102 protein-coding genes, 3 pseudogenes and 2 riboswitches (1 of these 107 running past the window's edge) are annotated in these 115343 nt (G+C 60.0%); of the genes and pseudogenes, 51 read left to right on the top strand and 54 right to left on the bottom strand.

Translation table 11 applies throughout. The features are described 5' to 3' along the window. A partial coding sequence (locus AACY08_RS18475; protein WP_339470773.1) for a DUF6531 domain-containing protein occupies positions 1-2489 on the bottom strand: 2489 nt, incomplete at its 3' end. A 253-nt stretch (positions 2490-2742) separates the two neighbouring features. Here AACY08_RS18475 and AACY08_RS18480 point away from each other — a divergent pair. Next, complete coding sequence (locus AACY08_RS18480) at positions 2743-5244, top strand: TonB-dependent siderophore receptor (protein WP_339470774.1); 2502 nt, start codon at positions 2743-2745, stop codon at positions 5242-5244. 89 nt (positions 5245-5333) lie between these two features. Then, positions 5334-5663, top strand: a complete 330-nt coding sequence (locus AACY08_RS18485; RefSeq protein WP_339470776.1) for a hypothetical protein — start codon at positions 5334-5336, stop codon at positions 5661-5663. Positions 5664-5667: 4 nt separating this feature from the next. Here AACY08_RS18485 and AACY08_RS18490 read toward each other — a convergent pair whose 3' ends face one another. Next, complete coding sequence (locus tag AACY08_RS18490) at positions 5668-5805, bottom strand: hypothetical protein (protein WP_445261447.1); 138 nt, start codon at positions 5803-5805, stop codon at positions 5668-5670. A 144-nt stretch (positions 5806-5949) separates the two neighbouring features. On the opposite strand from AACY08_RS18490, the gene AACY08_RS18495 reads away from it, so the two are divergent. Both AACY08_RS18495 and AACY08_RS18500 read left to right on the top strand, forming a co-directional pair. Then, a complete protein-coding gene (locus AACY08_RS18495; RefSeq protein WP_339470778.1) occupies positions 5950-6396 on the top strand; it encodes a GNAT family N-acetyltransferase in 447 nt (148 codons plus the stop codon). Positions 6397-6400: 4 nt separating this feature from the next. Next, entirely contained in the window at positions 6401-6661 is a 261-nt protein-coding gene (locus tag AACY08_RS18500) for a hypothetical protein (RefSeq protein ID WP_339470780.1), read from the top strand. 266 nt (positions 6662-6927) lie between these two features. Here AACY08_RS18500 and AACY08_RS18505 read toward each other — a convergent pair whose 3' ends face one another. Then, positions 6928-7872: a sensor domain-containing diguanylate cyclase gene (locus AACY08_RS18505; protein ID WP_339470781.1), complete on the bottom strand. Its 945-nt coding sequence runs from the start codon at positions 7870-7872 to the stop codon at positions 6928-6930. 140 nt (positions 7873-8012) lie between these two features. Between AACY08_RS18505 and AACY08_RS18510 the strand changes: the two are divergent. Then, a pseudogene (locus AACY08_RS18510) lies at positions 8013-8147 on the top strand (DUF1652 domain-containing protein); the annotation flags it as partial. Here the strand turns inward: AACY08_RS18510 and AACY08_RS18515 are convergent. Then, a complete protein-coding gene (locus AACY08_RS18515) occupies positions 8144-8284 on the bottom strand; it encodes a hypothetical protein (RefSeq protein WP_167345841.1) in 141 nt (46 codons plus the stop codon). The pseudogene AACY08_RS18510 and the gene AACY08_RS18515 overlap by 4 nt on opposite strands. Before the next feature lie 213 nt (positions 8285-8497). Here AACY08_RS18515 and AACY08_RS18520 point away from each other — a divergent pair, with 213 nt between their 5' ends. From AACY08_RS18520 to AACY08_RS18535, 4 genes are read left to right on the top strand one after another with little or no spacing between them, the layout of a single operon-like run. Next, a complete protein-coding gene (locus AACY08_RS18520) occupies positions 8498-8809 on the top strand; it encodes a YXWGXW repeat-containing protein (RefSeq protein WP_339470783.1) in 312 nt (103 codons plus the stop codon). A gap of 29 nt (positions 8810-8838) precedes the next feature. Then, on the top strand, positions 8839-9417 hold the full coding sequence (locus tag AACY08_RS18525; RefSeq protein ID WP_339470785.1) for an RNA polymerase sigma factor: 579 nt from the start codon (positions 8839-8841) through the stop codon (positions 9415-9417). Continuing rightward, complete coding sequence (locus tag AACY08_RS18530; RefSeq protein WP_339470786.1) at positions 9414-9845, top strand: hypothetical protein; 432 nt, start codon at positions 9414-9416, stop codon at positions 9843-9845. The genes AACY08_RS18525 and AACY08_RS18530 overlap by 4 nt, the downstream gene beginning before the upstream one ends. Then, the gene (locus AACY08_RS18535) at positions 9842-10309 is read left to right on the top strand and encodes a periplasmic heavy metal sensor (protein WP_339470787.1); all 468 of its coding nucleotides are present in this window, start codon (positions 9842-9844) and stop codon (positions 10307-10309) included. Before AACY08_RS18530 ends, AACY08_RS18535 begins: the two co-directional genes overlap by 4 nt. Before the next feature lie 25 nt (positions 10310-10334). Here the strand turns inward: AACY08_RS18535 and AACY08_RS18540 are convergent, their stop codons facing one another. Further along, complete coding sequence (locus tag AACY08_RS18540; protein ID WP_065876121.1) at positions 10335-10697, bottom strand: NUDIX hydrolase; 363 nt, start codon at positions 10695-10697, stop codon at positions 10335-10337. Between the two features lie 125 nt (positions 10698-10822). Between AACY08_RS18540 and AACY08_RS18545 the strand changes: the two genes are divergently transcribed. After that, positions 10823-11803, top strand: a complete 981-nt coding sequence (locus AACY08_RS18545; protein ID WP_339470788.1) for a Gfo/Idh/MocA family protein — start codon at positions 10823-10825, stop codon at positions 11801-11803. Between the two features lie 36 nt (positions 11804-11839). Next, positions 11840-12469: a ribonuclease T2 gene (locus AACY08_RS18550; protein ID WP_339470789.1), complete on the top strand. Its 630-nt coding sequence runs from the start codon at positions 11840-11842 to the stop codon at positions 12467-12469. On the opposite strand, the gene AACY08_RS18555 is transcribed toward AACY08_RS18550, so the two are convergent. Beyond that, the gene (locus tag AACY08_RS18555) at positions 12466-12903 is read right to left on the bottom strand and encodes an Rrf2 family transcriptional regulator (RefSeq protein WP_339470790.1); all 438 of its coding nucleotides are present in this window, start codon (positions 12901-12903) and stop codon (positions 12466-12468) included. The genes AACY08_RS18550 and AACY08_RS18555 overlap by 4 nt on opposite strands. A 142-nt stretch (positions 12904-13045) precedes the next feature. Between AACY08_RS18555 and AACY08_RS18560 the strand changes: the two genes are divergently transcribed. Beyond that, complete coding sequence (locus AACY08_RS18560; RefSeq protein ID WP_339470791.1) at positions 13046-13930, top strand: NAD(P)/FAD-dependent oxidoreductase; 885 nt, start codon at positions 13046-13048, stop codon at positions 13928-13930. A gap of 352 nt (positions 13931-14282) precedes the next feature. Further along, positions 14283-14870 (top strand): LysE family translocator, encoded by a 588-nt coding sequence (locus tag AACY08_RS18565; protein ID WP_339470793.1) that lies wholly within the window; start codon positions 14283-14285, stop codon positions 14868-14870. On the opposite strand, the gene AACY08_RS18570 is transcribed toward AACY08_RS18565, so the two are convergent. The 8 genes from AACY08_RS18570 to gloB form a co-directional block, all read right to left on the bottom strand. Then, positions 14812-15705, bottom strand: a complete 894-nt coding sequence (locus tag AACY08_RS18570) for an AraC family transcriptional regulator (RefSeq protein WP_339470795.1) — start codon at positions 15703-15705, stop codon at positions 14812-14814. The genes AACY08_RS18565 and AACY08_RS18570 overlap by 59 nt on opposite strands. 74 nt (positions 15706-15779) lie before the next feature. Continuing rightward, positions 15780-17381 carry an ABC transporter ATP-binding protein gene (locus AACY08_RS18575; protein WP_339418321.1) on the bottom strand — a complete coding sequence of 534 codons (1602 nt, stop codon included), beginning with the start codon at positions 17379-17381 and terminating at the stop codon, positions 15780-15782. A gap of 1 nt (position 17382) precedes the next feature. Further along, positions 17383-18402, bottom strand: coding sequence for an ABC transporter permease (locus tag AACY08_RS18580; protein ID WP_339470796.1), 1020 nt, complete (start codon positions 18400-18402; stop codon positions 17383-17385). Position 18403: 1 nt separating this feature from the next. After that, positions 18404-19480, bottom strand: coding sequence for a microcin C ABC transporter permease YejB (locus tag AACY08_RS18585; protein ID WP_339470797.1), 1077 nt, complete (start codon positions 19478-19480; stop codon positions 18404-18406). Next, positions 19481-21325, bottom strand: a complete 1845-nt coding sequence (locus AACY08_RS18590) for an extracellular solute-binding protein (protein WP_339470799.1) — start codon at positions 21323-21325, stop codon at positions 19481-19483. Beyond that, on the bottom strand, positions 21322-23151 hold the full coding sequence (locus AACY08_RS18595; protein ID WP_339470800.1) for an extracellular solute-binding protein: 1830 nt from the start codon (positions 23149-23151) through the stop codon (positions 21322-21324). The genes AACY08_RS18590 and AACY08_RS18595 overlap by 4 nt, the downstream gene beginning before the upstream one ends. 234 nt (positions 23152-23385) lie before the next feature. Continuing rightward, on the bottom strand, positions 23386-24795 hold the full coding sequence (locus AACY08_RS18600) for a transglycosylase SLT domain-containing protein (protein WP_339470802.1): 1410 nt from the start codon (positions 24793-24795) through the stop codon (positions 23386-23388). Between the two features lie 98 nt (positions 24796-24893). Beyond that, positions 24894-25661 carry a hydroxyacylglutathione hydrolase gene (gene gloB / locus AACY08_RS18605; protein WP_339470803.1) on the bottom strand — a complete coding sequence of 256 codons (768 nt, stop codon included), beginning with the start codon at positions 25659-25661 and terminating at the stop codon, positions 24894-24896. Positions 25662-25726: 65 nt separating this feature from the next. On the opposite strand from gloB, the gene AACY08_RS18610 reads away from it, so the two are divergent. The 5 genes from AACY08_RS18610 (at position 25727) to AACY08_RS18630 (ending at position 30734) form a co-directional block, all read left to right on the top strand. After that, positions 25727-26485 carry a class I SAM-dependent methyltransferase gene (locus tag AACY08_RS18610; RefSeq protein WP_339470804.1) on the top strand — a complete coding sequence of 253 codons (759 nt, stop codon included), beginning with the start codon at positions 25727-25729 and terminating at the stop codon, positions 26483-26485. A gap of 30 nt (positions 26486-26515) precedes the next feature. Beyond that, a complete protein-coding gene (rnhA, locus tag AACY08_RS18615) occupies positions 26516-26968 on the top strand; it encodes a ribonuclease HI (protein ID WP_010210917.1) in 453 nt (150 codons plus the stop codon). Positions 26969-27038: 70 nt separating this feature from the next. Beyond that, the gene (gene dnaQ / locus AACY08_RS18620) at positions 27039-27779 is read left to right on the top strand and encodes a DNA polymerase III subunit epsilon (protein WP_175403081.1); all 741 of its coding nucleotides are present in this window, start codon (positions 27039-27041) and stop codon (positions 27777-27779) included. Positions 27780-27894: 115 nt separating this feature from the next. Continuing rightward, on the top strand, positions 27895-30150 hold the full coding sequence (locus AACY08_RS18625) for an Orn/Lys/Arg decarboxylase N-terminal domain-containing protein (protein WP_339470805.1): 2256 nt from the start codon (positions 27895-27897) through the stop codon (positions 30148-30150). 8 nt (positions 30151-30158) lie between these two features. Next, positions 30159-30734 carry a GNAT family N-acetyltransferase gene (locus AACY08_RS18630; RefSeq protein ID WP_339436738.1) on the top strand — a complete coding sequence of 192 codons (576 nt, stop codon included), beginning with the start codon at positions 30159-30161 and terminating at the stop codon, positions 30732-30734. Positions 30735-30736: 2 nt separating this feature from the next. Here the strand turns inward: AACY08_RS18630 and AACY08_RS18635 are convergent, their stop codons facing one another. After that, a complete protein-coding gene (locus tag AACY08_RS18635; protein ID WP_339418331.1) occupies positions 30737-31630 on the bottom strand; it encodes a LysR substrate-binding domain-containing protein in 894 nt (297 codons plus the stop codon). A 109-nt stretch (positions 31631-31739) separates the two neighbouring features. On the opposite strand from AACY08_RS18635, the gene AACY08_RS18640 reads away from it, so the two are divergent. After that, positions 31740-32084, top strand: coding sequence for a hypothetical protein (locus AACY08_RS18640; RefSeq protein WP_339438885.1), 345 nt, complete (start codon positions 31740-31742; stop codon positions 32082-32084). A gap of 61 nt (positions 32085-32145) precedes the next feature. Here the strand turns inward: AACY08_RS18640 and AACY08_RS18645 are convergent, their stop codons facing one another. Next, positions 32146-32382, bottom strand: a complete 237-nt coding sequence (locus AACY08_RS18645) for a hypothetical protein (RefSeq protein ID WP_016979714.1) — start codon at positions 32380-32382, stop codon at positions 32146-32148. 227 nt (positions 32383-32609) lie between these two features. Between AACY08_RS18645 and AACY08_RS18650 the strand changes: the two genes are divergently transcribed. Continuing rightward, positions 32610-33167 carry an NADPH-dependent FMN reductase gene (locus AACY08_RS18650; protein ID WP_339470807.1) on the top strand — a complete coding sequence of 186 codons (558 nt, stop codon included), beginning with the start codon at positions 32610-32612 and terminating at the stop codon, positions 33165-33167. Between the two features lie 53 nt (positions 33168-33220). On the opposite strand, the gene poxB is transcribed toward AACY08_RS18650, so the two are convergent. Together poxB and AACY08_RS18660 are read right to left on the bottom strand one after the other, a co-directional pair. Continuing rightward, on the bottom strand, positions 33221-34945 hold the full coding sequence (gene poxB / locus AACY08_RS18655; protein WP_339470808.1) for a ubiquinone-dependent pyruvate dehydrogenase: 1725 nt from the start codon (positions 34943-34945) through the stop codon (positions 33221-33223). 77 nt (positions 34946-35022) lie between these two features. Next, positions 35023-36255 (bottom strand): NADH:flavin oxidoreductase/NADH oxidase family protein, encoded by a 1233-nt coding sequence (locus tag AACY08_RS18660; RefSeq protein ID WP_339470810.1) that lies wholly within the window; start codon positions 36253-36255, stop codon positions 35023-35025. A 72-nt stretch (positions 36256-36327) separates the two neighbouring features. On the opposite strand from AACY08_RS18660, the gene AACY08_RS18665 reads away from it, so the two are divergent. Next, positions 36328-36732, top strand: coding sequence for a MerR family transcriptional regulator (locus AACY08_RS18665; protein ID WP_339470811.1), 405 nt, complete (start codon positions 36328-36330; stop codon positions 36730-36732). A gap of 40 nt (positions 36733-36772) precedes the next feature. Here the strand turns inward: AACY08_RS18665 and AACY08_RS18670 are convergent, their stop codons facing one another. Both AACY08_RS18670 and AACY08_RS18675 read right to left on the bottom strand, forming a co-directional pair. After that, entirely contained in the window at positions 36773-37267 is a 495-nt protein-coding gene (locus AACY08_RS18670) for a DUF934 domain-containing protein (RefSeq protein ID WP_048727764.1), read from the bottom strand. Then, the gene (locus AACY08_RS18675; protein ID WP_339418337.1) at positions 37251-38909 is read right to left on the bottom strand and encodes a nitrite/sulfite reductase; all 1659 of its coding nucleotides are present in this window, start codon (positions 38907-38909) and stop codon (positions 37251-37253) included. The genes AACY08_RS18670 and AACY08_RS18675 overlap by 17 nt, the downstream gene beginning before the upstream one ends. Positions 38910-39463: 554 nt before the next feature. Between AACY08_RS18675 and AACY08_RS18680 the strand changes: the two genes are divergently transcribed. Further along, the gene (locus tag AACY08_RS18680; protein ID WP_339470812.1) at positions 39464-40525 is read left to right on the top strand and encodes an ABC transporter substrate-binding protein; all 1062 of its coding nucleotides are present in this window, start codon (positions 39464-39466) and stop codon (positions 40523-40525) included. Here AACY08_RS18680 and AACY08_RS18685 read toward each other — a convergent pair. After that, entirely contained in the window at positions 40522-40740 is a 219-nt protein-coding gene (locus AACY08_RS18685) for a DUF2970 domain-containing protein (RefSeq protein ID WP_339418339.1), read from the bottom strand. The genes AACY08_RS18680 and AACY08_RS18685 overlap by 4 nt on opposite strands. Before the next feature lie 118 nt (positions 40741-40858). Beyond that, entirely contained in the window at positions 40859-44569 is a 3711-nt protein-coding gene (gene metH / locus AACY08_RS18690; RefSeq protein WP_339470813.1) for a methionine synthase, read from the bottom strand. Positions 44570-44734: 165 nt separating this feature from the next. Here metH and AACY08_RS18695 point away from each other — a divergent pair, with 165 nt between their 5' ends. From AACY08_RS18695 to nfuA, 3 genes are all read left to right on the top strand, one after another. Further along, positions 44735-47026, top strand: coding sequence for a fatty acid cis/trans isomerase (locus AACY08_RS18695; protein WP_339470814.1), 2292 nt, complete (start codon positions 44735-44737; stop codon positions 47024-47026). 87 nt (positions 47027-47113) lie between these two features. Further along, on the top strand, positions 47114-48139 hold the full coding sequence (locus AACY08_RS18700) for an acyltransferase family protein (protein WP_339470815.1): 1026 nt from the start codon (positions 47114-47116) through the stop codon (positions 48137-48139). Between the two features lie 59 nt (positions 48140-48198). After that, a complete protein-coding gene (nfuA, locus tag AACY08_RS18705; RefSeq protein WP_003190728.1) occupies positions 48199-48783 on the top strand; it encodes a Fe-S biogenesis protein NfuA in 585 nt (194 codons plus the stop codon). A gap of 185 nt (positions 48784-48968) precedes the next feature. Here the strand turns inward: nfuA and cobM are convergent, their stop codons facing one another. The 4 genes from cobM to AACY08_RS18725 all read right to left on the bottom strand — a co-directional run bounded on the left by cobM (position 48969) and on the right by AACY08_RS18725 (position 51079). After that, positions 48969-49715, bottom strand: coding sequence for a precorrin-4 C(11)-methyltransferase (gene cobM / locus AACY08_RS18710; protein WP_339418346.1), 747 nt, complete (start codon positions 49713-49715; stop codon positions 48969-48971). Positions 49716-49785: 70 nt separating this feature from the next. Continuing rightward, the gene (locus AACY08_RS18715) at positions 49786-50178 is read right to left on the bottom strand and encodes a cobalamin biosynthesis protein (protein ID WP_339418348.1); all 393 of its coding nucleotides are present in this window, start codon (positions 50176-50178) and stop codon (positions 49786-49788) included. After that, the gene (locus AACY08_RS18720; RefSeq protein WP_339470816.1) at positions 50175-50879 is read right to left on the bottom strand and encodes a CbtA family protein; all 705 of its coding nucleotides are present in this window, start codon (positions 50877-50879) and stop codon (positions 50175-50177) included. The genes AACY08_RS18715 and AACY08_RS18720 overlap by 4 nt, the downstream gene beginning before the upstream one ends. 11 nt (positions 50880-50890) lie before the next feature. After that, positions 50891-51079, bottom strand: coding sequence for a CbtB domain-containing protein (locus AACY08_RS18725; RefSeq protein WP_012723860.1), 189 nt, complete (start codon positions 51077-51079; stop codon positions 50891-50893). A 96-nt stretch (positions 51080-51175) separates the two neighbouring features. Continuing rightward, positions 51176-51380, bottom strand: a riboswitch (cobalamin riboswitch). Between the two features lie 165 nt (positions 51381-51545). After that, positions 51546-51745, top strand: a riboswitch (cobalamin riboswitch). Between the two features lie 92 nt (positions 51746-51837). Between AACY08_RS18725 and cobW the strand changes: the two genes are divergently transcribed. From cobW to AACY08_RS18745, 4 genes are read left to right on the top strand one after another with little or no spacing between them, the layout of a single operon-like run. Then, positions 51838-52899 carry a cobalamin biosynthesis protein CobW gene (gene cobW / locus AACY08_RS18730; protein ID WP_339470817.1) on the top strand — a complete coding sequence of 354 codons (1062 nt, stop codon included), beginning with the start codon at positions 51838-51840 and terminating at the stop codon, positions 52897-52899. Between the two features lie 3 nt (positions 52900-52902). Next, the gene (cobN, locus tag AACY08_RS18735) at positions 52903-56664 is read left to right on the top strand and encodes a cobaltochelatase subunit CobN (protein ID WP_339470818.1); all 3762 of its coding nucleotides are present in this window, start codon (positions 52903-52905) and stop codon (positions 56662-56664) included. After that, the gene (locus AACY08_RS18740) at positions 56664-57662 is read left to right on the top strand and encodes an ATP-binding protein (RefSeq protein WP_339470819.1); all 999 of its coding nucleotides are present in this window, start codon (positions 56664-56666) and stop codon (positions 57660-57662) included. The genes cobN and AACY08_RS18740 overlap by 1 nt, the downstream gene beginning before the upstream one ends. 53 nt (positions 57663-57715) lie before the next feature. Continuing rightward, positions 57716-58318 (top strand): vWA domain-containing protein, encoded by a 603-nt coding sequence (locus AACY08_RS18745; protein WP_339470951.1) that lies wholly within the window; start codon positions 57716-57718, stop codon positions 58316-58318. Between the two features lie 51 nt (positions 58319-58369). Here the strand turns inward: AACY08_RS18745 and AACY08_RS18750 are convergent, their stop codons facing one another. Beyond that, on the bottom strand, positions 58370-59317 hold the full coding sequence (locus AACY08_RS18750) for a DUF1853 family protein (protein ID WP_339470820.1): 948 nt from the start codon (positions 59315-59317) through the stop codon (positions 58370-58372). 145 nt (positions 59318-59462) lie between these two features. Between AACY08_RS18750 and AACY08_RS18755 the strand changes: the two genes are divergently transcribed. From AACY08_RS18755 to AACY08_RS18790, 8 genes are all read left to right on the top strand, one after another. Next, positions 59463-60353, top strand: a complete 891-nt coding sequence (locus tag AACY08_RS18755; protein ID WP_003217892.1) for an NAD(+) kinase — start codon at positions 59463-59465, stop codon at positions 60351-60353. After that, positions 60350-61324, top strand: a complete 975-nt coding sequence (locus AACY08_RS18760; protein WP_445261449.1) for a metallophosphoesterase — start codon at positions 60350-60352, stop codon at positions 61322-61324. The genes AACY08_RS18755 and AACY08_RS18760 overlap by 4 nt, the downstream gene beginning before the upstream one ends. Continuing rightward, positions 61321-62190 carry a rhomboid family intramembrane serine protease gene (locus tag AACY08_RS18765; RefSeq protein WP_339418358.1) on the top strand — a complete coding sequence of 290 codons (870 nt, stop codon included), beginning with the start codon at positions 61321-61323 and terminating at the stop codon, positions 62188-62190. The genes AACY08_RS18760 and AACY08_RS18765 overlap by 4 nt, the downstream gene beginning before the upstream one ends. 14 nt (positions 62191-62204) lie before the next feature. Beyond that, entirely contained in the window at positions 62205-62465 is a 261-nt protein-coding gene (locus AACY08_RS18770) for a YeaC family protein (RefSeq protein WP_339418360.1), read from the top strand. Next, entirely contained in the window at positions 62462-63292 is an 831-nt protein-coding gene (locus AACY08_RS18775) for a DUF2797 domain-containing protein (protein WP_339418509.1), read from the top strand. Before AACY08_RS18770 ends, AACY08_RS18775 begins: the two co-directional genes overlap by 4 nt. Positions 63293-63306: 14 nt before the next feature. Then, positions 63307-65964, top strand: a complete 2658-nt coding sequence (pepN, locus tag AACY08_RS18780; protein ID WP_339470823.1) for an aminopeptidase N — start codon at positions 63307-63309, stop codon at positions 65962-65964. 81 nt (positions 65965-66045) lie between these two features. Further along, the gene (gene zapE, locus AACY08_RS18785) at positions 66046-67176 is read left to right on the top strand and encodes a cell division protein ZapE (RefSeq protein ID WP_339470824.1); all 1131 of its coding nucleotides are present in this window, start codon (positions 66046-66048) and stop codon (positions 67174-67176) included. Positions 67177-67321: 145 nt separating this feature from the next. Beyond that, positions 67322-67813 (top strand): GNAT family N-acetyltransferase, encoded by a 492-nt coding sequence (locus AACY08_RS18790; protein WP_339470826.1) that lies wholly within the window; start codon positions 67322-67324, stop codon positions 67811-67813. A 97-nt stretch (positions 67814-67910) separates the two neighbouring features. On the opposite strand, the gene AACY08_RS18795 is transcribed toward AACY08_RS18790, so the two are convergent. From AACY08_RS18795 to AACY08_RS18810, 4 genes are all read right to left on the bottom strand, one after another. Further along, complete coding sequence (locus AACY08_RS18795; protein ID WP_339436729.1) at positions 67911-68114, bottom strand: hypothetical protein; 204 nt, start codon at positions 68112-68114, stop codon at positions 67911-67913. A 151-nt stretch (positions 68115-68265) separates the two neighbouring features. Then, complete coding sequence (locus tag AACY08_RS18800; RefSeq protein WP_339470827.1) at positions 68266-70491, bottom strand: TonB-dependent siderophore receptor; 2226 nt, start codon at positions 70489-70491, stop codon at positions 68266-68268. Between the two features lie 114 nt (positions 70492-70605). Next, positions 70606-72363: a phosphoethanolamine transferase CptA gene (locus tag AACY08_RS18805; RefSeq protein ID WP_339470828.1), complete on the bottom strand. Its 1758-nt coding sequence runs from the start codon at positions 72361-72363 to the stop codon at positions 70606-70608. Positions 72364-72522: 159 nt separating this feature from the next. After that, positions 72523-72702: a DUF6026 family protein gene (locus tag AACY08_RS18810; protein ID WP_139113268.1), complete on the bottom strand. Its 180-nt coding sequence runs from the start codon at positions 72700-72702 to the stop codon at positions 72523-72525. A gap of 269 nt (positions 72703-72971) precedes the next feature. Between AACY08_RS18810 and gnd the strand changes: the two genes are divergently transcribed. The 3 genes from gnd to AACY08_RS18825 are packed head-to-tail and all read left to right on the top strand — an operon-like array spanning position 72972 to position 76296. After that, entirely contained in the window at positions 72972-73955 is a 984-nt protein-coding gene (gnd, locus tag AACY08_RS18815; RefSeq protein ID WP_339470829.1) for a phosphogluconate dehydrogenase (NAD(+)-dependent, decarboxylating), read from the top strand. After that, positions 73952-75475, top strand: a complete 1524-nt coding sequence (gene zwf / locus AACY08_RS18820) for a glucose-6-phosphate dehydrogenase (RefSeq protein ID WP_339470830.1) — start codon at positions 73952-73954, stop codon at positions 75473-75475. The genes gnd and zwf overlap by 4 nt, the downstream gene beginning before the upstream one ends. Next, complete coding sequence (locus tag AACY08_RS18825) at positions 75472-76296, top strand: HAD family hydrolase (RefSeq protein ID WP_339470832.1); 825 nt, start codon at positions 75472-75474, stop codon at positions 76294-76296. Before zwf ends, AACY08_RS18825 begins: the two co-directional genes overlap by 4 nt. Positions 76297-76362: 66 nt before the next feature. Here AACY08_RS18825 and AACY08_RS18830 read toward each other — a convergent pair whose 3' ends face one another. Further along, positions 76363-76623 carry a hypothetical protein gene (locus tag AACY08_RS18830; protein WP_065881580.1) on the bottom strand — a complete coding sequence of 87 codons (261 nt, stop codon included), beginning with the start codon at positions 76621-76623 and terminating at the stop codon, positions 76363-76365. 342 nt (positions 76624-76965) lie between these two features. Between AACY08_RS18830 and AACY08_RS18835 the strand changes: the two genes are divergently transcribed. Next, entirely contained in the window at positions 76966-78291 is a 1326-nt protein-coding gene (locus AACY08_RS18835) for a sigma-54 dependent transcriptional regulator (protein ID WP_339470834.1), read from the top strand. Between the two features lie 94 nt (positions 78292-78385). On the opposite strand, the gene AACY08_RS18840 is transcribed toward AACY08_RS18835, so the two are convergent. The 7 genes from AACY08_RS18840 to AACY08_RS18870 form a co-directional block, all read right to left on the bottom strand. After that, positions 78386-79690 (bottom strand): hypothetical protein, encoded by a 1305-nt coding sequence (locus AACY08_RS18840; protein WP_339470835.1) that lies wholly within the window; start codon positions 79688-79690, stop codon positions 78386-78388. A 49-nt stretch (positions 79691-79739) separates the two neighbouring features. Beyond that, on the bottom strand, positions 79740-80483 hold the full coding sequence (locus AACY08_RS18845; RefSeq protein ID WP_339470837.1) for a hypothetical protein: 744 nt from the start codon (positions 80481-80483) through the stop codon (positions 79740-79742). A gap of 38 nt (positions 80484-80521) precedes the next feature. Beyond that, a complete protein-coding gene (locus AACY08_RS18850) occupies positions 80522-81202 on the bottom strand; it encodes a C39 family peptidase (protein ID WP_339470839.1) in 681 nt (226 codons plus the stop codon). Positions 81203-81262: 60 nt separating this feature from the next. After that, the gene (locus tag AACY08_RS18855; protein WP_339470841.1) at positions 81263-82003 is read right to left on the bottom strand and encodes a hypothetical protein; all 741 of its coding nucleotides are present in this window, start codon (positions 82001-82003) and stop codon (positions 81263-81265) included. 67 nt (positions 82004-82070) lie between these two features. Further along, positions 82071-82622 carry an adhesin gene (locus tag AACY08_RS18860; RefSeq protein ID WP_339470843.1) on the bottom strand — a complete coding sequence of 184 codons (552 nt, stop codon included), beginning with the start codon at positions 82620-82622 and terminating at the stop codon, positions 82071-82073. Then, entirely contained in the window at positions 82622-83071 is a 450-nt protein-coding gene (locus tag AACY08_RS18865) for a hypothetical protein (protein WP_339470845.1), read from the bottom strand. Before AACY08_RS18865 ends, AACY08_RS18860 begins: the two co-directional genes overlap by 1 nt. 328 nt (positions 83072-83399) lie before the next feature. Next, positions 83400-84395 (bottom strand): FecR family protein, encoded by a 996-nt coding sequence (locus AACY08_RS18870; protein WP_339470847.1) that lies wholly within the window; start codon positions 84393-84395, stop codon positions 83400-83402. A gap of 143 nt (positions 84396-84538) precedes the next feature. Here AACY08_RS18870 and AACY08_RS18875 point away from each other — a divergent pair, with 143 nt between their 5' ends. Then, the gene (locus tag AACY08_RS18875; RefSeq protein WP_339418391.1) at positions 84539-84808 is read left to right on the top strand and encodes a PepSY domain-containing protein; all 270 of its coding nucleotides are present in this window, start codon (positions 84539-84541) and stop codon (positions 84806-84808) included. A 20-nt stretch (positions 84809-84828) separates the two neighbouring features. Here AACY08_RS18875 and AACY08_RS18880 read toward each other — a convergent pair whose 3' ends face one another. Further along, the gene (locus tag AACY08_RS18880; RefSeq protein ID WP_339470849.1) at positions 84829-89592 is read right to left on the bottom strand and encodes a dermonecrotic toxin domain-containing protein; all 4764 of its coding nucleotides are present in this window, start codon (positions 89590-89592) and stop codon (positions 84829-84831) included. Between the two features lie 579 nt (positions 89593-90171). On the opposite strand from AACY08_RS18880, the gene AACY08_RS18885 reads away from it, so the two are divergent. Next, the gene (locus AACY08_RS18885) at positions 90172-91209 is read left to right on the top strand and encodes an Ldh family oxidoreductase (RefSeq protein ID WP_339470851.1); all 1038 of its coding nucleotides are present in this window, start codon (positions 90172-90174) and stop codon (positions 91207-91209) included. A gap of 33 nt (positions 91210-91242) precedes the next feature. On the opposite strand, the gene AACY08_RS18890 is transcribed toward AACY08_RS18885, so the two are convergent. After that, positions 91243-91563 carry a DUF883 family protein gene (locus AACY08_RS18890; RefSeq protein WP_339418395.1) on the bottom strand — a complete coding sequence of 107 codons (321 nt, stop codon included), beginning with the start codon at positions 91561-91563 and terminating at the stop codon, positions 91243-91245. 162 nt (positions 91564-91725) lie between these two features. Between AACY08_RS18890 and AACY08_RS18895 the strand changes: the two genes are divergently transcribed. Further along, positions 91726-91980 carry a hypothetical protein gene (locus AACY08_RS18895; RefSeq protein ID WP_049708634.1) on the top strand — a complete coding sequence of 85 codons (255 nt, stop codon included), beginning with the start codon at positions 91726-91728 and terminating at the stop codon, positions 91978-91980. On the opposite strand, the gene AACY08_RS18900 is transcribed toward AACY08_RS18895, so the two are convergent. Further along, positions 91952-92866, bottom strand: coding sequence for a LysR family transcriptional regulator (locus AACY08_RS18900; protein ID WP_339428019.1), 915 nt, complete (start codon positions 92864-92866; stop codon positions 91952-91954). The two genes, AACY08_RS18895 and AACY08_RS18900, sit on opposite strands and share 29 nt — an antisense overlap. A gap of 81 nt (positions 92867-92947) precedes the next feature. Here AACY08_RS18900 and AACY08_RS18905 point away from each other — a divergent pair, with 81 nt between their 5' ends. Beyond that, complete coding sequence (locus AACY08_RS18905) at positions 92948-93874, top strand: carbon-nitrogen hydrolase family protein (protein ID WP_339418399.1); 927 nt, start codon at positions 92948-92950, stop codon at positions 93872-93874. Here AACY08_RS18905 and AACY08_RS18910 read toward each other — a convergent pair. The 3 genes from AACY08_RS18910 to AACY08_RS18920 are packed head-to-tail and all read right to left on the bottom strand — an operon-like array spanning position 93871 to position 96353. After that, complete coding sequence (locus AACY08_RS18910; RefSeq protein WP_339470853.1) at positions 93871-94446, bottom strand: GNAT family N-acetyltransferase; 576 nt, start codon at positions 94444-94446, stop codon at positions 93871-93873. The genes AACY08_RS18905 and AACY08_RS18910 overlap by 4 nt on opposite strands. A 5-nt stretch (positions 94447-94451) precedes the next feature. Next, positions 94452-94913: an LEA type 2 family protein gene (locus AACY08_RS18915; protein ID WP_025857294.1), complete on the bottom strand. Its 462-nt coding sequence runs from the start codon at positions 94911-94913 to the stop codon at positions 94452-94454. A gap of 12 nt (positions 94914-94925) precedes the next feature. Then, on the bottom strand, positions 94926-96353 hold the full coding sequence (locus AACY08_RS18920) for a nucleobase:cation symporter-2 family protein (RefSeq protein ID WP_339470855.1): 1428 nt from the start codon (positions 96351-96353) through the stop codon (positions 94926-94928). Between the two features lie 83 nt (positions 96354-96436). Between AACY08_RS18920 and AACY08_RS18925 the strand changes: the two are divergent. Next, positions 96437-96758, top strand: a pseudogene (locus tag AACY08_RS18925) (HAMP domain-containing protein); the annotation flags it as partial. A gap of 91 nt (positions 96759-96849) precedes the next feature. Here AACY08_RS18925 and AACY08_RS18930 read toward each other — a convergent pair. From AACY08_RS18930 to AACY08_RS18950, 5 genes are all read right to left on the bottom strand, one after another. After that, the gene (locus tag AACY08_RS18930) at positions 96850-97827 is read right to left on the bottom strand and encodes a 2-hydroxyacid dehydrogenase (RefSeq protein WP_339470856.1); all 978 of its coding nucleotides are present in this window, start codon (positions 97825-97827) and stop codon (positions 96850-96852) included. Then, positions 97824-99116 (bottom strand): MFS transporter, encoded by a 1293-nt coding sequence (locus AACY08_RS18935; protein WP_339470857.1) that lies wholly within the window; start codon positions 99114-99116, stop codon positions 97824-97826. Before AACY08_RS18935 ends, AACY08_RS18930 begins: the two co-directional genes overlap by 4 nt. Before the next feature lie 45 nt (positions 99117-99161). Continuing rightward, positions 99162-100103 carry a sugar kinase gene (locus AACY08_RS18940; RefSeq protein WP_339470858.1) on the bottom strand — a complete coding sequence of 314 codons (942 nt, stop codon included), beginning with the start codon at positions 100101-100103 and terminating at the stop codon, positions 99162-99164. Next, positions 100096-100878, bottom strand: a complete 783-nt coding sequence (locus AACY08_RS18945) for a sugar phosphate isomerase/epimerase family protein (protein ID WP_339470859.1) — start codon at positions 100876-100878, stop codon at positions 100096-100098. Before AACY08_RS18945 ends, AACY08_RS18940 begins: the two co-directional genes overlap by 8 nt. A gap of 91 nt (positions 100879-100969) precedes the next feature. Continuing rightward, positions 100970-101998 (bottom strand): LacI family DNA-binding transcriptional regulator, encoded by a 1029-nt coding sequence (locus AACY08_RS18950; RefSeq protein ID WP_339470861.1) that lies wholly within the window; start codon positions 101996-101998, stop codon positions 100970-100972. A 261-nt stretch (positions 101999-102259) separates the two neighbouring features. Here AACY08_RS18950 and AACY08_RS18955 point away from each other — a divergent pair, with 261 nt between their 5' ends. From AACY08_RS18955 to AACY08_RS18965, 3 genes are all read left to right on the top strand, one after another. Continuing rightward, positions 102260-104248, top strand: coding sequence for a hypothetical protein (locus AACY08_RS18955; RefSeq protein WP_339470862.1), 1989 nt, complete (start codon positions 102260-102262; stop codon positions 104246-104248). Between the two features lie 145 nt (positions 104249-104393). Further along, positions 104394-106445 (top strand): hypothetical protein, encoded by a 2052-nt coding sequence (locus AACY08_RS18960; protein WP_339470863.1) that lies wholly within the window; start codon positions 104394-104396, stop codon positions 106443-106445. 256 nt (positions 106446-106701) lie between these two features. After that, positions 106702-108957 (top strand): autotransporter outer membrane beta-barrel domain-containing protein, encoded by a 2256-nt coding sequence (locus AACY08_RS18965; RefSeq protein WP_339470864.1) that lies wholly within the window; start codon positions 106702-106704, stop codon positions 108955-108957. A gap of 58 nt (positions 108958-109015) precedes the next feature. Here the strand turns inward: AACY08_RS18965 and AACY08_RS18970 are convergent. The 4 genes and pseudogenes from AACY08_RS18970 to AACY08_RS18985 all read right to left on the bottom strand — a co-directional run. Then, positions 109016-109294: pseudogene (locus AACY08_RS18970) on the bottom strand (LysE family transporter); the annotation flags it as partial. 93 nt (positions 109295-109387) lie between these two features. Continuing rightward, positions 109388-110029 (bottom strand): DUF1345 domain-containing protein, encoded by a 642-nt coding sequence (locus AACY08_RS18975; RefSeq protein ID WP_339470865.1) that lies wholly within the window; start codon positions 110027-110029, stop codon positions 109388-109390. A gap of 115 nt (positions 110030-110144) precedes the next feature. Next, a complete protein-coding gene (locus AACY08_RS18980) occupies positions 110145-113237 on the bottom strand; it encodes an efflux RND transporter permease subunit (protein ID WP_339470867.1) in 3093 nt (1030 codons plus the stop codon). Between the two features lie 12 nt (positions 113238-113249). Then, a complete protein-coding gene (locus AACY08_RS18985) occupies positions 113250-114407 on the bottom strand; it encodes an efflux RND transporter periplasmic adaptor subunit (protein ID WP_339470869.1) in 1158 nt (385 codons plus the stop codon). A gap of 228 nt (positions 114408-114635) precedes the next feature. On the opposite strand from AACY08_RS18985, the gene AACY08_RS18990 reads away from it, so the two are divergent. Beyond that, positions 114636-115337 (top strand): response regulator transcription factor, encoded by a 702-nt coding sequence (locus AACY08_RS18990; RefSeq protein ID WP_049708618.1) that lies wholly within the window; start codon positions 114636-114638, stop codon positions 115335-115337. 3 nt (positions 115338-115340) lie between these two features. Continuing rightward, positions 115341-115343 carry the beginning of an ATP-binding protein gene (locus AACY08_RS18995; RefSeq protein WP_339438855.1) on the top strand. 1299 nt of this gene lie beyond the right edge of the window, so the window shows 3 of its 1302 coding nt (coding positions 1-3); it begins with the start codon at positions 115341-115343; its stop codon lies beyond the right edge, outside the window.

The following is a 115343-nucleotide window of genomic DNA, read 5'->3' on the forward strand; positions in this document are numbered from 1 at the left end:
TGCTCATCTTCACGCGCAATTTGTCGGCCACGATCGTCATAGCGATAGCGCTTGATACCGCCATTCGGCCATTGTTCTTCAAGCAGTTGTCCGCGTTCATTCCAGACCAGCCGCTGACAACTGTGATCCGGGTACCAAACCCCAATCAACTGCCCGTGTTTGTTATAGCTGTAGTCCGTGGAGTGTCCGTCTGGATCGGTCCTACGCGTAACGTCGCCCTGGTCATTACGCTCATATTTCCAAACCGCCAGACTCCGCCTTACAACCCGTACGAACCCATTGTCATGCTCGTAGGAAGTCGGCTCGTCATCCCCCGGAAACAACGCCACCAAGCGTCCGGCTTCGTCGTACTGGTAGGCCGTGATCGCACCGAGAGGATCCTGCTCAACCGTCAGCCGGCTTTTGTCATCGTAGGACTTGAAATGCTCAGCACCATCGGGATCTACCCGCCTCACCAGCCGCGCCCGCTGGTCATGCACGTAGACTTCCTGGCTGCCATCGGCGTTATGAACCGTGACCTGCCCGTCGTCACCCCACACATACCGCGTGTCCATCTGCGAAAAGCTCGCCCAATGCCGGACACACCGCGCCGCCTTACCAGACCGTTCCCATTCCCAAAAGAAGCTCGCCCCACCGGCCAGTCCGCGCTCAAGAATGACGTGCTGATCGTCGTACCGATAAACCTCACTTTCGCCTACAGCGTTAGTCGCTGAAACCAACCGACCGGCATCGTCATAGGCATAGGAAACAACCTTCTGCTCCGTCACCCAGACAAACGGACCTTCATCCACCGCCCGCTCAACCTGGTAATCCACCGCGACAATGCGGCCCGATGCATAGCGCAAAAACAACGAGCGCCCGACGCCGTTGTCCAGCCGCTCGATCTGCCCCAGGTAGTTACGGAAAATACGCAGCCGGTTGTCATACGCATCGCTGATCGCTGTCAGCACACCGTCGCAGAAATGGTAGAAACGTGACCCTTGAGACAGGACTAATTCATCAGGCAAAGACCCCAAGTAGATCGCCGCTTCAGCCAAGCTATTGGTGATTGCTGGCCGAGAAACAGATGGCAAGGGCAGGGTGGTCGAGCGATTCTCATGGTCTGTCCAAACGACCGAGTCACCGGAAACAGCAAGCCGATGCGCCAGCGAATGACTCCAGCCAAACCCCAGCCCGCAATCCACTTCCACCGCACTGGTGCGGTACAACCGAGTCCACTCGAACGGCAAAATCCCATCGAGCGCACCATCGGTCAGCGTCAGCAATTCCTCCCCGGTGACCATCGACACCGGGCAGCCATTGGTCGCGGTCTTATCCGAAGAAGCCGTCGCATCTCCCGCCGGATTTTTCGAACCAGCAGGCACGTCATCTACATGCTCTGTCTGCTTCAATACCGCGTTTTGCCGGGCCTTCCAGCGCATCTGCATCGTGCCTTGCTTCAGCCCGCCAACCACCCCGCGAACGGCCACCGCCTTGTAGCGATCCATGGCCTGCATAAACTTCTTCAGAATCGCCAGAAGCCCCCGAACAAAGCTCACCGCCGCCTCGAGGATCTGCGCGCCATACTTGACCAACCGCAAGCTCAAATACGCCACGCCCGCCGCTGGCAATGCGATGGTCAACACCACGCCAATTACCAGATCAACCAGCAACGACACCACGAACCCAGCCGCCACCTCGGCCATTTCACCGGGCGGTAACGCGTCCAGCCAGATCATCGCCGTGCGCACCAACAGGAACAGCGCCGCCTCATCACTGGCCAGCAACATCGCCTGCTCCATGACCTTGGGGGCGTCGGTGGCGATTTGTGCCAACTTGGCGGCCTGATCACCCAGTTGCCCGACGAACTTCAGCGGGTCTTCAAGAATTGCCTGCACCAGCTTGATGCTGTCCCACACATCACGGATCGCCGCCCAACTGCCCGCCAATAGGCCGCTGCCAATCGCGCTGGCAGTAGATCGCTCCCAATGCGGCTTAAACCCAGCCCACTGCGACCGAAGCCACTGCTCCAGATCCGCCATCAGCCCAGCGTAAGAGGCAAATAGCGCGTCTACCTGCTCCGCAGAAACGCCGCCCTGCACCCGCACCTGATACCGCCCGCCGGCGGCGCAGTGGTGTGAGCCTTTACCCTGTTCATCCAGCATGATCACGGTGGAGCTGCCGTCATCCAGCCCGACCACCTCCACCGGGATATCGCCGATCGGCACGTCATACACCGACTCGAACAGGCTCTCGATTTTCAGCTCGCCGCCCATCGGGCATTGGGCCACGGTCGCAAAGCCCGTATCTGCCATGCTCACCGACCGCTGCGAACCCCCGACCCGCAACACCCGATCCATCCCCAGCAACGACGGCATGTCCAACCCGTGGCTCACCGAATCCAGCGCACGCGAATACCAAGCGCCCATCTGCTGGCGATAAATCTCCACGCTCTGATGAAAGCCATCGAGCTCAAATTCGATAAGGCTGATGTGGGAAGCGTGGGTCATCCGTGACGGCTCGACAAAGGGCAAGGCGTCGGAGCATGCCGGAGCAAAAAGCGGCTGGATGAACGGTTGAGAAATTCAGAAAAGGCCCACTACAAAGGGGAAATAACCGCGCAATACCAACCCCAAGAGCTACACAAAAAAGCGATAAAACTGATTGCAGCAACCACTCTCAAATAAAAATCGCTCTCATCCTTGCCCGATTCCCCGACATGGCCGTCATGGTTAATAGAACCTCCCTTACGCAGGATTTCCCATGTCGCGCCTTGCTCGTCCCTTGCACCCACTGACCCTGTCAGTGGCGATGGCTTTTGCCGCCGTGCCGTTGCTGACTGCCCAAACCGTCTTCGCCGAAGAAAGCAGCAGCGCCGTGCGCGGTTTCTCGATTCCTGCCGGTGACCTGAGCCAGGCGCTCAATAGCCTGGCCGAGCAGGCGGGCCTGGTGTTGGCCTTCGATGCGAGCTTGACCCGGGGCAAGCGCAGCAAGGGGTTGAGCGGGCAATACGACACCGGAGTTGCGCTGAACCAACTGCTCGCTGGCAGCGGCCTGCAGGCGATGAAACTCTCCGCCGATCGCTACCGCCTGGAAGCTATCCCGGATAACGGCGCGGCCATGGAGCTGCAGGCCACCACCATCAGCGGTGCGTACCAAGCCGAAAGCCCGACCGGTCCGGTGTCGGGTTATGTGGCCACGCGCAGTTTGTCGGGCACCAAGACGGATACCGCGTTGATCGAAACCCCGCAGTCGATCTCCATCGTCACCAAAGACCAGATGCGTGCGCAAAACGCCGAGAGCCTTAACCAGATCCTGCGCTACAGCGCCGCTGTTATCCCGGAAACCCGTGGTGCTACCGCGTCGCGTCTCGATCAGTTGACCATTCGCGGTTTCGCCCCGGCCACTTACCTCGATGGCTTGCGCATGCCTTCGAGCCGTGACGCCTTGCCGCAAAAGGACGCGTTTGACCTGGAACGCGTCGAAGTGCTGCGCGGCCCAGCGTCGGTGTTATATGGGCAGGGCACGCCGAGCGGGGTGATCAACATGGTCAGCAAGCGCCCGTTAGACGCGCCGTTTCATGAAGTGGGTGTGGAATACGGCACCTTCAACAAGAAGCGCACCACTTTTGACTTGAGCGGCCCGCTGGATGATCAGGGTGTGTATTCGTACCGCGTGGCCGGGCTTTTCGACGATGCCGATGGCCAGGTGGAACACACCGAGACGCGCCGTCAGTCATTGTCCAGCGCCTTTACCTGGCGCCCGGATGACGCCACGTCGTTGACCCTGCTCGGGCATTTCCAGAAGGACCCCAAAGGCGCGTCTTACGGCTCGGTGCCGGCCTGGGGCTCGGTGCTGCACAGCCCGACCGGGCGCAGCATCGATGTGGATCTCTACGATGGCGAAAAGAAGTTCGAGAAAAGCGACCGCGAGTATTACTCGATCGGCTGGGCGTTCGAGCATCATGTCGATGACGTGTGGACCGTGCGCCAGAATGCCCGTTACCTGCGCACCGAAGGCCAATACCGCAGCCTCTACAGCAACATCCTGTTATCGGATTACCGCACCATCCAGCGTTCGACCATTGCCAGTGATGTCGATATGGATGCCTACACCCTCGACAACCAGTTGCAGGCCAAATTTGAGACGGGGCCGTTGCAGCACACCTTGTTGATGGGGCTCGATTACCAGAACACCAGCACCGATACGCTGTCCGGCTCAGGCGTTTACAAGGCCGGGCCCACACTGGATATCTTTGATCCGGTCTACGGCGCGGCGGTCCCCGTGCCGGCCTATACCACCGACGGCACCTCGCGCAGCGAACAAACCGGTGTCTACCTGCAAGAGCAGATGAAGTGGGACAAGTGGGTATTGCTGCTGGGCGGTCGTTATGACTGGGCCAGCACCGATAGCAGTACCCAGGCCCTGCGCAGCGGCGTCAAGAGTAAATCTTCGTTGGACAGCAAGGCGTTTACTGGCCGTATCGGCCTGGTCTACCTGTTCGATAATGGCCTGGCACCGTATGCCAGCTACGCGGAGTCCTTCAACCCGCAATCGGGCACCGGGTATGGCGGTTCGGTGTTCAAGCCGACTGAAGGCAAACAGTATGAAATCGGCATCAAGTACCAGCCGCCGGGGAGCAACAGCTTTATTACGGCGGCGATCTTCGACCTGCGCCAGACCAACGTACTGACCACCGACCCGGACCCCACCCACCTGTGCGGCAGCGGACGCTGCCAGAGCCAGGACGGCGAAGTGCAATCGCGTGGCTTTGAGCTGGAGGGCAAGGCTAGCCTCAACGATAATCTGGACATTACTGCGGCCTACGCCTATCTGGACAACCGCATCAGCCAGTCCAACAACACCGTGCGCTATTCGCCCATCGGCGATATCGGCGTAGGCCCGAACCTCGCCGCCGAAGGCACCACCACCTACGCCGTACCGCGCCACACTGCGTCGGCGTGGGCCGACTACACCTTCCACGATGGCCACCTCAAGGGCTTCGGCGCGGGTGCGGGCGCACGTTACATCGGCTCGTCCTGGGGCGATACCGCCAACACCCTGAAAGTGCCGGGCTACGCCTTGTTCGATGCGGCGGTGCACTACGACATCCCAAACCTCACCAGCCTTAAGGACAACCTGCGCCTGGCGCTCAACGCAACCAACCTGGCGAATAAAGAGTACGTCGCCTCCTGCTACTCCTACTCGTGGTGCTGGTATGGCTCGCAGCGGACCGTGCAGGCGAGCGCCACTTACCAGTGGTGATGGCACGCAATAAGGCAATTTAATGGCCCCTTTGTAACAAAATCCTCGCCAGAATCGCTTTTATTTCAGGTGGTTAGGTGGGGATGCAAATGCGCACTGTTGGAATCATGCTGATCGCCTGCTCCCTGGCCGGCGGCGCAGCTGCCGTGCAGGCACGGGAGCTGCGCGAGGGTGACAAGTACATGTGCAGTTGGGGCGCAGGCACCGCCGCCAGGGCCCAGAAACTCAAGTTGTCGGGGGTGTCGCTGTACGCCGCGCGGCAGAAAATCCAGACCATCAAATTCAATAAATCCTGGATGCGCATGATGGCCATGGGCATCACTGAACAGACCTACGACAGCGGCTCACGGCTGAAACCCGAGGCGATTCGCCAGAGTTTCTATCAGGACTGTGTGCGCTACAAAGTTGCCCGCAAATAACCGCTTAGTGCGACGGCGCTGGGCTGGCATCTTCCTGGAAATACAGCACTGAACGCAGCAGGGGCGATACGCCCATGCCCTTGCGGGTAGCGGTAATCACTCGCGGGCCAAAGCTGCTTTCCAGGGCAGTGTTGAAACGCACGCTGGCCTGGACTATTTCGTCCCCGTGCTGCTCTCCTTATTCGCGAAAGCAGCATGACAAGTGCCTGCAGAGCGCTTTACAAATCCACGACATTCACTGTGTTTCTATTTGCATACAATTGCGTCCTCTATCAGGGGGGCCAGTATGCAAACGCTAATCCGCACGGCGACGCAGGACGATATCGACACGCTGTTCAGCATCCGCACGTCGGTGGTGCAGAACCATTTGAGTGTCGAACAGATGGCTGGGCTGGGCATCACGCCGCAGGTGTTGGCCGAGAGCATCGAGGCAGCGCCCTGCGTGTGGGTCGCTGAAGTGGATGGCCGGGTCGTCGCCTTTGCCATGGTCGACCTGGCCGAAGGCGAGGTATTTGCGATGTTCGTACGGCCCACTCACGAAAACCTGGGCCTGGGCCGTCAGCTGATGGCGGTCGCCGAAGCCGCGCTGTTTGAACACCATGACCGGCTGTATCTGATCACCGATGGCCGCGACGAAATACGCGCCAACGGTTTTTATCAGCGGCTCGGTTGGGTCGTGGTCGGTCAGGTTGACGGCGATGATGTGCGATACGAGAAGAGCAGGACGCAGTAGTCTAATGAACGCGCCCGAGCCGTCGTCTTCTAACAGCGTGCGCTACTTCGTGCTCGGAGTGCTTTGCGTTGCCGTATTGCTGGGGATTTATTTTGTCCAGCTCAACGCCCAGGTTGATCGCGCGAGGCAAGCCGCCAACGAGCGCTTGGCACTCTGTCGGCAGGTGGAAAGTATCGCGCGTTCACTACTGCCTAATAGCCTTGATACACGCGAGACATGTGAGCCGTTGAACGAGCGTATGTCGAAAAGTGTGACGCCGCCTTAATTCAATAACCCTTTTTTATAAGGGGGAATTTTGGCGGTATTTGCACCAAAAAGTGGCATTCATAGAGTCCGCCACCTTAAAAAATGTGTGGTTATTGAATGACTTACAGCGCTTTTAATCCGACGAAAGGATTAAAATAATCTTGTTACAGCTTTTTACAGTCGCTACTATAGCCGGGCGTTCACCTCCCACGGTTTATGCATTTTTAAATCCCAAGTTTCCATCAGCTACTTGGGATTTTTTTTGCCTGCAATTTGACCTCAACGTCAAACTTCACCTGTGGCGAACGCTGCACGCATCCGCCCATTGCGTTTGGCCTGGTACAACAACTTATCGACCTCTTCGACAAACCCCAGCATCGGGCTATCGGGTTTTACGATGTGTGTGCCGACGCCCAGGCTCAAGGTCAACAGGTTCGATACCGGCGAAAAACCATGCTCGATCTGCCTTTGGCGAATCAGGTGCAGGCAGCGTTGCGCCACTTGCCTGGCCGACGCCGCATCGGTTTCCGGCAGTAACCACACAAATTCTTCGCCGCCGATGCGCGCAATGAAATCCCGTGGCCGGTTGGCGGCCTGTGACAGGGTGTGCGCGACTTGGCGCAGGCATTCGTCGCCCTTGATATGGCCATAGTGGTCGTTGTACTGCTTGAAAAAATCGATATCCAGGATGATCAGCGACAGTGGCAACTGACTGCGCTGGGCGCTGGCCCATTCCCGTTCCAGCACCGTGTCGAACATGCGTCGGTTGGCGATGCCGGTCAGCCCATCCTGGTAGGAATATTCCTCAAGTTGTTTTTGCAGGCGCACCAAGTGTTCTTCGGTCTTCTTACGCTCGCTGATATCGAACATAAAGCCGATCAGCGCGTCGACTTCACCGTCCTTGCGCACCACGTGCACCACGTCGCGAATCCACACGTAGTCGCCCTTCGTGGTCAGCGCCCGGTAATCCGCCTCGTGGTCGACCCCTGCGCGGGATTGCGACACGCAGAAATTCACCACGTATTCACGGTCGTCCGGGTGCATGCGCTCGATCCAATCGTCCACGCTGACCCAACTTTGCGGGCTCCAACCGAGCAAGGTCTCGATCTGCGGGCCGATATAACTGAAGGCCATGCTCTGCCAATCAATGCGCCAGGGGATGGCCTTGGTCGACTCCAATAATGTCTTGTACACATCGCTGTCGGGCTGGCTGGGAGGGTCGATGCTCATAGGGGCTTTGCTCAGAATGATGGCGAAAGGCCGAGAGCCTCTTGTGATCGACGCGTGGAGTCAAGTGCCCTCCGAAACAGCAGACGAGAGGTCGCAGGCAGGGTTTTTTGACGTCAGCGAATCGACATCTTCGAGCGTTTTCCGGCCGGGTCGACCTGCTGCTGACCGGTGTGTCCCCCGAGGGTTTGGACAGCATCCGTTCCATCTCAAACCTGATTGGCGAGTTGCGCACCGAGATCACGGCCGGGCGCCTTGGGTTTGCGGTGGTCGGCTAGCCGTTGACGGTGTGGGTCGGCGTATCGAGCGCGCCGTAATAGCGCCAGCAGCAATGGCGGTGCTCCGGCAGGATTACGCAGCCGCTGAGGCTGACGATCAGCAACGCGGCAACCAGCATGGAAAGTCGACGGTACATGGTGTGTCCTCTTGGGTGGATAGGCGTTAATCCTTCAACGCTGCCAGCGGCGTAAATCCGTCGCGAAGCTTTCAAACATTTCATCAAGCGCCGCCATCCCCCGGGCAATACTGCCTGCGCAAATAACCTGCACATTCTTCGACGGATTTTTTTGCACCCACCGTTCAACCCATCAGCAACCCGCACTTTCGCGCGTTGAATGAAGGAGTTGCCATGAGACCCCTGGCCAAATTGCGTGTTGCCTTGCTTGCTCCGCTGGCGCTCGCCGCGTTTGTCAGCACCCCCACGTTTGCCCAGACCGAAATCATCATCCGCCAGGCGCCGCCGCCGGAGCGCGTGGAAATGATCCCCGTGGAGCGCCCGGGTTACGTCTGGGACCGTGGACACTGGCGCTGGGAGGGACGCGGCTACGCTTGGAAGCCCGGCCACTGGCAGCCTGTGATGCGCAATGCGCGCTGGGAGCCTGGCCATTGGGAAGCCCACGGCCCCAATTGGTACTGGCGTGAGGGGCATTGGATCCGCTGAATCAGCCACCCGGACTGAGAGTTGCCCGATTGAAAGACACTGATCCGGACGTTGAACTGCTTGCACGCATCGGCAACAACGCCCCCGCGGCCGTCAACGAAATGGTGACGCGCAAACTGCCGCGTCTGCTGGCGCTTGCCAGCCGGATCCTGGGGGATGCCGATGAAGCCAGGGACGTGGCCCAGGAAAGTTTCCTGCGCATCTGGCGCCAGGCGGCGAGTTGGCGCAGTGGCGAAGCGCGCTTCGACAGCTGGTTGCATCGGGTCGCGCTGAACCTTTGCCATGACCGCCTGCGCCGGCGCAAGGAGCGCCCTCTGAGCGACGCGCAAGCGCTGGAATTGGCCGACAGCGCACCGTCCTTGGATGAACAGTTGGAAACCGCCGACCGCAGCGAACGCATGGCCGCCGCCTTGGCGGCATTGCCCGAGCGCCAGCGCGAAGCCATTGTGTTGCAGTACTACCAGGAGCTGTCGAACATCGACGCCGCGGCCCTGATGAACATCAGCGTCGAGGCACTGGAGAGCCTGCTGTCGCGGGCCCGACGCCAGTTGCGCAGCAGCCTTGCCGACACACCCGGGCTTGGCCGCCCAGGAAGGGGAAAGACATGACACCCGAACGATTTGCGTATCTGGCCGACGCCTATGGGGCCGATTTAAAGCGCTGGCCTCTGGCGGAGCAAGGCGCAGCGCAGGCACTGCTTGAAAGTGCTCATCCCAGTGCCCGCGCGGCCTTGGAGGAGGCCGGTTGGCTCGACGCCCAGCTGAACAGCTATCAACTGGCGCTTACCGACCCGGCACTGGCGAGGCAGATCCGCCAGTTTGCGCCGCGCCGCAGGTCGTTCTGGTCGCGCTACGCCAACTGGTTGTCGCCTGTGGGCCTGGTGGGCGTGAGCATTGCCGGCATTGTTACCGGGATGCTGGTTGCGTCGATGAGCGTGCCGCTGCCGATGTTGTCATCCGAAGTGTTGCCCAGTGTCTTCGATCAGGGCGATGCGCAAGTCATCTTTACCGTCAACGCCGAGGACACCGAGCAATGACCGCTAAATCCCTGAAACCGTGGTTGTTTGTCTCGGTATTGCTCAATGTATTTTTGATCGGCGGCGTGGGCGGAGGCCTCTACCATTGGAGGGTCAACGCCAAGACCGCCGTAGCGATGGTCAGCCAGCACGGCCTGCGCCAGGCCATGGTCAACTTATCGCCGGAGCGGCGCAGGGAGTTGCGTCAGCTGTTGCGCCGTAACAGCACTGACAGCCAGCCGCTGGTCATGGCGGGCCGGGAGGCGCGGCTCGGGGTGATCAAGCAGTTGGAAGCGCCGACGTTGGACCGGGATGTGCTGGTGACTGAATTGGCCAAGGCGCGTGAGGCGGATATGGCGCTGCGGGCGCTGGTGGATACGACATTGGCGCAGTTTGCCAGTACATTGCCTCGGGAGGAGCGGCAGACGTTGGTGGAGGCGTTGTATGTGCGTGGGCAGATGGCCGGGAAAAAACCTCGGTCTTGAGCTGGCCAGCGGGCAGAGCGCCGAACTACAGGCGACGTAGGAAGGATTTAACGATGTGTCGGGTAGCGTCGGTGGTGTCGAGTTCTTCCATCGCGCCATAGGGATGCCACTGGCAATCGATTATTTCGTTGCAAGGTTTTGCATCGGCAATGTTCACAACGGACGCTTCGAAAACGTGGTGAACGGTGTCGCGGGCTTTCAGCTCTTGCAAGTAGAGCAAGCCGTCCACGTTCAACCCGGTTTCTTCTTGCAGCTCGCGTTCGGCGGCGCCGACCGGGCGCTCGTTGCGTTCTACCTTGCCGCCCGGCAAGGCCCATTTTGACCTGGCCTTACGCACGAAGAGGATATGCCCCTCGTGTTCGCAGATGACCGTTGCGCGTATTTTCATCGTTTAGCCCCGCAGCGCAATGAATGTCATAAAATTGTAATTCAATTGTCATGCTAAGTGGTTATGGCGCTGACGTGTGGGGATGTGGATACTGCCCGATTGATCAAAACGGACGAGGAGAGCAGATGAGCACCGTACGCTGGGGCATGATCGGCTGTGGCAGTGTCACTGAATTGAAGAGTGGACCGGCTTTCTACAAAGCGCCAGGTTCTGCGCTGGTGGCCGTGATGGGGCGCCGTGAAACTGTTGTGCGTGATTATGCGGCACGCCACGGTATCGCGCGCTTCTATACCGACGCCCAGGCACTGATCAACGACCCCGACGTTGACGCGGTGTACATCGCCACGCCGCCCGACAGCCACCTTGAATACAGCCTGATGGTGGCCGCAGCCGGCAAACATTGCTGCGTCGAGAAGCCCATGTCGCTGAATGCCGAGCAGAGCGCGTTGATGCAGCGCACGTTCGAGCGTGCCGGGCTGCATCTGTTTGTTTCTTACTACCGCCGCTCGCTGCCGCGCTTCCAGCAAGTGCGTGACTGGCTGCGGGACGGGCGCATCGGTGAGCTGCGTCACCTGACCTGGACCTTGTGCAAACCTGCGGGAGTCGACGACGCCAGCGCCGCTAACTGGCGTACCGACCCGACGATTGCCGGTGGCGGCTATTTCGCCGACTTGGCCAGCCATGGCTTCGACCTGTTCCAGTACCTGGCCGGGGACATCATCGAAGTCTCGGGCTTCACCGCGCGCCAGGCCGGGCGCTATGCGGCCGAGGATGCAGTGACGGCGTGCTGGACGTTCAGCTCCGGCGCGTTGGGTATGGGCTGCTGGAGCTTCGTCGCGGACCGGCGTGAAGATGTGGTCGAGATGATCGGCAGTCGTGGGCGCATCCGGTTCTCGGTGTTCGAGGACCAGCCCCTGCACCTTGAGGGCGAGACCCATGAGGTGCTGGAAGTACCCTGTCACGCGCATATCCAGTGGCATCACGTATTGGCCATGAATGCGCATATCCGTGGCGAAGCCGAGCATCCGTCATTGGCCATCGAAGCGTTGAAGACCGATCGGATCCTGGACAAGGTGCTACAACGTAACCCCCATCATCCTGGGTAGTCGCGATAGGGTTTTCTTTTTCCAAGGAACAGACCAATGAAATACTGGGTGATGGTGTGGCTGGTACTCGCCACAAGTGCAGTGGCGGCCCCGCGTAGCCAAGGCACGCCTGGAGAGTTTGATTTCTATGTGCTGTCGTTGTCATGGTCGCCAACCTTCTGCCTCACGCACCCGGCCAATGAACAGTGTTCGGGCAAGGGCTACGGCTTTGTGCTGCATGGCTTATGGCCGCAGTACGCACGGGGTGGGTGGCCGGCTTCGTGCTCAGCGCGATCGCAGTTGAGTCGCGAAGAAATCGAAAAAGGTGCTGCATTGTTCCCGACCCGTTCACTGCTTCGGCACGAATGGGCCAAGCATGGCACCTGCAGCGGGCTGGAGCCACTGGCGTATCTGGAAAAAACCGACGAGGCGCTGGGTGTGGTGAACATTGCGCAGCAACTGCAGCCGTTCAATACGCCGCCGTCGTTACAAGCCCGTGAGATCGAGGCGTTGTTTCGTGAGAGCAACCCGCGCATGGGCAGCCATGGGCTGGCGGTGATCTGCAAAGGCAACGTGTTATCGGAAGTGCGCGTGTGCCTGACCAAGGACCTGGCCTTCGCCGGCTGCCCGCGCAGCGTCAAAACCCAGTGCCGCGACGGCGATATCCGCATTCCCGCCCAGCGCTAGGGCATCATCGCGACGCGATAGCGCTCGTCAAAATCCTCGGCCAACTGCGCCAGCGTGACCTTTCCCAGGCGTTCCAGCAGCAACGCCTGGGCTTGTTCGAAAGCCCCCGTGAGCGCCGCATTGACGGCCTGTTCCACTAGGCACTCCGGGTGATCGGTGGACAGGCCGATAGCAAACAGCGACGGCGTGCCCAAGGCGTTGTGAATATCCAGCAGGGTGATTTCACTCAAGGGCTTGCCCAGGCACCAACCGCCCTGGTGGCCTTTTTCCGAGCGTACGTAACCCTTTTCCTTGAGCAACCCGAGCGTGCGCCGCACCACCACCGGGTTGGTGCCGAGCATCTGCGCGATGGTCTCCGAGGTGGCGCGCTCTTCATGGCGGCCCATATGGATCAGCACGTGGAGCATGCGCGAGAGGCGGGTGTCGTTTCTCATCAAGGGATCTCTGATCAATTCGGCGGAAAGTATCGTTTGTAACCTGAAAAGTTGCGAGACCCTTGACGGGGTATTTTCACGTAACTTATGGTGTGTCGTGAAAGCGCTTGGATAACCGAGTGCACCATTTGGGGTTACTTTCATGATGTACGACGTGATTATCGTGGGCGGCAGCTATGCCGGACTGTCGGCGGGCCTGCAATTGGCGCGGGCGCGACGCCAAGTGCTGGTGATCGATGCAGGGCAGCGGCGCAATCGCTTTGCGGCCACGTCTCACGGTTTTCTCAGTCAGGACGGCCAGGCGCCGGAAGTCATCGCCGCGCAAGGGCGCAGCCAATTGATGGCGTATCCGACGGTCACCTGGGTGCAGGGCAATGCGGTGCACGCCGTGGCGCAGTCGGAAGGTTTCAGTGTGCGCACCGAACATCACGCTACGTTTCACGGTAAGCGCCTGATCCTTGCCACCGGCGTGGTCGACGACTTGCCTGACATCGAAGGCCTCGAAGAGCGTTGGGGCAAGCACGTGTTCCACTGCCCTTACTGCCATGGCTATGAGCTGGATCAAGGCCGTATCGGCGTACTGGCCACATCACCCCTGGCCATGCACCACGCGCTGATGCTACCCGACTGGGGCGCCACCACCTTGTTCACCAATGGCGTGTTTACCCCGGATGCCGAGCAGCAAGCGCAGTTGGATCGACGTAGGGTCAGCGTCGAACACGGCGCTGTACGGCGCATCCGCGGCGAGCGCGCCGATCTGGAATTGGATGATGGCCGGGTGTTCAACCTCGACGGCATCTTCACCCAGTCCCGCACCCGTATCAGCCCATTGGCCGAGCAACTGGGCTGTGAGCGGGTCGATGGCCCGGCCGGCCGTTATCTGCACACCAATGAAATGCGCCAGACTTCCGTGCCCGGTGTGTTTGCTGGTGGTGATGTCTCCCTTGCCGCCGGTTCCGTCGCGCTGGCCGTGGCCGAGGGCGTGCGTGCCGGCGTGGGCGCGCACTTCTCGTTGATCGACGGTTGAGGCGCCCAGACGGCACTGGCTTGATGGCGAAAGTAAGGAACCGGACATCCTGCGTCGCTTGGAACAACTCAGCCCACGACTTTTCGCAAGAACCCCTTGTCGCAACAGTGGTGGGTGGTACGCGACGAGCCAGGCTCCAGGGTGTCACTGTGCTTCGCGCCCCATGCCGATTGCGCGCTGCCCCTGGACCCCAGCCTTGGTTCGACGCCTACTGCCGCGCCGGGCACGTGAAAGCCCGGAATTGGGAGTTGTTTGTCAAATAAGCCTGCGGAGGGCATTTTCTTCAATACCGCCGCCGTTTTGCCCTTTACCGTGAAGCCATCTGCACCCATCACCCTAAAAGGGACCCCCCATGAGCTTGATCATTTCCATGGCTGCCTTCGCCCTGGCGACCTCCATCACACCGGGGCCGGTGAATGTCGTCGCGCTCAGTACAGGCGCGCGCTTCGGTTTTGCCGCCAGCCAGAAACACGTGCTCGGCGCCGCCGTGGGCTTTACGTTGCTGTTGGTGTTGATTGGCCTCGGCTTGCATCAAGTGCTGCTGCGCTGGCCGATCCTGACCCAGTTGATCCAGTGGGGTGGGGTGGCGTTTTTGCTGTACATGGCCTGGAAACTGGCGGTGGACAACGGCCGGCTGGACGCCGACCGCACGGCCATTGCGCCGTCGATGCTCTATGGCGCGATCATGCAGTGGCTCAATCCCAAGGCCTGGCTGGCCTGCGTGGCGGGGATGGGGTTGTTTGTGGCGGATGGCGATACCGCACAGGTCTGGCTGTTTGCGGCGATTTATCTGGTGATCTGTTACCTGGCGGTCGCTTGCTGGGCCTACGCCGGCACGTTCCTGCGCCGCTACCTCAGCAACCCCCAGGGCGTGCGGCTGTTCAACCGCTCAATGGCCGCGTTGCTGGTGGCCAGTGTGGGTTATTTGCTGATGGCGTGAGCCGGTCGCGGTATTGCCCCGGCGTGGCGGCGAAATGCTGTTTGAACGTGCGCTGGAAATGCGCCTGGTCGGCAAAACCTGCGGCCTGGGCCACATCGGCGATCAACTCGCCCTGACGCAATTGCGTCCGGGCAAACTGGATGCGCTGGTTGACCAGGAATGCATGGGGCGTCAGCCCGTAATACTGCTTGAAGGCGCGGATCAGGTAAGACGGCGACAACTCGGCCGCCGCGCAGATATCTTCCAGTTTCAACGCCTGGGTGCAGTGGGCGCGGATGTATTCGGCAGCGCGCTCCAGCTTGTGGTTGACCTCGCGTACCGGGGTGTCGGAGGGGTTGAGGCGTTGTTGCACCTCAGTGAAGTAACTCACCAGCGCACTCTGTTTTTGCAGGTGTTCAGCCTGTTCGTCCACCAGTATTCGATACAACTCCAGCAGGCCGTTGTACAGCAGCGTGTCCCGAGTGTAAGGCGTGTCGAAGGGCCGGTAACCCTGGTCCGTGCTGAAACCCAACTGGTGCTGCAAGTCGGCCAGCCACGGCGTGTCGAGGTACAGCATCTGGTAGGACCACGGTTCATTCTCGATGGGATTGCACGCGTGAACGTCGCCGGGGTTCATCAACACCACGGTGCCCGCGCTGATCTCAAAGGTTTGCGCGCCGTAGTGGTAGTAGCTGCGCCCCGTCGTCACTGCGCCAATCGAAAAATGCTCGTGCGCGTGCCGGGTGTAGGTCACCTTGCGCCCATCATCGATGGTACGTGCTTCAATGAACGGCAAGCGCTCATCACGCCAAAAGCGTGGTGCGTGTGCGGGTTGCGCGGTGTTGTTCAACGACATGGCGGTGGTTCCATCCCTTTAGAGACCGGGGGACGATCATTGCACAGACCGCCAGGGTCGTCAGCCTGTGTACGTCAGGCGGGTACGAGGAAGGCTGCCTCCAGCAGTTGCCGCGTGTAAGCATGCTGCGGATCAGCAAAAATCGCCCGTGCATCGCCTTGCTCTACCACCTGCCCGTGCTTAACCACCATCAGTTGGTGACTCAACGCCTTCACCACCGCCAAATCATGGCTGATAAACAAGTAAGTCAGGTTGTACTTGGCCTGCAAACTGCGCAGCAGTTCCACTACTTGGCGTTGCACCGTGCGGTCCAGCGCGGAGGTGGGTTCGTCAAGCAGGATCAGGCGAGGCTTGAGCACCAGCGCGCGGGCGATGGCGATGCGCTGGCGCTGGCCGCCGGAGAACTCGTGGGGGTAGCGGTGCCGGGAATCCGGGTCGAGGCCCACTTCCTTGAGTGCCGCGATGATCGCCGCTTCCTGCTCGGCGGCTGTGCCCATCTTGTGGATGCGCAGGCCTTCGCCGACGATCTCGCTGACGCACATGCGCGGGCTCAGGCTGCCGAACGGGTCCTGGAACACCACCTGCATTTCCCGGCGCAACGGGCGCACCTGTTGCTGGGTCAGCGTGTCCAGTTGCTGGCCTTCGAAGCGAATCCCGCCCTTGCTGGCGATCAACCGCAGAATCGCCAGGCCCAAGGTGGATTTGCCCGAGCCGCTTTCGCCGACGATGCCCAGGGTTTGCCCCTGAGGCAGGCTGAAGTTAATGCCGTCCACCGCCTTGACGTAATCGACGGTGTTGCGCAAAAAGCCCTTCTTGATCGGGAACCACACTTTCAGGTCATCCACCTCCAGCAACGGGGGGCCGACTTCATTGGTCGCCGGCCCGCCGCTGGGTTCAGCCGCGAGCAGTTCCTGGGTGTACGGATGCTGAGGTGATTGGAACAGTGTCTCGCAATCGGCCTGCTCAACGATGCAGCCCTTTTGCATCACGCACACGCGATGGGCGATACGCCGCACCAGGTTCAAGTCATGGCTGATCAGCAACAGCGCCATGCCCAGGCGTGCCTGCAACGCTTCGAGCAATTCGAGGATCTTCAACTGCACCGTGACGTCGAGGGCGGTGGTCGGTTCGTCCGCGATCAGCAACTCCGGCTCATTGGCCAGCGCCATGGCAATCATCACCCGCTGGCGCTGGCCGCCAGACAGTTCGTGGGGCAGGGCCTTGAGGCGCTTGTGCGGTTCGGGAATGCCAACCAGCTCCAGCAGTTCCAGGGTGCGCAGGGTGGCGGCTTTGCCGGTGAGTCCCTTGTGCAGGCCGAGCACTTCGTTGATCTGCTTTTCGATGTTGTGCAGGGGGTTCAACGAGGTCATTGGCTCCTGGAAGATCATCGCAATGCGGTTGCCGCGAATGTGCCGCAGGCTTTTTTCCTGGAGCGTCAGCAGGTCTTGCCCGGCGTAGTTGATGGTGCCGGATGGGTGCCGCGCCAGCGGGTAGGGCAGCAGGCGCAGGATCGAGTGGGCGGTCACCGATTTGCCCGAGCCGCTTTCGCCGACCAAGGCCAGGGTTTCGCCGCGCTTGATATCAAAGCTGACGTTGTTCACCACGCGGTGGTGATGTTCGCCCGTGACGAACTCGACAGAGAGGTCGCGGATTTCGATCAGATTGTCCTGATTCATCTCATTTCCTCGGGTCGAAGGCATCGCGAGCGGACTCGCCGATAAACACCAGCAAACTCAACATGATCGCCAGCACGGCAAAGGCACTCATGCCCAGCCACGGCGCTTGCAGGTTGGATTTGCCCTGAGCCACCAGTTCACCCAACGACGGCGAACCGGCGGGCAAGCCAAAGCCAAGGAAGTCCAGCGCGGTGAGGGTGCCGATGGCGCCGGTAAGAATGAACGGCATGAAGGTCATGGTCGACACCATGGCGTTGGGCAGGATATGCCGGAACATGATCGCGCCGTTCTGCATGCCCAAGGCCCTGGCCGCGCGCACGTATTCCAGGTTGCGTCCGCGCAGGAACTCCGCGCGCACCACGTCCACCAGGCTCATCCAGGAAAACAGCAGCATGATCCCCAGCAACCACCAGAAGTTGGGCTGCACGAAACTGGCGAGGATGATCAACAGGTACAGCACCGGCAACCCGGACCAGATCTCCAGGAAACGTTGCCCGGCCAGGTCGACCCAGCCGCCGTAGAAGCCCTGCAACGCGCCGGCGATCACGCCGATGATTGAGCTGAGCACGGTGAGTGTCAGGGCAAACAGCACCGACACACGAAAGCCGTAGATCACCCGCGCCAACACGTCGCGGCCCTGGTCGTCGGTGCCGAGCAGGTTGACGCTAGAGGGGGGCGCCGGAGCTGGCACTTTTAGGTCGTAGTTGATGCTCTGGTAGCTGAATGGGATCGGTGCCCACAAGGTCCAGGCATCCTTGGCGTTGAGCAGTCCCTGGATGTATGGGCTCTTATAGTTGGCCTCTAGCGGGAATTCACCGCCGAACGCAGTTTCCGGGTAACGCTTGAGCGCCGGGAAGTACCAGCCGCCGTCATAGTGCACGGCCAGCGGCTTGTCGTTGGCAATCAGCTCCGCGCCCAGGCTCAGCACGAACAGCACCAGGAACAGCCACAGCGACCACCAGCCACGCTTGTTGGCCTTGAACCGCTCATACCGGCGGCGATTGAGGGGGGACAGGTTCATCTCAATGCTCCCGGCTGGCAAAGTCGATACGCGGATCGACCAGGGTGTAGGTGAGGTCGCCGATCAGTTTTACGATCAGCCCCAGCAAGGTGAAGATAAACAGCGTGCCGAACACCACCGGATAGTCGCGGTTGATCGCGGCTTCAAAGCTCATCAGACCCAGGCCGTCGAGGGAGAAGATCACCTCCACCAACAGCGAACCGGTAAAGAAAATACCGATAAACGCCGATGGGAAGCCGGCGATCACCAGCAACATTGCGTTGCGGAATACATGGCCGTAGAGCACGCGGTGGTTGGTCAGGCCCTTGGCTTTGGCGGTGACCACGTACTGCTTGTTGATCTCGTCGAGGAAGCTGTTCTTGGTCAACAGGGTCATGGTGGCGAAGTTGCCGATCACCAACGCTGTGATCGGCAACGCCAGGTGCCAGAAGTAATCGATGATCTTGCCGCCCCAGCTCAGCTCGTCAAAGTCGTTCGACGTAAGCCCGCGCAAGGGGAACCAGTTGAAATAACTGCCCCCGGCAAACACCACGATCAACAGGATCGCAAACAGGAACGCCGGGATTGCGTAGCCAACGATGATTGCCGAACTGGTCCACACGTCGAAATGGCTGCCATGCCGCGTGGCCTTGGCGATCCCCAGGGGGATCGACACCAGGTACATGATCAGCGTGCTCCACAACCCAAGGGAAATCGACACTGGCATCTTTTCCTTGATCAGGTCGATGACCTTGGCGTCACGGAAGAAGCTGTCGCCAAAATCCAGCGTGGCGTAGTTCTTGACCATGATCCACAAGCGTTCCGGCGCCGATTTGTCGAAGCCGTACATCTTTTCGATTTCCTTGATCAGCGCCGGGTCCAGGCCCTGCGCGCCGCGGTAGCTGTTGGAGCCGGCCACCGAGACCTCTGCGCCGCCACCGGCAATGCGGCTGGTGGCGCCTTCAAAGCCTTCAAGCTTGGCGATCATCTGTTCCACCGGCCCACCGGGAGCGGCCTGGATGATGACGAAGTTGATCAGCAGAATTCCGAACAGCGTGGGGATGATCAGCAACAGGCGACGAAGAATATAGGCCAGCATTTAATCGCCTCCGCTCGCCGAATCGGCGCTCGTGTTTGTGCTTGTGTCTAGGGTGACAGCCGGTTTGACATCGGGTTTTTCCCACCAGGTGGCGGTGCCGACGTCGTAGCGCGGCGCGACTTTGGGGTGACCCAGATGGTCCCAGTACGCCACGCGGAAGGTTTTGATGTGCCAGTTGGGAATCACGTAGTAGCCGAACTGCAGTACGCGGTCCAGGGCCTTGGCATGGGCCACCAGGCTTTTGCGCGAGTCGGCGTCGATCAGCTCTTCCACCAATTGGTCGACAGCCGGGTCCTTGAGGCCCATGTAGTTACGGCTGCCGGGTTTGTCGGCGCTTGAAGACTTCCAGAATTCCCGTTGTTCGTTACCCGGCGAGGTGGATTGCGGAAAGCTGCCCACCAGCATGTCGAAGTCCCGCGAGCGAATGCGGTTGACGAATTGCGAGACGTCAACCCGGCGGATCACCAGTTCAATGCCCAGGTCGGCCAGGTTGCGCTTGAACGGCAGCAGGATACGTTCGAACTCGGTCTGCGCGAGCAGGAACTCGATGGTCACCGGTTTGCCGGTGGTGTCGACCATCTTGTCATCGACAATGCGCCAGCCGGCCTCCTGCAACAGTTGATAGGCTTCGCGCTGCTGTTTACGGATCATCCCGCTGCCGTCGGTTTTGGCCGGCTCAAACGCCTGGGTGAAAACTTCGGGCGGGATCTTATCGCGCAGGGGCTCGAGGATTTTCAGCTCATCCGGGCCGGGCAGGCCGGTGGCCGCCATCTCCGAGTTTTCAAAGTAGCTGCGGGTGCGCGTGTAGGCGCCGTTGAACAGCTGCTTGTTGCTCCACTCGAAATCCAGCAGCAGGCTGATGGCCTTGCGCACGCGCACGTCCTGGAACATCGGCTTGCGCATGTTGAACACAAACCCTTGCATGCCGGTAGGGTTGCCGTTGGGGATCTCTTCCTTGATCAAACGGCCTTCTTTGACTGCCGGTGTGTTGTAGGCGTTGGCCCAGTTCTTCGCGCTGAATTCCAGCCAGTAGTCGAACTGCCCGGCCTTCAAGGCCTCCAGGGACACGGTGCTGTCGCGGTAGTAGTCGGTGATGCGGTTATCGAAGTTGTAGAAACCTTTGGCGACCGGCAGGTCCTTGGCCCAGTAGTCCTTGACCCGCTCGTAGCGGATCATACGCCCGGCCTTGACCTCGGCCACTTTGTACGGCCCGCTGCCCAGTGGTACCTCGAGGTTGCCCTTGGCAAAGTCGCGGGTCGCCCACCAATGCTTGGGCAATACCGGCAATTGCCCGAGGATCAGCGGCAGTTCGCGGTTGTTGGTGCGCTTGAACTTGAACAACACCTTCAGTGGGGCTTCGGCGATCACTTCGTCGACGTCGGCGTAATAGGTGCGGTAGATCGGCGAGCCGTCCTTGATCAACTCCTGAAAGGTAAACACCACGTCTTCGGCGCGGATCGGGTGGCCGTCGTGGAAGCGCGCCTCGGGACGCAGGTAGAAGCGCACCCAGCTGTTGTCCGGGGCTTTTTCGATCTTGCCGGCGACCAGTCCGTATTCGGTGATTGGCTCATCCAGGCTTTGCATGGCCAGGGTGTCGTAGATCAGGCCCAGGTTGTCGGCCGGCACGCCCTTGCTGATGTAGGGGTTGAGGCTGTCGAAACCGCCCATGGCCGACTCGCGGAACGTGCCGCCCTTGGGCGCTTGCGGGTTGACGTAGTCGAAGTGCTTGAAGTCGGCGGGGTACTTCGGCGGTTCGTTGTAAAGCGTCAGTGCGTGTTGCGGAGCGGCATGGGCTGCGGTGCACAGCAGCAGGCTGCCGAGCAGTGCGTTGCGCAAATACATCATTGGGCTTTCTCCGAAGCTTTCAGCCACCATGCGCTCAGGCCCAGGCTGTAGGGCGGCGTGGTGACAAAGGCGAACCGGTTGCGGTAGGCCAGGCGATGATAGTTGAGGTACCAATTGGGAATGCTGTAGTGCTGCCACAGCAACACACGGTCCAGGGCACGGCCGGCGGCCAGTTGCTCTTCGCGGGTCTGCGCCGCCAGCAGTTGTTCCAGCAGGTGATCGACAATCGGATTATTGATGCCGGCGTAATTCTTGCTGCCCTTGATCGCGGCCTGGCTGGAGTGGAAGTACTGCCACTGCTCAAGGCCCGGGCTCAGGGTCTGGTTGAGGGTGATCAGGATCATGTCGAAGTCGAATTGATCCAGGCGCTGCTTGTACTGTGCGCGGTCGACGGTGCGCAGGCGCGCGTCGATACCGATGCTGATCAGGTTCTCGACAAAGGGCTGCAGGATGCGCTCAAGGTTCGGGTTGACCAACAGGATTTCGAAGCGCAGCGGTTGCCCATCCTTGTTCAGCAGGCGCTGACCCGATAGCTTCCAGCCGGCTTCACCGAGCAGGGTGAGCGCATGGCGCATCGTCTCGCGGGGGATGCCGCGACCATCGGTCTGCGGCAGGCTGAACGGCTGGGTAAGCAGGCTGGCCGGCAACTGCTCGCGGTACGGTGAGAGCATCAGCCACTCACGGCCGGTTGGAACACCGGTAGCGGCGAATTCGCTGTTGGGGTAGTAGCTCAATGTGCGCTTGTAGGCGTTGCTGAACAGGGTGCGGTTGGTCCATTCAAAGTCGAACATCAGCCCCAGTGCTTCGCGCACCTTGGTCTGGCTGAAGGTTGGCCGACGGGTGTTCATGAACAGGCCCTGGCTTTGCGTTGGGATCTGGTGGGCAATCTGCGCTTTGATCACATCGCCACGGTTCACCGCCGGGAAGTTGTAGCCATTGGCCCAGTTCTTGGCCTGGTGTTCGATATAGATATCAAACTCACCGGCCTTGAAGGCTTCGAACGCCACATCGCTGTCGCGATAGAACTCCACTTCGACCTTGTCGTAGTTATAGAAGCCCTGGTTGACCGGCAGGTCCTTGCCCCAGTAATCCTTGACCCGTTCGAACACCAGTTGCCGGCCTGGCGTGACTTTGCTGATGCGGTACGGCCCGCTGCCCAGCGGCGGCTCGAAGGTGGTGGCCTTGAAGTCGCGATTTTTCCAGTAGTGCTGGGGCAATATTGGCAACTCGCCCAGGCGCAGGATCAGCAGCGGGTTGCCGGCGCGCTTGAACACAAAGCGGATGCGGTGACGATTGAGGATGTCCACCCGCGCCACTTCCTGCAGGTTGGTGCGGTATTGCGGGTGGCCTTCGGTGAGCAGGGTGCGATAGGAAAACGCCACGTCATAGGCGGTGATCGGCTTGCCATCGTGGAAGCGTGCTTCCGGGCGCAGGTTGAACACCACCCAACTGCGATCCTCGCTGTACTCCACCGACTGGGCGATCAGCCCGTAGCTGGAGGTGGGTTCGTCGCCGGAGGGCGCGTACTGGCCGGTACCGACCATCAATGGCTCGTTCAGCTCATTGACGCCGTATTGCAGGAAATTGGGGGTGGAAACCGGGCTGGAGCCCTTGAAGGTATAGGGGTTGAGCGTATCGAAGGTGCCAAAGGCCATCACCCGCAATATGCCGCCTTTCGGCGCTGCAGGGTTTACCCAGTCGAAGTGGGTGAATTTGGCCGGGTACTTGAGCCTGCCGAACTGCGTATACCCGTGGCTCTCGGTAATTGTCGCGTTCGCACCAAAGCTCAAGGCCAGACTTATTAGTAGAAGGAGGGGACGCTTCAAGTCAGAGATCCGATCCAGGCGGCTTGGGCTTTATGATCGGTACAGTAACAGCTTGTTCCGGTTGGAAAAAGGCCGTTGGGAAGGCCCTTTGAGGGCTGGCGCGGTATTGAATGGTGTGAAGATCAAATGTGGGAGCTGGCTCTCATGCGATAGCATCACCTGGGTGTCATTGATACACCGCGGTGTCTGCATCGCAGGCAAGCCAGCTCCCACACAAGCCAGCTCTCATGCGGCTTATCTTGGCCCGGAAACCACCAGCATCTGCCCCGGCTTGAGCGCCTGGCCAGTGCGTGGGTTCCAACGCTTGAGATGTTGCATCTCGACGTTGAAGCGCTTGGCGACGATGTACAGCGAGTCGCCTTTCTTGACCTTGTACTGCACCGGCTTCTTGCGACTGGCTACCGCGCGGCGGGTGTCCTGCATCACCAGGGTCTGGCCGACCTTGAGGGCCTGGCCGTTGAGCTGGTTCCAACGTTGCAGGTCATGCACATTGACTTTGTTGGCCTTGGCAATCAGCGTCAGGTTGTCACCCTTACGCACTTTGTAGCTGCGGGTACGCCCGGTAACCCGTGCAGTCTCAACTTCGTCGAACACCTGTTTTTTGGGGCGCATCGCCAGTAGTTCTTCCGGCTTCATCGTCGAAAGGGTGCTGGTGAGCAGTTGCGCTTTGGAACTTGGCACCAGCAAATGCTGCGGGCCGTCCAAGGTGGTGCGTTGTTTCAGGGCCGGGTTGAGCTGGAACAATTCGTCTTCGTCGATCTCGGCCAGCGCGGCAACCCGTGACAGGTCCATGCTTTGCTTGACTTCAACCACTTTGAAGTACGGCGTGTTGGCAATCGGGTTAAGGTTGACGCCGTAGGCTTCCGGCGCCAGCACTACCTGGGACAGCGCCAGGAACTTGGGCACGTAGTCCTTGGTTTCCTGGGGCAGGGGCAAGTTCCAGTAGTCAGTCGGCAGGCCGAGCTTCTCGTTGCGCTCGATTGCCCGGCTCACCGTACCTTCGCCGGCGTTATAGGCAGCCAGGGCCAGCAACCAGTCACCGTTGAACATGTCGTGAAGGCGGGTCAGGTAGTCCAGGGCGGCGGTGGTGGAAGCGGTGATATCGCGGCGGCCATCGTAGGCGCGGGTCTGGCGCAGGTTGAAGTAGCGCCCGGTGGATGGAATGAACTGCCACAGGCCGACCGCATTGCTGCGCGAGTAGGCCATTGGGTTATAGGCACTTTCAATCACTGGCAGCAGCGCCAGCTCCAGGGGCATGTTGCGTTCTTCAAGGCGTTCGACGATGTAATGAATGTAGAGGCTGCCGCGTTCGCCGGCGTTTTCCAGGAAGGAGGGGTTGCTGGCGAACCACAGGCGCTGTTGCTCGATGCGCGGGTTGACGCCTACGTCGTCCTGCAATTGAAAGCCACGTCGCATGCGTTCCCAGACGTCTTGTGGGACGTCGGGAGCCGGCTTCTCTGAAAGCCAGATGACGGGTTTCTGTTTGATCTTGGCGGTAAGGTTTGGCTTGGGTTGCACGGTGGGTTGTGCGGTGAAATTGTTTGATTGGCAGCCCGCCAGCGTGGCGGAAACAGCCACCGCCACAGCTTGAGCCAGGCGGGTCAATGCGTCTGAATGGTTGGATTTACGAATAGATGACGACATTGGCTGGAAGTAAGTTCCGGGCAAAAATGTCGGGCGATTCTAGAAAGCGCATTGGTTCCGGTCAACCATTCAGAAATTACGTATCAGATTGTTTTCCGTTAGAACTTATCTTTCCAGGCCCTCAAGCTAGCAAACACCTCGGCCCCAGAGCGGTTGTCGCGCCCATTCCGTTCGTCCGCTTTTTGTTTAACGGATGTTTCAGAGGTGCGCAGAAAGGGATTGGTGCGCTTTTCCAGGGCCAGGTTGGAAGGCAACGTGATCTCGCCGCGGGCCCGCAGTTGAAGGACGTTTTCCACGCGTTCGGCGATATCGGCGTTGTGTGGTTCCACCGCCTGGGCAAACTTGAGGTTACTTTGTGTGTATTCGTGGGTGCAGTACACCAAGGTATCGGCAGGCAGTGAGGCCAGACGCTCAAGAGAGGCGTACATCTGTTCCGGCGTGCCTTCGAACAGGCGCCCGCAACCGGCGGCGAACAGGGTGTCGCCACAAAACAGCACGCCTTGGTGATAAAAGGCAATATGGCCCAGCGTATGGCCAGGCACTGTATAAATGTCGAAGTCCCAGCCGAGCACCGTGATGCGGTCATTATCGTTTAACGCTACGTCCCGCGCCGGGATCATCTCGTTGGCCGGGCCGTAGACCTTGGCGTCGGTAGCACCTTTGAGTTGTTCGACACCGCCGACATGATCATGGTGATGATGGGTAATCAGGATGTCGCTGAGGGCCCAGCCAGGGTTTTGCTTGAGCCAGGCCAGTACGGGCGCGGCGTCGCCGGGGTCGACCACGGCGCAGCGCTGGGTGCGGGGGTCTTGTAACAACCAGATGTAGTTATCGGTGAAGGCGGGCAGGGCAGTGATCTGTATCATTCTTCGATTCGCCAAGCTGAACACATTGGTGCATCTTAGAACGTCTAGGCGAGTTGGAGAATGCAATGACTGATAAAGCGTTCGCCCAGGCCGATCCTGAGTGGCTGGCCCTGATCAGCGCAGCCCGTGAATGGCTGTCCGGACCCATCGGGCAATTTCTGCTGCACGAAGAACGGCGCATGCTCGAAGACGAGTTGGGCCGGTTCTTTGGCGGCTACCTGGTGCATTACGGGCCATCAGCCGAAACGCCACCCGCCGCGCCCCAAGTGCAACGCAATGTACGCTTGGGCGCACCGTTGCCGGGGGTTGAGATCGTGTGCGAGGAACAAGCCTGGCCGTTGAGCGAGCACGCCGCCGACGTGGTGGTGTTGCAACATGGGCTGGATTTCTGCCTGTCACCCCACGGTTTGTTGCGCGAAGCGGCGAGCAGTGTGCGCCCAGGTGGCCATTTGCTGATTGTGGGCATCAACCCCTGGAGTAGTTGGGGGCTGCGCCATGTGTTTGCGCATGACGGCCTGCGCCAGGCGCGCTGCATCTCGCCGCAACGGGTGGGGGACTGGCTGAACCTGCTGGGCTTCGCGCTGGAGAAACGCCGCTTCGGATGCTATCGTCCGCCGCTTGCTTCGACCAAGTGGCAAGGCCGCCTGGCTGGCTGGGAGCGGCGCGCAGGTGCCTGGCAACTGTCGGGCGGCGGCTTCTATTTATTGGTCGCACGCAAGATCGCGGTCGGGCTGCGGCCGGTGCGTCAGGTACGTCGCGAGCCTATCGGCAAGCTGCTGCCGATGCCGCTGGCCAAGGTCAACCGTGAGCAAGTCGATACGTAACTTCTTTTTTGAATTCAGACCGAGCAACCGATGACCGATAGCGTAGAACTCTTCACCGATGGCGCCTGCAAGGGCAACCCGGGCCCTGGCGGCTGGGGCGCATTGCTGGTGTGCAAGGGCGTGGAGAAGGAATTGTGGGGCGGTGAACCCAACACCACCAACAACCGCATGGAGCTGATGGGTGCCATTCGCGGCCTGGAAGAACTCAAGCGCCGCTGCAACGTGCTGCTGGTGACCGACTCGCAGTACGTAATGAAGGGCATCAACGAGTGGATGGTCAACTGGAAGAAGCGTGGTTGGAAGACCGCGGCCAAGGAACCGGTTAAAAATGCTGACCTGTGGCAACTGCTCGATGAGCAATGCAATCGCCACGACATCACCTGGAAGTGGGTGCGTGGTCACATTGGCCACCCTGGCAACGAACGCGCCGACCAACTGGCCAACCGTGGCGTGGACGAAGTGCGCGGCTACAAGCAGAGCTGATGCCGGCTCACGTGTTAACATTGCGCCCTTTGATTCACACCACACCGTTGAGAGCTGAACCCTGATGGCCATCCGATCTGTTGTACTCGATACCGAAACCACCGGCATGCCGGTGACTGACGGCCACCGGATCATTGAAATCGGCTGTGTCGAACTGATGGGTCGCCGCCTCACCGGGCGTCACTTCCACGTCTACCTGCAACCAGACCGGGACAGTGACGAAGGCGCGATCGGCGTCCACGGCATCACTGACGAATTCCTCAAGGGCAAGCCGCGCTTTGCCGAAGTCGCCGATGAGTTTTTCGATTTCATCAATGGCGCCCAGCTGATCATCCATAACGCAGCGTTCGACGTCGGCTTCATCAATAACGAGTTTGCCCTGATGGGGCAGACGGATCGCGCCGACATCTCCAAGCACTGCTCGATCCTCGACACCCTGATGATGGCCCGGGAGCGTCACCCGGGCCAACGCAACAGCCTCGATGCCTTGTGCAAACGTTATGGCGTCGATAACTCCGGCCGTGAACTCCACGGCGCCTTGCTCGACTCCGAGATCCTCGCCGACGTTTACCTGACCATGACCGGCGGGCAGACCAGCCTGTCCCTGGCCGGCAATGCGTCCGATGGCAATGGTTCGGCGGAAGGTTCGGGTAACCGCCCTTCGGAAATCCGCCGCCTGCCGGCGGATCGCAAGCCGACCCCGATTATCCGCGCCAGTGAGCAAGACCTGGCCGAGCATGCGGCGCGGTTGGAGGCGATTGCCAAGTCGGCGGGTGCGCCGGCGTTGTGGACCCAGCTGACCCAGCAATAACCCCAAGACTGAACACAGCCCACACTGGTTCTCCATTGCTTTCAAAATCTTCATTCGCGTCATCGCCCCCAAGCTTCTACCCTTGAGTGCATAGCCGTCAGGACGCCATGCCCTTATGTACAAAGACCTGAAGTTTCCCATCCTCATCGTGCACCGCGACATCAAAGCCGACACCGTCGCCGGTGACCGGGTCCGTGGCATCGCCCGGGAGTTGGAACAAGAGGGCTTCAGTATCTTTTCCGCCGTGGACTACGCCGAAGGCCGGCTGGTTGCTTCTACCCATCATGGCTTGGCCTGCATGCTGATTGCCGCCGAAGGTGCCGGTGAGAACACCCACCTGCTGCAAAACATGGTCGAACTGATCCGCCTCGCACGGTTACGGGCGCCGAACCTGCCGATTTTTGCCCTGGGCGAGCAAGTCACCCTGGAAAACGCGCCGGCCGACGCCATGAGCGAACTCAACCAACTGCGCGGCATTCTGTACCTGTTCGAAGACACCGTCCCGTTTCTCGCCCGGCAAGTCGCCCGCGCGGCCCGCACTTACCTGGATGGCTTGTTGCCGCCGTTCTTCAAGGCGCTGGTGCAGCACACCGCCGACTCCAACTATTCCTGGCACACCCCCGGCCATGGCGGTGGCGTGGCTTATCGAAAAAGTCCGGTGGGGCAGGCGTTTCATCAGTTTTTTGGGGAAAACACCCTGCGTTCTGACCTGTCCGTCTCGGTGCCGGAACTGGGCTCGCTGCTGGATCACACCGGCCCCTTGGCCGAAGCGGAAGCCCGCGCTGCACACAATTTTGGCGCCGATCACACCTTCTTCGTGATCAACGGCACGTCCACCGCCAACAAGATCGTCTGGCATTCCATGGTCGGTCGCGATGACCTGGTGCTGGTGGACCGCAATTGCCACAAGTCGGTATTGCACTCGATCATCATGACCGGCGCGATTCCACTGTACCTGTGCCCGGAGCGCAACGAACTGGGGATTATCGGGCCGATTCCCCTGAGCGAATTCAGCCCCGAGTCGATCCGCGCCAAGATCGACGCCAGCCCGCTTACCCGTGGCCGAGTGCCGAAAGTGAAGATGGCGGTGGTCACCAATTCCACCTACGACGGCCTGTGTTACAACGCCGAGCTGATCAAGCAGCAATTGGGCGGCAGTGTCGAGGTGCTGCACTTTGACGAGGCCTGGTATGCCTATGCGGCGTTTCACGAGTTCTTTGCCGGGCGCTACGGCATGGGCACTTCGCGCACGCCGGACAGCCCGTTGGTGTTCACCACTCACTCCACCCACAAACTGCTTGCAGCCTTCAGCCAGGCCTCGATGATCCACGTGCAGGACGGCGGTGCGCGGCAGCTGGACCGTGATCGTTTCAACGAAGCGTTCATGATGCATATCTCAACCTCGCCGCAATACAGCATTATCGCTTCGTTGGACGTGGCCTCAGCGATGATGGAAGGCCCGGCCGGGCGCTCGCTGTTGCAGGAAATGTTCGACGAAGCCTTGAGTTTCCGCCGTGCCCTGGCCAACCTGCGCCAACACATTGCTGCCGAGGACTGGTGGTTCTCCATCTGGCAGCCGCCGTCGGTGGCGGGTATCGATCAGGTGGTTACCGACGATTGGCTGTTGCATCCTGAGGACGATTGGCATGGCTTTGGTGATGTGGCCGAGGACTACGTGCTGCTGGACCCGATAAAAGTGACACTGGTGATGCCCGGCCTAACCGCCGGGGGCGCTCTGAGCGACTGCGGCATTCCTGCTGCGGTGGTCAGCAAATTCCTGTGGGAGCGTGGCCTGGTAGTGGAAAAAACCGGGTTGTATTCCTTCCTCGTGCTGTTCTCCATGGGTATTACCAAAGGCAAATGGAGTACGCTGCTCACCGAATTGCTTGAGTTCAAGCGCAGTTACGATGCCAATGTCAGCCTCGCCAATTGTTTGCCATCGGTCTTCGCACAAGGGCCGGCGCGCTATCAGGATCTGGGTTTGCGCGACCTGTGCGATCAATTGCACAGCTGTTACCGCCGCAATGCCACCGCCAAACACCTCAAACGCATGTACACGGTGTTGCCGGAAATTGCGATGAAACCGGCCGACGCCTACGACCAATTGGTGAGAGGTGAAGTCGAAGCGGTGTCGATTGACGCCTTGCCAGGGCGCATCGCAGCAGTAATGCTGGTGCCGTATCCACCTGGCATTCCATTGATTATGCCGGGCGAGCGGTTTACTGATTCGACGCGCTCGATCATCGACTACCTGGCCTTTGCCCGGACGTTCGATAGCAGTTTCCCCGGTTTTGTCGCCGATGTTCATGGGTTACAACACGAAGATGACGGCAGTGGTCGTTGTTACACCGTCGATTGCATCAAGGGTTAAGAATGTTTATGCAAGCTGTGATGAACCCGAAGTATCCGGGGCTCAGTGTGCGGGTCGCTGATGAAGGTTTTGATGCCTACGTGTGGGGCAATGACTTCAGCTTTGAGGTCAGCGGCTATGGGCAGCCGCAGATGGGCACGCGGGTCGATCAATGGCCCGTGGAGCGCATCGTGCCGTACCGCAAGTGCTATGGCATCGATCCGGAGGAGTTCGCCAGTTTTCGCGATGCGCCCGACAGCGCGATCTTCATGGCCTACCTGGACGACCGCCCGGTGGGGCATATCGTGGTCAGTACCAATTGGAACGGCTATGCCCATGTCGATGAACTGGCGGTGGTCTTGCCCGCGCGGCGTCATGGGGTGGCGAAGGCATTGCTGGATGTGGCGCAGTTCTGGAGCCGCAAGAAAAACCTGCCCGGCTTGATGCTGGAAACCCAGAACAACAACCTCGGCGCCTGCCGTTTGTATGAACGTTGTGGTTACGTGATGGGGGGCATCGACAAGCTGCGCTATCGCGGCATCGATCCGCAAACCCGCGAAGTGGCGATCTTCTGGTATCGGTTATTCAAAAGCGAAGTCGAATAGGCTTAGCCCACCAACAGGCCTTCAGCCTTCTGCGTCACGATCTCCAGCAGTGCATTCAGCGCCGGGGAAGTCACGCCATCCTTGAGGGTCAGCGCATACAGGTTGACCATGATCGGCGGCGACACCGGGCACGCATCCAGCCCGGCTTCACGCGCGCCAAACGCGGTGAACGGGTCAACCACCGCCAAGCCTTCTCCCGCTTCCACCATGCTGCGCATCATCTGATAGGTCTGTACGCGCGTCTGCACCACAGGCAGCGGTCGCAAAGCTTGCAGCTTGGCGTCCAACTGGCGGCTGAGCGGGTCCTGGCCCTCCAGGCCAATCATCGATTGCCCGGCCAGGTCCTGCAACGCGATGTACTTTTGCTTGGGCTTTAGCCAGCCACGGGGCGCGAGCAATTGCAGCTTGCCCTGGGCCAGTACGGTGCTGTGGATCTGTGGGTGTTCCGGGTCATGCAGGCTTAAACCGACGTCAGCCTCGTGCAGCAGCAGGCTCCTGACGATCTCCCGTGTCGGCTGGCTCGACAGGTTGCAAGGTGTGTCCTGGAAACGTCGGCGCAGCACCGCAATGCTGTGCGGTAACAGTTGGTTGGCCAGGGGCGGCGTGCACAGGGCACGGAGGGTCGGGGCGTGATGGTGTTTCAAGCGACTGGCCAGGCGTTGCACCGGCTCCAGCGCCTCATACACATGGGCGATTTCTGCCTGCAGCTCCAGCGTTTCCCGCGTCGCCTGCAATCGCCCGCGGATGCTGGCGAACAGCATAAAGCCCAGTTGCGCCTCGGCTTCCTTGAGCGCCGCGTCCACGTCGCCCACGGGGAGTTGCAACCACTCGGCGGCCAAGCCTGGGTGTCCGGTCTGCAAGATGGCCTGAATCACTTCGATATGACGTAAACGCATCGCCGGAGTCTATGTGCAGCGCGCCGCGTATTCAATAGAATGGCTACGCTGATCATCAACGACCACAGCCGGCTACCGGCATTAACAACAAAAACAGGTCTGGTCTCAAATGCCTCTACCCTCGATATTCCTCGGGGTAACGGCCAAGCAACTGCTGGTTCTGGTGACCGTAGGGTGCGTGGCTGCTTATCTCTTCAATACCCAAAGCGAAACCACGCCGGAAAAGCTGGCACTTGAAACGTTTATCCGTTCCCAGGAACAGGTGGCCGAACAGGTGGGGGCAGTCCTTGGCATTGAGTTGATCAGGCAGGTGGTCGCGCATCCCGGTTACAACTCGGCGGGTTACCAGCGTTCGATGTTTGCGGTGGAAGGCGAGCGTGGGCGGGTAGTGGTGACGTTGAAAGAGGTCGAGGGGGAGCAGGGCATTGAAGTCACGGAGATCCGCCGCCCGTGATCACCCCAGCCCAGTCAATGCCATCAATGGCCAGGACTGAGCAGGTGGATAGGGCGAGATCTTATGAAGCGAGGGTGGTTTGCGATTCGCGCACGAGAATGGTGCCCGACTGAATCAGCTTGAATTCGTCGCCTTCCAGTTTCTCTACACGGTCGCCAATGGCCAGCTTGTAGGTGGTGGTAGGTGCCGAGCCAGCCAGGTCGCCTTGCGCCGGGTTGGATTCCTGGAACTCATGCACCGAATACACGCGTCCTTCTGCGTCTCTGGCATGAAACTGTCCGACTAGTACTGCTGCCATCTGTTTAGAACCTCTGGAGATAAACACTCGATTTGCGGTTCTGTAGACCGTTATGGAGCGGGGTAGTTTACTTACGGAATAAAAATACTATTCGCTGATCTTTTTGGACGCTTCCTACACGTTGTAGGGCGATGCAAACGTCCGGGGGATGAGCAAAACCTTCTGGTGAACACGCCGCGAAGACTTTATAACTACACGTTCCTTTAGTCAGACGTCGAGAAACCCCAATGAGCAAGGTCTACACGGTAGCCGTCCTGGTTGGCAGCTTGAGAAAAGACTCGATTAACCGCAAGGTTGCCTTGGCATTGGCCGAACTGGCCCCTGCCAACCTTAGGTTGAACATTGTGGAAATTGGCGATTTGCCGCTCTACAACGAAGACATCGACGGCGCTGCACCGCCCGCAGCCTACAGCACTTTCCGCCAACAGGTGAGCTCATCCGACGCGGTGCTGTTCGTGACCCCGGAATACAACCGTTCCGTGCCCGCTCCGTTGAAGAATGCCATCGACGTGGGTTCCCGGCCGTACGGGCAGAGTGCCTGGAGTGGCAAGCCGGGTGCGATCATCAGCGTGTCGCCGGGGGCCATTGGTGGCTTTGGCGCCAACCATCATCTGCGCCAATCCCTGGTGTTCCTCGATGTGTGGTGCATGCAGCAGCCGGAGGCCTACTTGGGGGGGGCGGGGAGCGTGTTCGATGACGCAGGCAAGGTCTCGGCAAAGACCAAGCCGTTTCTGCAAGCGTTCATTGATGCCTACGGCAAGTGGGTGGAAAAACAGCACGCTTGATTTGGCAATGAGATCAGAATGTGGGAGCGGGCTTGCTCGCTCCCACATTGGGTTCAGCGTAGCCAGTTGGTGCGCGCCAGCTCGATCACTTCATCGCCACGCCCACTCATCACCGCCTTAAGCATATACAGGCTGAACCCCTTGGCCTGTTCCAGCTTGATCGTCGGCGGCATCACCAACTCCTGGGTCGCGGTGATCACGTCCACCAGCACCGGGCCGTCATGGGCCAAGGCGCGGCGCAGGGCCGGCTCCAGGTCCTCGGAGTGTTCCACCCGAATGCCGAGGATGTCCATGGCATTGGACATGGCGGCGAAGTCCGGGTTTTTCAGCTCGGTGCCAGTATCCAGGTAACCCGATGCTTTCATTTCCATGGCGACAAACCCCAGCGACGAGTTATCGAACACGATGACTTTCACTGGCAGCTTCAACTGCGCCAGCGAGATGAAATCCCCCATCAACATGGCGAATCCACCGTCACCGGACATCGAGATCACCTGGCGATTCGGGAAGGCTGCCTGGGCACCAATGGCCTGGGGCATGGCATTGGCCATCGAACCGTGGTTGAACGAACCGATCAGCCGGCGTTTGCCGTTCATCTTCAAATAGCGTGCTGCCCAGACGGTGGGCGAGCCGACGTCGGCGGTGAAGATCGCATCATCATCAGCCAGCTCGCTGAGCAGGCGCGCCACGTACTGCGGGTGGATTGGTCGATCGGCTTTCGACGGTTGAGCAAGATCGTCCAGCCCTTGGCGGGCCTTTTCGTAGTGCTTCAAGGACGCTTCGAGAAAGCTGCGATCGGTCTTGCGTGTCAGGCGCGGTAGCAACGCGCCAATGGTTTCACTGACGTCGGCGGCGATGCCCAAGTCCAGCGTGGCACGACGGCCCAACGCCTGCGGGTTGCGGTCAACCTGGATGATCTTCGCGTCAGTCGGGTAGAACTGACGGTACGGAAAGTCGGTGCCGAGCATGATCAAGGTGTCGCAGTCGAGCATGGCGTGGTAACCGGAGCTGAAGCCGATCAGGCCGGTCATGCCCACGTCGAACGGATTGTCCCACTCCACGTGCTCCTTGCCGCGTAGCGCATGCACCACCGGAGCGCCGAGTGCGTCGGCCAGGGCGACCACTTGGTCATGTGCACCGGCACAGCCGCTGCCGCAGAGCAGGGTGGTTTTATGGCTGCTTTCAAGGATTTCGGTAAGGCGTTGCAGGTCTTGTTCAGCTGGCAAGGTGCGCGGCGCGTGCAGAGCGGGCCAGGGCTTGAGCTTGTCTTCCACTTCCAGCAGCGAGACGTCGCCCGGAATCACCACCACCGCGACGCCGCGATTGAGGATCGCCGAGCGCATGGCGCGGTGCAGCACATGGGGCATCTGCTCGGGGTTGGTCACCAGCTCGATGAAGTGGCTGCATTCCTTGAACAGTTCCTGAGGATGGGTTTCCTGGAAGTAGTTAAGGCCGATCTCCGAAGACGGAATCTGCGCGGCAATCGCCAGTACCGGCACATGGTTGCGATGGCAGTCAAACAGGCCATTGATCAAGTGCAGGTTGCCCGGCCCGCAGCTGCCGGCGCAGACCGTCAGCTCACCCGTGGCCGCGGCTTCGGCACCGGCGGCGAACGCGGCCACTTCTTCGTGGCGCACGTGCATCCACTCGATGCTGTCCATGCTGCGCAGGGCGTCGGTGAGGCCGTTGAGGCTGTCGCCGGTCAGGCCCCAGATGCGCTTGACGCCCGCCTGTTCAAGGGTGCTCGCCAATTGCTGGGCCAGGTTGATTTTCGCCATGGAGAACTCCAATCGTCAGGGAGGTTAAAAACTGCTGATCAATAGGGGACAGTTCGATCACGGCGAATGCTCCGCCTTTAATGTGAAGATTGCGTCATGGTCGCGCGGTATTGCCGGGTGCGCCGGGCGATGAACCATTGGTCACGTAGCAGCGCGACGCACGGAGCGACCTTGGCCTTGGGCAAATGGCCGCGGCTTAGCCGGTGCATCTGGTAACGCACCACGGCGAGAGTGGCCAGGGACGCAAGGGGTTTGCGCTTCCAGTCGATTGGCTTGAGTTGCGGGTCGGGGTCGCGGCCTTCGCGCCAGTGCCGGATCAGTTGCGGCTCCAATGTCAGGGCCGTGGCAATGCCAGCCATGGCGATGCCACTGTCCAGCACTTGCTGCACGATGGGTAAGCGGCGAATGCCGCCGGTGACCATCACCGGCATGGTGGCGACGGTTGCAAGCTCGGTGGCCATCTCCAGGAAGTACGCCTCACGGGCCAGGGTGCGGCCGTCTCGCGCCTCGCCTTGCATGGCTGGGGCTTCGTAGCTGCCACCGGACAACTCCAGCAGGTCGATGGGCAGCGGGTTGAGCATCTCGACCACGGCGCGCGCCTCGCGCTCTTCGAACCCGCCGCGCTGGAAGTCGGCGGAGTTGAGTTTGACTGCCACACAAAACCCAGGACTGACGCTGGCACGCACCGCGCGGATCACTTCCAGCAGCAGGCGAGCGCGGTTCTCCAGAGAGCCGCCCCAATGGTCGGTGCGCCTGTTGCTAAGCGGCGAGAGAAATTGGCTCAGCAAATAGCCATGGGCCCCATGGATTTGCACCCCGGTAAATCCTGCTTTCTCGGCCAGCCGCGCGCTGGTGGCGAAACGCTGGATCACGTCCTGGATGTGGTCCTCGGTCATAGCCTTGGGTTTGGCAAACATCTTCGAGAAACCGCCCAGGTCGAGCGGGACGGCGGAGGGTGCCACGGCTTGCTGGCGCAGGTTGGCTGGAGTCTGGCGTCCCGGATGGCTGAGTTGAACCCAGAAGTGCACGTTCTTGCCCCGAGCCACATCGGCCCATTCGCGAAAGCTTGCCAGTTGCTGCTCGTTTTCAAGGGCCACGCCGCCGGGGCCGGTCATAGCGCGGCGGTCGATCATCACGTTGCCGGTAATCAACAGGCCCGGTTCGCCGTCTGCCCAGGCTTTGTAAAGCTGCTTCAATTCGCGCGAAGGCGCTTGCCGAGTATCCGCCATGTTCTCTTCCATCGCCGCCTTGGCGATACGATTGGAAAGAACTTGGCCATTGGGCAGTTGCAGGGCTTCAAAGGGGGACATGGGTTGACTCCTGAACGGGGGAGGCCTCAGGCTAAGCTTAAAGTTAACTTTAATGTCAAGCAGGGCGTGGCGATGAATATTGGTGAGCTGGCAAAACAGAGCGGGCTGGCGGCGTCGCGTATCCGCTTTTATGAAGCCGAAGGGCTGATCAGCCAAGTGGGGCGCCAGGCCAACGGCTATCGGCGCTATGCACCGCAAGCGTTGCAGACTCTTCAACTGATCCAGAGTGCGCAGCAGGCCGGGTTCAGCTTGCAGGAACTCAAAGCGCTAATGCCGGCGCCGGGGGAGCACAAGCGTGAGGAATTGGTCGACGCGCTGGAGCGCAAAGTGGCACAGATCGAAGCGATGCAGGCGCAACTGGCCCACAGCAAGGCGCAGTTGCTGGGCGTGATCGAAGCGGTGCGGGCGCAGCCGGAAGGGGTGCCATGTTCGATGGGGCAGAAGCAGGTGCTGGCGTCGATTAAGCACAATCCATAAAAAAGCCCTGGCATGCCAGGGCTTCTTCTTTCGCTAAGACTCAGCGACGACGAAACAACGGCAACGGTTCATCCGTTGCAGCCTGGTACGTCACGGAGAAGTCCTTGAGGCTTTCCAGCGCTTCGTACGGATCTTTGTCGGCGCGCAGGGCGAACGCATCGAACCCGCAGCGGCGCAGGTAGAACAACTGGTCGCGCAGTACGTCGCCAATGGCGCGCAACTCGCCCTTGTAACCGTAACGGTCACGCAACAGGCGCGCGTTGGAGTAGTTGCGACCGTCGGTGAAGGCCGGGAAGTTCAGGGCGATGACTTGGAAGTGTTCCACGTCGTCGCCGATCTCTTCGGCTTCTTCATCGGCGTCCAGCCACACACCCAGGCCGCCGTCGCGGGCCTTTAGGGCGTGGCCGTGTTCGCGCCACAGCGCCAACGGCACGATCAGGTCGTCGCAATTGGAGATGCCGTCGAAGCTCGCGTCCTTGGGCAGCAGGTGCCAGGTTTCGTCGAGGACTTCGTTGTTCTTAATGATTCGCTGCATAGACGCGCTCCTTGAACAGGTCAATGCCGATGCGCTGGTAGGTGTCGATAAAACGCTCATCTTCGGTGCGCTGTTCGATGTACACATCGATCAGTTTGCCGATCACCTCGGGCATGGCTTCCTGGGCGAAAGACGGGCCGAGGATCTTGCCCAGGCTCGCATCGCGGCTGGCGCTGCCACCCAGGGACACTTGGTAGAATTCTTCGCCTTTCTTGTCCACGCCCAGGATGCCGATGTGGCCGACGTGGTGGTGACCACAGGCATTCATGCAGCCGGAGATGTTCAGGTCCAGCTCGCCGATGTCGAACAGGTAGTCCAGGTCTTCGAAGCGACGCTGGATCGATTCGGCAATCGGGATCGACTTGGCGTTGGCCAGGGAGCAGAAATCGCCACCCGGGCAGCAGATGATGTCGGTCAGCAGGCCGATGTTCGGCGTGGCGAAACCGCCTTCGCGCAGCTCGCCCCACAGGATAAACAATTGGCTCTGCTCAACGTCCGCGAGAATGATGTTCTGCTCGTGGGAGGTGCGCAGTTGGCCAAAGCTGTAGCGCTCGGCCAGGTCGGCGACGGCGTCCAGCTGCTTGTCGGTGATATCGCCCGGAGCAACGCCGGTAGGTTTCAGCGACAGGGTCACCGCGACATAACCCGGCTTCTTGTGCGCCAGGGTGTTGCGGGTACGCCAACGGGCGAAACCTGGGTGCTGCTGGTCGAGTGCCGCGAGCTCGGCGTCCTGATTGGTCAGGGCCTTGTACTCGGGATCAACGAAGTGTTTGGCCACGCGGTGCACTTCGGCTTCGGTCAGGGTGGTCTGGCCGCCGCGCAGGTGTTCCATTTCAGCGTCGACTTTCTGGGCAAACACCTCAGGGGTCAGCGCCTTGACCAGGATCTTGATCCGGGCCTTGTATTTGTTGTCACGACGGCCATAGCGGTTGTAGACCCGCAGGATCGCGTCGAGGTAGCTCAACAGGTCCTGCCACGGCAGGAACTCGTTGATGAAGGCGCCGACTACCGGGGTCCGGCCAAGGCCACCACCCACCAGTACGCGGAAGCCCAGTTCGCCGGCCGCGTTGTGCACTGGCTCCAGGCCGATATCGTGCACTTCGATGGCCGCGCGGTCCGAGGTCGAGCCATTGATGGCGATCTTGAACTTGCGTGGCAAGTAGGCGAATTCCGGGTGGAAGGTGGTCCACTGACGGACGATTTCGCACCAAGGGCGTGGATCGATCAGTTCGTCAGCGGCCACGCCGGCGAATTGGTCGGTGGTCACGTTACGCAGGCAGTTACCGCTGGTCTGAATCGCGTGCATTTGCACGGTCGCCAATTCAGCCAGGATGTCCGGCACATCTTCCAGTGCCGGCCAGTTGAACTGGACGTTCTGGCGGGTACTGATGTGGGCGTAGCCTTTGTCGAAGTCGCGGGCAATCTTGGCCATCATGCGCGTCTGGCGTGACGTCAGTTGGCCATAGGGCACGGCCACCCTCAGCATCGGCGCAAAGCGCTGCACATAAAGGCCATTTTGCAGGCGCAGAGGGCGGAACTCTTCTTCGCTCAGTTCACCTGCTAAGTAGCGTCGGGTCTGATCACGGAACTGCTTGACGCGGTCCTCGATGATGCGCTGATCGTATTCGTCGTATACGTACATATAGGTCCTGTTCTCGGCAAATCTGCGCGCACGGCCGCGCACTCCCAACGGAGCCGGCGCACGATACCAGTTTGCGTTTATGCGCAAAAGTGATGTTTGAGTATATGCAAATAACCAAATTGCCTAATGAGAGCCGTTATCGCGATACCCACATTTGTCATGCGGGCAATCGTCAACTTTACTGTGAGCATGTTTAGGGGGCGTTCTCATCGATTTTCCCCGCCGCTGTGCAGGGCTGCGTTGCTCGAAGCTTATTTGGAATGACCAAACTATGCTTCTCGCGCCTTGCCCTGCACAGCAGCAGACCCGGCACCGCGGGGAAAATCGATGAGAACGCCCCCTAGCAATCACCTATAAAACCGACAAGAGGCGATGCGATGAGCAATCCTACAAAAGCCCGTAAACCCGACAGTACCGTTGATGCCTGGGCCATTCTGTTTTTGATCATACTGGTGGTGGGAACTGCCGTATTCTGGGTGAGCCACCAGTAAACGGCTTCGATTGACTGTCGCATTGCCACTATTATGGCGGTCAATATTCAAGGTTTGATAACCATGTTGAAGGTGTTGATTGCGTGTGTCTGGTTGATGGGGTCGGCGTATGGGGCAACGGCCCATGCCACGTCGGTGGTGTTTCTCAACCCGGGCATGTCGACGGAAACCTTCTGGGTCAGCTACGCGCAATTCATGCAGGCCGGTGCCAAGGACCTCGGCCTGCATTTACGCGTGCGCTATTCCGAGCGCGATACCCAAATCACCCTGATCCAGGCCCGTGAGGCGCTGCAAGGCAACGAGCGGCCGGATTACCTGGTGCTGGTGAATGAACAATACGTTGCCCCACAGATTCTGCGCATGGCCCAGGGCAGTGGGGTCAAGCTGCTGATCGTGAATAACGCGCTGACTGCCGACCAAGTGCAAATGCTCGGCCACGACGTCGATTGGCTCGGCAGCATCGTTCCCGACGACGAGCAGGCCGGGTACCTGATGTTCAGCGATCTACTGCGCCAGCACGGCCCTGTCGCGCCTGGCGAGAGCATTGATTTGTTGGCCTTCTCCGGCGTCAAGAACACCCCGGCCGCGCAGCTGCGTGAACAGGGCCTGCATCGCGCCCTGGCCGAGCACCCCGAGGTGCGGCTGCGCCAGTTGGTCTATGGCAAATGGAGCTGTCAGCGCGCGTTCGAGCAAGCCACGCAACTGTTCAAGCGCTACCCGAAGACAGCGCTGGTGTGGTCGGCCAACGATGAGATGGCACTGGGTGCGATGCAGGCGCTGCAGGGCAGCGGGCAAATGCCTGGCAAGCACGTGTTGTTCAGTGCGGCCAACAGTTCGCCGGAGATCTTGCAGGCGCGGTTGGACGGTCGGCTGAGTACGCTGGTCGCCGGGCATTTCACCCTGGGCGGGTGGGCGATGGTGTTGATTCATGATGATGCCAAGGGTGTGGACATTGGCACCTTCGGCGGACGTGATCGCCAGGAAGCGTTATTCCAGCTGATTGACGCCGCCCAGGCGCAGCGCTTACTGGGCGCTACTGCGCTCGTTGACTTTCGTGCGCTGTCTGCCGTCGGCAAGCCGGCGTCCTACCGTTATCCCTTCAGCTTGCAACTGCTGCTGCGCTAGACCCCGGCCAGCAGCAGCACCAGCTTGACGATGCCGAACAACGCCAAGGCAAACACCGCTGTGAACAGAATGCCCAGCAGCACAAAGTGGCTGGGTTTGCCGTGGGTAAAGTCGCGGGCGCGGTTCTTGCCACTCTGCACGCCAAAGGCGGCCGCCAAGACGCTGTGCAGCATCTGCCAGAAAGTAGGGGGCTTGTTGTTGACTGGATCGTCCATAAATCCCTCGACACAAGGTGTGTGAGGGACAGCATAGCTGACGATGTTTTGATGTGTAGTGAACGGGCTTGCCCCGCGCGGGGAAAGCCCGCTACTACAGAACCTGGGGGGCGGTCAATTAGTTGTCGTAACCCAGGTTCGGCGCCAGCCAACGCTCGGTCACGGCCAGGTCCTGGCCTTTACGGGCGGTGTAGCTCGCCACCTGGTCTTTGTCGACTTTGCCCACAGCAAAGTATTGCGCCTGCGGATGGGCGAAGTACCAGCCGCTGACGGCCGCCGCCGGAAACATCGCGTAGTGCTCGGTGAGGAATACGCCACTACGCCCGGCCTGCATTTCGCGGGCCTCCGGATCGAGCAGTTGGAACAGTTGGGCTTTTTCGGTGTGATCCGGGCACGCCGGGTAGCCCGGGGCAGGGCGGATACCGCTGTATTGCTCCTTGATCAGCGCTTCGTTATCCAGTTGCTCGTCCCTGGCGTAACCCCAGTAGTCCTTACGGACTTGCTGGTGCAGCCACTCGGCGCAGGCTTCGGCCAGGCGGTCGGCCAGGGCCTTGACCATGATTGAGTTGTAGTCGTCGCCAGCGTCCTGATAGGCCTTGGCGACTTCTTCGGCACCGATGCCGGCGGTGGTGATGAAACCACCGATGTAGTCGGTTACACCGCTGTCTTTGGGTGCCACGAAGTCGGCCAGGGAGAAATTCGGCTTGCCGTCAGTCTTGATGATCTGCTGGCGCAGGTGGTGCAGCTTCGCGATCGGTTGGCCGTCGTCGCCGTAGACTTCCAGGTCATCGTCCTGCACCTGGTTGGTCGGCCAGAAACCGAATACCGCGCGGGCGCTGATGAGTTTTTCGTCGATCAGCTTGGCGAGCATTTCCTGGGCGTCGGCGTACAGCGCGGTGGCCGCTTCACCCACGACTTCATCGGTAAGGATGCGTGGGAATTTGCCGGCCAGGTCCCAGGAGATAAAGAACGGTGTCCAGTCGATGTACTCGGCCAGCACCTTGAGGTCGATATTGTCCAGCACCTTGGCGCCGGTAAAGGTCGGCACCACCGGCGTGTAGCTGCTCCAGTCGAACTGCGGCTTCTTCGCGATGGCGGCCGGGTAGCTCAGGCGTTCGGTGCGGGCGCTACGGTTGGAGGTCCGTTCGCGCACGTCGATGTATTCCAGGCGGGTTTTCTCGACGAAACCGGCCTTGAGTTCCTTGGACAGCAATTGCGTGGCCACGCCCACGGCGCGCGAGGCGTCGGTCACGTAGATCACCGCATCGTTGCTGTACTTGGGCTCGATTTTTACCGCCGTGTGCGCCTTGGACGTGGTGGCGCCACCGATCATCAAGGGCAGGTGGAAGTCCTGGCGCTGCATCTCACGGGCGACATGCACCATCTCGTCCAGGGACGGGGTGATCAGGCCGGACAGCCCGATGATGTCGCACTTCTGCTCCTTGGCCACCTGCAGGATCTTCTCCGCCGGCACCATCACGCCGAGGTCGACGATGTCATAGCCGTTGCACCCCAGCACCACGCCCACGATGTTCTTGCCGATGTCGTGCACGTCGCCTTTCACAGTGGCCATCAGGATCTTGCCCTTGGCTTCCGGCTTGTCGCCTTTTTCCAGTTCGATGAACGGAATCAAGTGGGCCACGGCCTGCTTCATCACACGGGCGGACTTCACCACCTGGGGCAGGAACATTTTGCCGGCGCCGAACAGGTCGCCAACGATGTTCATGCCGGACATCAACGGGCCTTCGATCACTTCGATCGGGCGCGCGAATGACTGCCGGGATTCCTCGGTGTCGTCGACGATGTGGGTGGTGATGCCCTTGACCAGCGCATGTTCCAGACGTTTGTTGACCGGCCAGCCGCGCCATTCTTCGGTCTCGGCTTCCTTGACGCTGCCGTCGCCTTTGTACTTGTCGGCGATGGCGAGGAGGGCGTCGGTGCCTTCCGGGGTGCGGTTGAGCACCACGTCTTCCACGGCGTCACGCAGCTCGGCCGGGATCTGGTCGTAGATCTCCAACTGGCCGGCGTTGACGATACCCATGGTCAGGCCGTTGCGGATCGCGTACAGCAGGAACACCGAGTGGATTGCCTCACGCACCGGGTTGTTGCCACGAAACGAGAACGACACGTTGGACACGCCGCCGGAGGTCAGCGCATACGGCAGTTCGTCACGGATATAGGCACAGGCGTTGATAAAGTCGACGGCGTAGTTGTTGTGCTCTTCGATACCGGTGGCGACCGCGAAAATGTTCGGGTCGAAGATGATGTCTTCCGGCGGGAAGCCGACTTCATTCACCAGGATGTCGTAGGAGCGTTTGCAGATCTCTTTCTTGCGCGCTTCGGTGTCGGCCTGGCCGGCTTCGTCAAACGCCATCACCACCACGGCGGCGCCATAGCGCTTGCACAGCTTGGCGTGGTGAATGAACTGCTCGACGCCTTCCTTCATGCTGATGGAGTTGACGATGCCCTTGCCCTGGATGCACTTCAGGCCGGCCTCGATCACTTCCCACTTGGAGGAGTCGATCATGATCGGCACGCGGGAGATGTCCGGCTCGCCGGCAATCAGATTGAGGAAGGTCACCATGGCCTTCTTCGAATCGAGCATGCCCTCGTCCATGTTGATATCGATCACCTGGGCGCCGGCTTCCACCTGCTGCAAGGCGACTTCCAGGGCTTCGGTGTAGTTGTCTTCACGGATCAGGCGCGCGAAACGCGCGGAGCCGGTGATGTTGGTGCGCTCGCCGACGTTGACGAACAATGAGCTGCGATCAATCGTGAAGGGCTCCAGGCCCGACAGGCGGCAGGCCTTGGGGATGTCCGGGATCTGGCGCGGCGCATAACCGGCCACAGCCTTGGCGATGGCTTCGATATGACCCGGCGTGGTGCCGCAGCAGCCGCCGACGATGTTCAGGAAGCCGCTCTGGGCAAACTCCTCGATAACCTTGGCGGTTTCCGATGGCAGTTCATCGTACTCGCCGAATTCGTTGGGCAGGCCAGCATTGGGGTGCGCGGACACATGGGTGCTGGCTTTGTTCGACAACTCTTCCAGGTACGGGCGCAGTTCGCTGGCGCCCAGGGCGCAGTTGAGGCCCACGGAAATCGGCTTGGCGTGGCTGACGGAGTTCCAGAACGCTTCAGTGGTCTGGCCCGACAGCGTGCGGCCGGAGGCGTCGGTGATGGTGCCGGAGATCATGATCGGCAGTTCGATATTCAGCTCTTCAAACACACCCTGCACGGCGAAGATCGCCGCCTTGGCGTTGAGGGTGTCGAAGATGGTTTCGATCAGGATCAGGTCAGCGCCGCCTTCGATCAGGCCTTTGGTGGCTTCGGTGTAGTTTTCCACCAGTTCATCAAAGGTCACGTTGCGGTAGCCGGGGTTGTTCACGTCGGGCGACAGCGAGCAGGTACGGCTGGTCGGGCCGAGCACGCCAGCAACGAAACGCGGCTTGGCGGGTGTCTCCAGGGTCTTGGCGTCAGCGACCTTGCGCGCCAGGCGTGCGCCTTCTACGTTGAGCTCGTAGGCCAGTTCTTCCATGCCGTAATCGGCCATGGAAACGCGGGTGGCATTGAAGGTGTTGGTTTCGAGGATGTCGGCACCGGCATCCAGGTAGGCCTTTTCAATACCGCCGATCACGTCCGGACGGGTGAGCACCAGCAAGTCGTTGTTTCCCTTGACGTCACTTGGCCAGTCGGCGAAGCGTTTGCCACGGTAGTCCTGTTCTTCAAGCTTGTAGCTCTGGATCATCGTGCCCATACCGCCGTCGAGGATCAGGATGCGGTCCTTGAGGGCTTGGTGAAGGGCTTGCAGACGAGCGCTACGATCGGACATGGGACTACTCTGGTCAGGCATTTCGGAGGGGGTGAATCATAGCAAACCTGTGCCGATTTGGAGCATGTACGGGTTTTACATGAATATCGTTCATGTTGGCTGGGGGCGTGGCCCGGTAGAATCACCGGCACTTTTCGCCGCACGCATTGAATCGGGACCGGATCCATGTCATTTCGCCTCATCGCCAGCGCCGTCCTGGCACTGGTTACCTGCACTGCTCAGGCCGACGGATCCGCCCCGGCGATTTCGTATACCCGCGACATTCAACCGATCTTCACCGAGAAATGCGTGGCCTGCCATGCCTGCTACGACTCCGCCTGCCAGCTCAACCTGGGCAGTGCCGAAGGCGCGGTGCGCGGTGCGAGCAAAATGCCGGTGTATGATGGCGAGCGCAGCCAGGCGGCGCCGACCACCCGCCTGTTTATAGATGCTTCTGGCAAGGCGGCCTGGCAACAGAAGGGCTTTTACTCGGTGTTGGACGCGCAGGGCAGCCAGGCCGCATTGATGGCGCGCATGCTCGAATTGGGGCACAACGCTGCACTGGCACCCAATGCCAAGTTGCCTGAAGACATCGTCCTGGGCCTGAACCGCGCGAACATGTGCGCAATACCCGGCGAATTCAACGCCTACGCCGGCGCCCACCCCAAGGAAGGCATGCCACTCGCCGTCACCGGCCTGACCGAGCAGCAGTACCAGACGCTGCAACGCTGGCTCGCGTCCGGCGCGCCTATAGATGAACAAAGCCTGGCGCCGAGTGCCAGCGAAGCCGTGCAGGTGCAGCAGTGGGAGAACCTGTTCAACAAGCCAGGCGCCCGCGAAAGCTTGGTGGCACGCTGGTTATTTGAGCATTTGTACCTGGCGCATATTTACTTCGAGAATGGCGAGCCGGGGCATTTCTTCCAGTGGGTGCGGTCGCGCACCCCGAGCGGGCAGCCGATTGATCTGATCACTACCCGTCGCCCTAACGATGACCCTGGTACCCAGGTGTATTACCGCCTGTGGCCAGTGCAGGGCGTGATCGTGCACAAAACCCACATCACTTACCCCTTCAGTGCTGTGAAAATGGCGCGCATCAAGGCGCTGTTCTACGCCGGCGACTGGCAGGTCAGCGCCTTGCCGGGCTACGGCCCAGCCCGTCGCGCCAATCCATTCGAAACCTTCGAGGCCATCCCCGCCAAGGCGCGTTACCAGTTCATGCTGGATAACGCCGAATACTTCGTACGCACTTTCATTCGTGGGCCGGTGTGCCGTGGGCAGATTGCCACGGATGTGATCCGCGATAACTTCTGGACCCTGTTCCAAGACCCGGACCACGACCTCTACATCACCGATGCGCGCTATCGCGGCCAGGCCACGCCATTACTGGCCATGCCGGGACAGAATGACGATGTGGGCAGCGTGCTCAGCCTGTGGCGGGCCTACCGCGATAAACGCAATGAATACGAGGCTCTGCGCCGTGACAGCTATGCTGACCTGCCGCCGCCAAGCTGGTCGAGCCTGTGGGCGGGCAATGACGATGCCTTGCTGAGCATTTTCCGCCACTTCGACAGCGCCTCGGTGACCAAAGGCCTGATCGGCGATGTGCCGCAGACGATGTGGTTGTTCGACTATCCGCTGCTGGAGCGTACGTACTACCAATTGGCGGTGAATTTCGACGTGTTCGGCAATGTCTCGCACCAGGCCCAGACCCGGTTGTACTTCGACCTGATCCGTAACGGCGCCGAGCAGAACTTCCTGCGCCTGATGCCCGCCGATACCCGTGAAGACTTCCTCGACGACTGGTACCAGAACAGCGGCAAGATCAAGCTCTGGCTGGACTATGAGGCCATTGATGATGAAAAACCCACGGGTTTGCACCTGAACCCAAACGACCCGAAGCGCGATTTCGCCAACCAATTGTTGACCCGTTATGCCAGCTTGAACGCCAGCCCGGACCCCTTTAACCGTTGTGTGAGTGCGTATTGCTCGCGCAGCGGTATTGATCCGGTCTTGCAGGATGCGGAGCAGGCGTTGAGCCGCTTGACCTCACGCCCGGCCGCCGGGCTCAAGGTGATCGATCAATTGCCCGAAGCCACGATGTTGCGCATTCAAACTGCCAGCGGCAAGCGCGAGATCTACAGCCTGCTGCGCAACCGCGCCCACAGTAATGTCGCGTTTTTGCTGGGCGAAGCCTATCGCTACCAGCCGCGACTCGACACCTTGACCCTTTACCCCGGCGTACTAAGCAGTTACCCGAACTTCATGTTCAATATACCCGCTCAGGAAGTGCCCGAGTTCGTGGCTGAAATGGAGCGGGCCAAAGATGCCGATCGTTTCGAAAAGATCGTCGACCGCTGGGGCGTGCGGCGCAGTCATCCGTTGTTCTGGCAGTACTTCCACGATCTGTCGCAGTACCTCCACGAAGTCGCGCCCGTGGAAGAGGGGGTATTGGACATGAACCGCTATGAGAACCTATAACGACGCTCATTGATCCAGTCATCTCTCCAGGCGGAAGTTGAAGCAGTCGGATATCCAGTGCGCGGCGCTCGAAAAGGTACTCCGATAATGTTGATTTCAGTGCAGTTTCTCCGCGTCTTGGCTGCATGGCTGGTGGTGGGTCACCATGTCATGCAGCTGTTTTTCAACTTTGAGGTGCACAACGCGCTGGAGTATCTGTTCGTCGAAAAAGGCAGCGCAGGGGTGGATGTGTTCTTTGTCATCAGCGGCCTGGTGATATTCCTTGCGACCGCAGACAAAGCCCTGACACCTCGGCGCTTCATGCTCATGCGCGTGGCACGGATCGCTCCGGCGTACTGGTTCTATACCTTGCTGCTGGCCCTCCTGACCCTGGCTGTGCCGTCGATGTTTCCCGATGTTCAACTCGCGCTGGGCCATGTGCTCCTGTCGATGCTCTTTATCCCTGCCCAGCACCCGGCAGGCTACGGCGTCTATCCGCTGCTGGATGTCGGCTGGACCCTGAACTTCGAAATGCTGTTCTATGGCCTGTTCGCCGTCGCCTTGTGGGTTCGTGGGGACTATCGGTTGTGGGTGGTGGCCGTGCTGTTGTACCTGGTGTGCTACCTCATCGCTCCCGCCCTTGACTTGGCCGACGGTTTTTACAGCAATGATATTGTCCTGGAGTTTCTGATGGGCATGGTTATCGGCATGCTGTATCGCCGCGGCCTGTGTCGGGCCAGGGCGTGGGTGCCGTTGTTGGGGATTGTGGCGGCATCAATGGCGTTTTATCGCGGGGCGGATCTGCCCCGTGCGTTTGAATGGGGCGTGCCCAGCGCGATCCTGGTCATCAGTTGCGTGGCACTGGAGCCTTACTTCCAAGGCTCACGCGTGTTGAAGCTGATGGGGGACTGCTCTTACTCGGTGTATCTGATCCACGTGCTGGTTCTGTGCGCTGGCCTGTGGGTGGTCAAGCGTACGGGAATAGATCCCTATGCGATGCTGCCTGTTTGCATCGTATTAACGGCGCTTTGCGCCTTTGCGAGCTACCAATGGCTGGAAAAGCCGACCTATCGCACGCTTAAGCGTTGGTTTGGCATTGATGATCCCGCAGCTCTTTCCCGACAAAAATACTAGGACTTTGTACCTCTGTAATGATTTGGCGTAAACTGCCGGCAAGCCTGTGAGGAGTTTCCATGACTGCCATAACCATTACCGACGCCGCCCACGATTACCTGGCTGACCTGCTGTCCAAGCAGAACACCCCAGGTATCGGTATTCGCGTCTTTATCACCCAACCCGGCACCCAATACGCCGAGACTTGCATTGCCTACTGCAAGCCAGGGGAAGAGAAGCCTGAAGACACCGCCTTGGGGCTGAAAAGCTTCACCGCGTACATCGACGCCTTCAGCGAAGCCTTCCTCGACGACGCCGTGGTCGACTACGCCACCGATCGCATGGGCGGCCAACTGACCATTAAGGCGCCGAATGCCAAGGTGCCGAACGTCAACGCCGACAGTCCGGTGAACGAGCGCATCAACTACTACCTGCAAACCGAGATCAACCCGGGCCTGGCCAGCCACGGCGGTCAGGTCAGCCTGATCGACGTGGTGGATGACGGCATTGCCGTGCTCAAGTTTGGCGGCGGCTGCCAAGGCTGCGGCCAGGCGGACGTGACCCTGCGCGAAGGCATCGAGCGGACCCTGCTGGAGCGTATTCCAGAACTCAAGGGTGTACGTGACGTGACCGACCACACGCAGAAAGAAAACGCCTACTACTGAGTAAGGTGTTCACTGCGGACAAAAAAACGGCGCCCCGTGAGCGCCGTTTTTTATTGTTTGAATTCAACGGCTTGAGATACTTAGCTAAGAAAGCAGATCAACTGTGGGAGCAAACCCGCTCCCGCGGTTTATCATAATTTATTCAATTAAATCAGTGCTTTGAATCTGTAAGCTAATTCAGATTATTAAGATCGATAAAGGTGCGCATGCCCGGCGCGATACAGCGAAGACTCACTGAAACCCTCACTGCCCAACACCCGACCCACCACAATCAACGCCGTTCGCCGAAATCCCTTCGCCGCCACTTTCCCGGCAATATCGCTCAGCGCCCCCACCACCCAATCCTGATCCGGCCACGTCGCGCGGTGCACCACGGCAATCGGGCAGTCCGCGCCATAGTGCGGCAGCAGTTGAGCGACGATTTTCTCCAAGTGATTGACCCCCAGATGGATCGCCATGGTGGTGCCATGTCGCGCCAGGCTGTCGAAGTCCTCGCCATCCGGCATGCTGGTTTTATCTGCATAACGGGTCAGGATCACACTCTGGGCGATGTCCGGCAGGGTCAGCTCGGTTTCCAATAACGCTGCGCAAGCCGCCACTGCCGTGACGCCGGGAATGATCTGGAATGGGATGCCCAGCTCACGCAAATGACGGATCTGCTCGCCAATCGCCCCGTACAGGCTCGGGTCGCCAGAATGTACGCGTGCCACGTCCTGGCCTTTCGCATGGGCGGTCTTGATCAGGTCGATGATCTGTTCAAGGTGCAATTCGGCACTGTTGACCAGCTGTTCTGCCTGGTGGCCTTCGAGCACTGCCGTCGGCACCAGCGAGCCGGCATAGATGATCACCGGGCAACTGCGGATCAGCCGCTGGCCTTTGACGGTGATCAATTCCGGGTCGCCGGGGCCTGCGCCGATGAAGTAGACGGTCATGGGAATATCCTATGAAAAAACGCACGAGCATGAAGAGCGCTCATGATCGGAACGGGCGATTATCAGGTTTTCAGCCGGCGCAAGCCAATGCGAAGGTGGCCTGGGCGGTTTGCTTGCGGGTAATCAATAGCCGGGCAGGGGCGTTGGCGAGGTGTTCAGCCAGGGCCAGGGCGGCGCTTTCGGCAATGCCGTAGCAGCCCGTATGGGCAAACGCGATCGCGGATTTGTGGCTCAGCTGTTCTGCATAGCCCGCCAACTGATCAGCGTCGAAACACTGGAACGGCACGTTCAACAGATCGGCCAGGGCTCGAAGGCCAGGTTCATCGCGCTTGCGGTCGATACTGGCCAGCGCGGTGATCCGTTGGGGCTCGATACCGCCCTCGGCGAGGGCGCTCTCGAGCAGGGCCAGCAGGGTGTGAACGTCACAACCCCGCTGGCACCCCAGGCCGACCACTAAAATCATGCTGGGTATTGATCATCACGATTGCGGCGGAACAGCCAAGCGCTGATCAGGCCCAGCGCTAGCCAGAAGGCGACATTGGTCAACTGCGAAGCAACCTTGAACTGCGCTTCCAAGGCTTCGGGGGCTAGCATCGAATGCACTTGCGGCTGGGGCGCGCCGATCACGTGTGGCACGACCAGAATCGCTACGCCCAGCGTTTTGAGCAGCCAATTGCGGCCGAACACGATCAGCGCTATGCCCGCAGCGGTTGAGGCGGCGGTGCCTACCCACCAGATCTGCCGTTGTGCGAGATCAGCGGCAGCAGTGCCTGGCAGCTCAGGCGGCAGGCCCATTGTCGGCGCCAACACGAAGGTTGCGTAGCCGGCCAACCCCCAGAGCAGCCCCTGGGCAGTGCGGGTTGGTGCGCGCAGGGTATAGAGACCGGCGAGCATCAGCGCGAAACCGACAGCGACCACCAGATTACCGCCGGTGGTAGACAGCACGCGCTGCCAGCCGTCTTCCGGCTCCCAGGCTTCGAGGTCATGGGTATGCGCGGCAGCACCGGCTGCGTGCTCATGCATCACTTCAGTCGCTGCCGGGGCCTTTTCAAAGGTTTCCGCCTGCAGAATTAACGGAGCGACCCAGAAGCTTTGCAGCAGGGTCAGCAGCAGGGCAGCCAGAAGACCGGTGAAACCGGCAGTTTGCGCAATACGCTTGATCATGTCGGCAGGTCTCAGTGGCACGGGAACGCGGCGCTGTGGCGGGTATCGTGGGCAGCGTTGTGCACCGCCTCGATGTGCGAGAAACCGGCGAAATACACCAGGCACGCGCCCAGGATCGACGCGCCGATTGCGGCGGTCAGGCGTTGGCTCAAGGTAGAGGTGCTGCTGGCGGAGTGCGAAGTGCTGCTGATGATCGACATGGCGCGTCCCTTTCAGGTATCAGGGTGAAACGAGCGCATGAAAACCCCGCGAGCCAGGCTCGCAGGGTTTTGAACAGCGCCCGCCCACCGCGGGTTTGTTATCTGATTTTTCGGGCCGGTCTCCGGGCTTGCGAGGGGCATTGTGCCTAATTAAGCATCGCCTTCCCATGCCTTAGAGGCACAGTGGATCTGACGCTTCACTCGCTTACCGTTGCGGGGGCAGCACCGGACTTGCCATATGTTATGGCTCACCGGTTTCCCGTTTCACCCTGTGAAGGGCACCCGAAACAAGGTGTGTAGGAGAGCATGGGGGTGGGAGGGGAGTCAATTGGGGATGGCATATCCGTTATTTGGGTAATGGCTGCTATTGGTTCCGCCGTAAGGGCGGAACCAATAGCAGCCGTAACCGCAGAAACGGATATGTACACCAACCCAACCCCATCATTGACCATCCCCCAAGCACTGCGTAGCCTTGCACCCTCGAGGTTCTTCGGCCCAGGCCAAAGCTAAGAAGGGAACGCGGTCCAAGCCGCGGCTGCCCCCGCAACTGTGAAGGGTTTATCTGACTGCCACGCCACTGCCGATACGGCGGGAAGGCGCAGCCAGCGCCGGTCGCAAGACCCGCAAGCCCCAAGCCAGGAGACCTGCCTCGCAACCGATTTTCAATTCAACCGGGCGGGGTGATCCGGTGACGAAAACCGCTGCTGCGCGCCGTCGCAGGGCCTATCGTCCCGTATGCCCGCCCCAAAGGGCATCCGATGAAAACACTGGCCAAACTCCCCGTCACCATCGTTACCGGCTTTCTCGGCTCGGGCAAAACCACCTTGCTGCGCCATATGCTCGACAACGCCCAGGGCCGTCGTATTGCCGTGATCGTCAACGAATTCGGCGAGCTGGGCATCGACGGTGAAATCCTCAAGCAGTGCTCCATCGGTTGCACCGAAGAAGAAGCCAACGGCCGTGTTTACGAACTGGCGAACGGCTGCCTGTGCTGCACCGTGCAAGAAGAATTCTTCCCAGTGATGCGCGAACTGGTCGCGCGTCGCGGTGACCTTGACCATATCCTTATCGAAACCTCCGGGCTGGCCCTGCCAAAGCCGTTGGTACAAGCCTTCCAGTGGCCGGAGATTCGCAGCGCCTGCACCGTTGATGCGGTGATTACCGTGGTCGACAGCCCGGCCGTGGCCGCTGGCACGTTCGCGGCATTCCCGGATCAAGTGGATGCCCAGCGCAAACTCGATCCGAACCTGGACCACGAATCGCCACTGCACGAACTGTTCGCTGACCAATTGGCCAGCGCCGACCTCGTTATCCTCAATAAATCCGACCTGATCAGCCCTGAAGACCTGGCCCGCGTGCGCCTTGAAGTCGCCGAAGAGCTGCCGCCAGCGGTGAAGATCATTGAAGCCAGCAGCGGTCGCGTGCCGTTGGACGTGCTGATTGGCCTGGGCGCTGGCTCTGAAGAACACATCGACGGTCGTCACAGCCATCACGATCACCATCACGAGGGCGAGGACGATCATGACCACGATGCCTTCGACTCCATTTCCATCGACCTGCCGCAGGCTGACGAAGCGCTGCTGCTCGATGCGCTGAACCAATTGGTCGTGCAACACGGCATCCTGCGCGTCAAAGGCTTCGCTGCCATCCCGAACAAGCCGATGCGCCTGCTGATCCAGGGCGTGGGCACGCGTTTCGACAAACACTTTGACCGCGCCTGGGGCGCCGACGAAGCCCGCATAACGCGACTGGTGCTGATCGGCCAGGCACTGGACGCAGCGGGCCTTGAAGCGCAACTGCGCGCTGCCCTCAGCGTTTAACCCATGCACCTGCTCAGGACCCAGCCCGGTGGTTTCGTCTCAGACGACAATATTGCCGACCTTGGCCAAACCCCCGCTGAACTGGTGATCTTGTGCAGCGGTGATTCGAGCCTCGCACTGCTGGCCGAAGCCGCCCAGCACTTGCCGGACGATTACCCGACGTTTCGCCTGGCCAACCCGATGCAAGTGCAGAACCATGCCTCGGTCGACCTGTACGTCGATGAGGTGCTGCGCCACGCCAAGGTCATCCTGATTTCGCTGCATGGTGGCATTGGTTATTGGCGTTACGGTATCGAGCGTCTGGTGGCGTTGGCGGAACGCGGCGTGCAACTGATCCTGGTGCCGGGGTGTGATCGCCCGGACCCTGAGCTCAGCGGCTTGAGCACTGTTGGCGCACAGGAGCGTGACCGCCTGTGGCACTTTCTGCGCCAGGGCGGCCTGGCTAACGCGCTGGATTTTTACCGCTGCCTGGCCAGTGCCTACCTAGGCCAAGACTACGCCTGGGCCGAACCGCAAACCCTGCCGCGCACGGCGATTTATCACCCGCGCAACGCCACTGCCCGCCTGAATGATTGGCAGGCGGATTGGAACGCTGATTGGCCGGTGGCGGCGGTGCTGTTCTACCGCTCGCATTTGCAGGCCGCCAATACCGGCTTTATTGATGTGTTCTGCGAGCGCTTGCAGGCGGCGGGGTTGAACCCGTTGCCGATGGCGGTGGCCAGTCTTAAAGAGCCCGGCTGCCTGACGGTGGTCGAGGACTTGCTGGATGAGGTCGGCGCGGCGGTGATCCTCAACACAACCGGTTTTGCCCAATCCAGCCCCGAAGCGCCGCATTTGCGGCCGTTTCGCCGCAATATCCCGGTGATCCAGGCGATCTGCGCCCAGGACAATCAGCCCGGCTGGGAGGCCAGCGAGCAAGGCCTCGGCCCGCGCGATCTGGCGATGCACATCGCGTTGCCGGAGCTGGACGGGCGCATCATCAGCCGGCCGATCAGCTTCAAGGACCTGGCCTGGCGCAGCGAGCGCAGCCAGTCGGATGTGGTGTGCTATCGAGCAGCGCCCGAGCGGATGGATTTCGTGGCTGAGCTGGCGCGGCGCTGGGTCGAACTCGCGCGGGTGCCGAACGCGCACAAGCGTATCGCATTGATCCTCGCCAACTACCCAACTCGCGATGGCCGTATCGGTAACGGCGTAGGCCTGGATACGCCCGCAGCGGCGCTGAATATCCTGCGTGCCCTGCAGGCCGAAGGCTATCCGCTGCCGGACACGTTGCCCGACAGCGGCACTGCGCTGATTCATCAACTGCTGGGCGGTGTCACCAACGACCTGGACAGTCTCGACCTGCGTCCGTGCCATCAAAGCCTGGGCCTGGACGACTACGAGACACTGTTCAGTCGCTTGCCCGAGGCTAATCGTCGAGCCGTGATGGAACGCTGGGGCACGCCTCATAACGATCCGATGTGCCGCGACGGCCGGATGATGATCGCCGGCCTGCGCCTGGGACTGACCTTCGTCGGTATCCAACCGGCGCGGGGTTATCAGGTCGACGCCAGCGCGGTGTACCACGACCCGGACCTGGTGCCACCCCATGGCTATCTGGCGTTCTATTTCTGGCTGCGCCATACCTACGGCGCCCACGCTGTGATTCACGTGGGTAAGCACGGCAACCTCGAATGGCTGCCGGGCAAGGGCGTGGGCCTCTCGGAAAACTGCTGGCCCGATGCGCTGCTGGGGCCGCTGCCGAATATCTATCCGTTTATCGTCAACGACCCAGGTGAGGGCGCCCAGGCCAAACGGCGTACCCAGGCGGTGATCATCGACCACTTGATGCCGCCGCTGACCCGCGCCGAAACCTATGGCCCGTTACGTGACCTGGAGTTGTTGGCCGACGAGTATTACGAGGCGCAACTGCTCGACCCACGCCGCGCCCTGGAGTTGCAGAAAGACATCCTCACGCTGGTGCGCGAAACCCATATCGACCAGGAGCTTGAGCTGGACAAGGACGCCGACGCCGCCATCTGGCTGCCGCGCCTCGATACCTACCTGTGCGACTTAAAGGAATCGCAGATCCGCGACGGCCTGCACATCTTTGGCGAGTCGCCTGAAGGCCGCTTGCGTATCGACACCTTGCTCGCCTTACTGCGCATCCCGCGTGGTGACGGCCGAGGTCCGCAATCGAGTGTGCTGCGAGTGTTGGCCAAGGCTTTCGAGCTGGGCTTCGACCCACTCGACTGCGCCCTGGCCGAACCCTGGACAGGGCGCCGGCCCGACGTGTTGCTGAAAATCGATGAGCAGTTGTGGCGCACCGCCGGCGATACCCGTGAGCGCCTGGAGTTGTATGCAGCGCGGCTGATCGAACAGGCGTTGGAAGGGCCGCTTGAACAATTGGAAGCGCCTGGTTGGGAGGAGGTGAAGGCGGTGATCGAGAGCCTGCGCAGAGTCGTGGCGCCATGCCTGGACGCCTGTGGCCCGGCAGAAATGCGCGGGTTGCTGGACGCCTTGAGCGGCCGCTTCGTGCCTGCCGGCCCCAGTGGCGCACCGAGTCGCGGGCGTTTGGACGTGCTGCCGACCGGGCGCAATTTTTTCACCGTCGACGTGCGCAACTTGCCGACCACCACGGCCTGGCGCATTGGCTTCCAGTCGGCCAACCTGATTCTTGAGCGGCACCTGCAAGACCATGGCGACCACCTGCGCCAGCTCGGCCTGTCGGTGTGGGGCACCGCGACCATGCGCACTGGCGGCGACGATATCGCCCAGGCCATGGCGCTGATGGGCGTGAGGCCGGTGTGGGCGACCGGCAGCCAGCGCGTGGATGACTTTGAAATCCTGCCGATCAGCCTGTTGGACCGTCCGCGCGTTGACGTGACGTTGCGCGTGTCCGGCTTTTTCCGTGACGCCTTTGCCAACCTGATCCGCCTGTTCGACGCGGCGGTGCAGGCGGTGGCCGCGCTGGACGAACCAGACGACATGAACCCGCTGGCGGCCAAAGTGCGCAGTGAACGTGAGGCGTTGTTCAAGTCGGGCCTGGACGCAGAGGCCGCAGCGAAACAGGCGGGCTGGCGCATCTTCGGCGCGAAACCCGGCGCCTATGGTGCGGGTGTGCAAGGCGCGATCGATGGTCGCCTGTGGCAAAGCCGCGAAGACTTGGCCGAGGTCTATTTGAACTGGGGCGGCTACGCCTATGGCGGCTCCGATGAGGGCACCGCCGCCCGCGAGCAATTCGCCCAGCGCTTGAGCCAGGTGCAGGCGGTGTTGCAGAACCAGGACAACCGCGAGCACGACCTGCTCGACTCCAATGATTACTACCAGTTCCAGGGCGGCATGCTCGCCGCCGTGGAAACACTGAGTGGCGAAAAGGCCGCCAGTTACCACGGTGACCACAGCCAGCCGGACCTGCCGAAGATCCGAACGCTGAAGGAAGAGCTGAACCGGGTGATCCGTTCCCGTGCCGCCAACCCCAAGTGGATCGACGGCGTGAAGCGCCATGGCTATAAAGGTGCGTTTGAAATGGCCGCGACCGTGGACAATCTGTTCGCGTTCGATGCCACCACCGCGTTGATCGACGATCATCAATACGCCTTGCTCGCCGACGCTTACCTGCTGGACCCTGACACACGGGCCTTTGTGCAAGAGCACAATCCCGACGCCCTGCGTGACATGACCGAACGCATGCTGGAAGCGCAGCAACGTGGCCAGTGGCAGGCGCCGGGGGCTTATAAAGAAGCGTTGGAAAACCTGTTGCTGGATATAGAAGAAGACAGCTGATGACTGATACTCCGCATTTTCCGCTGTCCGCCGTGGTCGGCGCCGACGACTTGAAATTGGCCCTGTGCCTGACTGCCATCGACCCGAAGATCGGCGGCGTGCTGATTGAAGGCCCGCGTGGCATGGCCAAGTCCACCTTGGCGCGGGGGCTGGCAGACCTGCTGGCCAGTGGTCAATTCGTCACCTTGCCCTTGGGCGCTACCGAAGAGCGGCTGGTGGGGACGCTGGACCTGGACGCCGCATTGGGCGAAGGCCGCGCGCAGTTTTCCCCCGGCGTCTTGGCCAAGGCTGACGGCGGCGTGCTGTATGTCGATGAAGTCAACTTGCTGGCCGATCACCTGGTGGACCTGCTGCTCGACGTGGCGGCCAGCGGCACCAACCTGATCGAGCGTGACGGCATCTCCCATCGCCATTCGGCGCGTTTTGTACTGATCGGCACCATGAACCCGGAGGAGGGCGAGTTACGCCCGCAACTGCTCGACCGCTTCGGTTTCAACGTGGCCTTGAGTGGGCAGACCCTGCCGGTCGAGCGTGGGCAAATCATCCGTCGTCGCCTGGACTTTGACAGCGAACCGGCGGCGTTCTGCGCGCATTGGGCAGAGCCCCAAGCCGCTCTGCGCGAGCGCTGTACCCAGGCGCGGGCGCGACTCGACACCATCGCACTGGATGACCAGGCACTGGCGCAGATCACAGAGCGGTGCTTTGCCGCCGGTGTCGATGGCTTGCGTGCGGATCTGGTTTGGCTGCGCGGCGCCAGGGCGCACGCGGCATGGCGCGGGGCGGATGCGATCGCCGAGGAAGACATCGAAGCCGTCGCCGAGTTTGCCCTGCGCCATCGCCGCCAGGAACCATCGCCGCCGTCCAATGCGCCGAGTAAAGGGCAGTCGCCAACGTCCTCCGACACGTCGCCGGGTCAAGGCCAATGGGGTGACATGCCCGCACCGGCCCTGCCCACGGGCGCACGCCGGGATGTACCCACCTGGCCAAAAAAGCCCTAGGCATTCGCCCTCGACCTGACGCGGGGGCGGATGCCCGGCCCAAGGCAGGACGACTGGATAGAGGCAGGCACGGTAAGGTCCGGAGTGCGAAACAGGGTTCGATCAATTGGCCCGGCACTCTGCTCGATGGCCGGCCGCAATCGCGAGAGGATCTACGGTTTCACCTGCGCAGTCGCTCGGCCCATGAGTTGTGGCTGGTGATTGTCGATGCGTCGGCGTCAACCCGGCGCCATCGTGCGCTCACCGATGCCAAAGGTTTGCTGGCCCAGTTGTTTGATGACGCCTACCGCCAACGCGTGCGGATGGCCTTGTTGACGGCCAGTGGGCAATCGCCCAAATGGCAGGTACAGGGACTGAAAGCTGCGAAGGGTTTGGCCGGATGGTTGGACCCGTTGGGGGCGGGCGGGGGCACGCCGTTGCTCGCTGCGCTGACTGAGGCTGGGAATTGGCTGGCAGTGCGGCGTAAGCGGTTTCCGACTGAGCAGCAGCGCTTGTTGGTGATCACCGATGGGCGGCTTAAGGATGTCGCAGGACTGCCGTTGCTGGAGTGCTCGGGATTATTGATAGACATCGAGCGTGGGCCGATCAGGTTGGGCCGGGCTGAGGAGTTGGCGGCTGGGTTGCAGTTGGATTATCAGCATATCGATAAGGTGTAACGCCTGGGCCGCCGCCTTCGCGAGCAAGCCCTCAAATACACCACAAGGTTATCAGCCCGCCCCCGGCACATTCGGCCAAAGATCCGCCACCAGAAACAGCCGCTCAGCCTCTTCCCAATCCTCACCCACCTGAACCAGCCGAACTAATAGCTGTGCTGGAGCCATCGGATCCAGGTCCGCCAGCCAACCCTGCATCTGCTCCTCACTCCATACCTCATCCGCTGGGTAATGCGCCGGCGCCAGCCATGCATGCCGGGGCAGGGGTTGCCAGCGGCCGGGGGCGCTGGCGCTGACAAATGCCCGCCAGTCGCGCTGATGCAACCAGCGCCCACGCAAATGCTGCGGGTGGGCACCCACGGGTGCCTGCGCTTCACCGGGCCAGGGATACAGCAAATACCCGCCCAGCCACAAATGCGCATCGAACTGCTGGATATCCAGCGCCGCCAACACCTCGCGGCTCTCCGCCCGCGCCGAGATTGGCAATTGGTGCTGGGCCAGATGCGCCAGCTTGCGGTCCAGCCGATCATGACAACCCGGCCCCAGCCACTGCGCTGTATCCTGGTCGTCGCCGTCCTGCGGCCCCAGGTAGAGTTTGATCGCCAGTTCCAAGTGATGCACGCCATCGCGGTCGCGCAGCAACATATCCAGCTCGCCGAGGGTATGCCCGGCGCGGCGGATCGGCAGGTTGGCGGCCAGCAACTCCACGCCCGGCGCATGCTGCACGGCGAACTGCCATAACCGCTCGTAATAAAGCCCAAGACGACGGGTACGGGCCAGGCTCAGCCACTGTTGCAAGGGGCTGCTGTCGTGATCGAGTGCACGTAGCCATTGTTCGAGCAGGTGTGGCGCTTGCACCCAATCACTGCCGGCCAACGGGTGGCGTTGCGGCCACGGCGTCTGCGCCAGCATTGGCGGGGCGAGCATCACCCACGCCAAGTCGCGCACTTCAGGGTGGCGCAGCTGGCGGGGCAGGGTCTGCAGATCCGGGAACACAGTCATGGTCCGAGCATAGCCTTTTAACGGGGGCTCAGGTGGCTGAGAACCGTTGTCATCAAGGGTTCATGGCGACAAAGGATTTTGCCTGGGGCGGCCTTTCGCCCATAATCGTTCTTTTTTGCCCCACCCCAAATCCCGCAGGAGCCCCATGGAGCAATTTCGCAATATCGGCATTATCGGTCGCCTGGGCAGTACCCAGGTGTTGGACACCGTCCGCCGGCTGAAAAAATTCCTGCTGGAACGCCACCTGCACGTGATCCTCGAAGACACCATCGCCGAAATCCTCCCAGGCCATGGCCTGCAAACCTCGTCGCGCAAGATGCTCGGCGAAGTCTGCGACATGGTTATCGTGGTTGGCGGCGACGGCAGCCTGCTCGGCGCCGCCCGGGCCCTGGCGCGGCATAACGTGCCGGTACTGGGGATCAACCGGGGTAGCCTGGGGTTCCTCACCGATATCCGCCCCGATGAGCTGGAAGTCGAAGTGGCCAAGGTGCTCGACGGCCATTACCTGGTGGAAAACCGCTTCCTGCTGCAGGCCGAAGTGCGCCGACACGGCGAAGCCATCGGCCAGGGCGACGCCTTGAATGACGTGGTGCTGCACCCCGGCAAGTCCACGCGAATGATCGAGTTCGAACTCTATATAGACGGCCAGTTCGTGTGCAGCCAGAAGGCCGACGGCCTGATCGTCGCCACGCCGACCGGCTCCACCGCCTACGCGCTGTCGGCGGGTGGCCCGATCATGCATCCCAAGCTGGATGCCATTGTGATCGTGCCGATGTACCCCCATATGTTGTCCAGCAGGCCCATCGTGGTCGACGGCAACAGTGAGCTGAAAATCGTGGTGTCCAAAGACATGCAGATCTACCCGCAGGTGTCCTGTGACGGTCAGAACCATTTCACCTGCGCGCCCGGTGACACCATCACCGTGAGCAAGAAGGCACAGAAGTTGCGGTTGATCCACCCGCTGGACCACAACTACTACGAAGTGTGCCGCACCAAGTTGGGCTGGGGCAGCCGCTTGGGGGGTGGAGGCGACTGATGCTCGATCCCGCGCGTAGCTACGACCTGATTGGTGACGTGCACGGTTGCGCTCATACCCTTGAGCACTTGCTCGAGCGGCTGGGGTACCACAAGCAGGGCGGCACCTGGCGTCATCCTTCGCGTATGGCGGTGTTCCTCGGCGATATCATCGACCGTGGCCCTCGTATCCGCGAGGCGTTACATATCGTCCACGACATGGCCGAGGCTGGCCAGGCGCTGTGCATCATGGGCAACCACGAATTCAACGCACTGGGCTGGAGCACGCCAGCACCGCCGGGCAGCGGCAAGCAGTTCGTGCGTGAGCGCAACCCACGGCATGCGCGGTTGATCCACGAGACGCTGACCCAGTTCGAACACCACCCGGCCGACTGGCACGACTTCCTCGGCTGGTTCTATGACATGCCGCTGTTTGTCGACGCCGGGCGTTTCCGGGTGGTCCACGCGTGCTGGGATGACGGGTTTATCGAGCCACTGCGCGCGACCTTCCCGGACGGCTGCATCGACCAGCACTTCCTGCAGGCCGCCGCCGTCCCAGGCAGTTTTGCCTGCAATGCGTTTGACCGCCTGCTGCGCGGCACCGACATGCGCCTGCCGGATGGCCTGACGCTGACCGGTGGCGACGGCCTGACGCGCTCGTTTTTCCGCACCAAGTTCTGGGAAGACGACCCCAAGACCTACGGCGACATCGTGTTCCAGCCCGACGCACTGCCGGAGCCGGTGGCGCGCACGCCGTTGTCGTCCACTGAAAAGAATTCCCTGCTGCGCTACGGCGTCGACGAGCCTTTGCTGTTCGTCGGCCATTACTGGCGCAGCGGCAAACCGGCGCCGATCCGCGACAACCTGGCCTGCCTGGACTACAGCGCGGTGCTGTACGGCAAGTTGGTGGCGTACCGCCTGGATCAGGAAACCCGCCTGGACCCGCGTAAATTTGTATGGGTTGACGTTGAGCGGCCCGAGGTCATCACATGAGTACTGTGGCTGTATTGCGCCTGCCGCTGAGCGTCGACTTGGGTGGCTTCGTAAAGCTGCTGCAACGCATGCAAGTGCCCCATCGCATCAGCGAGGAATCGGGCGAGCAAGTGTTATGGGTGCCCGAGACCATCAGCGACGATGTGCGCGTGCTGTATCAGCGCTTTCCTGCGGGTGATCCGGACCAGCAACTGGATATTCCTGAGCAGGCGCCGGTCAAGCGCCCGGGTTTTGTCGAGCAACTGCGGCATAGCCCTGTGACGGCGTTGGTGCTGCTGGCGAGCATCATCGTTGGCGCGGTGACCTTGCTTGGCGAAAACCTGCAGGCCATGAGCTGGCTGACGTTCCTGCCGTTTCGCATTCTCGGTGAGTACATCCAGTTCACGCCGCTGGCCGATACACTGGCCTCGGGGCAATGGTGGCGGTTGGTTACGCCGATGCTGATCCACTTCGGCATCCTGCACCTGGCCATGAATGGCATGTGGTACTGGGAGCTGGGCCGGCGCATCGAAGCGCGCCAGGGCAGTATCAACCTGCTGGGGCTGACGCTCTTGTTCAGCCTGGTCTCCAACTACGCTCAATACGCCTACGGCGGCCCCGGGCTGTTTGGCGGTTTGTCCGGCGTGTTATATGGCCTGCTTGGGCATTGCTGGATTTTTCAACTGCTGTCGCCGAACCCTGCTTATCGCCTGCCCCGTGGGGTGCTGGCGATGATGCTGATTTGGCTGGTGCTCTGTATGTCGGGGCTGATCTCGATGATCGGCTTCGGCGAAATCGCCAACGCTGCCCATGTCGGCGGCCTGGTTATCGGTTGCTTGACCGGCTTGCTGGGCGGGTTGTACAGCCGCCGCAAATCGTCTATTTGATAAGGAAGAGCCTCATGTCCTCTTTTGCTGAAATGATTGAAAACATTACCCCGGACATCTACGAGAGCCTCAAGCTCGCCGTGGAAATCGGCAAGTGGTCCGATGGGCGCAAACTGTCCCCTGAACAGCGCGAGCTGTCTCTGCAAGCCGTGATCGCCTGGGAACTCCAGAACTTGCCGGAAGACCAGCGCACCGGCTACATGGGGCCACAGGAATGCGCGTCCAAGTCCGCGCCGGTGCCGAACATCCTGTTCAAGTCGGATGCGATCCATTGATTGAAATTGGTCGTGGTGCAGTCAGCAAGATGTCGGCGCAACTCGGTGAGCCGACCGTTCAATACGCGTTTCGCCTTGGCGATGCCGAGGTGCCGGTTAATCCGTTGATCGGCACGCACATTCGCCTGGAATACCTCGGTGCCATCCATTGCAGCCATTGCGGCCGCAAGACCAAGACCAGCTTCAGCCAGGGGTATTGCTACCCGTGCATGACCAAGCTGGCCCAGTGTGACCTGTGCATCATGAGCCCCGAGCGTTGCCATTACGACGCCGGCACCTGCCGCGACCCAGGCTGGGGCGAGCAATTCTGCATGACCGACCACGTGGTCTACCTGGCGAATTCGTCGGGGATCAAGGTCGGCATCACCCGTGCCACTCAACTGCCGACGCGCTGGCTGGACCAGGGCGCGAGCCAGGCGCTGCCGATCATGCGCGTGGCGACCCGCCAGCAATCCGGTTTCGTCGAGGACGTGCTGCGTAGCCAAGTGGCCGACAAGACTAACTGGCGCGCGCTGCTCAAAGGCGATGCGCAGCCTGTCGACCTCAAGCACGTGCGTGATGAACTGTTCGCCTCCTGCGCCGAGGGCCTGCTGAGTTTGCAGGAACGCTTTGGACTGCAGGCCATCCAAACGATTGCCGACATCGAACCGATCGAAATCCGCTACCCGGTCGAGCAGTATCCGACCAAGATCGTCAGCTTCAACCTGGACAAGAACCCGATTGCCGAAGGCACGTTGCTGGGGATCAAGGGCCAATACCTGATCTTCGACACCGGCGTAATCAACATTCGCAAGTACACGGCCTATCAGCTCGCCGTGCATCAGTAAAAAGGATGCCACCCATGCGCACCGAACAACCGAAGATGATTTACCTGAAGGACTATCAGGCGCCGGACTACCTGATTGACGAGACGCACCTGACCTTCGAGTTGTTCGAGGACCACAGTCTGGTCCATGCGCAACTGGTGATGCGCCGCAACCCGGAGCGCGGCGCAGGTTTGCCGCCGCTGGTGCTGGATGGCCAGCAGCTGGAGCTGTTGAGCGTGAACCTCGCCGATCAGGCGTTGACCGCCGATGAATATCAGCTGACCGACAGCCACCTGACGGTGCATCCGCAGAGTGCGACGTTTACCCTGGATACCACGGTAAAAATCCACCCGGAAACCAACACCGCCCTGGAAGGCTTGTACAAGTCCGGCAGTATGTTCTGCACTCAGTGCGAGGCCGAAGGCTTCCGCAAGATCACTTACTACCTTGACCGCCCGGACGTGATGAGCACATTCACCACCACGGTGATCGCCGAGCAACACCGCTATCCGATCCTGCTGTCCAACGGCAACCCGATCGCCAGCGGCCCCGGCGAAGACGGCCGCCACTGGGCAACCTGGGAAGACCCGTTCAAGAAGCCTGCCTACCTGTTCGCCCTGGTGGCCGGTGATTTGTGGTGTGTTGAAGACACCTTCACCACCATGACTGACCGCACTGTGGCGCTGCGCATCTACGTCGAGCCGGAAAACATCGACAAGTGCCAGCACGCCATGACCAGCCTGAAAAAATCCATGCGCTGGGACGAAGAAACCTACGGCCGTGAGTACGACCTCGACATCTTCATGATCGTCGCGGTGAACGACTTCAACATGGGCGCCATGGAAAACAAAGGCCTGAATATCTTCAACTCCAGCGCCGTGCTGGCCCGCGCCGAAACCGCCACCGACGCCGCCCACCAGCGGGTGGAAGCGATCGTTGCCCACGAATATTTCCACAACTGGTCGGGCAATCGCGTGACCTGCCGCGACTGGTTCCAGCTGTCGCTCAAGGAAGGTTTCACGGTGTTCCGTGATTCGGGCTTCTCGGCTGATATGAACTCGGCCACGGTCAAGCGCATCCAGGATGTGGCGTACCTGCGTACCCACCAGTTCGCCGAAGACGCCGGCCCCATGGCTCACGCCGTGCGCCCGGACAGCTTTATCGAAATCTCCAACTTCTACACCCTGACGGTGTACGAAAAGGGCTCGGAAGTGGTCGGTATGATCCACACCTTGCTCGGCGCTGAAGGCTTCCGTAAAGGCAGCGACCTGTACTTCGAACGTCATGACGGCCAGGCAGTGACCTGCGACGACTTCATCAAGGCCATGGAAGATGCCAACGGCGCCGACCTGACTCAGTTCAAACGCTGGTACAGCCAGGCCGGCACGCCACGTTTGGCGGTGAGCGAGTCCTACGACGCAGCGGCCAAAACCTACAGCCTGACCTTCCGCCAGAGCTGCCCGGAAACCCCGGACAAGGTAGAGAAACTGCCGTTCGTGATCCCGGTGGAATTGGGCTTGCTGGACGCGAAGGGCGCGGATATCGCCTTGCGCCTGGCCGGTGAAGCGGTTGCGGGCGGCACGTCGCGTGTGATCTCGGTGACCGAGGCCGAGCAGACCTTCACCTTCATTGATATCGCCGAGCAGCCTTTGCCTTCGCTGCTGCGCGGTTTCTCGGCGCCGGTGAAGCTGAGCTTCCCGTACAACCGCGATCAACTGATGTTCCTGATGCAGCATGACAGCGATGGCTTCAATCGTTGGGATGCCGGTCAGCAGCTCTCGGTGCAGGTGTTGCAGGCGCTGGTTGGTCAGTATCAACAAGGCCAGGTCTTGAAGATGGATCAGCGGTTGATCACCGCGCTGCGCAGCGTGTTGAGCGACGAACGCCTGGACCAGGCAATGGTTGCGGAAATGCTATCGTTGCCGGGTGAAGCCTACCTGACCGAAATCAGCGAAGTGGCGGATGTGGATGCCATCCACGCCGCCCGTGAGTTTGCGCGCAAGCAACTGGCCGACAACCTGCATGAAGAACTGTGGCTGCGCTACCAGGCCAGTCGCGAGCTGTCCAAGCAAACGCCGTATGTTGCTGCCGCTGAGCATTTTGCCCGTCGTGCGTTGCAGAACATCGCGCTGTCGTACCTGATGCTTAGCGGCAAGCCGGAAGTCCTGGCCGCGACGCTTGAACAGTTCGACAGCAGCGACAACATGACCGAGCGCCTGACCGCACTGGCGGTGCTGGTGAATTCGCCGTTCCAAGTGGAGAAGGCTCAGGCGCTGGCCGTGTTTGCCGACAACTTCAAAGACAACCCACTGGTCATGGACCAGTGGTTCAGCGTTCAGGCCGGCAGCACCTTGCCGGGCGGGCTGGCGCGGGTCAAAGCGTTGATGGAACACCCAGCGTTCACGTTGAAGAACCCGAACAAGGTGCGCGCCTTGATCGGCGCCTTTGCCGGGCAGAACCTGATCAACTTCCACGCAGCGGACGGCTCGGGTTATCGCTTCCTGGCGGACCTGGTGATCGAGCTCAATGCCTTCAACCCGCAGATCGCTTCGCGCCAATTGGCGCCACTGACCCGTTGGCGTAAATACGACAGCGCGCGTCAGGCGCTGATGAAAGCGGAGCTGGAGCGCATTCGAGCGTCCGGCGAACTGTCGAGCGATGTGTTCGAGGTGGTCAGCAAGAGCCTCGCCTGAGTCACTACGCTGCAGTAAAAAACGGCCTGTCGGGCCGTTTTTTTACGGCTGTAGCTTTCTCCGTAGGTCATAATGGCGGGCATGACTTCTGACTCACCCCTCGCTGCCTACCAATACGCCATTGCTCAACAGGGCTTCGTTGCCGACGACGCCCAGCGTCGCGCGGTGGATGCGTTACAAGCCTGCCATGAAGCCTTGCATCAAGGTCGCGCGCCGATCACCGGCGTGTACCTGTGGGGGCCTGTGGGTCGTGGAAAGACCTGGCTCATGGATCAGTTCTACCAAAGCCTGCGGGTGCCCGCGCGGCGCCAGCATTTTCACCACTTCATGGGGTGGGTGCATCAGCGTCTGTTCCAACTGACGGGTACCCACGACCCTTTGCAGGCGCTGGCCCGGGAGCTCAGCCAGGAAGTGCGCGTGTTGTGCTTCGATGAACTGTTCGTCAATGACATTGGTGACGCGATCATCCTCGGTCGCCTGTTTCAGGTGATGTTCGAGGACGGCGTGGTAATGGTCTGCACCTCTAACCAACCGCCTGACCAGTTGTATGCCGATGGCTTCAACCGTGAGCGGTTTTTGCCCGGCATTGCGGCGATAGAGCAGCATTTGCAAGTGGTGGCGGTGGATGGCGCTGAGGATCATCGCTTGCACCCTGGCGCCGGCCTTCAGCGCTATTGGGTGAATCAACCCGATGCGTTGGCAGCTGTGTTCAAGCAATTGGCCGAAGACCAGGCAGTGAGCAGCGGGCCGATTCCCGTCGGGCATCGTTCTATTCTGGCTGTCCAGTCCTGTGAAACAGTGCTTTGGTGCCGTTATGCCGATCTCTGTGAGCAGCCGCTGGCCGCGATGGACTTCATGCTGATGTGCGATCTTTTCAATGCCATCCTGTTGAGCGAAGTCCCTAATCTTAGCGCGCAACAGCGCCCGGGCCGCATAGCCCGTGGCACCGAAGACGGCGCCCAGCGTGTGGTGGCCGGTGATCGCGAATTGCCGCAGTTGTCGGTGCACGACGATAGCGTGCGTCGGTTCATTGCATTGGTGGACGAATGCTACGACCGCAAGGTGCCGTTGTTCATCGAGGCTCAGGTGCCCCTCGAATGTCTCTATACCGAGGGTTACCTGGCGTTTCCTTTCCGCCGCACCCTGAGCCGTTTGCAGGAAATGCAGTTGCAGCGTTACGGCTCAAGCGCGTGCGAAAAGATCAGGAAATGAAAGATTCGCGCTTTTTTACCGGCACAACCTTCGCGTTTTCAAACGCATATTTGTAGTTAATCTCCTTCAGCAGGTGGTGCTTCCACGTTTACAATTGGCCTCTCAAAGGGAACCGAATCCCTTGTTGCCGTTATCGAGGAAGGAAATGGACACCCCTGACATCCTGGTGCTGCAAGCCAGCTACACGAACACCGTGCATGCCGAAGCCATCGCGCTGGTGATCAACCATTACGCCGAAGACGCGATGGGGGGCGGGCACAGCCTGGACCCGGATTTGCTAGCGCAACTGCCGAGCGAATTAGCCAAGCGTGCGCACGCGTTCAGCGTGTTGGCGTTTGTGAATGGAGAGCCGGCGGGGTTGGTGAATTGTTTTGAAGGTTTCTCGACCTTCGCCTGTCGCCCATTGGTCAACGTCCATGATGTGGCGGTAATGGATCGGTTCCGTGGCTTGGGCTTGAGTCAGAAAATGTTGCAGAAGGTTGAGGAAATCGCCCGCCAACGCGGTTGCTGCAAGATTACTTTGGAAGTGCTTGAGGGCAATGAAGTAGCGAAGGCGGCGTACCGCAAGTTCGGGTTTGACGGCGCTAAATTTGATCCCGCTTATGGCACCATGTTGTTTTGGAATAAGCCGCTGTAAAAAATAGTGTTATGGCGGGCAATAAAAAAGGCGCCATTACATGGCGCCAAGTTAATCTTTGTCAACGGAGCGGAATGACAAAGAGTATGACGGTAAATCAACTTTTTGGTTGCTGTGTTTCATCGGTTTTCGAGTTTTTAACATCACTGGAGGCCGTTTCCTCGGCTGGGCCGTTCATCTTGTCCTGCATGAAATTAAAGTTAGCGTAAAACTCTTTAGAACGCTCTGAGCCGCCTTCGGCGAAGGCAGCGGCGGAAGTCAAGGTCATTAAGCCAGCCAGCATCAGCGTCGAGATTTTCATTGTCAGTATTCCCAAAAAGTGTGATCGGTGTCTGTTCTCTTAGATCAGACTCGTGGGGCCGATTATGTGCAGGGTGGATTAAGCGAAGCTTAATTGGATAGGCGTCAACCTTAACGATTTTGTTAAGGTTGGCGGTCATATAAGCTGTAGTTTAAAGCGTCCAATCCAGCGCAAGCGTGATAGCGCGCGGGTCGCCCCAATAAACGCCGTTATAGAAGCCGACGCGTTCGTAATATTTTTTATCAAATAGATTATTGACGTTGATCGACGCCGAAACGTGTTCGTCGAACTGGTAGCGGGACATCAGGTTGACCACTGCGTAGGCCTGCTGGGTGATTTTCGCCCGTTCGGTGACCCGCTGATTACCGACACGTTGGCCTGTAGGCCTGTCGCTGAACTCATAGATATCGCTCTGCCAGTTCACGGCACCACCCACCGTCAGGTTTCGCCACGTCCCCGGCAAACGGTAGGCGCTGGACACCTTCAGCAAATTCAATGGCTGCCCGGTGTTGTTGCGCTTGTCCGAGCCATTAACGGAGTGAGTGTAGGTGTAGCCCGCCGTCAGGTTCCAGTCCGGCATCACTTCGCCGGCAACCTCCAATTCGAAGCCGTTGACCTTGTTGCCTTTGCCGCCGGACTTGTAGTACTCCTCGCCCGTGGTCGGGTTAGGCAGGGCCGATTCATCCCGCTCAGCGACGTTGTCCTGTGTGCTCCAGAAGTACGCGGCTGCCACGTTCAAGCGCTCTTTCAGCAAACTTCCCTTAAGACCCACCTCATAGTTGCTGCCCACCACCGGTTCCAGGTAGTTGCGGTTGACGTCCTTGAGGCTTTGCGGTTTGAAGATGTCGGTGTAGCTGGCGTAGACGGTGTATTCCGGCGTGATGTCGTAGAGCAGGCCGGCGTAAGGCGTCAACAGGTCGTTGTGGGTCTTGTGAGTCTTGTTGGCCGCGATCAACTGGTCATCGTCACCGTATTCGGGCGTCGCGCTCTCCAGCGCCCAACTGCCATAGCGGCTGCCCAGTACGGCGTGCAAGCGCTCGGTGAGGCTCAAGCGCGTGGCCAAGTAGCCGGCTTTCTGTTGCTTGCTGCTGTGTTCACCCTTGAGGTCGGTAACGGTGTCGCCGAACGTGCCAATCCCGCCCATGTATTTCCAGTCTTCGATCGTGTAGTAGCCACCCGGTATGCTGCTGCGCATCACAGGGGACACGTCGCGCTGCGTGGCCTCGCCATAACCCATCATCAGTGCATGTTCGCGGCCCAGCAACGCGTAGCTGCCGGCAAGGTTGAGGTCCACAGCTTCCATTCTTGAGGTGCCACGCATGTGGCTGGCCCAGGCGGTCATGCCGCTGCGGTCGTCATTGGGGAAACCCGCGCCACCGTAGTACACCTTGCCATCCGTGTCGCTCTGGCGATGGGTATAGGCGGCCTTTAAATGCCACTCACCGCCCAGCCGATGATCGAGGCTGGCGAAGGTTGTCTTGTCGGTCAGCGGCCAGGAACTCCAGTGCGCCGCCATATTGGTCGAGCGCGACAACCCGGCCTTGCCACCCTGGCTATTCCAGTAAGGCACGGTGCCCCAGGACGTGCCTTGCACTTGCTTGTTCTGGTAATCAAAACCTACGGCCAGCACGGTTTCGTCTGATAAATCTGCTTCAAGAATGCCGTAGCCAACCGACCGTTGCAGCCCGTAGTTATCACGCAAGGATTGGCTGTCGCGGTAGGCCAGCACCGTGCGCCCGCGCAGCTTGCCGTCGAACGCCAGCGGCCCGCCCACGTCCATGTAGCTGTAGTAGTTGTCGTAGCTGCCGGCTCTTACCCCGGTTTGCGCCTGCCATTGAGCGGTAGGGCGCTTGCGCACCATATTGACCGTGGCGGAGGGGTCGCCGGCGCCGGTAGTCAAGCCGGTGGCACCACGAACCACCTCGATGTGGTCGTAGATGATGGTGTCGGCATCGGATTTCATGTAGCCAAAGGTGTTGAGCATCCCATCAATCTGGTAGTTGCTGATGCCATAACCACGCGAGGAGTAGGAGACACGGTCGGAATCGTTGTGCTGAACGTTGACCCCCGTGGTCTGGCGCAGCACCTCTGTCAACGTATTGAGATTGAAATCATCCATCTGCTGGCGAGTGATCACCGAGATCGACTGCGGGGTTTCCTTGATGGACAGGTCAAGGCGGGTGGCGGTACTCATCGAACCGGTCGTGTAGGCGCCCGTGTGTTCAGTGGTGGCGCCAAGGCTCTCGGCGGTGATGCTCGTGGCGCCCAGTTCGAACGTTTTCTGTTCGGGGTCGGTTTCAGCCAACAGATCCGGGCTCGCGACCACGCTGAAGAGGCTGAGGGTGAAGGTCATGGAACGGGTTAGAGACGCAAACATCGCAGAAGACTCCTTGTCGTCTTTTTGGCCTTTCCGGTCGGGAAAGGCCATGGTTCAAAGACGAAAAGAGCGGGCGAACTTTAGGCTTAAACGAGAATGATTGTTATTTTTGTGTTACGGCGCCGGTTGTTCCTGGAGCACCACGTCAGTCGGGCTCACCTTTTTCGGCTTGATCAGGCTGAAGTCGATCAGGGGTTTTTGTTGGCGCAGGTATGGGTTACCTATCATCTGTGGGCGCGCCGTGAAGCGGTCGCTCACCAGGCTTTTCGTACGGTCCAACTCGTTGAAACTCAAGCCGGCGAGGTCGGCCCACGTATGAATCAACTGCGAGCTGCTGTAAGGCCGTTGCAAGTCGCCGGCAAAGCTCCAGTCGTGGCTTTCACGCCATTTTGGCGAGGCGTAGGCCATGAACGGAACGGTGTACATCGGCGCCGTCGGCTTGCTTTCGTTGCGTCCCAGCGTGCTGTGGCCTGCCGAGTCGAACACGTCTTCGCCGTGGTCCGATAAGTACAGCAGGAAACCGTTTGGATCGGTATTGGCGTAGTCCTTGATCAGGCTCGACACCACGAAGTCGTTGTACAGCACGGCATTGTCGTAGCTGTTGTAAGTCGGCAATTGATCGTCACTCACGCCCGCCGGCACGCCCTGGCGGTCGGTAAATTTATCGAAGGTCTGCGGGTAGCGATACTGGTAGCTCATGTGGGTGCCCAACAGGTGCACCACGATGAACTTACGCTCGGCCGGGTCGGCCAGGGCCTTGGAAAACGGCGCCAGTACGTCGCCGTCGTATTGACGGGCGTTCTGGTTGCGGTTGTTGTTCAGGTACACCTGCTCGTCGGCCTGTTCGGAAAAGGTCGTGAGCATGGTGTTGCGCTTCGTCATGGTCTGTTGGTTGGTGATCCAGTAGGTCTTGTAGCCGGCCTGTTTCATCACGCTGACAATGGATGGCGTCTTGAGGTACAGGTCCGGGTTCTCTTCGTCAGCGAAGGTCAATACCTGTTGCAGCGCTTCGATGGTGTAGGGGCGCGGGGTGATGACGTTGTCGAACACCGCCAGTTGGTCGCGCAGTTTGTCCAGCTCCGGCGTGGTGTTACGCGGGTAGCCGTAGAGGCTCATGCGCTGACGGTTGGTGGACTCGCCGATCACCAGTACCAGGGTTGAGGGCTGGCCGGCCATGCTGTCCTTGAGGTTTGTCAGAGGCGGGATCTGGCTGGCGCTGTCGAGCATGCCTTGCATGTTGTCCAACTGCTCGGTGTAACGGCGGTAGGCGACGATCATCTGCCACGGCACCGCAGGTTCGATGCGCGATTCAAAGCGGTCGATGGCATCGTCCATCGTGTCGCTGCGGGCGATCTGCTTGACTAGCGGGTAACCAATGACGCCCACCAGGATAGCCGTCGCTGCGAGCAGCGCCTGGCCACGTGGCAGATACACCGGGCGGACGCGGGTCCATAGGAAAATGGCCACGGCGGTGTGGGCGATGAACGCCAGCACGATCCACCAGGCGAAATATTGGGTGGCGTATTCACCGGCTTCAGAGATGTTCGACTCGAACATGATGAAGATGACGCTTTGAGAAAATTCCTGCTGGTAGATGAAGAAATAGCCCAGGCTGGCCATGGAGCAGGCCCACAGGACTACGCCGATCAAGGCGGCTAACAAGCGCGTACGGCGGGGGAATATCAGCAGTGGCGCCAGCCAGATCGCACTCATGAAGAACGCTTGGCGAAAACCACTGAAACCAGAGGTGCCACTGAGCTGAATCAGCAGTTGGGTAATGCCCGAGAAGTACCAGAAAAACAGGAATAGCCAGCCAAGACCGGCCCAATCAAAGCTTTTCGCAGACTTCGTGCTGCGTTCGAACATCGCCATCCAGCGCTCCAACCCGATAATTTTTCAGTCGACGCGCAGGGCCGCGCGCAACAGAGGCCACCCTTGCATGGGGTGGCCCTTCGGGCGGGAGTATCGGGAGGGAAGTGTGAAAACTTTGTGAGATTTTTGTAGGCGTAATCTTACAAAGTGATGACGGGCTTAGCAGAGCGCTGGCTGAGCGCCGGAAGGCTGATCCAACTGGGCCTGGATGATGTGCGAACGCAGGCGTATGACTTCCTGCTGCAGTTGTTCGCGTTCGTCTTTCAACTGGCGCAGCTCGTCGCGTCGAATGGTGACGTAGAGGGTCTGTGGCGGACGGTTCATCTGTGCAGTGCTCATTGCTTACCTCGCAAATAGCCAGTGTGTCGCGGTGTGCCAGAACGCTTGAGTCGAGGTTCTCGGCAGCAGTCAGGGCGATTCTGAATTCTTTTTGCGAGCAATGGAACTTTTTTATTTTTGAAGGTCGTGTGACTTTTTGTGCAGTGATGCCGAAGTGGTGGCAAATTTTTCTCATGAAACTACAGGTATCCGCGCTGGACTAACCCTCATTAGCCTCATTGCGCTATAAACTATGTCACACATTTTTTAGTAGTTAGGAGCATCAGCACATGCAACTGGGGATTATTGGACTAGGCCGCATGGGCGGGAATATTGCACGGCGCCTGATGCTCAATGGGCATACCACCGTTGTTTACGACCGTAACGAAGCATTTGTAAAAGGCTTGAGCGAAGAGGGCGCCACTGGCGTTGCCGGCCTCAAGGCCCTGGTTGCCGGGCTGCAAAAGCCACGTACCGTGTGGGTGATGTTACCGGCAGGCGCGCCGACCGAAGACACCATCAACCAATTGAGCACACTGCTGGAAGACGGCGATGCAATCATCGACGGCGGCAACACCAACTATAAGGACGACGTTCGCCGGGCCAAGGCGCTGGCGGAAAAAGGCCTGCACTATGTCGACGTCGGTACTTCCGGCGGCGTCTGGGGCTTGGAACGTGGCTACTGCATGATGATCGGTGGGGATGCCGGGACCGTGAAGCGCCTTGATCCTATCTTCAAGAGCCTGGCCCCGGGCCAGGGCAACATTCCGCGCACCAAGGACCGTTCTGCCAGCGCTGACCCTCGCGCCGAGCAGGGCTATATCCACGCGGGCCCTGCGGGTTCCGGGCATTTCGTCAAGATGATCCACAACGGCATCGAATACGGGATGATGCAGGCGTTCGCCGAGGGTTTTGACATCCTCAAGACCAAGAATTCGGAAAACCTGCCGGAAGACCAGCGTTTCGACCTGAACGTTGCCGATATCGCCGAAGTCTGGCGCCGTGGCAGTGTGGTGTCGTCCTGGCTGCTGGACCTGACCGCCGACGCCTTGGCCACCGACCCGAAACTCGACGGTTACTCCGGTTCCGTTGCCGACAGTGGCGAAGGCCGCTGGACCATCGAAGCCGCCATGGAACAAGCCGTGCCGGTGCCCGTACTGTCCACCTCGCTGTTCGCCCGCTTCCGCTCGCGTCAGCAGAGCACGTACGGTGACAAAATGCTCTCTGCCATGCGCTTCGGCTTTGGTGGTCACGTGGAGACTTCCAAAAAATGACCGCCAACGGCAAAAAAACCAAGGCCGAACCTGCACCACCGACCACCTTGTTTCTGTTTGGCGCCCATGGCGACCTGGTCAAGCGCCTGCTCATGCCGGCGCTGTACAACCTCAGTCGTGATGGGCTGCTGGGCGATGGTTTGCGCATCGTCGGCGTTGATCACAACGCCATCAGCGACGCCGATTTCGCGAAGAAACTCGAAGACTTCATTCGCACCGAAGCGGCGAGCAAGGTCAAGGGTAATGCGGATAACGCCCTGGACCCACAATTATGGGCGCAGTTGGCCAAGGGCATCAGCTACGTCGAAGGTGATTTCCTCGACGACGGCACCTACGCCGACATTGGCAAGAAGATCGCCGACAGCGGCACTGGCAACGCGGTGTTTTACCTGGCCACCGCCCCGCGCTTTTTCAGCGACGTGGTGCAGCGCCTGGGCAGTGCTGGCCTGCTGACGGAAACCGATGACAGCTTCCGTCGCGTGGTGATCGAAAAACCTTTCGGTTCCGACCTGGCCACCGCCGAAGCGCTGAATGCCAGCCTGCTCAAGGTGATGAGCGAGAAGCAGATCTATCGCATCGACCATTACCTGGGCAAGGAGACGGTGCAGAACATCCTGATCAGCCGTTTCTCCAACGTGCTGTTCGAAGCGTTCTGGAACAACCATTACATCGACCACGTGCAAATCACCGCCGCTGAAACGGTCGGCGTTGAAACCCGTGGCAATTTCTTCGAGAAGACCGGCACCCTGCGCGACATGGTGCCCAATCACTTGTTCCAACTGCTGGCGATGGTGGCGATGGAGCCACCTGCCGCCTTTGGTGCCGACGCCGTGCGCGGTGAAAAAGCCAAGGTGATTGGCGCCGTACGCCCCTGGTCCCTGGAAGATGCGCGGACCAACTCGGTACGCGGGCAGTACACCGCCGGTGAAATCGGCGGTAAGCCACTGCCGGGTTACCGCGAAGAAGCCAACGTTGCACCTGACAGCAGCACTGAGACCTTCGTCGCCCTCAAGGTGATGATCGACAACTGGCGCTGGGTCGGCGTGCCGTTCTACCTGCGCACCGGCAAGCGCATGAGCGTGCGCGACACCGAAATCGTGATTTGCTTCAAGCCGGCACCCTATGCACAGTTTCGCGATACCGAAGTCGATGAGCTCAAGCCCACCTACCTGAAAATCCAGATCCAGCCGAATGAAGGTATGTGGTTCGACCTGCTGGCGAAAAAGCCCGGGCCGACCCTGGACATGGCCAACATCCAGCTGGGTTTTGCCTACAAGGACTTCTTCGAGATGCAGCCCTCGACCGGGTACGAAACCCTGATCTACGACTGCATGACCGGCGACCAGACTTTGTTCCAGCGTGCGGACAACATCGAAAACGGTTGGCGCGCTGTGCAGCCCTTCCTCGATGCATGGCAGGAAGATGACGGGATCCAGGCCTACAAGGCGGGTGAAGATGGTCCTGCAGCCGCCGATGCGTTGCTGGCCCGTGATGGCCGTGCATGGCACCGCCTCGGATGAGTGACGCAGCGATTCATCCCATCCGTTTTATCCTCAGTGATGTGGACGGCACGTTGTTGCATCCTGATCACAGCCTCAGCCAGCGCACTGCCGATGCCGTGCGCGCCTTGCGCGACAGTGGGGTATTTTTCAGCCTGGCCAGCGGGCGACCGCCCAAGGCCATGCTGCACCTGATCGAAACCTTCGGCATCGATGTGCCGGTGGCGGGCTTTAACGGTGGCACGCTGATCAACCCGGATGGCAGCATCCTGGTCGCCCACCATCTGCCGGCAGAGGCGGCGCTGGTGACCCTGGCGCTGTTTTCAGCGGAGCCGGAGGTGGAAGTGTGGGTGTTTGCCGATGGCGATTGGCTGCGCCGTGACCCGCCAGGGCCGATGCAGCAGCGCGAAACCGATGGCCTGGGATACGGGCCGGTAGTGGTGGAGAGTTTTGAGCCGTACCTGGACCGGATCGACAAGATCGTCGCTGCCAGCCACAACACGCAATTGCTGGTGGAGCTGGAAGCGCAGCTGCAGCCCAAGGTGCAGGGGGTGGCCCAAGTGTCACGCTCGCAACCGGTGTACCTGGACGTCACCGCGATGTTGGCCAACAAGGGCGAGGCCTTGAAAACCCTGGCGGCGCACCTTGGGGTCCCCTTGGAGCAGACGGCGGCCATCGGTGATGGTGGCAATGACCCGGCGATGTTTCATGTGGCCGGGTTATCGATTGCCATGGGGCAGGCTGAAGAAACCGTCAAGCGCCAGGCCAGTGTGGTCACTGGCAGCAATCTCGAAGACGGTGCTGCCGAAGCGATTGAGCGGTTTATTCTCGCGAAGCGATAAGCGGTTTTCGCTCTAACACTGAACGTGCGCTCATTTAAAACGATGAGCGCAAGTTACAGCGTTGGATTACTTCGGCATTGCCCAGGATTGCAACTGGTGGCCATCTTTATCGAGCTCGGCACGGGCTTGCAACAGCAAGTTTTCCAACTGCGTCGGGTCGGTATAGGCACTTGACGAGAGTTGTTTACTGCCGATGCGGGTATTGGTGCGGTCGATGACGCTCAGGCTCAGGGCGCCGTTGCCATCGTGCCAGGCCACGCACTGAAAGGGTTGGAAGGCACGGTCTGCGATCAAAAGAGCTTCGTTGATGCGGAGCGGGGCGTTCATGTGGGTTCTCTCTCATTGCCCATTCAAGTGAGTGCCGGCGGTTGGGCTGACCGTGCGGCGGGTTACTTGTACTGATGCACGATGGCCGGGTACGGGTCACACATTAGAACAACTATTTTCAACATTTAGTGATTAACGTCATGTAAGCGGCTGTTTTGAAAGCGGATTGAACGTTTCAGCGTCGCGTAACTTTTAACGACGCGAACGTGGGGAATGGCTTTTTGCCCGAACTTATAGCGAAACGGTACAAGGACTGCGTCAATATCTTGCTACGGTTGGCAACAGACGTTCCAAACTGTTGTTTCTAAATAAATTTACCAATTTTGACGCCAAGGAACAGTCATGGGTGGACCCCCCGTTCAACGTCGATTGCTCGTAGTTGATCCTTGTGATGACTGCCACGGGCTGCTGCCCGGTTTGCGCGCGGCGGGGTGGGAAGTCGACAGTTGCAGCTTGGACGCGGTGGGCGACCGATCCTGCGACGTCGGCCTGCTGCGCTTGCAGCCCGCTCACCTGGAACGACCCGAAGCCGTCAAAGAGCTGATCGGCCGCAGTGGAACCGAGTGGATCGCCGTGCTCGACCAGGATGTGCTGCGGCTGCAGAACTTCGGTGACTTCGTCTGCGAATGGTTCTTTGACTTTCATACCTTGCCTTTCGACGTCGCCCGCGTACAGGTGACCCTGGGCCGTGCTTTTGGCATGGCGCGGTTGCGGGGCAAGGGCCATACCCCGGTGGATGAGCCCGAGCACGAATTGCTCGGTGACAGCCGGCCCATTCGCGAACTGCGCAGATTATTGTCGAAACTGGCGCCCACCGAATCTCCCGTGTTGATTCGTGGCGACAGCGGCACCGGCAAAGAGCTGGTGGCCAAGACGTTGCATCGACAATCGCAGCGGCATGACAAGCCGTTTGTGGCGATCAACTGCGGTGCGATCCCTGAACACTTGATTCAATCCGAATTGTTCGGCCATGAAAAAGGTGCGTTCACCGGCGCCCATCAACGCAAGGTCGGGCGAATCGAGGCGGCCAACGGCGGCACGTTGTTCCTGGATGAAATCGGTGATCTGCCGATGGAGCTGCAAGCCAATCTCTTGCGATTTCTCCAGGAAAAGCAGATCGAGCGGGTTGGCGGCAGCCAGCCGATCCCGGTGGATGTGCGGGTATTGGCCGCCACCCACGTCGACCTGGAAGCCGCCGTTGAGAAAGGCACCTTCCGCGAAGACTTGTATTACCGCCTCAATGTCCTGCAAGTGGTGACCGCACCATTGCGCGACCGCCATGGCGACGTCGTGATGCTGGCCAACCACTTTTCACGTTTCTATAGTCAGGAAACCGGTCGTCGCCCGCGTAGTTTCAGTGATGACGCCCTCGTCGCGATGGGCGAGCACGCTTGGCCTGGAAACGTGCGCGAGTTGGCCAACCGCGTACGCCGCGGGCTGGTGCTCGCCGAAGGACGCCAGATCGAAGCCGTTGATCTGGGATTGCACGGCCAGCAGGCAATTTCGCCGCCCATGGCTACACTGGAAGACTATAAGCACCGCGCCGAACGCCAGGCGCTGTGCGACGTGCTCAATCGGCACAGCGACAACTTGAGTGTGGCGGCCCGTGTACTGGGCGTTTCCCGGCCCACGTTCTACCGGTTGCTTCACAAACACCAGATCCGCTAGGGCGGGTAAACCGAAAAGCCCCGCAACGACCCTTATCGCTGCGGGGCTTTTCCTTGTGCGCTGCGTGCGCTGTATTGACTTGGGCCGCTTGGTGTCAGAAGTAGTACGGGAATTTCAGGCTAAACGTAAAGTCTGGCGCATCGTCCGTCATCCCGATCGCCAGGTTAGGCACGATTGTCAGGTTTTGCGTCGCCGCAATCGTCATGCCCACGTTGAAGTAACCCGCGTTGGCGTCGCTGGACGTCACCGACTGCCAGTCCCCACCGTTAGGCTTGAGCTTGCTCTTGCGCTGGATCAGGTCGGACACCGAGAACGACATACTCATCTTCTCGTTCAGCGCGAAGGCCACGCCGAGGCCAAGTTGGAAGCTGTCGCCCAGGCTGACCTTGCCGCCGACCTTCTGGTTGACGTCACTGCTGATATCGTCAAACGACTCCTCGAAGTTATGGGTATAGGACAGCGAGCCAAACAGCACGGCCGGGTCGAAGGTCTTGACCAGCGAGATACCCGGCGTGATCGACCACACACCGTTACCCGTCGGCAGGTTTTCCGGCACATACAAGTTGTCGTTGGCGGTAGACCGCACCAGCTTGATGCCAAACGGTTCTTTGCCCGTAGGCGCTTTGACGCGCACCGACACTACCGCATCCGGCAGGGTCGGGGTTTCATCGAGGAACTTGTAGGCCACGCCGAAGTTGACGTCGCCGATGGTTGGGTCGCGGCTCACCGACTCTTCCGAGGTGGCGTTGGCGTTGTTGCCGGCACCGCCGGACTGGTAGGTCGACTCGCGGTACACCACCGGCACGTTCACGTCGAACTGCCAACGGTTGTCGACGTTGTAGCGGCCAGTCAGGTCCAGGGTCCAGTTATCCGACTTGATCCGGTCCAGGTTGATATTGCCCAGGAAGATCGAGTCCAGCGCCAGGAAGCCGTTGAGCGTGAGTTGGCGAGCGTCGTACCTCGCATAGGTCACACCGGTTTCAAAGCTGAACTTGCCATTGCCAAAAAAGCCGCTGGCCTCGTTGTAGAGGTTGCTCACGCTTTGCGCAGGCGCTGAATCGTCCTTGAGCGACTGACCGTAGGAACTGCCACCGCCTCCCGCACCGCCTGATGCCGCTGCCGCGCCGGTACCGGCCACCGTTGTGCCGCTGGCTTTCTGGAAGTCTGCCGGGGATTTGGCCAGGCGTTTGGGCGCCGGTGTGGCCGGTTGATCCTCGACTTGACGAACCCGCTGCTCCAACACCGCCAAGGCTTTTTGTTGTACGTCGTACCGCTGCTTGAGTTCCAGAAGTTCCTGTTTGAGGGCTTCGATATCGGCGTCTGGCGCGGCATACAACATGGATGCAGGCAAGAGCGTACTTAAACAAACCACCGCACGTAGCGATAACGATCGATGCATGAAATAAGCCGTCCTTTTCTAATGCGAAAGTGTCGAGGGTCAGCGTAGTTCAATAACCTAGCGTGCGTAGGCCTTTGAGTGGGTCCAGATTGCAGTTCAATGCCGGGTTGGTCAGGCCGTTGTTCATCACCACATTGAGCTGGGTCATGTTAGTGACGACGTTTCTATCGCCGGTTAATACCGTGCCTTGGAGCACTTGCCCGCCACCGATCTGCTGGAGGCTGTTGCCCTGGTTATGATTGCCTTGGATCGCCATCTGCAAGCCGCCATTGTTGGCCGACACGCTCACACGGCCGGCCGCGCTGTCGCCGCTGACTGTGCCACCCGCCACCAGCACATGCCCTGATTGCACGATGTTGGAGGGGGCGAAGCCATTCTCTGTGACGTTGATACCGACATTGTTGTAGGCAGTGTTGCCATCGCCGGCGGTGCGTACGCTTTGGGTCACGCCCGTGCCGGTGCCCAGGCCTGCGCCCCCGACCACGTTACCGGTACCGGTATCCTGGTGGGTGCCCGTGCCAGCCGAGCCGGTGGTCTGTACGTAAAACTGCGGGGTGATGGTGGACGAGTCGACTTGCATGCTGGCCTTGCCGGTGATGGTGTCGCCTATGGCATTGGTCCAGGTGCTGCTCATGACAATACCGAAACTGATAATCCGCCCCGGCATCACATACCGGCCGCGCAGTTCGGCCATTTCCGAATCCTTGAGCTCAATCGGCTTGAACCCCGATGAAGCATAAGCGGGCATTGAGGCTGCCAGGCACAAGACCGTCAGCCAACGGGAAGTGTTCATCTCTTGCTCCTGGAGCGTCCTGCTCCTTTTTGCGCTTCTTAGAAGAAGTCGCTCTGGATGAAACCGAAGTCCATCAACTCGGCATCGCCTACGGGCCTGAACTCATTCAACTGGTTCTTGGCGGTCAGTGGCGCGGGCGGGTCAAGCAAGGCGTTGGCCTTGTCGTAGCCTTCACCCAGCACGGCGAAGACGATGCCATTCCAGCCTTTGACGAAGTCGTCGTGTGAATAGCGCTTGTGGCCCAGCACCGGGTCACCGACATAGACCCACTCCTTGTCCGCGCGCTGCAACACCACGAAGTGCTTGTAGCCACGAATTTCCAGCAACACCACCACGGGGATCTTCACGGTCGCCAGGGTATCTGGCCCGATTTTGTAGCCCCGGGCACGCATGCCGATGCTTTCGAGGTAGCGCTTCATGTCCAGCATGGAAAAGCCCTGGGTACGTACCAGGTCCTGGTCTGCATTGAGCAGCATGCCTTTGATGACGTGGTCTTCGTCTACGTCGAGCCAGTAGCCCTGGCGCAGGATGGTGGCGAGTGCCGCAGCACCGCAGCTGAAATCGGTTTTCTGTTCCACCAGGTTGGCGAACCGGCGTTCACGGATACTCTCGACCTTCTTGTAGATGACTGCACCACCAGGCATGGCGGAGATCGCCATGGTGCCTGCCCAGGTAGGGCCGGTAAGCAGCATCAAGAGGCTGAGGGTCGCGAGGCGCATGATCGTATGACCTGCTGGGCACTGTAATAAAGAGGGCCTTGTTGCCAAGGCCCCGTTGGATCAGAAGCGCACGCCGCTGGCGCATACGCTGCAACCTTGGCTGATCGACAGGCTGCCGCTGGCTTGGTTGCCGGAGCCGGATTGCAAGTTCACAATTGTGCTGCCGCTGTTGCGGTTAACTGCGTTGTCGAGGCTGGAGTTGTTAGACACGTATTGAGGTTTGCTGTAATGGCCATTCCCGCTGGCGGCCGCGTTGAGGTAGCTGTTACCGAGCGAGTTTTGCTCGGTGTTGGCCGCCGCTGCGATATTTTTACCGTCAGCCGTGGTGATTGCCAGGTTGCCCTTGGCCTGGTTGCCTTGACCGGCTTGACCGTTATAAATCGTGCTACCGGAGTTGCCGTTAACCGCGTTATCCAGGGATGCGTTGTTTTGGGTACCTTTGTTGACATAATTGTTCAGCACGCTGTTTTGATTCACATCGACTACGGCAAACACGGTTGCAAAGTCGCCCTTGGCGCTGGAGATGGCGCCTGAACCGTCTGCCTGGTTTCCGGTGCCTGACTGATTGTTAACAATGGTGCTACCACTGTTGCCGTTTACCGAGCCATCAGCAGAGGCGTTGTTTTCGGTGTTGGTGTCGTCGAATTTGTTGCCCGCGCTGTTCTGCACATCCGTAACCACGGAGGCGACCACGCCGGTTGGTTGAGGCGCAGGGTGCCAGCCACCCCCTGCTTGAGCGGCAGCAGCCATGAGCGCGGCGAGAGCGAAAACCATTGGTTTCAGAGCCATTTGAGGTTTCATGGTGTTTCTCCTTGCTTCTAATTAGTGGGTTAAGTGTTGGTACGGTCTAACGTGTGCTACCAAGCTGTTACTTGATAGTGATGCCCAGGGTGTTAGCCACTCGGTTCCCCACCCCTGCACTCTGGTTCACCTGAATCACTCCTCGGCTGCCGGTGAAGGCCTGGTCGCTTGTCACGACCTGGCGGCTGCCAGTGGTGGGGGTGAGCCCTGAGTCGGTTGCCAGCGTCGTCGTGTTCTGTTGCAACAGGACGCTGTCGTCGATGCTTTGCGGGCCAGGGTTGATGCTGATCCGCACGGCATTGATTGATTGGTTATTGGCCCCGGCGGACTGGTTGATGCCCACCATGCCGTTGCCATTGGTAAAAGAGGCGCCTTCGATCGAGGCCTTCGCGTTGAGAGAGGGATCGACGTTGCCGTTCATGTTCTGGGTATTGCGGGTGGTGGCCTGCCCACCGAGCGTGACGGCGCGGTTATTGGCCATTTGTTGCTGGTTGCCGGCCGCCTGATTGATCATCACGTTGCCGTTGTAGTCTTTGCCGCTGTTGTTAATCACGGCGGTGTTGTCGGCCATGGCCGCCGTGCTGCTCAGCAGGGCGAGAAGCAGCAGGGAACGTTTCATTATTTGCCCCCCATCATGCTGCCGAGGTTGTTCAGGGGGGCCATGCCACGTTGGATTGAATCGCTGATCTGCCCGCCCATGGAGGCGCCTGCACCATGGCTGACGGCTGCGCCGGAACCGAGTGTCGACACGCTGCCTTGGGTGTTAGTCAAACCAGGGATGTTGCCGTTTGGGATGATGGCGCGGGTGATGCTTGAGCCGCTGCTGATGCCACCGATGTCCATGTCACTGAGCTCGCTGGTGGACCCTAGGATCTCGCGGCTCGGATTGGCATTGGCGGTAGTGGGGTAGGGGTCTTTGCCGAATGCAGATCGACCGTACATGTGCCCCTGTACGTCTCGACCCGTCACGATAACGCCGTCACCCGCATAGCTCGGAACACTGAGGCCGACACTGAGTGCACAGCTGATCAGCAACACGTTCATCGAACCTTGAGTGAATGTATTCACGGCGGCATTCCTTATTCTTCGCGCTGACCCTAAACAGCGCTGTAAGGGATAGAGCAGAAGCCGTGCCGCTTTTTATTTGGCCTTGGTATTCAATGTGTTACGGGCATTGAAGGGCAAAGTGATGGCATCGCTGTTTCAATCCTGAAACAGCACCCTGCCCAAACCCACAGACTTAGCCACTGCGCAAACGCTTCACTGGCTGTATCAGCGCTGTAACAACACGTGTGACAAAACGGTGAATGCGCTGAGCACGGGCGATTCAAGGCAGGGGAGTGTTAAAAAAATGGACACTTGCGGCGCGACATCCCCCGTGCAAGGAGGCAGGGTGTCAGCCTTTGGGTGTTTTACGCGGAATAGAATTGAGTACGGGGTTGCCGTCCTGGTTCTGGGTCAGGTATACCGGCAAAACCTTGGGCAGGGAGGGAACGAGGTTGTTGACCTCATCGATGTTGTAGATACCACCGATGCGTATCGCTCCGGTCGTGGCGTCGGCCAGCATCACCGGCTTGCTCAGGTAGCGGTTGATCAGCGGCAACGCGTCGGCCAAAGCCAGGTTGTCAAGGACCAGCTTGCCCTGGCGCCAGGCCAGCGCGGTGTCATTCGGGTTGATCGTGCGCACGCGTGGCGTGGCATCACCCTGCTGGTAGCTGGCTTGCATGCCGGGTGTCAGGGGCACGCTACCATGGACCTGATCGCTGGCAATCTGAACCGAGCCTTCAAGCAACATCACCCGTACCTGGTCTCCATATTTCCAGACGTTGAACTGGGTGCCCGTGACACGTACCTGACCACTGCCGGCGTGCACAATGAACGGATGGGCGCTGTCATGGCTGACCTTGAAGAACGCCTCGCCTTTTTTCAGAGTGACCCGACGCTGGTCCTTGTAGTTGCTGTAGACCAGTTCGGTGCCCAGGTTGAGTTCTACCTGGCTGCCATCGTCGAGGATGACCTGGCGCAGGCCATTAGCGGCATCAAAGCGCTCATAGGAACTGGGCAACCAACCGGCTTCCCAGCCAGTGAAGGCGGCCAGGGGCAGGGCGCCCAGGCAGATCGCCGCAGCCACCGCGTAGATGCGCGACCGGCTACGGGGCTTGAACGGCACCTCTGGCGGTGTGGTGTTTTGGCGTGGCAGATGGTCCGCAACGTCCCAGATCTCCAGCATTGCCGCATATTCGAAGGCGTGCAGCGGGTGCGAATCGTGCCATTGGGCAAAAGCCTGACGTTCACTCGCGGTGCAATCACCCGCGTGCAGGCGCATGCACCAATGCGCGGCGGCGTCGGTGATGGCGTCATATTCGGCTTCTGAAATGGACTTTTCGCTCATTAACTCATCCTGATTTCGTACATTCTAACCTCCCAGGATGGGCCGCGAGAACAGCCATCATGGCGATTGCACATCAATTGGAACTTATTCTCGTTTGAAAGCACCTAAGAAATTCAGGACATTTCCCACAATGGAGTAAGAAAATGCTGAAGAAAACCTTAGTCGCTCTGTGTGCAACCTCCGCGCTGCTCGGCGCCGGTGCTGCCTTTGCCGACAAGCCGGGCGCGGGCTGGATCCCGATCGAGAAGGCGATTGAAGTTGCCAAGACCAAAGGTGGATACGTCGAGGTGTACGCCGCTGAGGCAGACGACAATGGCTACTGGGAAGTCAAAGGCCGCAAGTCTGACGGCACCGTATATGAAGCCCGCATTGATGGCGCCTCGGGCAACATCCTGCGCGACCAGAAAGACTGATACACCCCTCGGGGGCCTGTTCAGGCCCCCTGAACCAGCTTGCGCCCCAGGTGCGTAATCAAATAGGTCACCGAGTCCGCATTGGCCAGAATGATGTCCATCCTTCGGTCCGCATCGCTCATAAAGATTTGCCGGGCATCGTCAAGCGTCCTGGCGCCGGTGAGATTCAGAATCTTGTCACGCGGTTTGGTCGAGCCCAAACTTCCTACGTCCTCCCATTGAAGTGAAAGGTCGTCCCATGTTTTAAACAGCATGGTGGCAGGGGTCAGCACTGACAGCGCGGTGCGTTGCAGGTTGGACAGCGCGGTATGCTGTCGCAGGCCGTCCGCCGTACCCCGGCTGATCAAGTCGGCAAACGGGCGCATGGAGTCCAGGTAGGCGATATCTTCAGTCTTCGAGACCATATGGCTTATCTCATGGATCAGGGTTGCTGCCCTTGCATGATCGTCAAGATCGAACGGCGCGTTGAGATGACCCCGATAAGCGTCCATGTGCGTATTGAAGAAGTAGTCGAGCAAGTAGATTTTCTGCTCTGGGTCTGCGGGTATTACAAAAGCATAGGTGTTGGTCGGCGACCAACGGGCCGCGCCCGTGACGAGTCGGGTTGAATCTGGCCTGATCAGGCTTTGCTGGGTCAAACCCTTGGTAATCTCGGCGACACGTTTCTGAATTTTCGTGACCTGCGCTGCGTTCAAAGTGGGTATACCGAACATTTCGGTCAAGAAGCGGCCTACGCGCGAATCCGGATCACGTTGCTGGGCAAAGACCGCGAGATTGCGTTCACACATGACCGCGTAGTAAATCGCGACGTTGAGCGCGCGGTCGATGCAGTAGGCTTTTCCAGGATGGAGTGCACGGATCGCCGGCATTCCCACCGCTTCAATATTGATCGAACTGCGCTCGACTCTATAGGTGACGACCCGTCCTTTGAAACGCGACACCGCGGGACCGAACCGCGGTTCTTGTGCAGAAAAGTCCAACACCCAGCCGCCCTGTGCGTTGCGCTCGACAAACGGGCCCAGCACCTGCGCCAGGCGCACCCGCCAGCGTGCGCCGGCTCTTTCGACCGGGTACACCCGCCCGGCCACCGGCACATAATGATTGCCGCTCGGTGTGACATAAACATGCTGCGACGGATCTTGCTCCAACTGCGCCAGCGACACTGTCACGTCTTCAAAGTACTGCATGCGGGTACGCACCGGGTTTGTCACGTCCAGTGTTGCAATGGTCGTCACAGGGGCAGGGATACTGTCCGGCAGATCCGTGGCTGGCGGTGAAAGCAACGGCTCCAGTAGCTCATCGAGTTCCTCGCGCAATGAAGCGAGTGTCCCCAATCCCTGGATGAATCTGAGCAAGCCTGCGCCGAAATGCTGTTGCTGCAAGGCCTCGGCCGAAGCCTGGAACAACTTGAAACTGCGCCACACGACCAACGGGAATTGGAGTTTGCCCGCAATAAACTGCGCTGCCATGGGGATGCCCCTGCGTAACAGGCCGGTGACCCCGTCCCACTGATCTTTACTCCCGCGTTCGAATTGGCAGGCGAGCATTTTGATCAACTGCGCCGTGTTGTCATCGAATAGCCGCGGCAGAATATTGCGCCTGATCGGGTGTGAGGCCAGCCTGACCTCCTGTGTGTCCGGGGCGGCCGGTTGCCTGAGCAGGTTGCGGTATATCGCCTGGTCGGGATCGCCCAACTGCCGGATGATCCAATCCTGTAAAGGGCCGGGGCGGTTGATCTGAGTGCGCAAGCTTTCTTCGTTGGTGTATTCCGTGAGCACGCGCAAAGGTGCGTATGGCGCGTAGAGCACCAGCGGGCCGGTCGCCGGCGCCTGCGGGCCGATCACGTAGACGCAAGGGACGGTCACCGGCGTCGCGCCCGGGGTAGCGATCAGTTCCAAGGGGTGAATCCTTGCTGCAGCCCCGTCGACCTTATCCCGCGCCTCGGCATCCGGCATGTCGAAAATTTGCTGGATAAAGCACCAGGCCGCAGCACTCAGGCGCTCTTCGAGTTTTTCTTCATGGGCGTGGCGCAGCACCTGCCAGGGTAATTGACGGCAAAACAGGGCGCGACGCTGTCGGGCATCGTCGGTATCGGCGGCGAGGTGCGTGGTGAGCCATTCGCGGTAGGTTTTAGCAATATCCAACTGGCGGACCAACTGCACCACTGCCGTGCCGTCCAGTGCTAGCGGCAGGGTGGTGGTGTCGCGGGCGGTGGGGGTGAGGTTGTCGGCGTTCGGTTCCGGCAGGTGGCGCAGAGCAAAGTCGGTCAGGCTTTGGGCATGCCCGTCGAGCAGTACGCTTGCCGGTATCTGGATGTTTTCCGGGTCCAGGGCGGCGTCGGGGAAGCGCGCCTTGAGCAGGCCCGTCAAGGTGCTGGCAACGTGTTCACGCAAGGTAGGCACGCTGTGCAGGTAGTCCTGATTGTCTGGCGCGCTGAGGCGGTACTGCTCCAACAGTTCGGCGTGCAGCAATTGATCCTCGGCCGAAGCCATACCCAGCCACACTGGCAAGGCCTGCTGCTGAACCATTGCCTGGGCGATGGCACTGGCGCGCTCCAGGTTCGACGGCGCCAGCTGTCGCATTTGCTCGTCCAGGCGGTCTTGCAATGGCGTTGGCCCCAGTGGCGTGGCGAGCCAGTAGTCGATGGCGTCGAGGTGGTAATCCAGGTAGCTCTGCTGGCGGTTGTTCAAAAAATGTTCGTCGATGCGTTGCAGGGGCCCGAGGCGATAGACCTGATGGGGCGCGCGAAGGCTCATGGGTAGGTTAAGCAACAGCGGCAAGCGCCGGTCGGGTTGGGTCAGGCGCAGTTCAAGGGATTGGCGCAAGGCGTGCACTGAGGCGAAGGGTTCAAGACCCTGCTGGGGTGTCCAGAGCACGACGTTACCCGAAAGCTCAGGGTCGATACCGCCGCGCTGCGTCAGTGCAAAACAGCTGGCCAGGGGGTGGGCTCTTTGGTCGTCGCCCAGGGTCAGCGTCAAGCTGTAGGCATCCGGCAGAAAACCCTTGAGCCCATGGCGCTTGTCGCGAGTCATGCTGTCGGGCCGCAGGACCGCGTCGAGAATCGCCTGGTGGTCGGGGCTCAATGTCTTGTTGAGCAGCCGCAGTTCGGCCTCGCTGCGCAGTCCCTGCATCAGGGAAGCGTTCATTTCGTTGCGATGACCTTCCAGGAACAGGCGCGGCAAGGTGCGTATGTCGTGCTGTACAAAAGGGCGCATGGCCTGGTCGATGACCGTATTGAAAACACGGCTGTTCAGGTTGTTCCAACGCGTGGCGGTCCCGCTGCGGCGAGCGCTGTAGAGACCGATGCGTGGCGAGTCGCCGACAGGGTCGGCAACCTTTGCCAGACGCTCGACGAGATGATCGACCATGCTTCGTGAAGATTCAGGGGCACGGTCCTCCTGTTGCTGCGCTTCAGTGGCGTAGGTGTTGGCGAATACATCCGTGGGGTCCAGGTCCAGTAGGTGTAGGGCCAACGCCGTCTTCAGGGCATGTAAAGCCAAGCTGCGCAGAGTGGGATGTTTCTGGCGTTGCGCCATCAACGCTTCCTGAGCCGCGCGCAGTGCTACCCGCTGTTGTTTGGCGCGCTCCGCCTGAACCGTCGAGGGCCGGCCGTTGCCGCTGGTGGCTGGGTGAAGGCTCCAACGTCCTTCGGCTTCCAGGGCCAGCAGCCGGTGGTCGAGCATGTGGCGCAGGTCCAGGGCGCAATCGAGCAGCGCTGCCAGGTCTGCTGCACCGTCGTTGCGGCGAAAGAGCGCGAGTGCATGGTCCATGTTGCTCAATTGCTTGCTGGCAATGTCCTTGACCATCCCACCGAACACACTTTCGGCCACTGGCAGCCCGCTGACTTGCACCGCATCCATGCCCAGGTACAGGCTGCGCTCGTCCAGGGACAGGAAATTAAGCAACTCGTCCTCATGCCCGGCGGCCTTGAGCATGCTCAGCAGGACGTCCTTCAGGTCATCAAGGTTCTTGAGCACCTGCAGCCCGCGCGTCTGGGTGTAGAGGTAGGCATGCGTGTCGCTGATCAACAAGGTTGCAGCCAACTCAACATAATGTTGATAGGGCGCATGAATGCTGACCTTTTCGATCCGCAAGGGCGCATGCCAGGCGCTGCGTGACGCCTTGTCGGGGAGGAACACGGCACGCAGTCGATGAGCTTCCTCGGACGTCAGAATAGCGTTCTGGCGCTTGAGCAGCAGGTCGGCGCGAAATTTGTCACTCATTACCTGGGCAAACAAATCCATGCGCGATTGGTTGCCGCCGATATCTTCATTCCACCACGTCTGCAACAGGCTACTGAGCAGCGTGGAGAAGACGGCAGCGGTTTGTTCTACCACGTGCTCCCACTGCGCAAGTTCCTGTTTGAGCGCGTTGGCCGTCATGGCGCGTGTATCGTGCTTGGGGTGGGTGAACGCGCGCGTTTGGTTGGCCGGCCACCCCTGTTTCAGGTAGTAGTGCAGCAAGGTCTCATTGAGGGTCGCCGAGCCCACCCATCGGGTCACGGCATCACCGCTGTCCTGCGCTGGAACCAGGAAACTATTGACCAACGTCTGTTGCTGATCGAGCTTGGGAAAGTAAGGGCGCGCCATGATGCCCAGCAGTTTGTCGAGCATTGAGGGCAGGGTGGGGAGCTTGCGTAACTCCTCGAGCATGCGTTGCACGTTACGTTTCTGGCTTGCCTCAATCGTTTGTTCCTGGTCCACAAAGACGATGCCCGTAACGGGTGCAGCAGTCAGGGTAAAAGTACCATCGAAGCCACCATCCTGACGCTGATCAATAGACAAAAAACTAACTAAATCAACGCGTAATATATTGTTTGTGAGGCGTTCCCTAATTTCTGCTATTACGGTGGCGCGGTTGTCGAATACCTCGATTCCTCCGTAAGGACTGTATAGCAGCGCCTTTTTTTCGTCAGGGGACGGGCTCATCATAAACACGCCGGCCAGCGGTATTGCAGATTTCCCAAGCCTCTCAATCACCAGTTTTTCAACGGCCATAGGCGACTCGCGGCTCTGGCGCACGGCGTCGGTGGGGGTGTAGATCGTCATCAGCCATTCGAGATCCTTCAGGGTCAAGCCCAGCGCGCGCTCTCTGTCTGAAGGGTATTTGCGAGTGATCGGGCGCAGGAATTCATCGAAAAAATACGCGGGAGTTACGCTTGCCATGGGTTGCTCTCTCAGGACCAGGGGGGTGTCTCGAGCGCCAGATTAGGTAGCGATGGTGCCGTTGCAGCGGTAGATAGCTGATGCAAACACAACGGGTCTCGCAAACGCTGATTGACAGCAGGCGCACGCCGCGTTGTTTAATCACAGGCTCGAGTCTCCCGTCTTGTTGCCCCTTCCAATCATAATTCGGAGCTTCAGATGTCTACGCCGTCCAAGGTCGTTGAGAGTTCCAATGTTTCCATTAGCTTCACTGCGCTGGTGGCTTTGTTGCAACAGGTCTTTGAGCGCCATGGCACCTCGCCTGAGGTGGCTGCGATCCTCGCCCACAATTGCGCCAGCGCTGAACGCGACGGCGCCCACAGCCATGGCATTTTTCGTATTCCCGGTTATCTCAGTACCCTGGCCAGTGGCTGGGTGGATGGCCGTGCGGTGCCGCAGGTTACCGACGTGGCCTCGGGGTTTGTGCGGGTGGACGCCGCCAACGGCTTTGCCCAGCCGGCCCTGGAAGCTGCCCGTGCACTACTGGTGGAAAAAGCCAGGAGTGCCGGGATCGCCTTAATGGCGATCCATAACTCCCATCATTTCGCGGCCTTGTGGCCGGATGTCGAACCGTTCGCCGAGCAGGGGCTGGTGGCGTTGAGCGTGGTCAACAGCATGACCTGCGTGGTGCCCCACGGCGCCGACCGCCCGTTGTTCGGCACCAACCCTATCGCCTTCGCAGCCCCACGCGCCGATGGTTTACCTATCGTATTTGACCTGGCCACCAGCGCTATTGCCCACGGTGACGTGCAGATTGCCGCGCGCAAAGGGGAGCGTTTGCCTCCGGGCATGGGTGTTGATGGGCTGGGTCAGCCGACTCAGGACCCAAGGGCGATTCTTGAAGGGGGCGCCCTGTTGCCGTTTGGCGGGCATAAGGGGTCGGCGCTTTCGATGATGGTCGAACTGCTGGCCGCGGCGTTGACCGGCGGTAACTTCTCGTTTGAATTCAACTGGTCCGATCATCCGGGAGCGCGTACGCCTTGGACAGGGCAGTTGTTGATCGTGATCGATCCCAGCAAGACCGCAGGGCAGAGCTTCGCCGAGCGCAGCCAGGAGCTGGTGCGACAGATGCATGCGGCAGGGTTGCGGCGTCTGCCGGGAGATCGGCGGCACCGGACGCGGCTCAGGTCCGAGCAGGAAGGGATCGTCTTGGACGCTGAGGAGTTGCAAGGCCTGCGGGCTTTGGCCGCCGGCTGAACAGGCTGCGCCATGGGCGCAGCCTTTAATGCATCAGTTGCGACGACCCAACAGCAGGCCCACCACCAGGCCAAAGCCTGCGGAAATCGCAACGGTCTGCCAAGGGTGGCCACCGATGTAGGTTTCGGTGGCATCCACTACTGGCTTGCTGCGTTCACGCACGTTGGATACCGAGTCCAGCGCTTGCTTGAGCTTGATTGCAACCTGCTCGCGCAGGGTTTCACCTTCCTCGCCAACCAGTGAAGCACTGCTCTTGAGCAGCTTGTCCGATTCTTCGATCAGCGATTGCAGCTCGCTGAAGGCTTGGTCCTTGATTTGCTCTTCGACAGCTTGGGCGGCGGTTTTGCGGGCCATTGTGTGACTCCTTGCGAGTGAATATGACAGTGAACAATGGAGTATTGGGCTGCGGCAAAAGTTGCAGTTTTTTTCCGAAGCGTTGTCCTGCGTAAAATCCGAATCAGGAAGTTTCGACCTACAGTGTAAGATGTCGTCTATTTGCGCAGCAGGAAATTCAACATGAGCTTCAATCTCGCCAACAAGACCCTCGCCGAACGTGCCGAGCTGGAAGATGAAAAGTCGCGCCTCTATGACCTGTGGCAAAGCAACCTGGGCAAGGCCAAGGGCGAGGCCGCGCGGTTGTTCGGCGAGCGCGCCAAGCGCAAAGGCAAGTGGGCCGAATGGGTACGTGCGGAACTTGACGGTATGTCGCCGCCAGAGTTTTCCAACATGGTGCGCAGTGAGGTTAACAAGTTGATGGCGGCGACCAAGTAAAGCTCGCCACAATCGCTTCACGCACCTTCAGCAATAGTGGATCGAGCTGCGCCTGGGTTCGCCAGCCCAGCTCGATCGGGTAGCGCGGCAGGGCCAGCGGGCACGCCAGAACGCGCAATCCGGTCATTGCGCCGATGACCTCGGCGGCGTGGCCGGGAATGGTTGCAACCGCCTGACTGCCCTTGAGCAAAAACGGCAGCGCGGCGAAGTGGCTGGTAGACGCACACACCTGACGACTGAGCCCCTGCGCCGCCAAGCCCTCGTCGGTGATCCCGATAAACCCGCCTGATGACACCAGCACATGCTCGCGGGTGACGAACTCGTCCAGGCTCATGCTTGGCTGGTCGGCGTCCACCAGGCAGCGATAATCACCTTCCCCCAGCACTTGGCGACTCAGCCTGCTGTGCGCGAAGCCGCCTGCGGTAATCGCCAGGTCCAACGTGCGATCAAGCAGCGCTCCGGCCACGATCTGGCTGTGGGTCTGACGGAAAATCACCCGCAGTCTCGGCGCGCGCCTGGTAATTTCATCCATCAGCCGTCGGCCGTAGGCTATTTCGAAGTCATCGGATAAACCCAGCACCACGGACCGGCCCTGATACTGCTGATTGTCCGGATTAACCATGGCCAGGCTCTGTCGGCAGCGGTCCAGCGCTTCACTGATCAGCGGCTTCAATTGGTTCGCCCGCAAGGTCGGCGCCAGGCCGCGTCCGGTACGCACGAACAATTGATCGTCATATACCTCGCGCAGGCGCCGCAACCCTGCGCTGATGGCCGATTGTGTGACGCCCAGGCGCAATGCCGCGCGGCTGGCGCTGGACTCATCATGCAGGGCTTCAAAGGTTTTCAGCAGGTTCAGGTCGACCTGGGCGATATTCATTTGGCTCATATCATTCAGCAGTGAAGGGGGCTTTATTCATGATCGAGGCTGGCGGGACAATGGGCAACCCCTGACTTCGGAGTGATCGTGATGCCTGTATCGACTGTGGCGGCCCTGCAAATTGGCTCCTTGCCGGGTGGCAAGGCTGAAACCCTGGCGCAGATCCTGGCCTATGAAGACGAGATATCGCGCAGCGGCGCGCAATTGGTGGTGATGCCCGAGGCACTGCTGGGTGGCTATCCCAAAGGCGAGGGTTTCGGCACGCAGCTGGGGTATCGCCTGCCCGAGGGCCGGGAAGCTTTTGCCCGATATGTTGCCAATGCCATCGATGTGCCGGGCGCCGAGACCGAAGCGCTGGCCGGTCTGTCGGCGCGTACCGGTGCCAGCCTGGTGCTTGGCGTGATCGAGCGCAGTGGCAGCACGTTGTATTGCACGGTGTTGTACTTCGAACCGGCGGGTGGCTTGGTCGCCAAGCACCGTAAATTGATGCCTACCGGCACCGAACGACTGATCTGGGGCAAGGGCGATGGCTCAACCTTGCCGGTAATCGATACGGCAGTCGGGCGCATCGGTGGCGCAGTGTGCTGGGAAAACATGATGCCGTTGCTGCGCACGGCGATGTACGCCAAGGGTGTGGAGGTGTGGTGCGCACCGACAGTGGACGAGCGTGAGATGTGGCAGGTGAGCATGCGTCATGTGGCTCATGAAGGGCGCTGCTTTGTGGTCAGTGCGTGTCAGGTGCAGGCTTCGCCCGAGGCGCTGGGGGTGGCGGTTGCCAACTGGCCGTCGGATCGCCCGTTGATCGCTGGCGGCAGCGTGATTGTCGGGCCGATGGGCGACATTTTAGCGGGGCCTTTGCTGGGTAAGGCGGGGTTGTTGACGGCGCAAATCGATACGGCTGACTTGGTGCGGGCGCGGTATGACTATGACGTGGTGGGGCACTATGCCCGGCCGGATGTGTTCGAGCTGACGGTGGATGAACGCGAAAAACCCGGCGTGCGCTTTATCACGGACTAAAACGCGGTGGAAAAAGGTGGGCGCTGGCTGGGGGATTTGGATTTCAGCCATTCATCGCGGGTCATTTCCCAGATGTCTTTTGGGAAGCTGCCCTCGACAAACTCGCCTTTCTCCGTCCTGATCAAACGCATGCCTGTGCGTTCGGAGATGCGCCGCGAGCCCCGGTTAGGCGCGGCCTTGGGCACGCGCATCACAGGGCGCTTGAGCACACCAAACCAATAGTCGGTCACCGCCGCGCTGGCTTCACTCATCAACCCTTGTCCCTGCCACTGCGGGCCGAGCCAGAAGCCTCGGTTGTTGTCCTGCTCATCCATCAAGCTGACATTGCCGATCAACTGCTCCGGCGCGCTTTTCAAGCGGATCGACCAGTGCCATTCCTCGCCACGGGCCATGGCGGGCAGGGCGATCTGTTCCAGGTAGGCGCGTGCACCATTGGCCGGGTAAGGCCACGGCACCAGGGCGTTCAGGTAGCGCACCACTTGCCAATGGGGGAATTGCTGTTGGATACCCTCTGCATCGTCGAGGGTCAGCGGGCGCAGGATCAGGCGGTCAGTCAGCAATACAGGCTGCATGGCGTTTACCAGGTCACCGTATTCGGCAGGTCCAGCGTGCCACGGTCGACAAAGCGCATCGTACCGAACAAGCCACCCGCCAGTTTGCCCCGCAGCACGTAGGGCAGGTTGTTCAAGCTTTGGGTCTGGCTCAGGCCCAAGGTCTGGCGCAACACGGAAAACGCTGAAACACTCACCGGCACCATCAGTACCGTTTCGGAAAAACGAGGGATAGACCCGCTCTGATCACTCACCCCAGATGCCAACGGCCGGCCATTGACCTCCAGATCCAGGGCCACGCCGTTGTAGTCAATCGCCGTTTCATTGGGGTTTTGCACCCGCAGCTTCACGGCAAAGCGTACTTCCAGATCCTGGCTTTGCAGCGGTTCGATGCCCACCACGTTGATGTTCACCGGGTCGCGATTGGGGAACAGCGCGCAGGCGCTCAGGGTCAGCAGCAGTAGCGATAGAACCATGAGCTTGCGCATATAACAGTGCTCCTATTTCGTGACGTCCGGGTCCTGCATCACCTTGAGGGTCGATGACTCCGGATCAAATTCATCTTCTTCCAGCTCTAAGAACTCTTCCGGCAGGAAAATGTTCAGCAGGATTGCACAGAATGCGCCCACGGTGATCGGCGATTCGAAGATGTTGTGCAGTGCCTTGGGCAGCTCGCGCAGCACTTCCGGCACGGCGGCAACGCCCAGGCCCATGCCCAGCGAGATCGCCACGATCAACACATTGCGTCGGTGCAACCCGGCTTCGGCAAGGATCTTGATACCCGCCACCGCCACGGTGCCGAACATGATCAGGGTCGCGCCGCCCAGTACCGGCTTGGGCATCAATTGCAGCACCGCGCCGATCATCGGGAACAGCCCCAGCAGCACCAGCAGGCCGGCGATAAAGTACGCCACGTAGCGGCTCGCCACGCCCGTGAGCTGAATCACGCCGTTGTTCTGGGCGAAGGTCACCATCGGCAGGCTGTTGAAGGTGGCCGCCATCGCCGAGTTGAGGCCATCGGCCAACAGGCCGGACTTGATGCGCTTGATATACAACGGGCCCTTGACCGGCTGTTGGGAAATCATCGAATTGGCGGTCAGGTCGCCAGCCGCTTCCAGGGGCGAAATCAGGAAGATCACCGCGACCGGGATAAACGCCACCCAGTCGAACGAGAACCCGTACTTGAAGGGCACCGGCACGCTGATCAACGGTACCTGTGGCAGTGCCGCCAGGTCCACACGGCCCATCAGCCAGGCGACCACGAAGCCCAGGGTCAGGCCGATCACGATAGACCCCAGGCGCAGGAACGGGTTGTTGAAACGGTTGAGTACCACGATGGTCAGCAGTACCAGCGCTGCCAGGCCCATATTGCTGGCGCCGCCGAGGTCGCTGGCGCCAAAACCGCCGGCCATGTCGGTCACCGCGACTTTGATCAGAGACAAACCCATCAAGGTAATGATGGTGCCGGTAACCACCGGAGTGATCAGCTTGCGCAGCTTGCCGATGAACTGGCTCAGCACCACTTCGATAAATGCCGCGAAAAAGCAGATGCCGAAGATCGTCGAGAGGATCTCATCCGTACCGCCGCCCCGGGCCTTGACCATAAAACCCGCGCTGAGAATCACACTGATAAAGGAAAAACTGGTGCCCTGCAGGCACAACAAACCCGAGCCAATCGGGCCGAATTTGCGTGCCTGCACAAAGGTGCCGAGCCCCGACACAAACAGCGCCATGCTCACCAAGTAGGGCACTTCGCTTTCCAGGCCCAGCACGCCACCGACGATCAACGTGGGCGTAATGATGCCGACAAAGCTGGCCAGCACATGCTGCAACGCGGCAAAAATCGCCGCGGTGAAGTGTGGGCGATCTTCCAAGCCGTAGATCAGGTCGGATTTATAGCGCGAGCGGGGGGCTTGAGCGTCAGACAAAATACGGGCTCGGGTCAGAAAATGGAGGCGCAGGATGCCAGAAACTGACAGTCGTCAGAAGTGTAAAAAAATATTTATAGAGCTACGAAGGTGCGATTACCGGCGTTATTGCCGTTTCGGTCGCTGCCGCATTGCTCACCGTACTGCTGGCCTGGCTGCTCACCCGCAGCATCGTCACGCCGCTGCGCAAGGCCCTGGCAGTCGCAGAAATCATCGCCAGTGGTGACCTCACCAAACCCATCGAAGACGATGGCAAGACCCAGGACGTGCAAAATACCGCCGTGATGATCGAAGGCCTGGCAGACTCAGTCTGCAGCGGGTGCTAACCAGACCCGCGCGGCCAGCCATGAGCTGTCGCGCCTAGCGGTGGATTTGAATGGGATGGTGGTCCGATTCGTTAACTGATTTGGAATACGGTCAAAACTGTGGGAGCGGCGGTGCGACGATTCGACTTGCTCGCACCGCCGCTCCCACATAGGTTTTTGTGTGTCAGGGGTTACTGCTTCCAGGCAGTGGCATTCACCAGGTTCTTGGGCTTTTCCCCTGCCAGCGCCTGCAACAGATTATCCACCGCACACGTGGCCATCGCCTCCCGTGTCTCATGGGTCGCTGAGCCGATATGCGGCGTGGCCACCACATTGTTCAAGCGCAATAACGGCGAATCGTGATTCAGCGGCTCGTGCTCGAACACATCCAACCCTGCCGCCCGAATCGTGCGCTGTTGCAGCGCGTCGATCAGCGCCGCCTCATCCACCACTTTGCCCCGCGAGATATTGATAAAGATCGTCTCCGAGCCCATCAGTGCAAACGCCTCGGCGCCAATCAATTTCTCGGTTTCAGCGGTGAGCGGTAAGGTCAGGCAGACAAAGTCGGCCTGTTGCAGCAAGTCGTTCAAGCTGCGGTACTGCGCGCCGAAGCGTGCTTCCACCGCCGGCTTGGGCGAGTGGCTGTGGTAGATCACCGGCATGCCAAAACCAAAATGCCCACGCTGGGCCAAGGCTTCGCCGATGCGGCCCATGCCGATGATGCCCAGGGTCTTGCCATGCACGTCGCTGCCGAAATGTGCCGGGCCAATGTTTTTGTTCCACTGGCCGGCGCGCACCATATCGGCCAGTTCGACCACACGCCGGGCCGTCGCGAGGATCAGCGCAAAACCCGTGTCGGCGGTGGTTTCGGTGAGCACGTCCGGGGTGTTGCTGAGCAGAATGCCGCGCCTCGTCAGGTAATCGATATCGTAGTTGTCGACACCCACCGACACACTGGCGATCGCTTTCAACCGCGGCGCCAGATCGAGCAGTTTTGCATCCAGGCGCAGGCTGGCTCCCAGCAGGCCATGGGCACCGGGCAGGGCGTCACGCAGCTTGGCCAGGCCAGCGTCATCCAGCGCTTCGATCAGCGTGACGTCGGCCTTTTCATGCAGGCGCGCCATCAGCGGCGCGGACAGTTTCTTGTACAACACGACAGACATTTTCATGAGGTCTTTACCTTCAACTCCAGGGTTGGCGCCGGCGAGCGGTCGCTGGCGCCGGGCTTGAGTAAAATCGTCAGCACCACCGCAAACATGAGCGCGCCGCTCATCAACAGGTACGAGGCGCCGGGCGAGCCGGTGCTGCTATTGAGGTAACCCACCAGGTACGAGCCACCGAACGAACCGAGGGCGCCCATGCTGTTGATCAGTGCCATGGCGCCCCCGGCGACGTTGGCCGGCAGGATCTCCGGGACGATGGCGAAAAAAGGACCGTAGGGCGCATACATGCAGGCGCCGGCAATCACCAGCAAGGTATACGACCACCAGAAGTGTTCGGCGCCCAGTACGTAGGATGCGTAGAAAGCGATGGAAGCAATCAGCAGTGGTGGCCACACAAAGCGCTTACGTTTTTGCAGTTTGTCCGACCCCCACGAGACTACGAGCATGCCGATCACCGCCGCCAGATACGGCATCGCCGACAGCCAGCCGGCCTCGACCATGTCCATCTGCAAGCCGGCCTTGAGGATCGACGGCAGCCACAGCACAAAACCGTACACGCCGATGCTCCAGCAGAAAAATTGCAGCGCGAGGATGATCACCTTGGGCGAACGAAAGGCTTCGGCGTAGTTCTTCACCGCCTTGATGCCAACCTGTTCAGCGGCCAGCGCGGTTTCCAGGTCCTGTTTCTCAGTATCGCTGAGCCACTTGGCATCCTTTGGACGCTCATCGGCCAGCTTCCACCAGATAAACGCCCATAGCACCGCCGGCAGACCCTCGATGATAAACATCCAGCGCCAGCTGAAATGCTGCACCAGGTAACCCGATACCACCGACATCCACAGCATGGTCACCGGGTTGCCCAGGATCAGGAAGGTGTTGGCGCGGGAACGTTCGGCACGCGTGAACCAGTGGCAGAGGTACACCAGCATGGCCGGCATCACCGCCGCTTCCACCACGCCCAGCATGAAACGGATCACGATCAGCATGTAGGCGTTGGACACCACGCCGGTCAGTGTAGCCAGGCCTCCCCACAGAATCAGGCTGACGAAAATCAGTTTTTTAACGCTGCGCTTTTGCGCGTAGATCGCTCCCGGCACCTGGAAGAAAAAGTAACCGAGGAAAAACAGTGCACCCAGCAACGACGACATGCCCGGGGTGATCATCAGGTCTTCTGCCATGCCGGAGGCGGCGGCGAAGCCATAATTGGCGCGGTCCAGGTACGCCAAGCTGTAGGTGATAAACACGATAGGCATGATGTACCACCAACGGCGGGTGGCGAGTTTCACGGTTTCCATGGAGTTGCTCCTGAGCTTGTTGTAGTTGTGGCAACAGGTGTTGGGTTACGCGACGGATCGGGTGTGCAACTCTGAACGGGTGGGCAAACCCTCCATATCGCCACGGCTCTGCACGGCGCGGCTGCCGATCCAGTTGCCGCGCCGAACCGCCTCGGGGAAGCTGAGGTTTTCCAGCAGGGCGCTGATCATGCCCACGGCAAAACCGTCACCGGCGCCGACCGTGTCCACGACCTTTTCCACCCGCACGGCGGCGACAAAGCCTTGGTCCATCTGGGTACGGTAGTAGGCGCCGTCCGGGCCGAGCTTGATTGCCACGGCTTCGGCGCCCTGGTCGAGGTAGAACGCGGCGATGTCGGCCGGGTCATCGAAACCGGTGAGCAAGCGGCCTTCACTCAGGCCCGGCAGTACCCAGTCAGCAAGACCCGCAAGGGCGTTTATTTCGCGGATCATCGTGTGTTGGTTGGGCCATAGCGAAGGGCGCAGGTTGGGGTCGAACGACACGCTGCGCCCGGCCTTGCGCATTTGTGTCATCAACTCGATGGACAGCTCGCGCGTCGCCTCAGACAACGCCGGCGCAATACCGGTGGCATGCAGATGGCGGGCTTGCAGCAAGGCAGGACTGATGGCCGCGATGGACAGATGGCTGGCCGCTGAACCCTTGCGGAAGTACTCCACCTGCGGATCATCGCCGGCTTCTTCGCGCGACTTGAGCTGAAAACCCGTGGGGTGCAACGTGTCGACCGCCACATGCCGGCAATCGAGGCCTTCTTTCTTCAGGGTGTCGACCACAAAACGCCCGAGGGAATCATTGCCCACACGGCTCAGCCAGGCCACGTTGAAGCCCAGGCGCGACAGGCCAATGGCGACGTTGCTGTCGGCGCCCGCGATGCGTTTATGGAATTGGGCCACGTGGGCCAGGTCGCCGGTTTGCTCGGCGACAAACATCGCCATGGTTTCACCAAACGAGAGGATATCGATCTCAGACATGCGCATTCTCCGCACTAGGTTGGCCCAGCAGGGTGAGGGCGGCGACTTGCTGCGCGGTGATGTCGATCAAGTCATCACCTTGCAGCGGAAATTCCACAGCCCGGGTAATACCTGGAGTCATGTGCTTGAGCAGTTGTTCCCACAGATGCAGGTCGGTGGCGCCAGGCGGCAGGGCGACCAACTTGCCATCTGCGCGACGGGCCACAGCCTTGCAGTGCAGATAATCCACATGCCGGCCCAGCAGGCGTGCGGCGGTAAGGGCGGATTGGTCCTGCCATTGCCAGTTGCCGATATCGAAGGTCATTTTTACCGGCAGGCCGAGGCGTTCCACCTCGGTGAAGAAACGCTGCATTGGCTCGATTCGGCCGCCGTGCAGGGTCTGGTCGTTCTCTACCAGCAGCTGGACCGGGTGGCGGGTGAGCAGGGCGTGCAGGCTTTCCAGGTCGTTAGTGTCGGTGAAGTAGCCGAGGGAGACTTTTAGCCAGCGCGAGCCAAAAGCCTGCGCACGGTCCAGGGTGGCGGGGAGTTCGGCGTTCGGTTGCGCGCGGCCGGCGACCCAGAGTTCCAGGGGCGATGAGAACACTGACTCCAGCCGATACTGCGCAGCCGCATGGGCCAGTTCGGCGGGCTGTTCGTGGGTTAAAAGCTCTTCACGCCACTCGATGCGCTGGGCGCCTGCGGCCGCCAGTACCTCGACAAAACTCGATTGGCCCTGTTGGCGCACCAGGTCGGCGCCGTAGCTGGAAAGGCTGATAGAGACGGGGTATTTGTGCATTGTTGTTTACCTCTGAAACCGGTTTCATTTTTGTATGCAAATCTTGAAATAAGAGTGGCGTTGCAGCTGTCGAGCCCCGACGAGGCAGCTGCTACGGGGTGGTTCCTGGCTGAGGCTGGGTTGAGCCGCGAATGATCAGCTCGGGAACAAAATCCACCGTGCGCCTCGGCTCGGTATCGCCGCGCAGGCGCTTGAGCAAACAGTCGAACGCCGTGGCGCCAATCGCCTCGGTCGGCTGGGCGAGGGCGGTGATGCCATTGCCCACCAGTGGGTACCAGTCCAGATCATCCAGGGCGATCAGGCCGATATCCTCGAACAGGTTGCAGCCCAGGCGCTTGAGCGCACGGGTACAGGCCAATGCGGCGACGCCGTTGGCGCAGAACAACGCTTTGGCGCCGGGTTTGGCAAGAAAGGTTTGCAGATGGGTTTCCAACTCGCTATCGAGCTCCAGCACCGCACCGGTCAACGCCGGACGGCTGGCAATGTGTGCGTTGAAACTCTCCAGGCGCTCCAACCGCGAACTGGTGCCATCGGTGGCTTCGCTCACCAGTAGCACATTGCGGTAACCCTGTTGCTCCAGGTGTTCCATCGCCATACGCACCGCCGACGGGTTGTCCAGCCCGACGAGGTCGCTGTGCAGCGGCTCGACCTTGCGGTCCACCAATACCAGCGGCATTTCCCGTTGCAGTTCCAGCAGTTGGTCGAGGTGATGACCGAGGGTGTTCACGATCAGCCCTTCGATGTTGTACGAACGCAGCGCGGCCAGGTGCTGGCGCTCCTGTTCGTCATCGCGGTCGGTATTGCACACCACCAGGCTGTAGCCGTGCTGGCGGCAAGCGGTTTCGACGCCGTGCATCACGGCAATGGAATAGGGGTTGCGGATATCGGCGACCAGCATGCCGATCAGGCGCGTGCGGCCACGCTTGAGACCACGGGCCATCTGGTTGGGGCGGTAGCCGAGGTGTTCGATGGCTTGCTCGATGCGCAGGGCAATGGCATCGGAGAGCAGGGCGCGGTCGTCGCCGATAAAACGCGACACGCTGGCCTTGGACACACCGGCGCGCTCGGCGACGTCGAGCATGGTAACGCGGCTGCGCTGGGCGGCGGAAAATGTGGTCATGAAGACAAGCCTTTCTTATTGGAATAGACGACTGGCGCACAATCTGAAACCGGTTTCAGAAAACACCATGCAGCCTGAACCGTCAAGCACTAATCCGTGAAAGTCTCCGGTCCAACGGATCGTAAACCGACCAACGGTCTGCCTTACCTGTGAGTTCTGACAGTTTCGGATGCATCAAATTGAGTATTTAATTTCTTCAAACGTCGACCAGTATTTCCGTTGTTGGCGGCGCTCTCTCGTTGCAGCGTTGAGGAAGTTGTGATGCCAAGCACCTCCAGTTCAGGCACTAGCACGGGTAGCGCTTCTTTGAATGCGCAGGGCGCACTGTCATTAGCCCCGATGGGTATCACCGGAGTGGACCCCTTAGACCCTACGGGTCTGATAAAAAGAAATGTATTGCTTGCAGACCTAGAAGTGAAAATTCCCATGTGGGGCCCGGGGCCTGTGCCGCTGGATAGCCCGCACATCCTTGACCTCATTTTGATGCAAGGGGCAGCGGTTATTCACACGGAATCAAAGACTGTCACTGCGCCACCGCCACCGTTTCCGACTGAGCATGTGCTGACAATTGACTCCCTTATAATGCAATCCTTGTCCGGTCCTGTTCAGCTCTATTACGTTGTCACAGACTCATTTGGTGGACGCAGCGAACTAGAACCCAAAAGAACACTCACGATCGACCAGAACAACCCAGAGTTAGTGGACCCAGCCCAGCATCTTGAGTTTGTGGTGCCGCCATCACCGGCAGTCGATGAAACGTACCTGCTCAATAACGATCCGGTGGCATTTCACCTTCTCCCTTATACTGGCCGCAGCGACGGCGACAAAATTCACCTCTATCTGTCCAATGCTGCAAACCCTCCGGTTGCCGGGCCGGATTATATTTATGAGTTGGTGTTGAGTGGCGATCCATTGATCGTCTATCTGCCGGCGGATAAGTTCCGTGGGTTGATCAATGGTGCTGCGTTTATCTTCTATCGAATTTTCGACAGGGCCGGTAATTTCAGTGTCCGCAGTGCCGGTCTTCCCTTTCAGTTGGCGCTGATTCCATTGCCCGGGCCACGGCCACTGCCGGAAATCTATCCGCCTGAACGTTACAGTGATGCGCTGATCAATCGTGAAGACGCCCGCGCAGGGATCTACGTCAGGATCAACGGCTATACCGATTGGGCGCCAGGGGATCAGGTTCGCGTTTACTGGAAAGACCGTCCCGCACCGCTTCAGGATGTGCTTGGTTTTCCCACCGATGTACCGATTGATTGGTCGGTTCTACGGGGGCCGTTGACGGACCCGCTGGCGCCAGAAACAGTGCCGGTGCGCTACGAGATTATTCGCGGCAGCCTGCCGCCATTTCCGTCCTTCGCGATACCTGTCGATGTCAACTTGACGATCGCCGGGCAGGACCATGCCAACGCGCCGGCCTTGCTCAACCAAGACTTGCCCCTGGCGCAGGTTTGGGGGCTTGTCTCCAACACCAAGAACGTAGTCAACCATGATGACAATCCGGCAGGTGCTCGTGCGCGTGTATTGCTTTATCAGGACCCGCAGCCTGGTCAGATAGTGCGCTTTTACTGGAACGGGATTGGGCCGGTTGCCTCCTATACCGTCCAGCCCGGTGATGTGGAAGGCCAGTTGGTATTTTCTACGGTAATCCCCTGGGCCGTGATGGAGGGCTTCATACATCCTGCACTGCCGGTGTATTACACCACCAGTAACGGAGTGAATGACCAACAAGCTGATAATACATTCGTGACTGTGAATACTGGCACGCTGATTCAATTTCCGGCGCCTGTGCTTAACCATACCTTGGTGGGGGGGGCGGGGTACTTGTCATGTTGCTCCAAGCCTGAAGTGTTTTTTGGTGTTCACTGGCATGTCACGGCTGATCCGCTCTTTGAACTTAATGACGTGATCAGGTTTTTTTGGGAGGGTTACGACAATAATAACTGGTCGCCGCCGGTGATTGTTGAATCGATGTTTGCAGAAAATGGCGCTTTTAATAACAGCGCTGATCTGGCGAATGGGTTGAACTTCGTTGTTGCCCCCTACGAAGATAAAGTTGTTCCCATGAAAGACTTCGGTACTGCGAAAGCGTGGTACCAAGTTAGGCGAGGGGGCGCACTGATAGGTGAGTCTTTGCCCCGAAGAATTCGTGTTGATCTGAACTATAGCTCGGGTGGTTATTGCAAGGCGGGCGACGTTGTTTCATGTTCAAACACGGGTGTCGCAACACGTGTGTCGAGCGAGTGAATGCTTTCCGGTCCCGAGTGTCGTTGTTGTGGGTAGTCGAAGTTACAAGGTTGTCGTTGTAATAATTAAACCTCAATGAGGTATTGGTGCGCGCCCGCGCACGCCGTGAAATTACTGTGCTATCTGAATAGCCGCGGAGATCAACATGAAAAAGAAAACGTTGGACACCATTCGATGCTTTGAGAACTCACGCAGGGCCAATCCCGGAATATCCGCTCTTTCTGATGGCGTACTGGAGGAGCAGGTCCCAGGTTTTCCCGGCTTGCTTACACGCGCAGCCTCATTGAGCGAAAATACAAAGTTTATTGTTCCCCGGCCGGACGACTTCAGTACGGACCCAGCTGAACCCGACACTTTCAAATTATGGATCAAGCCAAATGATGCAGCCGACTTCGGTGATCCTTATTTGACCCAAAGTGTATCTTCACTTCCGGCAACCGGGCTGGATGTGAATATCGCGCGAGCTCGGCGTGCACCCGGTATTCACCAGATCAAATATTCGTTTTTCGTCTTCAAAGTGGGTAACACTACCGAGTCTCTGCCCCAGTTATTGATTGCTGACCTTGAAGGGCCCTATGAGGCTTATGTTGGAACCATTCCCGCACCTATTCCTCCCAGTGACCTGCCTGCATCCGTGGGGGCTGATTACTTCTTGGCCAAGCCGAATGAATCTGCAGTCTTCACCATTCCGGACTATGACGCTTATGGCAGAGCCTCGGGCGATCGTGCACTGTTCTTCTGGGCTAATTCGGATGATCCCTACCTGCCCGTCGTAGGTAACCCTGACCCGTATTGGCTAATTCCCGCCGATCGCACTTTCCCCCTGCCGCTATCGGTCGTTCAAGGGGCTGGGGATGGCGTCCACAGCTTGCGGTATCTGATCGTGGATGCGGCGGGCAATCCGATGTACAAACAGTCAGGTGCCTTCAACGTTGACGTAAGCCTGTTTCCCAGCCCCAGCAATTTCAAAGCCCCGACCATCGATTTGGCTGTCCCCGGTGATGGGTTGACCAATCGCCCGGACGTAGCGGCACTCAACGGTTTGACGGTGCGCATCCCTGCCTATGACGACGTCTTACGCGCTGACGATGAGCTGGTGGTCACCCTCACCACCAGCCTCGGTTCGCACACTGAGTTACCTTTTCCCGTGGGCAGTGCAACCTTCCCGGTACCCATCCAGATCAGTTACCCCACGCTGGTAGCACTCTACGGTGCAACGGTGGGGCTGTTGCCACTGACGGTTTCTTATTCTATCAAGCGCCGCACCGTTTCCTATCCAGCGGTCTTGACTGCGACGACCGATTTGGATCTGTTTGTGGTAGGGCCTACACCGGGTGGACCAGACCCGATCAATATCAATCTGAATCCAGTTCGGGTGATCGGTAAAGACTTCGTAGGTGCAGAAGGACCTGACAATGAACTGACTCCAGAGCATGCCACGCGCGATGCTGTCGCGCGCATTAAGCTTTGGAGTGATCCACCCACCCCCGACGCTCGAGCCTTTACGATCAGGCTTTATTATGACGGGCTTTTTGTACCTCCCGCCCTGCCTGTACCCAATGGCGTAGCTGATCAAGAAATTGACATGACCATCCCCTGGGCCGCTATCGTCGCCGGAAAAAACGGCACCAAACTGGCGCACTACACCATCGAGGCGACGGGCAGCGCCAATACACAGCAACCACCCCTTACGCCTGTGAACGTGACGGCGAACTTTGTCTCGCTGGACAAACCTGTGGTGCGAAATCTAACGTCGGGCGTCTTCATCAACTGCGACAGCTTCGTACCCAAAGGACCTCCACCCGGTGATTTGGTGGTATTTATCCCGCCAAGCACTGAGTTTGCGTTGAACATGCTAGTGACGTTGCACTGGCAGGGCTTTAGCGATGATGCCGCTACCGCGGGTATGGAGGTGCCCGCTGCGGTGGGTACTGCAACTCACACAATTACCCAACAGTCCGAGATCAACCTTGGATTCACGATGAACCTCGGGCCCTATGCGACGATCTTCAAAACCATCCAACCGACGTTTGCGACAAGGCTTGCAGGTTCAGCAAAACTCTTCTACAGCATCCCGCAGGCAGGTGGAGCGCCCTTGAACTCCAATGATGCGATCCAGCGCGTACGCGGTCAGAAATCCGGAGCGTCGGGCACTAACGGGACCTTCTGCGATGGAGGCGCTGTACCCGGTCCATAGTGATTGTTGAGGGGCTATGCCAAAGAGCGGTTAATTCGCTCTTTGGCTTTTTTTTTGAAAAAAATACCTTCCTATGTCGGCGGCAGGGGGATTTACCTGGAGCAAAACGCCTATAGATGCAACTACTTAAGATAAGTCCTACATATACCGGTAATCACTCTGGATACCTTGGCACCCGCTCGATTGGCAGGCTCCCACGCACTTTGGAACCAGCCAGATTCTTGCGTAAAGGAACGCCAACCCAGAGGTACGTCAAATGTCATCTGTATTCAATTTCAAACCATCGCCTATAAGTCTCGCGTTGAAAGCCAACGCTGTCACGTTGCTTATGCTCATGGCACACGCCGCCGATGCCCGAAGCATCACCGCCCCCGATGATTTTGTGCTGCCTGGCACTCCCGCGGACCGCTATGAGTTGCAACCAGGCTCCGGATTCACCGTCAAAGGTGCAGTCACCAAGGACATTCGTGCCCAATCCGCGACCTTGGTGGTTGAACCGGGCAGTTCTACCCAGGACATCACTGGGTTCGATTCCGACATTCGTATAGACGGTTCTGATGTGATTGCGCGTAGCACAGCGCCTGCCGCCGTGCATGCTAACGACAGCAAGGTATTGATCACCAACAGTAACATTATCAACAACAACGGCACCGGGCTGATCGCCGCCCGTACCGACGGCAGCACGGTGGGTTCTTCCGTGAAGGTTGTCGATAGCACGGTCACCGGCACTCAACGCGGCGCCACTGCCAGCGCCTATAGCGTGCTGGACCTGATCGGTACGAAGGTCGAAGCAACCGGCGCCAGTGGCTTGGGGCTGGCCCTCTACAGCGGCCAGGCCAATGCCACCAACAGCCAGATTGTGGGTGGCAAAAATGGCGTGCTGATGGGCATCGATGGCAGCTCTGGTGTCATGGACAGTGCCTTGTTACTGGACGGCTCCAGCGTTGAAGGCAAGAACGGTGCTGCGATTGTCACCCGTGAGGGCACCCACGCGGATATCCAGGTCCGCAACGGTTCGAGCCTTCTCGGTAGCAACGGCAATCTGCTCGAAGTGACCAATGGCTCAACCGCCAACTTCAATGTTGACCACAGCGAGCTGTTCGGCGACATCGTGGTCGAAGACGGCAGTACTGCCAAGGTCCAGTTGAACAACGGCGCCTGGCTGACTGGCCAGTTGAAAAACGTCGCCGAGCTGAGCGTCAATGATGCTTCCAATTGGGTTCTGGTCGGCGACAGCAATGTCGATGCCCTGAAAATGGGCGGCGGCGCCGTGCATTTCGGTGGGCCGGATGAGTTCTATCGGTTGGACGTGAAAAGCCTGGAAGGCAACGGTACGTTCATCATGAACACCGACTTTCTGACCCATCAGACCGACTTTCTCAACGTGGAAGGCAAGGCTAATGGCAACCATAGCCTGATGTTGGCCGCCAGCGGCTCGAACCTGGCTGACGGCCAGCCGATCAAGGTAGTCCACACCGAAGGCGGTGATGCGCAGTTCAGCCTGGCGAGCGGTACGGTTGACGTGGGTGCCTACGCTTATGGCTTGCAGAAGGACGGCACCGACTGGTTTCTCGACCCGAACCGTAAGGGCACCAGTACCAGTGCCCACTCGGTACTGGCCCTGTTCAACAGTGCGCCAACCGTGCTGTATGGCGAGATGAGCATCCTGCGTACGCGCATGGGCGAATTGCGCTTCAGTGAGGGTGCGGGCAACGGGATGTGGATGCGCAGCTACGGCAACAAATTCGACGTGGCGGCGAACAAGAACGGTGCGGGCTACACGCAAAACCAGAAGGGCTTCACCATTGGTGCCGATACGCCATTGTCGGGCGGCGACGGCCAGTGGATCGCCGGTGTCATGGCCGGTCACAGTGTCTCCGACCTCAGCCTGACCCGCGGCAGCAGCGGCGAGGTCAAGAGTTACTACGTAGGTGGTTACGCCACTTGGTTGGACGCCGAAAGCGGGCTGTACTTCGACGGTGTGGCCAAGCTCAACCGCCTGCACACGGAAAACGACGTGACCATGAGCGACGGCAAGAAAGCCAAGGGCAACTACGCGCAGAATGCCGTGGGGGCCTCGGCGGAGTTCGGCCGTCATATCAAGCTGGACAACGACTTCTATCTGGAACCCTACGGGCAGTTGTCGGCAACCATCACTCAGGCGCAGAGTTACGAGTTGACCAACGGCCTGCAAGCCAAGGGTGATCGTTCCAGCTCGGTGGTGGGCAAGCTTGGCGTGACCGCAGGCAAGAACATCCAGCTGGAAAGCGGCGGTGTGTTGCAGCCTTACTTGCGTACCGCAGTGGCCCATGAGTTCGACCAGAGCAACAAGGTGTTCATCAACGACCAGAGCTTCAACAACGACCTGTCGGGCTCGCGCATCGAGCTGGCGGCCGGTGTGGCAATGTCGGTATCGGAGAACGTCAAGTTGCATGCGGACATCGAAACCAGCCAGGGCAAGAAGATCGATCAGCCGTGGGGTGTCAACTTCGGCGTACGCTACGACTTTTAAGACAATCGCTCAATTAAACAGAGGGAAGCTGCGGCTTCCCCTTTTTTTGCGTTCAGACCAGCACGCTCATCCAGGTCGTGGGGTTGACCCACTGCAAGCTGGCGCCGCCGATAATGCCCAGCCGTTTTTGTGTCGATTGCGCCACCATAGCCTGGGCCGGCGCGCGGAAAATCTGCCACGCCAGGTAACTCAGCCAAGCCACGCCGGCCCCTTGCATGGCAACGTGAACCTCGGGTAACGGCGCCAGCGACTGGCCGACACCCGAGCCCACTATCAGCACAATCCCTGCTGCACCCAGGCAAGCCCCAAGGATGATCGGCAGTGAAGCCTTGAAGCCATCAAACTGTGCGCGGCCATAAAACACCGAGGCGGAGTAGGTGACGTTATTACCGGCCAATGATCAATGGGCGTCTAGAAGGTTTGTGCAGCGTCACCCAAACAGCCCGGCGGCGATATTGATCGAAAAACCCAGGATCGCCGTGTTGAACACAAAGCCGATCAGCGATTGCCCCAGCACGACTTTACGCATGCCACGGGTGGCGACGCCTACGTCGGAGGTCTGTACCGCCACGCCAATCGTGAAGGAGAAATACAGAAAGTCCCAATAGTTGGGTGTCAGCAAACCTTCGGCAAAACGCAACGCCGGCTCCTTGCCGCCCCAGGTGTAATACAGGCGCGCGTAATGCACGCTGAAAATCACCCCGATCAGCAACCATGAGCCGATCACCGTCAGCCCGGTGAAGCCGTAGTGCAGCAGGCGCTCAGAGTTGGCGAGGTCCTTGCTGCCGATCAGTTCGAAAGTGATGGTCGCCAGGCTGGCCATGGCGGCGATGCACACAGTGAACAGGACCGAACCGGCGTTTTCATCTTCGATCTCGGCGATGCGCTTGACGTCCTCGGCCTTGGCACGGCGGGTCAGCCACAGCATCAGCACCAGGTATGTCCAGACCCCGGCGTTCCAGCCGATGAGGATTTTGCTGAGCCACGTATCGGCCGGCGCCAGGATGCCCACGGCAAGCCCGAACACGGCGGCGGCGGAGAGGCGAGGGTGGGTACGGGCGAGGAAGGGCATGGCGCTCACGAATCGCGGGAATTGAGAGCACCATAGGTTGCGCCGCTGCAAGCTTCAAGCTGTAAGCGGCAAGTTAGAAGCAAGTCTGCTCTTACTTGCCGCTTGAAGCTTAAATCTAGTCGCTGCGTTTACGCACCAGCTTCATCACCACCACAAAAAACACCGGCACAAACACCACCGCCAGTGTCGCGGTGATCATCCCGCCGATCACGCCTGTACCAATCGCCTGCTGACTGGCCGAGCTGGCACCTGTTGCAATCGCCAGCGGCACCACGCCGAGGATGAACGCCAGCGACGTCATGATGATCGGGCGCAAGCGCAACCGCGCGGCTTTCAACGTGGCGCTGATCAGGTCTTCACCCTGGTCATACAGGTCCTTGGCGAACTCGATGATCAGAATCGCGTTCTTCGCCGACAGGCCAATGATGGTGATCAAGCCGACCTTGAAGAACACATCGTTGGGCATGCCGCGCAAGCTCACCGCCAACACGGCACCGAGTACGCCCAACGGCACCACTAGCAATACCGAGGTCGGGATCGACCAGCTTTCATACAGCGCCGCCAGGCACAGGAACACAATCAGCAGCGACAGACCCAGCAGTATCGGTGCCTGGGAGCCGGACAGGCGTTCCTGCAACGACAAACCGGTCCATTCCTGGCCCAGGCCGGCCGGCAATTGGCTGACCAGGCGCTGGATTTCATCCATCGCCTCACCGGTACTGTGGCCGGGTGCGGCTTCGCCGGAAATCGCAATGGCCGGGTAGCCGTTGTAGCGCGTCAACTGCGCCGGGCCCTGGGTCCACTTGGCTTCGACAAAGGCCGACAGCGGCACCATCTTGCCGGCGTTGTTGCGCACGTGGATCTTCATCAGATCCGCCACCTGGCTGCGCTGGTCGCCTTCGGCCTGCACCACCACCCGTTGCATGCGGCCCTGGTTGGGGAAGTCATTGATATAAGCCGAGCCGATGGCCGAGGACAGCACGTTGCCCACGTCTGCAAAGGCCACGCCCAGCGCGTTGGCTTGCTTGCGGTCGACTTCCAGCTGCACTTGCGGTGCTTCTGCCAGGGCGCTTTCGCGCACGTTGGCCAGGATCGGGCTTTTCTCGGCGGCGGCCAGCAATTGCGTTCGCGCGGCCATCAACGCGGCATGGCCGACACCGCCCCGGTCTTGCAAGCGGAACTCGAAGCCGCTGGATGTGCCGAGGCCATCCACCGGCGGCGGCAGGACCGCATAGGCAATCGCGTCCTTGAGCTCGGTAAAGGCCATGTTGGCGCGGTCGGCAATCGACGCGGCGGAGTCATCGCTGCCGCGCTCCGACCAATCCTTGAGCGTGGTAAACGCCAGCGCGGCGTTCTGCCCAGAACCGGAGAAACTGAAGCCCATGATCATGGTGGTATCGCCCACCCCAGGCTCCTCGGCGTTGTGCGCTTCGATCTGTTCGGCAACCTGCACCGTGCGGTTCTTGCTCGCGCCCGGTGGCAGTTGGATGTCTGTGATCGTGTAACCCTGGTCTTCCACCGGCAGGAACGAGGAGGGCAGGCGCGTGAACATCCACCCCAGGCTCACCAGCAGCACCAGGTAAATCAGCAGGTAACGGCCGCTGCGCTTGAGGGCATAGGCCACCCAGCCTTCGTAGCGGTCGGTGAGGCTTTCAAAACGCTGGTTGAACCAGCCGAAGAAACCGCCTTTGGTAGTGTGCTCATCCTTGGCGATCGGCTTGAGCAAGGTGGCGCACAAGGCCGGGGTCAAGGTCAGGGCGAGGAACGCCGAGAACAGGATCGATACCGCCATCGACAACGAGAACTGCTGGTAGATCACCCCCACCGAACCCGCCATAAAGGCCATTGGCAGGAACACCGCCACCAGCACCAGGGTAATGCCGATGATGGCGCCGGTGATCTGGCCCATGGCCTTGCGCGTCGCTTCCTTGGGCGACAGCCCCTCTGTGACCATGATCCGCTCGACGTTCTCCACCACCACAATCGCGTCGTCCACCAGGATACCGATGGCCAACACCATGCCGAACATGGTCAGCACGTTGATCGAGAACCCCAGCAACAACATGGTGGCGAAGGTGCCCATCAGCGCAATCGGCACCACCAGCGTCGGGATCAGGGTGTAGCGCACGTTCTGCAGGAACAAAAACATCACCGCGAACACCAGCGCCATCGCTTCGAGCAGGGTGTAGACCACTTTGGTGATCGAGACTTTGACGAACGGCGAGGTGTCGTACGGGATCTTGTACTCAACATTGGCCGGGAAGTAGCGCGACAGTTCGTCCATCTTTGCCCGCACCAGGGTTGCGGTGTTCAGCGCATTGGCGCCAGGTGCCAGCTGCACGCTGACCGCTGTCGACGGTTTGCCATTCAGGCGCGTGGAGAACTGGTATTCCTGGCTGCCGACTTCCACCCGCGCCACATCGCCGATGCGCACGGTGGAACCGTCGGGATTGGCCTTGAGCACAATATCGGCGAACTCGGCCGGCGTGGACAGCTGGCCCTTGACCAGGATCGCGGCAGTGATTTCCTGGGTGTTGGTGCCCGGCAAGTCACCGATGCTGCCCGCGGATACCTGGGCGTTTTGCGCGCTGATCGCGGCGTTCACATCGGCCGGGGTCAGGTTGAAACCGATCAGCTTCTGCGGGTCGATCCAGATCCGCATGGCACGTTCGGCGCCATACAGCTGGGCCTTGCCCACACCGTCGAGGCGCTTGAGTTCGTTCATCACGTTGCGCGCCAGGTAATCGCTGAGCGCTACATCATTAAGCTTGCCGTCGCTGGAGGTGAGGGTCACCAGCAACAGGAAGCCTGCGGAGACTTTCTCCACCTGCAAGCCTTGCTGGGTCACCGCTTGCGGCAGGCGCGGCTCGACCGCTTTCAGGCGGTTCTGCACATCCACCTGGGCCATTTCCGGGTTGGTGCCCGGCTGGAAGGTCGCGGTGATGGTCGCCGAACCCAAGCTGCTCTGGGACTCGAAATACAGCAGGTGATCGGCGCCGTTGAGCTCTTGCTCGATCAGGCTGACCACGCTCTCATCCAGGGTCTGGGCCGAAGCGCCGGGGTATACCGCGTAGATTTCGACTTTCGGCGGCGCGACGTTGGGGTACTGCGCCACCGGCAGTTGCGGGATTGCCAGCAAACCGGCAAGCAGGATAAACAGAGCGACCACCCAGGCGAAGATCGGGCGGTCAATAAAAAACTGCGGCATTGTCAATGATCCTTATTGGCCGGGAGCCTGGGCGACGGGCGTCGGGCTGTCATCTACTTCGACTTTTTCACCGGGGCGCGCGTGTTGCAGGCCTTCGACGACGATGCGGTCACCGGGCTTGAGGCCACTGCTGACAATCCAGCGATCATTGATCACCGCGCCCAGCTCTACGGGCTGCTGGCTGACGGTCTGCTCGGCGTCCAACAGCAGCACCATCGGGATGCCAGCGCTGTCACGGGTAATGGCGCGTTGCGGCACGCTGAGGCCTTGCTTGTCGATGGCTTGCTCCAGGCGCACCCGCACAAAGCTGCCGGGCAGCAGGTCGAGGTCCGGGTTGGGGAATTCACTGCGCAGGATGATCTGGCCGGTGCCAGGGTCGACGCTGATCTCGGCAAACAGCAATTTGCCCGGCAACGGGTAGAGGCTGCCGTCGTCCTCGATCAACGTGGCCTTGGCCTGGTCCTGGCCGACCTGCTTCAAGCTGCCGGCGCGGAAGGCGCGGCGCAGGTCATTCAGCTCGCGGTTGGACTGGGTGAGGTCGGCGTAGATCGGGTCCAATTGCTGGATGATCGCCAGCGGCGTGGCCTCATTCTGGCCGACCAGGGCGCCCTCGGTCACCAGCGCACGGCCGATACGCCCAGAAATCGGCGCGGTCACAGTGGCGTAGCCCAGGTTCAATTTGGCCCGCTCGACGGCCGCCTTGTTGGCGGCGACGTCGGCGTTCGTCTGGCGCACGGCGGCGCGAGCATTGTCGTAGTCCTGGCCGCTGATGGCGTTGCCTTCCACCAATTGGCTGTAGCGCTGCTCTTGCAGGCGCGCCTGGAAGGCATTCGCCTCGGCTTTGCTCAGGTTGGCCTGGGCGCTGTCGAGGTCGGCCTTGAAGGGCGCCGGGTCAATGCGAAACAGCACATCACCCTGTTTCACGTCACGACCTTCCTTGAACACCCGCTGCGTCACCACACCCGCGACCCGTGCGCGCACTTCAGCGATACGCGGCGCGGCAATGCGCCCGCTCAGTTCGCTGGTGATCGACAGGGGCTTGGCTTCAAGGGTTTCGATGCGCACTTTGGCCAGGGGCATTTGCGGCGCTTCGGTGGCGGAGTTGTCACACGCGCTAAGGGCAAGGGTGAGGGCCAGCAGGCAAAACGGCGCAAACAGATTCTTCGACATGCTCTTATCCCAATATTGACTGGCGCATCCTAAAGTCACCCGCGCCGTGGTGCTGTGAAGCTGTGTAGCGCGTCTGTGAAGAAATGTAAGGTGCGGCGCGTTGTGAGCGTTGGGCGTATATCCTTGCACAGCCCTACATACGCCGAAGATCCAATGTGGGAGCGAGCAAGCCCGCTCCCACATTGGATTTATGTACGACCAATAAATGTATTTTCTGGAAACACCTTCATGCCCAACATCCTCCTGGTGGAAGACGACGCCGCACTCTCCGAGCTGATTGCCAGCTACCTGGAGCGCAATGGCTACCACGTCAGCGTGCTCAGTCGTGGCGACCATGTGCGTGAGCGCGCACGCTTGAATCCGCCGGACCTGGTGATCCTCGATCTGATGCTGCCCGGCCTCGACGGCCTGCAAGTATGCCGCTTGCTGCGCGCCGACTCGGCGGGCTTGCCGATCCTGATGCTCACGGCGCGGGATGACAGCCACGATCAGGTGCTGGGCCTGGAAATGGGCGCCGACGACTACGTGACCAAACCCTGTGAACCGCGCGTGCTACTGGCCCGTGTCCGCACTTTACTGCGGCGCAGCAGCTTGTCCGAACCCCAGGCGGCCAACGACCAGATCGTCATGGGCAACCTGTGCATCGACCTGTCGGAGCGCACCGTGACCTGGCGCGAGCAGGCGGTGGAGTTGTCCAGCGGCGAATACAACCTGCTGGTGGTGCTGGCCCGGCATGCCGGCGAGGTGCTCAGCCGCGACCAGATCCTGCAACGCCTGCGCGGTATCGAGTTCAACGGCACCGACCGTTCGGTGGACGTGGCCATTTCCAAGCTGCGCCGCAAGTTTGACGACAACGCCGGTGAAGCGCGCAAGATCAAGACGGTGTGGGGCAAAGGCTACCTGTTCAGCCGTTCCGAGTGGGAATGCTGATCGATG

This window comes from Pseudomonas sp. EL_65y_Pfl1_R83 (genome assembly GCF_963970695.1).
GTDB classification, from domain to species: Bacteria; Pseudomonadota; Gammaproteobacteria; order Pseudomonadales; family Pseudomonadaceae; genus Aquipseudomonas; species Aquipseudomonas tritici.

Bases quoted from the DNA above. Each gene is read 5' to 3' on its own strand.
- zapE (WP_339470824.1), top strand. From the start codon at position 66,046: ATGACTTCTGACTCACCCCTCGCTGCCTACCAATACGCCATTGCTCAA.
- AACY08_RS18985 (WP_339470869.1), bottom strand. From the start codon at position 114,407: ATGTCGAAGAATCTGTTTGCGCCGTTTTGCCTGCTGGCCCTCACCCTT.
- AACY08_RS18990 (WP_049708618.1), top strand. From the start codon at position 114,636: ATGCCCAACATCCTCCTGGTGGAAGACGACGCCGCACTCTCCGAGCTG.
- nfuA (WP_003190728.1), top strand. From the start codon at position 48,199: ATGACTGCCATAACCATTACCGACGCCGCCCACGATTACCTGGCTGAC.
- AACY08_RS18535 (WP_339470787.1), top strand. From the start codon at position 9,842: ATGACCGCTAAATCCCTGAAACCGTGGTTGTTTGTCTCGGTATTGCTC.
- AACY08_RS18960 (WP_339470863.1), top strand. From the start codon at position 104,394: ATGAAAAAGAAAACGTTGGACACCATTCGATGCTTTGAGAACTCACGC.
- AACY08_RS18670 (WP_048727764.1), bottom strand. From the start codon at position 37,267: ATGCAGCGAATCATTAAGAACAACGAAGTCCTCGACGAAACCTGGCAC.
- cobM (WP_339418346.1), bottom strand. From the start codon at position 49,715: ATGACCGTCTACTTCATCGGCGCAGGCCCCGGCGACCCGGAATTGATC.
- AACY08_RS18875 (WP_339418391.1), top strand. From the start codon at position 84,539: ATGCTGAAGAAAACCTTAGTCGCTCTGTGTGCAACCTCCGCGCTGCTC.
- AACY08_RS18965 (WP_339470864.1), top strand. From the start codon at position 106,702: ATGTCATCTGTATTCAATTTCAAACCATCGCCTATAAGTCTCGCGTTG.
- AACY08_RS18900 (WP_339428019.1), bottom strand. From the start codon at position 92,866: ATGAGCCAAATGAATATCGCCCAGGTCGACCTGAACCTGCTGAAAACC.
- AACY08_RS18715 (WP_339418348.1), bottom strand. From the start codon at position 50,178: ATGATTTTAGTGGTCGGCCTGGGGTGCCAGCGGGGTTGTGACGTTCAC.
- AACY08_RS18855 (WP_339470841.1), bottom strand. From the start codon at position 82,003: ATGAAACCTCAAATGGCTCTGAAACCAATGGTTTTCGCTCTCGCCGCG.
- AACY08_RS18650 (WP_339470807.1), top strand. From the start codon at position 32,610: ATGAGCAAGGTCTACACGGTAGCCGTCCTGGTTGGCAGCTTGAGAAAA.
- AACY08_RS18500 (WP_339470780.1), top strand. From the start codon at position 6,401: ATGAACGCGCCCGAGCCGTCGTCTTCTAACAGCGTGCGCTACTTCGTG.
- cobW (WP_339470817.1), top strand. From the start codon at position 51,838: ATGAAAACACTGGCCAAACTCCCCGTCACCATCGTTACCGGCTTTCTC.
- rnhA (WP_010210917.1), top strand. From the start codon at position 26,516: ATGACCGATAGCGTAGAACTCTTCACCGATGGCGCCTGCAAGGGCAAC.
- AACY08_RS18590 (WP_339470799.1), bottom strand. From the start codon at position 21,325: ATGATGTATTTGCGCAACGCACTGCTCGGCAGCCTGCTGCTGTGCACC.
- AACY08_RS18545 (WP_339470788.1), top strand. From the start codon at position 10,823: ATGAGCACCGTACGCTGGGGCATGATCGGCTGTGGCAGTGTCACTGAA.
- AACY08_RS18940 (WP_339470858.1), bottom strand. From the start codon at position 100,103: ATGTCTGAGATCGATATCCTCTCGTTTGGTGAAACCATGGCGATGTTT.
- AACY08_RS18530 (WP_339470786.1), top strand. From the start codon at position 9,414: ATGACACCCGAACGATTTGCGTATCTGGCCGACGCCTATGGGGCCGAT.
- AACY08_RS18890 (WP_339418395.1), bottom strand. From the start codon at position 91,563: ATGGCCCGCAAAACCGCCGCCCAAGCTGTCGAAGAGCAAATCAAGGAC.
- AACY08_RS18565 (WP_339470793.1), top strand. From the start codon at position 14,283: ATGAGCTTGATCATTTCCATGGCTGCCTTCGCCCTGGCGACCTCCATC.
- AACY08_RS18570 (WP_339470795.1), bottom strand. From the start codon at position 15,705: ATGTCGTTGAACAACACCGCGCAACCCGCACACGCACCACGCTTTTGG.
- AACY08_RS18810 (WP_139113268.1), bottom strand. From the start codon at position 72,702: ATGAGCACTGCACAGATGAACCGTCCGCCACAGACCCTCTACGTCACC.
- AACY08_RS18485 (WP_339470776.1), top strand. From the start codon at position 5,334: ATGCGCACTGTTGGAATCATGCTGATCGCCTGCTCCCTGGCCGGCGGC.
- AACY08_RS18770 (WP_339418360.1), top strand. From the start codon at position 62,205: ATGTCCTCTTTTGCTGAAATGATTGAAAACATTACCCCGGACATCTAC.
- gnd (WP_339470829.1), top strand. From the start codon at position 72,972: ATGCAACTGGGGATTATTGGACTAGGCCGCATGGGCGGGAATATTGCA.
- AACY08_RS18830 (WP_065881580.1), bottom strand. From the start codon at position 76,623: ATGAACGCCCCGCTCCGCATCAACGAAGCTCTTTTGATCGCAGACCGT.
- AACY08_RS18870 (WP_339470847.1), bottom strand. From the start codon at position 84,395: ATGAGCGAAAAGTCCATTTCAGAAGCCGAATATGACGCCATCACCGAC.
- AACY08_RS18480 (WP_339470774.1), top strand. From the start codon at position 2,743: ATGTCGCGCCTTGCTCGTCCCTTGCACCCACTGACCCTGTCAGTGGCG.
- AACY08_RS18680 (WP_339470812.1), top strand. From the start codon at position 39,464: ATGTTGAAGGTGTTGATTGCGTGTGTCTGGTTGATGGGGTCGGCGTAT.
- AACY08_RS18755 (WP_003217892.1), top strand. From the start codon at position 59,463: ATGGAGCAATTTCGCAATATCGGCATTATCGGTCGCCTGGGCAGTACC.
- AACY08_RS18635 (WP_339418331.1), bottom strand. From the start codon at position 31,630: ATGCGTTTACGTCATATCGAAGTGATTCAGGCCATCTTGCAGACCGGA.
- AACY08_RS18840 (WP_339470835.1), bottom strand. From the start codon at position 79,690: ATGCATCGATCGTTATCGCTACGTGCGGTGGTTTGTTTAAGTACGCTC.
- AACY08_RS18805 (WP_339470828.1), bottom strand. From the start codon at position 72,363: ATGGCGATGTTCGAACGCAGCACGAAGTCTGCGAAAAGCTTTGATTGG.
- AACY08_RS18885 (WP_339470851.1), top strand. From the start codon at position 90,172: ATGTCTACGCCGTCCAAGGTCGTTGAGAGTTCCAATGTTTCCATTAGC.
- cobN (WP_339470818.1), top strand. From the start codon at position 52,903: ATGCACCTGCTCAGGACCCAGCCCGGTGGTTTCGTCTCAGACGACAAT.
- gloB (WP_339470803.1), bottom strand. From the start codon at position 25,661: ATGATACAGATCACTGCCCTGCCCGCCTTCACCGATAACTACATCTGG.
- AACY08_RS18665 (WP_339470811.1), top strand. From the start codon at position 36,328: ATGAATATTGGTGAGCTGGCAAAACAGAGCGGGCTGGCGGCGTCGCGT.
- AACY08_RS18750 (WP_339470820.1), bottom strand. From the start codon at position 59,317: ATGACTGTGTTCCCGGATCTGCAGACCCTGCCCCGCCAGCTGCGCCAC.
- AACY08_RS18945 (WP_339470859.1), bottom strand. From the start codon at position 100,878: ATGCACAAATACCCCGTCTCTATCAGCCTTTCCAGCTACGGCGCCGAC.
- metH (WP_339470813.1), bottom strand. From the start codon at position 44,569: ATGTCCGATCGTAGCGCTCGTCTGCAAGCCCTTCACCAAGCCCTCAAG.
- AACY08_RS18675 (WP_339418337.1), bottom strand. From the start codon at position 38,909: ATGTACGTATACGACGAATACGATCAGCGCATCATCGAGGACCGCGTC.
- pepN (WP_339470823.1), top strand. From the start codon at position 63,307: ATGCGCACCGAACAACCGAAGATGATTTACCTGAAGGACTATCAGGCG.
- AACY08_RS18955 (WP_339470862.1), top strand. From the start codon at position 102,260: ATGCCAAGCACCTCCAGTTCAGGCACTAGCACGGGTAGCGCTTCTTTG.
- AACY08_RS18625 (WP_339470805.1), top strand. From the start codon at position 27,895: ATGTACAAAGACCTGAAGTTTCCCATCCTCATCGTGCACCGCGACATC.
- AACY08_RS18795 (WP_339436729.1), bottom strand. From the start codon at position 68,114: ATGAAAATCTCGACGCTGATGCTGGCTGGCTTAATGACCTTGACTTCC.
- AACY08_RS18825 (WP_339470832.1), top strand. From the start codon at position 75,472: ATGAGTGACGCAGCGATTCATCCCATCCGTTTTATCCTCAGTGATGTG.
- AACY08_RS18505 (WP_339470781.1), bottom strand. From the start codon at position 7,872: ATGAGCATCGACCCTCCCAGCCAGCCCGACAGCGATGTGTACAAGACA.
- AACY08_RS18765 (WP_339418358.1), top strand. From the start codon at position 61,321: ATGAGTACTGTGGCTGTATTGCGCCTGCCGCTGAGCGTCGACTTGGGT.
- AACY08_RS18980 (WP_339470867.1), bottom strand. From the start codon at position 113,237: ATGCCGCAGTTTTTTATTGACCGCCCGATCTTCGCCTGGGTGGTCGCT.
- AACY08_RS18520 (WP_339470783.1), top strand. From the start codon at position 8,498: ATGAGACCCCTGGCCAAATTGCGTGTTGCCTTGCTTGCTCCGCTGGCG.
- AACY08_RS18725 (WP_012723860.1), bottom strand. From the start codon at position 51,079: ATGTCGATCATCAGCAGCACTTCGCACTCCGCCAGCAGCACCTCTACC.
- AACY08_RS18975 (WP_339470865.1), bottom strand. From the start codon at position 110,029: ATGCCCTTCCTCGCCCGTACCCACCCTCGCCTCTCCGCCGCCGCCGTG.
- AACY08_RS18700 (WP_339470815.1), top strand. From the start codon at position 47,114: ATGTTGATTTCAGTGCAGTTTCTCCGCGTCTTGGCTGCATGGCTGGTG.
- AACY08_RS18555 (WP_339470790.1), bottom strand. From the start codon at position 12,903: ATGAGAAACGACACCCGCCTCTCGCGCATGCTCCACGTGCTGATCCAT.
- AACY08_RS18515 (WP_167345841.1), bottom strand. From the start codon at position 8,284: ATGTACCGTCGACTTTCCATGCTGGTTGCCGCGTTGCTGATCGTCAGC.
- AACY08_RS18800 (WP_339470827.1), bottom strand. From the start codon at position 70,491: ATGTTTGCGTCTCTAACCCGTTCCATGACCTTCACCCTCAGCCTCTTC.
- AACY08_RS18685 (WP_339418339.1), bottom strand. From the start codon at position 40,740: ATGGACGATCCAGTCAACAACAAGCCCCCTACTTTCTGGCAGATGCTG.
- AACY08_RS18610 (WP_339470804.1), top strand. From the start codon at position 25,727: ATGACTGATAAAGCGTTCGCCCAGGCCGATCCTGAGTGGCTGGCCCTG.
- AACY08_RS18910 (WP_339470853.1), bottom strand. From the start codon at position 94,446: ATGCAGCCTGTATTGCTGACTGACCGCCTGATCCTGCGCCCGCTGACC.
- AACY08_RS18950 (WP_339470861.1), bottom strand. From the start codon at position 101,998: ATGACCACATTTTCCGCCGCCCAGCGCAGCCGCGTTACCATGCTCGAC.
- AACY08_RS18835 (WP_339470834.1), top strand. From the start codon at position 76,966: ATGGGTGGACCCCCCGTTCAACGTCGATTGCTCGTAGTTGATCCTTGT.
- AACY08_RS18550 (WP_339470789.1), top strand. From the start codon at position 11,840: ATGAAATACTGGGTGATGGTGTGGCTGGTACTCGCCACAAGTGCAGTG.
- AACY08_RS18850 (WP_339470839.1), bottom strand. From the start codon at position 81,202: ATGCGCCTCGCGACCCTCAGCCTCTTGATGCTGCTTACCGGCCCTACC.
- zwf (WP_339470830.1), top strand. From the start codon at position 73,952: ATGACCGCCAACGGCAAAAAAACCAAGGCCGAACCTGCACCACCGACC.
- poxB (WP_339470808.1), bottom strand. From the start codon at position 34,945: ATGGCGAAAATCAACCTGGCCCAGCAATTGGCGAGCACCCTTGAACAG.
- AACY08_RS18495 (WP_339470778.1), top strand. From the start codon at position 5,950: ATGCAAACGCTAATCCGCACGGCGACGCAGGACGATATCGACACGCTG.
- AACY08_RS18630 (WP_339436738.1), top strand. From the start codon at position 30,159: ATGCAAGCTGTGATGAACCCGAAGTATCCGGGGCTCAGTGTGCGGGTC.
- AACY08_RS18930 (WP_339470856.1), bottom strand. From the start codon at position 97,827: ATGAAAATGTCTGTCGTGTTGTACAAGAAACTGTCCGCGCCGCTGATG.
- AACY08_RS18790 (WP_339470826.1), top strand. From the start codon at position 67,322: ATGGACACCCCTGACATCCTGGTGCTGCAAGCCAGCTACACGAACACC.
- AACY08_RS18585 (WP_339470797.1), bottom strand. From the start codon at position 19,480: ATGCTGGCCTATATTCTTCGTCGCCTGTTGCTGATCATCCCCACGCTG.
- AACY08_RS18640 (WP_339438885.1), top strand. From the start codon at position 31,740: ATGCCTCTACCCTCGATATTCCTCGGGGTAACGGCCAAGCAACTGCTG.
- AACY08_RS18860 (WP_339470843.1), bottom strand. From the start codon at position 82,622: ATGAAACGTTCCCTGCTGCTTCTCGCCCTGCTGAGCAGCACGGCGGCC.
- AACY08_RS18720 (WP_339470816.1), bottom strand. From the start codon at position 50,879: ATGATCAAGCGTATTGCGCAAACTGCCGGTTTCACCGGTCTTCTGGCT.
- AACY08_RS18540 (WP_065876121.1), bottom strand. From the start codon at position 10,697: ATGAAAATACGCGCAACGGTCATCTGCGAACACGAGGGGCATATCCTC.
- AACY08_RS18915 (WP_025857294.1), bottom strand. From the start codon at position 94,913: ATGCGCAAGCTCATGGTTCTATCGCTACTGCTGCTGACCCTGAGCGCC.
- AACY08_RS18560 (WP_339470791.1), top strand. From the start codon at position 13,046: ATGATGTACGACGTGATTATCGTGGGCGGCAGCTATGCCGGACTGTCG.
- AACY08_RS18645 (WP_016979714.1), bottom strand. From the start codon at position 32,382: ATGGCAGCAGTACTAGTCGGACAGTTTCATGCCAGAGACGCAGAAGGA.
- AACY08_RS18600 (WP_339470802.1), bottom strand. From the start codon at position 24,795: ATGTCGTCATCTATTCGTAAATCCAACCATTCAGACGCATTGACCCGC.
- AACY08_RS18740 (WP_339470819.1), top strand. From the start codon at position 56,664: ATGACTGATACTCCGCATTTTCCGCTGTCCGCCGTGGTCGGCGCCGAC.
- AACY08_RS18905 (WP_339418399.1), top strand. From the start codon at position 92,948: ATGCCTGTATCGACTGTGGCGGCCCTGCAAATTGGCTCCTTGCCGGGT.
- AACY08_RS18895 (WP_049708634.1), top strand. From the start codon at position 91,726: ATGAGCTTCAATCTCGCCAACAAGACCCTCGCCGAACGTGCCGAGCTG.
- AACY08_RS18580 (WP_339470796.1), bottom strand. From the start codon at position 18,402: ATGAACCTGTCCCCCCTCAATCGCCGCCGGTATGAGCGGTTCAAGGCC.
- AACY08_RS18575 (WP_339418321.1), bottom strand. From the start codon at position 17,381: ATGAATCAGGACAATCTGATCGAAATCCGCGACCTCTCTGTCGAGTTC.
- AACY08_RS18660 (WP_339470810.1), bottom strand. From the start codon at position 36,255: ATGTCCCCCTTTGAAGCCCTGCAACTGCCCAATGGCCAAGTTCTTTCC.
- AACY08_RS18695 (WP_339470814.1), top strand. From the start codon at position 44,735: ATGTCATTTCGCCTCATCGCCAGCGCCGTCCTGGCACTGGTTACCTGC.
- AACY08_RS18935 (WP_339470857.1), bottom strand. From the start codon at position 99,116: ATGGAAACCGTGAAACTCGCCACCCGCCGTTGGTGGTACATCATGCCT.
- AACY08_RS18845 (WP_339470837.1), bottom strand. From the start codon at position 80,483: ATGAACACTTCCCGTTGGCTGACGGTCTTGTGCCTGGCAGCCTCAATG.